The 97,738-nt window shown below is 58.5% G+C and carries 86 protein-coding genes, 2 tRNA genes, 1 other RNA gene and 7 pseudogenes; 57 read left to right on the forward strand and 39 right to left on the reverse strand.

Annotated elements, in window-relative coordinates:
• Positions 1-260 precede the first annotated feature (260 nt).
• Positions 261-605: a helix-turn-helix domain-containing protein gene (locus INT39_RS19625; RefSeq protein ID WP_193075684.1), complete on the forward strand. Its 345-nt coding sequence runs from the start codon at positions 261-263 to the stop codon at positions 603-605.
• 25 nt (positions 606-630) lie between these two features.
• Here the strand turns inward: INT39_RS19625 and INT39_RS19630 are convergent, their stop codons facing one another.
• The 8 genes from INT39_RS19630 to INT39_RS19665 form a co-directional block, all read right to left on the reverse strand.
• Positions 631-957: a hypothetical protein gene (locus INT39_RS19630; protein ID WP_193075685.1), complete on the reverse strand. Its 327-nt coding sequence runs from the start codon at positions 955-957 to the stop codon at positions 631-633.
• Positions 958-991: 34 nt separating this feature from the next.
• Positions 992-1,477 (reverse strand): RadC family protein, encoded by a 486-nt coding sequence (gene radC / locus INT39_RS19635; protein ID WP_193075686.1) that lies wholly within the window; start codon positions 1,475-1,477, stop codon positions 992-994.
• A gap of 38 nt (positions 1,478-1,515) precedes the next feature.
• Positions 1,516-2,454 carry a hydrolase or metal-binding protein gene (locus tag INT39_RS19640; RefSeq protein ID WP_226944923.1) on the reverse strand — a complete coding sequence of 313 codons (939 nt, stop codon included), beginning with the start codon at positions 2,452-2,454 and terminating at the stop codon, positions 1,516-1,518.
• Positions 2,455-2,544: 90 nt separating this feature from the next.
• Positions 2,545-3,555 (reverse strand): YqaJ viral recombinase family protein, encoded by a 1,011-nt coding sequence (locus INT39_RS19645; protein WP_193075687.1) that lies wholly within the window; start codon positions 3,553-3,555, stop codon positions 2,545-2,547.
• 99 nt (positions 3,556-3,654) lie between these two features.
• On the reverse strand, positions 3,655-4,623 hold the full coding sequence (locus tag INT39_RS19650) for a DUF932 domain-containing protein (protein ID WP_193075688.1): 969 nt from the start codon (positions 4,621-4,623) through the stop codon (positions 3,655-3,657).
• A gap of 91 nt (positions 4,624-4,714) precedes the next feature.
• On the reverse strand, positions 4,715-5,035 hold the full coding sequence (locus INT39_RS19655; RefSeq protein WP_193075689.1) for a hypothetical protein: 321 nt from the start codon (positions 5,033-5,035) through the stop codon (positions 4,715-4,717).
• A 292-nt stretch (positions 5,036-5,327) separates the two neighbouring features.
• On the reverse strand, positions 5,328-6,698 hold the full coding sequence (locus INT39_RS19660) for an IS1182-like element ISCfr1 family transposase (RefSeq protein WP_096348549.1): 1,371 nt from the start codon (positions 6,696-6,698) through the stop codon (positions 5,328-5,330).
• 111 nt (positions 6,699-6,809) lie between these two features.
• Positions 6,810-7,724, reverse strand: a complete 915-nt coding sequence (locus INT39_RS19665) for a LysR family transcriptional regulator (protein ID WP_036993211.1) — start codon at positions 7,722-7,724, stop codon at positions 6,810-6,812.
• 144 nt (positions 7,725-7,868) lie between these two features.
• Here INT39_RS19665 and INT39_RS19670 point away from each other — a divergent pair, with 144 nt between their 5' ends.
• The 5 genes and pseudogenes from INT39_RS19670 to INT39_RS19690 all read left to right on the forward strand — a co-directional run bounded on the left by INT39_RS19670 (position 7,869) and on the right by INT39_RS19690 (position 12,029).
• On the forward strand, positions 7,869-8,612 hold the full coding sequence (locus INT39_RS19670) for an SDR family oxidoreductase (RefSeq protein WP_031633346.1): 744 nt from the start codon (positions 7,869-7,871) through the stop codon (positions 8,610-8,612).
• Between the two features lie 60 nt (positions 8,613-8,672).
• Positions 8,673-8,897, forward strand: coding sequence for a metal-sensing transcriptional repressor (locus INT39_RS19675; protein WP_013970887.1), 225 nt, complete (start codon positions 8,673-8,675; stop codon positions 8,895-8,897).
• A 59-nt stretch (positions 8,898-8,956) separates the two neighbouring features.
• Positions 8,957-10,066 (forward strand): S-(hydroxymethyl)glutathione dehydrogenase/class III alcohol dehydrogenase, encoded by a 1,110-nt coding sequence (locus INT39_RS19680; protein ID WP_003291553.1) that lies wholly within the window; start codon positions 8,957-8,959, stop codon positions 10,064-10,066.
• Positions 10,067-10,109: 43 nt separating this feature from the next.
• On the forward strand, positions 10,110-10,508 hold the full coding sequence (locus INT39_RS19685; RefSeq protein ID WP_193075690.1) for a VOC family protein: 399 nt from the start codon (positions 10,110-10,112) through the stop codon (positions 10,506-10,508).
• Positions 10,509-10,693: 185 nt separating this feature from the next.
• Positions 10,694-12,029 (forward strand): annotated as a pseudogene (locus tag INT39_RS19690) (DUF3422 family protein).
• Positions 12,030-12,132: 103 nt separating this feature from the next.
• Here the strand turns inward: INT39_RS19690 and INT39_RS19695 are convergent.
• Positions 12,133-12,327: pseudogene (locus INT39_RS19695) on the reverse strand (transposase); the annotation flags it as partial.
• A gap of 204 nt (positions 12,328-12,531) precedes the next feature.
• A complete protein-coding gene (locus INT39_RS19700) occupies positions 12,532-13,545 on the reverse strand; it encodes a GlxA family transcriptional regulator (RefSeq protein WP_036993208.1) in 1,014 nt (337 codons plus the stop codon).
• 63 nt (positions 13,546-13,608) lie between these two features.
• Between INT39_RS19700 and INT39_RS19705 the strand changes: the two genes are divergently transcribed.
• Entirely contained in the window at positions 13,609-13,911 is a 303-nt protein-coding gene (locus INT39_RS19705; RefSeq protein WP_036993207.1) for a putative quinol monooxygenase, read from the forward strand.
• 78 nt (positions 13,912-13,989) lie between these two features.
• On the opposite strand, the pseudogene INT39_RS19710 reads toward INT39_RS19705, so the two are convergent.
• Both INT39_RS19710 and INT39_RS19715 read right to left on the reverse strand, forming a co-directional pair.
• A pseudogene (locus tag INT39_RS19710) lies at positions 13,990-15,146 on the reverse strand (IS3 family transposase).
• Positions 15,147-15,234: 88 nt separating this feature from the next.
• Entirely contained in the window at positions 15,235-16,161 is a 927-nt protein-coding gene (locus INT39_RS19715; RefSeq protein ID WP_193075691.1) for a LysR family transcriptional regulator, read from the reverse strand.
• Positions 16,162-16,272: 111 nt separating this feature from the next.
• Between INT39_RS19715 and INT39_RS19720 the strand changes: the two genes are divergently transcribed.
• The 6 genes and pseudogenes from INT39_RS19720 to INT39_RS19745 form a co-directional block, all read left to right on the forward strand.
• Entirely contained in the window at positions 16,273-17,283 is a 1,011-nt protein-coding gene (locus INT39_RS19720; protein WP_036993201.1) for a zinc-binding alcohol dehydrogenase family protein, read from the forward strand.
• A 44-nt stretch (positions 17,284-17,327) separates the two neighbouring features.
• Positions 17,328-18,509: pseudogene (locus tag INT39_RS19725) on the forward strand (L-dopachrome tautomerase-related protein).
• A 553-nt stretch (positions 18,510-19,062) separates the two neighbouring features.
• Entirely contained in the window at positions 19,063-20,187 is a 1,125-nt protein-coding gene (locus tag INT39_RS19730) for an alkene reductase (protein WP_193075692.1), read from the forward strand.
• 66 nt (positions 20,188-20,253) lie between these two features.
• Positions 20,254-21,237, forward strand: a complete 984-nt coding sequence (locus tag INT39_RS19735) for an LLM class oxidoreductase (RefSeq protein ID WP_193075693.1) — start codon at positions 20,254-20,256, stop codon at positions 21,235-21,237.
• A gap of 134 nt (positions 21,238-21,371) precedes the next feature.
• Positions 21,372-21,677, forward strand: coding sequence for an ArsR/SmtB family transcription factor (locus INT39_RS19740; RefSeq protein ID WP_036993197.1), 306 nt, complete (start codon positions 21,372-21,374; stop codon positions 21,675-21,677).
• Positions 21,678-21,734: 57 nt separating this feature from the next.
• A pseudogene (locus tag INT39_RS19745) lies at positions 21,735-22,030 on the forward strand (IS481 family transposase); the annotation flags it as partial.
• Positions 22,031-22,069: 39 nt separating this feature from the next.
• Here the strand turns inward: INT39_RS19745 and INT39_RS19750 are convergent.
• Entirely contained in the window at positions 22,070-22,966 is an 897-nt protein-coding gene (locus INT39_RS19750) for a LysR family transcriptional regulator (protein ID WP_193075694.1), read from the reverse strand.
• A 140-nt stretch (positions 22,967-23,106) separates the two neighbouring features.
• Between INT39_RS19750 and INT39_RS19755 the strand changes: the two genes are divergently transcribed.
• Entirely contained in the window at positions 23,107-24,096 is a 990-nt protein-coding gene (locus INT39_RS19755; protein WP_193075748.1) for a zinc-dependent alcohol dehydrogenase family protein, read from the forward strand.
• Positions 24,097-24,463: 367 nt separating this feature from the next.
• Here the strand turns inward: INT39_RS19755 and INT39_RS19760 are convergent.
• The 3 genes and pseudogenes from INT39_RS19760 to smpB all read right to left on the reverse strand — a co-directional run bounded on the left by INT39_RS19760 (position 24,464) and on the right by smpB (position 26,866).
• Positions 24,464-25,720, reverse strand: a pseudogene (locus tag INT39_RS19760) (integrase domain-containing protein).
• A gap of 186 nt (positions 25,721-25,906) precedes the next feature.
• Positions 25,907-26,294: a transfer-messenger RNA gene (gene ssrA, locus INT39_RS19765) on the reverse strand.
• Positions 26,295-26,383: 89 nt separating this feature from the next.
• The gene (smpB, locus tag INT39_RS19770; RefSeq protein ID WP_193075695.1) at positions 26,384-26,866 is read right to left on the reverse strand and encodes an SsrA-binding protein SmpB; all 483 of its coding nucleotides are present in this window, start codon (positions 26,864-26,866) and stop codon (positions 26,384-26,386) included.
• Positions 26,867-26,984: 118 nt separating this feature from the next.
• Between smpB and INT39_RS19775 the strand changes: the two genes are divergently transcribed.
• From INT39_RS19775 to INT39_RS19785, 3 genes are read left to right on the forward strand one after another with little or no spacing between them, the layout of a single operon-like run.
• Positions 26,985-28,388 carry a sodium-dependent transporter gene (locus INT39_RS19775; protein WP_193075696.1) on the forward strand — a complete coding sequence of 468 codons (1,404 nt, stop codon included), beginning with the start codon at positions 26,985-26,987 and terminating at the stop codon, positions 28,386-28,388.
• Between the two features lie 7 nt (positions 28,389-28,395).
• Positions 28,396-28,833 (forward strand): type II toxin-antitoxin system RatA family toxin, encoded by a 438-nt coding sequence (locus INT39_RS19780; RefSeq protein WP_193075697.1) that lies wholly within the window; start codon positions 28,396-28,398, stop codon positions 28,831-28,833.
• On the forward strand, positions 28,823-29,137 hold the full coding sequence (locus INT39_RS19785; RefSeq protein WP_413468951.1) for an RnfH family protein: 315 nt from the start codon (positions 28,823-28,825) through the stop codon (positions 29,135-29,137). Before INT39_RS19780 ends, INT39_RS19785 begins: the two co-directional genes overlap by 11 nt.
• A 73-nt stretch (positions 29,138-29,210) precedes the next feature.
• On the opposite strand, the pseudogene INT39_RS19790 reads toward INT39_RS19785, so the two are convergent.
• Positions 29,211-29,612: pseudogene (locus INT39_RS19790) on the reverse strand (outer membrane protein assembly factor BamE); the annotation flags it as partial.
• 94 nt (positions 29,613-29,706) lie between these two features.
• Here INT39_RS19790 and fur point away from each other — a divergent pair.
• On the forward strand, positions 29,707-30,111 hold the full coding sequence (gene fur, locus INT39_RS19795; protein WP_193075749.1) for a ferric iron uptake transcriptional regulator: 405 nt from the start codon (positions 29,707-29,709) through the stop codon (positions 30,109-30,111).
• A 61-nt stretch (positions 30,112-30,172) separates the two neighbouring features.
• Here fur and recN read toward each other — a convergent pair whose 3' ends face one another.
• The gene (gene recN / locus INT39_RS19800) at positions 30,173-31,849 is read right to left on the reverse strand and encodes a DNA repair protein RecN (RefSeq protein ID WP_193075700.1); all 1,677 of its coding nucleotides are present in this window, start codon (positions 31,847-31,849) and stop codon (positions 30,173-30,175) included.
• A 185-nt stretch (positions 31,850-32,034) separates the two neighbouring features.
• Here recN and grpE point away from each other — a divergent pair, with 185 nt between their 5' ends.
• The 9 genes from grpE to INT39_RS19845 all read left to right on the forward strand — a co-directional run bounded on the left by grpE (position 32,035) and on the right by INT39_RS19845 (position 44,197).
• Positions 32,035-32,616, forward strand: a complete 582-nt coding sequence (gene grpE / locus INT39_RS19805) for a nucleotide exchange factor GrpE (protein WP_193075701.1) — start codon at positions 32,035-32,037, stop codon at positions 32,614-32,616.
• Between the two features lie 92 nt (positions 32,617-32,708).
• Positions 32,709-34,628 carry a molecular chaperone DnaK gene (gene dnaK, locus INT39_RS19810; RefSeq protein ID WP_193075702.1) on the forward strand — a complete coding sequence of 640 codons (1,920 nt, stop codon included), beginning with the start codon at positions 32,709-32,711 and terminating at the stop codon, positions 34,626-34,628.
• Positions 34,629-34,749: 121 nt separating this feature from the next.
• Complete coding sequence (gene dnaJ, locus INT39_RS19815) at positions 34,750-35,910, forward strand: molecular chaperone DnaJ (RefSeq protein ID WP_193075703.1); 1,161 nt, start codon at positions 34,750-34,752, stop codon at positions 35,908-35,910.
• Between the two features lie 11 nt (positions 35,911-35,921).
• Positions 35,922-36,728 (forward strand): 4-hydroxy-tetrahydrodipicolinate reductase, encoded by an 807-nt coding sequence (gene dapB / locus INT39_RS19820; RefSeq protein ID WP_193075704.1) that lies wholly within the window; start codon positions 35,922-35,924, stop codon positions 36,726-36,728.
• 264 nt (positions 36,729-36,992) lie between these two features.
• Positions 36,993-37,988: an NADH:flavin oxidoreductase gene (locus INT39_RS19825; RefSeq protein ID WP_193075705.1), complete on the forward strand. Its 996-nt coding sequence runs from the start codon at positions 36,993-36,995 to the stop codon at positions 37,986-37,988.
• A 927-nt stretch (positions 37,989-38,915) separates the two neighbouring features.
• Positions 38,916-40,052 (forward strand): glutamine-hydrolyzing carbamoyl-phosphate synthase small subunit, encoded by a 1,137-nt coding sequence (gene carA, locus INT39_RS19830; protein WP_193075706.1) that lies wholly within the window; start codon positions 38,916-38,918, stop codon positions 40,050-40,052.
• 31 nt (positions 40,053-40,083) lie between these two features.
• The gene (gene carB / locus INT39_RS19835) at positions 40,084-43,299 is read left to right on the forward strand and encodes a carbamoyl-phosphate synthase large subunit (RefSeq protein WP_193075707.1); all 3,216 of its coding nucleotides are present in this window, start codon (positions 40,084-40,086) and stop codon (positions 43,297-43,299) included.
• Positions 43,300-43,301: 2 nt separating this feature from the next.
• Positions 43,302-43,775 carry a transcription elongation factor GreA gene (gene greA / locus INT39_RS19840; protein WP_193075750.1) on the forward strand — a complete coding sequence of 158 codons (474 nt, stop codon included), beginning with the start codon at positions 43,302-43,304 and terminating at the stop codon, positions 43,773-43,775.
• A gap of 23 nt (positions 43,776-43,798) precedes the next feature.
• A complete protein-coding gene (locus INT39_RS19845) occupies positions 43,799-44,197 on the forward strand; it encodes a DUF4149 domain-containing protein (RefSeq protein ID WP_193075751.1) in 399 nt (132 codons plus the stop codon).
• A gap of 83 nt (positions 44,198-44,280) precedes the next feature.
• Here the strand turns inward: INT39_RS19845 and yhbY are convergent, their stop codons facing one another.
• Positions 44,281-44,595, reverse strand: a complete 315-nt coding sequence (yhbY, locus tag INT39_RS19850) for a ribosome assembly RNA-binding protein YhbY (RefSeq protein WP_193075708.1) — start codon at positions 44,593-44,595, stop codon at positions 44,281-44,283.
• 93 nt (positions 44,596-44,688) lie between these two features.
• Here yhbY and rlmE point away from each other — a divergent pair, with 93 nt between their 5' ends.
• The 15 genes from rlmE to pnp all read left to right on the forward strand — a co-directional run bounded on the left by rlmE (position 44,689) and on the right by pnp (position 59,776).
• Positions 44,689-45,315, forward strand: a complete 627-nt coding sequence (gene rlmE, locus INT39_RS19855; RefSeq protein ID WP_193075709.1) for a 23S rRNA (uridine(2552)-2'-O)-methyltransferase RlmE — start codon at positions 44,689-44,691, stop codon at positions 45,313-45,315.
• A 148-nt stretch (positions 45,316-45,463) separates the two neighbouring features.
• Positions 45,464-47,392, forward strand: coding sequence for an ATP-dependent zinc metalloprotease FtsH (gene ftsH, locus INT39_RS19860; protein WP_193075752.1), 1,929 nt, complete (start codon positions 45,464-45,466; stop codon positions 47,390-47,392).
• Between the two features lie 7 nt (positions 47,393-47,399).
• Positions 47,400-48,263 carry a dihydropteroate synthase gene (gene folP / locus INT39_RS19865; RefSeq protein WP_193075710.1) on the forward strand — a complete coding sequence of 288 codons (864 nt, stop codon included), beginning with the start codon at positions 47,400-47,402 and terminating at the stop codon, positions 48,261-48,263.
• An 18-nt stretch (positions 48,264-48,281) separates the two neighbouring features.
• Entirely contained in the window at positions 48,282-49,628 is a 1,347-nt protein-coding gene (glmM, locus tag INT39_RS19870) for a phosphoglucosamine mutase (protein ID WP_193075711.1), read from the forward strand.
• 66 nt (positions 49,629-49,694) lie between these two features.
• Positions 49,695-50,456 carry a triose-phosphate isomerase gene (gene tpiA / locus INT39_RS19875; RefSeq protein ID WP_193075712.1) on the forward strand — a complete coding sequence of 254 codons (762 nt, stop codon included), beginning with the start codon at positions 49,695-49,697 and terminating at the stop codon, positions 50,454-50,456.
• The gene (gene secG / locus INT39_RS19880; RefSeq protein WP_193075713.1) at positions 50,453-50,827 is read left to right on the forward strand and encodes a preprotein translocase subunit SecG; all 375 of its coding nucleotides are present in this window, start codon (positions 50,453-50,455) and stop codon (positions 50,825-50,827) included. The genes tpiA and secG overlap by 4 nt, the downstream gene beginning before the upstream one ends.
• 12 nt (positions 50,828-50,839) lie before the next feature.
• Positions 50,840-50,924 (forward strand) — tRNA-Leu (locus INT39_RS19885).
• A gap of 104 nt (positions 50,925-51,028) precedes the next feature.
• Positions 51,029-51,105, forward strand: a tRNA-Met gene (locus INT39_RS19890).
• Between the two features lie 115 nt (positions 51,106-51,220).
• Positions 51,221-51,676, forward strand: coding sequence for a ribosome maturation factor RimP (gene rimP, locus INT39_RS19895; RefSeq protein ID WP_193075714.1), 456 nt, complete (start codon positions 51,221-51,223; stop codon positions 51,674-51,676).
• Positions 51,677-51,728: 52 nt separating this feature from the next.
• The gene (gene nusA, locus INT39_RS19900; RefSeq protein WP_193075715.1) at positions 51,729-53,210 is read left to right on the forward strand and encodes a transcription termination factor NusA; all 1,482 of its coding nucleotides are present in this window, start codon (positions 51,729-51,731) and stop codon (positions 53,208-53,210) included.
• A gap of 61 nt (positions 53,211-53,271) precedes the next feature.
• Positions 53,272-55,785, forward strand: a complete 2,514-nt coding sequence (gene infB, locus INT39_RS19905; protein WP_193075716.1) for a translation initiation factor IF-2 — start codon at positions 53,272-53,274, stop codon at positions 55,783-55,785.
• 96 nt (positions 55,786-55,881) lie between these two features.
• Positions 55,882-56,268, forward strand: coding sequence for a 30S ribosome-binding factor RbfA (gene rbfA, locus INT39_RS19910; protein ID WP_193075717.1), 387 nt, complete (start codon positions 55,882-55,884; stop codon positions 56,266-56,268).
• A 2-nt stretch (positions 56,269-56,270) separates the two neighbouring features.
• The gene (gene truB / locus INT39_RS19915) at positions 56,271-57,191 is read left to right on the forward strand and encodes a tRNA pseudouridine(55) synthase TruB (protein ID WP_193075718.1); all 921 of its coding nucleotides are present in this window, start codon (positions 56,271-56,273) and stop codon (positions 57,189-57,191) included.
• A 123-nt stretch (positions 57,192-57,314) separates the two neighbouring features.
• Entirely contained in the window at positions 57,315-57,584 is a 270-nt protein-coding gene (rpsO, locus tag INT39_RS19920; protein ID WP_090271506.1) for a 30S ribosomal protein S15, read from the forward strand.
• An 86-nt stretch (positions 57,585-57,670) separates the two neighbouring features.
• Positions 57,671-59,776 (forward strand): polyribonucleotide nucleotidyltransferase, encoded by a 2,106-nt coding sequence (pnp, locus tag INT39_RS19925; protein WP_193075719.1) that lies wholly within the window; start codon positions 57,671-57,673, stop codon positions 59,774-59,776.
• Positions 59,777-59,853: 77 nt separating this feature from the next.
• On the opposite strand, the gene INT39_RS19930 is transcribed toward pnp, so the two are convergent.
• On the reverse strand, positions 59,854-60,327 hold the full coding sequence (locus INT39_RS19930; protein WP_193075720.1) for a hypothetical protein: 474 nt from the start codon (positions 60,325-60,327) through the stop codon (positions 59,854-59,856).
• 130 nt (positions 60,328-60,457) lie between these two features.
• Here INT39_RS19930 and INT39_RS19935 point away from each other — a divergent pair, with 130 nt between their 5' ends.
• On the forward strand, positions 60,458-60,823 hold the full coding sequence (locus INT39_RS19935) for an STAS/SEC14 domain-containing protein (protein WP_193075721.1): 366 nt from the start codon (positions 60,458-60,460) through the stop codon (positions 60,821-60,823).
• On the opposite strand, the gene INT39_RS19940 is transcribed toward INT39_RS19935, so the two are convergent.
• Both INT39_RS19940 and INT39_RS19945 read right to left on the reverse strand, forming a co-directional pair.
• A complete protein-coding gene (locus INT39_RS19940; RefSeq protein WP_193075722.1) occupies positions 60,824-61,393 on the reverse strand; it encodes a hypothetical protein in 570 nt (189 codons plus the stop codon). It abuts the gene before it with no gap.
• 53 nt (positions 61,394-61,446) lie between these two features.
• A complete protein-coding gene (locus INT39_RS19945) occupies positions 61,447-62,160 on the reverse strand; it encodes a pseudouridine synthase (RefSeq protein WP_193075753.1) in 714 nt (237 codons plus the stop codon).
• Positions 62,161-62,259: 99 nt separating this feature from the next.
• On the opposite strand from INT39_RS19945, the gene thpR reads away from it, so the two are divergent.
• Positions 62,260-62,790 (forward strand): RNA 2',3'-cyclic phosphodiesterase, encoded by a 531-nt coding sequence (gene thpR, locus INT39_RS19950; RefSeq protein ID WP_193075723.1) that lies wholly within the window; start codon positions 62,260-62,262, stop codon positions 62,788-62,790.
• Between the two features lie 10 nt (positions 62,791-62,800).
• Here thpR and INT39_RS19955 read toward each other — a convergent pair whose 3' ends face one another.
• The 11 genes from INT39_RS19955 to dksA form a co-directional block, all read right to left on the reverse strand.
• Positions 62,801-63,982, reverse strand: a complete 1,182-nt coding sequence (locus INT39_RS19955) for an acetyl-CoA C-acetyltransferase (RefSeq protein WP_193075724.1) — start codon at positions 63,980-63,982, stop codon at positions 62,801-62,803.
• A gap of 75 nt (positions 63,983-64,057) precedes the next feature.
• Positions 64,058-66,001, reverse strand: coding sequence for an acetate--CoA ligase (acs, locus tag INT39_RS19960; protein ID WP_193075725.1), 1,944 nt, complete (start codon positions 65,999-66,001; stop codon positions 64,058-64,060).
• A gap of 170 nt (positions 66,002-66,171) precedes the next feature.
• Positions 66,172-67,023: a pantoate--beta-alanine ligase gene (panC, locus tag INT39_RS19965; protein WP_193075726.1), complete on the reverse strand. Its 852-nt coding sequence runs from the start codon at positions 67,021-67,023 to the stop codon at positions 66,172-66,174.
• A gap of 5 nt (positions 67,024-67,028) precedes the next feature.
• Positions 67,029-67,823, reverse strand: a complete 795-nt coding sequence (gene panB, locus INT39_RS19970; protein ID WP_193075727.1) for a 3-methyl-2-oxobutanoate hydroxymethyltransferase — start codon at positions 67,821-67,823, stop codon at positions 67,029-67,031.
• 151 nt (positions 67,824-67,974) lie between these two features.
• A complete protein-coding gene (gene folK, locus INT39_RS19975) occupies positions 67,975-68,472 on the reverse strand; it encodes a 2-amino-4-hydroxy-6-hydroxymethyldihydropteridine diphosphokinase (protein ID WP_193075728.1) in 498 nt (165 codons plus the stop codon).
• Positions 68,472-69,845, reverse strand: a complete 1,374-nt coding sequence (locus INT39_RS19980) for a polynucleotide adenylyltransferase PcnB (RefSeq protein WP_193075729.1) — start codon at positions 69,843-69,845, stop codon at positions 68,472-68,474. The genes folK and INT39_RS19980 overlap by 1 nt, the downstream gene beginning before the upstream one ends.
• Positions 69,846-70,679: 834 nt before the next feature.
• Complete coding sequence (locus INT39_RS19985; RefSeq protein ID WP_193075730.1) at positions 70,680-72,083, reverse strand: sigma-54-dependent transcriptional regulator; 1,404 nt, start codon at positions 72,081-72,083, stop codon at positions 70,680-70,682.
• Positions 72,084-72,115: 32 nt separating this feature from the next.
• Positions 72,116-75,061 carry a sensor histidine kinase gene (locus INT39_RS19990; RefSeq protein ID WP_193075754.1) on the reverse strand — a complete coding sequence of 982 codons (2,946 nt, stop codon included), beginning with the start codon at positions 75,059-75,061 and terminating at the stop codon, positions 72,116-72,118.
• Positions 75,045-75,221 (reverse strand): hypothetical protein, encoded by a 177-nt coding sequence (locus INT39_RS19995; protein ID WP_036993100.1) that lies wholly within the window; start codon positions 75,219-75,221, stop codon positions 75,045-75,047. Before INT39_RS19995 ends, INT39_RS19990 begins: the two co-directional genes overlap by 17 nt.
• Positions 75,222-75,287: 66 nt before the next feature.
• A complete protein-coding gene (gene gluQRS / locus INT39_RS20000; RefSeq protein WP_193075731.1) occupies positions 75,288-76,172 on the reverse strand; it encodes a tRNA glutamyl-Q(34) synthetase GluQRS in 885 nt (294 codons plus the stop codon).
• Between the two features lie 80 nt (positions 76,173-76,252).
• Positions 76,253-76,696, reverse strand: coding sequence for an RNA polymerase-binding protein DksA (gene dksA, locus INT39_RS20005; protein WP_193075732.1), 444 nt, complete (start codon positions 76,694-76,696; stop codon positions 76,253-76,255).
• On the opposite strand from dksA, the gene INT39_RS20010 reads away from it, so the two are divergent.
• From INT39_RS20010 to sfsA, 3 genes are all read left to right on the forward strand, one after another.
• A complete protein-coding gene (locus INT39_RS20010; protein WP_193075758.1) occupies positions 76,592-76,879 on the forward strand; it encodes a hypothetical protein in 288 nt (95 codons plus the stop codon). The genes dksA and INT39_RS20010 overlap by 105 nt on opposite strands.
• A 123-nt stretch (positions 76,880-77,002) precedes the next feature.
• Positions 77,003-78,181 (forward strand): pyridoxal phosphate-dependent aminotransferase, encoded by a 1,179-nt coding sequence (locus INT39_RS20015; protein WP_193075733.1) that lies wholly within the window; start codon positions 77,003-77,005, stop codon positions 78,179-78,181.
• On the forward strand, positions 78,181-78,885 hold the full coding sequence (sfsA, locus tag INT39_RS20020) for a DNA/RNA nuclease SfsA (RefSeq protein ID WP_413468952.1): 705 nt from the start codon (positions 78,181-78,183) through the stop codon (positions 78,883-78,885). Before INT39_RS20015 ends, sfsA begins: the two co-directional genes overlap by 1 nt.
• A 3-nt stretch (positions 78,886-78,888) precedes the next feature.
• On the opposite strand, the gene INT39_RS20025 is transcribed toward sfsA, so the two are convergent.
• Both INT39_RS20025 and INT39_RS20030 read right to left on the reverse strand, forming a co-directional pair.
• Complete coding sequence (locus INT39_RS20025; protein WP_226944926.1) at positions 78,889-79,233, reverse strand: Rieske (2Fe-2S) protein; 345 nt, start codon at positions 79,231-79,233, stop codon at positions 78,889-78,891.
• Positions 79,234-79,410: 177 nt separating this feature from the next.
• Positions 79,411-80,055, reverse strand: coding sequence for a TetR family transcriptional regulator (locus tag INT39_RS20030; protein ID WP_193075735.1), 645 nt, complete (start codon positions 80,053-80,055; stop codon positions 79,411-79,413).
• 201 nt (positions 80,056-80,256) lie between these two features.
• On the opposite strand from INT39_RS20030, the gene INT39_RS20035 reads away from it, so the two are divergent.
• Genes INT39_RS20035 through INT39_RS20045 form a run of 3 tightly spaced genes read left to right on the forward strand, consistent with a single transcriptional unit; the run spans position 80,257 to position 85,967 of the window.
• Positions 80,257-81,399, forward strand: a complete 1,143-nt coding sequence (locus INT39_RS20035; protein WP_193075736.1) for an efflux RND transporter periplasmic adaptor subunit — start codon at positions 80,257-80,259, stop codon at positions 81,397-81,399.
• Between the two features lie 6 nt (positions 81,400-81,405).
• Positions 81,406-84,537: an efflux RND transporter permease subunit gene (locus tag INT39_RS20040; RefSeq protein ID WP_193075737.1), complete on the forward strand. Its 3,132-nt coding sequence runs from the start codon at positions 81,406-81,408 to the stop codon at positions 84,535-84,537.
• The gene (locus INT39_RS20045) at positions 84,534-85,967 is read left to right on the forward strand and encodes an efflux transporter outer membrane subunit (RefSeq protein WP_193075738.1); all 1,434 of its coding nucleotides are present in this window, start codon (positions 84,534-84,536) and stop codon (positions 85,965-85,967) included. The genes INT39_RS20040 and INT39_RS20045 overlap by 4 nt, the downstream gene beginning before the upstream one ends.
• 225 nt (positions 85,968-86,192) lie before the next feature.
• Here INT39_RS20045 and INT39_RS20050 read toward each other — a convergent pair whose 3' ends face one another.
• From INT39_RS20050 to INT39_RS20060, 3 genes are all read right to left on the reverse strand, one after another.
• Entirely contained in the window at positions 86,193-86,990 is a 798-nt protein-coding gene (locus INT39_RS20050) for a Crp/Fnr family transcriptional regulator (RefSeq protein WP_193075739.1), read from the reverse strand.
• Between the two features lie 142 nt (positions 86,991-87,132).
• Positions 87,133-87,399: a TfoX/Sxy family protein gene (locus tag INT39_RS20055; protein ID WP_193075740.1), complete on the reverse strand. Its 267-nt coding sequence runs from the start codon at positions 87,397-87,399 to the stop codon at positions 87,133-87,135.
• A gap of 181 nt (positions 87,400-87,580) precedes the next feature.
• Positions 87,581-89,125, reverse strand: coding sequence for an AAA family ATPase (locus INT39_RS20060; protein WP_193075741.1), 1,545 nt, complete (start codon positions 89,123-89,125; stop codon positions 87,581-87,583).
• Between the two features lie 122 nt (positions 89,126-89,247).
• Between INT39_RS20060 and mrcB the strand changes: the two genes are divergently transcribed.
• The 3 genes from mrcB to INT39_RS20075 are packed head-to-tail and all read left to right on the forward strand — an operon-like array spanning position 89,248 to position 92,569.
• Positions 89,248-91,572 carry a penicillin-binding protein 1B gene (mrcB, locus tag INT39_RS20065; protein WP_193075756.1) on the forward strand — a complete coding sequence of 775 codons (2,325 nt, stop codon included), beginning with the start codon at positions 89,248-89,250 and terminating at the stop codon, positions 91,570-91,572.
• A 23-nt stretch (positions 91,573-91,595) separates the two neighbouring features.
• A complete protein-coding gene (locus INT39_RS20070) occupies positions 91,596-92,234 on the forward strand; it encodes a tetratricopeptide repeat protein (RefSeq protein ID WP_413468953.1) in 639 nt (212 codons plus the stop codon).
• Positions 92,234-92,569: a YqcC family protein gene (locus INT39_RS20075; protein WP_319021395.1), complete on the forward strand. Its 336-nt coding sequence runs from the start codon at positions 92,234-92,236 to the stop codon at positions 92,567-92,569. The genes INT39_RS20070 and INT39_RS20075 overlap by 1 nt, the downstream gene beginning before the upstream one ends.
• Here the strand turns inward: INT39_RS20075 and INT39_RS20080 are convergent.
• Entirely contained in the window at positions 92,560-93,006 is a 447-nt protein-coding gene (locus INT39_RS20080; protein ID WP_193075743.1) for a DUF4124 domain-containing protein, read from the reverse strand. The genes INT39_RS20075 and INT39_RS20080 overlap by 10 nt on opposite strands.
• 436 nt (positions 93,007-93,442) lie before the next feature.
• Here INT39_RS20080 and INT39_RS20085 point away from each other — a divergent pair, with 436 nt between their 5' ends.
• The 4 genes from INT39_RS20085 to pssA all read left to right on the forward strand — a co-directional run bounded on the left by INT39_RS20085 (position 93,443) and on the right by pssA (position 97,685).
• A complete protein-coding gene (locus tag INT39_RS20085) occupies positions 93,443-95,167 on the forward strand; it encodes an acetolactate synthase 3 large subunit (protein WP_193075744.1) in 1,725 nt (574 codons plus the stop codon).
• A 1-nt stretch (position 95,168) separates the two neighbouring features.
• A complete protein-coding gene (gene ilvN / locus INT39_RS20090; protein WP_193075745.1) occupies positions 95,169-95,660 on the forward strand; it encodes an acetolactate synthase small subunit in 492 nt (163 codons plus the stop codon).
• A gap of 48 nt (positions 95,661-95,708) precedes the next feature.
• Positions 95,709-96,719, forward strand: a complete 1,011-nt coding sequence (gene ilvC, locus INT39_RS20095; protein ID WP_193075746.1) for a ketol-acid reductoisomerase — start codon at positions 95,709-95,711, stop codon at positions 96,717-96,719.
• A 123-nt stretch (positions 96,720-96,842) separates the two neighbouring features.
• Positions 96,843-97,685 (forward strand): CDP-diacylglycerol--serine O-phosphatidyltransferase, encoded by an 843-nt coding sequence (pssA, locus tag INT39_RS20100; RefSeq protein ID WP_193075747.1) that lies wholly within the window; start codon positions 96,843-96,845, stop codon positions 97,683-97,685.
• Positions 97,686-97,738 lie beyond the last annotated feature (53 nt).

Raw genomic sequence — 97,738 nt, forward strand, 5'->3', positions numbered from 1 at the left:
GAACAGGCGGTCACGTTGAAACGGAATGGGTGGTCACGATGGCGCGGAATACGCACCGATCAGCGTATTGATTCTGCCCCGGCCCAGTTGATGGCGTATGTGCCATGGGAGGGAAGGCGAACCTATTCATGCTGACGCCAGTCACAGCTAGATGATGTTAAATCAGGGTGAATTCAACTCTATAAGTTGGATTTCATCTTATTAAGTCCTTCATGTCAATTGGTTGATGCCCAACTATTCAAGGTGACTAGGAGGGCGTTATGGCCACGGCAGTAGAAAACACTTTGGCGAAAAGCATCGGGCGGGCAATCGCTCAGCAACGAACACGTGCCCACCTGACCCAGGAAAAGGTGGCGGCCAAGCTGGGGATCGGCAATGAAGCGGTCTCGCGTATTGAGCGCGGGCTGGCCACGCCGTCAATTCAGCGCCTGTATGAACTTGCGGACCTGTTTGGCTGTGAAGCGGTGGACCTGTTGACTGAGGGGAGTTTGCATGTCGATGATCAGGTGCGGCATCTGAGGCGGTTGCTGGAGCCGCTTGGTACTGAGGACCGTGAACTGGTCCTGCGATTGGTCGAACAATTGAGTAACCGTTTGTCTCGGTGACCCGGGCTCGGCCCCTGTAGGCAGGTCAGTCCGGTGGAGCGTCTTTCATCAGCATAAATCCGCAGCTCAGGCACAGGCTGTCGAACTCACCCAGCCAGTACCGCTCAACATTGGCAGCCAGCGTCCTTCCCTGGGCCTGACCTTCAAGCCTGAAAGCGTGAGCGTCCGATAACACTGTCAGCAGATCACCCACGTGTGTCCAGGGAGCAGGGCTGGACGACTGTTTGCGCTGTTGGGCGCTGTATTCACGTAATAGCACATCCAGCACGCCGGCGAGGGCCGTCAGGGTGCGCAGGTTCTGCCGGTTGATCAAGGTAGCTGACTGGCAAATGCAACAGGTGGGGGTGGGCATGATCGTTCCTCCGATTCAATCAAAAAGGTGAGGGTTACAGCAGAGCCCGTTCTGCAAAGCTCACGGTGTCGGTCCCGCCGACCACCAAATGGTCCAGTACGCGCACATCGATAATTGTCAGGGCGTCTTGCAGGCGTTTGGTCAGATGAATGTCCGCCTGGCTGGGCTCGGGATGACCACTGGGGTGGTTGTGAACCAGGATGACCGCGGCGGCATTGGCGTTGAGAACAAGCTTGACGACTTCTCGTGGATAGACGCTGGCGCTGTCGATGGTGCCGTAAAACAGCCGCTCAAAGCCCAGTACGCCGTGTTGGCTATCCAGGAGAATGACACCGAATACCTCGCGTTCTTCGGTGCTCAGGTTGGCTTTCAGGTAGGCCCGCACCAGGGCGGGGCTGGTCAGGTAATTGCTGCGTTTGAAACGGGCTTCCAGAATGGCATGCGCCCAGACGAGGACTTCTTTTTCAGACAGGTTGGTCGCCAGCGAGCGTTGACTCGGCTGTAGAGGGGTACGTTCCATGATGTTCTCCAGATGGGTGGGCAAAGGGCTGGCCTGCGTCAGCGGGCCTCTGCTGCTGTCGTTGGTGGGTCTGGCAGGTGGCGGGTGCGCTCAAGGATCAGATCGTGCAATGTCGGTTTGGCCTGTCGTGATCTAGGCACAGCAGAGGTCATTGCGTCGTTTTGCTGGCTAATGGCTGAGTCGGGGTAGAACTCGTCCAGTACCTGGCCGCCGTCTTCCTCGCTGTCTTCGAAGGTGCCGTTGTGCAATCCGGCCAGCGCCGCTGCATCCAGTGCCGCTTGATTGAAACCTGCGTCCTGTCGCGCCTGATCCAGCTGTTGAGCTTGCTGCAAAGCGTCCTGCAGGCTGATACCGCTGCGCAGGGTCAGGTCCACGTAGAAGATCGGGGTGCCGTGGCTCTGGCGCGTAGACTTGCCACGTAACCTCAATTCCAGGGGCAGACAGGCCAGCCGGTTGTCGGACAGCGCCTGAAAGTAGCTCAAGCGAGCGAGCAGGGTGCGGATGCTGTTGTAACCGGTGGTTCTGAATACAAAGCTACCCAGCGGATCATCATCGCCAATGACGACATTGAGTCGCCCATAGGGCTTGCAGTTGCCGCCTTGCGCCAAGGGGCAGCCATCTGGTGACGGACAGGGCAGGGACTGGATGCCCTCGGCGGTAGAGCGTTTGCAGGTGTCACCATTGCCCACGCACAGCGGGCGTCCGGTGTTGCGGTCAAACAGGCTGTATTCAGCTCGGAAATTCAATGCCGGATCGTTGAACAGCAGGCGTACCGGAATGGTGCGGATCTTGCCGCCCTGTTCCTGGCGCAGGCTGTCGTCCAACGGATGAGCAAGCCAGCCGTCGCGGGTTTGAACTTGGGAAATAATGGTGAACTGGTCGTCCTTTTCTGGCAGTCGCTTGCGGTTCTTCTCGACGACTCGGCCGATGGATATGCGCCCCAGCGCAGGTGGGGTAATGACGAGACCTTTGATCATGGGACTACTCCTGATAAACGGATACAAAAAAGCCGACGGCGGATAGCGGTCGGCTTATGGCTGAGGTTTGATGTAACGGGTAGGAATGAGTCAGCTGACCAGAAAGCGTCGGCTGCCAGGTTTGCTGACCTGATAACGGGCTTTCAGCTCAGGGCGCTCATTGAGCAGGGCAGTGGTATCCACACCAACAGAATCCCTGGACTTCTTCCAGCTGATACTGCCGTCAGCAAACACCGCCTTGCTGGCGCTGCCGAGGGCCTGTTGAAGCATCTGCTTGAGTTCGCTTTCGCGCTGGTTGAGTTCTGCCTGGGTGTGGCGCACCTGCTTCAGAGTGAAGAAAGCCTCGTTCAACGCCTGATCCTGAGTGAGGTCCAGCTCCTCGCCATCATCTTCGGGGTACAGAAGGCGCAGTGCCCGCTCGGCTGAATCAGAGCCATCTGCCGGTGGTGGCGTATCGGTTTCAACGTAATGCCAGAATTGGCGTTCCAGCTCGATCAGGTGCTTGATCAGCAGCTCATCGCGCTCGATGCGATAGACCTCCAGTTGTTGACCACCCAGCAGGACCGCCACGTCTGCCGCTTGCTTGCCGGTCACCGCCAACTGGTGCATCACCTGCACCTCGACGTACTTGGGTACCCCATCACGCCAGAGCCTGGCCCCGTTGATGCCAGCGGTCTTGCACTCCAGAATCTGCACATCGGCGCTGCCGACCACCTCACGGTCGATATTGGCCAACATCCAGGGGATCTCCGGGTGCTGTAGTACCGCATTGATCTTGCGCACCTTATTGCCTGAACGCCGCTGGTACTGGGAGGCAACAACCGGCTCCAGTACCACACCCCAGAACACCGGGGCGCTGTCATCATCCGGGTTCGGCTTGGCCAGATGCTGGTCGCGGTTGGTCTTCTCCAACCACAGCTCCAGCGGTGATTTATAAGGGTTGAGGCCAATAGCCGCAGACGAATCAGAACTGCCGATACCGCGCTTGCGGACATCCAACCAGGCGTCTCGGCTGAGTTCCTTGGTGCTGACCAAGCGTAAGACTCCGCGCCCGGCCTTCCGAGAGACAGACGCGGCGGGGGTAGATGAATGAGTTTTCATGGTATGACTCCATAACGCATAAAAGCCCGGTCAGCGCTGCTGACCGGGCTTATGCCGTTGGTAAGGGAAAACAGGAATAAGAGAAGGGTAGGCGGGTACTCAAGCGACCAATGCCAAGGCGTGATCCAGTGCTTTCTGTTTCAGCACTGCACCCTGGCCAAACCAGGCGGAGTCCAGCCGATGATCCACGCTGCGAGCGCGTTTCTCATGGTCAACGTACTCGGTCACTGCGCTGAGCAGGCCCCAGGCGGTATCCTGAGCAGATTCCAGCTGCGAGCCACGGCCTTTACCTGCATAGAGCTCCTGCACCTTCTGCAGAGCGCGGTGTTGGTTCAGTTGCCGCCGATCCTCGACATCCTTCTCCGCATCACAGATGACTTTGAGGAAGTATTTCAGGGAATCTGCAGAACTGATTTTGCGGTGTGACAGCGTTTTCATGCGGTACATGAACTCATCCCACTGGGATACCGAGATACCCAGCTGGCGTTTCACTGACTGGGGGTTGAACGCGGTACTGTGAGGTACCCGGATCGACTGAGGTGCGCCGTTCACAGCAATGGCCAGGGTGTTGTTGCATACCACCCGTACCGTTGTCGGCGTGGCTACGGTGGCCAGCGTGCCGTCGCAGGAGGTGGCCAGCAATAGATAGCCGTTGACCTGATCATTTCCCCTGAGCACCGACGCCTGCCCGGTACGGGCCAGTGCCCAGAACTTGCGACCACCCTTGAGCACGCCAGCCGTTTCCAGCTCATAACCGGCGTACTCGGTCAGATCCCGATAGAACTCCAGTACATCAAAGGGCTGCACCACCTTGTAGCGCTTGGACACCACCGACAGCGGTGCCTTGGTGTCTGACCGATATAGCACCTTCTGTTCAGGGAAGGCATGGATGCTGCCCAGGTGCGATGCGGAGTTGGTCACGAAGCGCACTGGGGATTCCTCGATATGCCAGTTCATCCCGGCCTCATGCTGCCAGACCTCCAGCGGCTGATGCTGGGACAGTTGATTACCCAGGCCATGCCAGGGTGTGGTGCCTACATAGGCCATATTTTCGATTTCGTGCGCCATGGTAATTTCTCCAGACGGCATAAACCGCCCGAGCCATATATAGGCCCGGGCCGTGAAGGGAAAGGTAGAAGGGGAGTAGTGGGTTAAAACGTCAGAAATGCGAGCGACAGTCGAGGCAGCGATAACGGCAGAGCAGGTGCTGATCGACCACCTTGCCCAGCCGCAGACCGGCCAGACAGCCAGCAAAAGCACCGGCAATAGCACCGAGCACAGCACCCGCACCGACACCTGCTGGCCCGGCGATGACACCGACCTGCATGCCAATGCGGCTACCGATCAAAGCACCGGTAGGGCCGGACGTGACAGCACCACTGACAGCGCCCGCTACGGTTCCGACAGTGCCACCGACACGCTGGCCGTAATGGGTGTGTACCACCCGCAGCGAACCGCAGCGGGGACAAAGCTTGGTCATAGGGGATTCCTCATGAGACAGGCCAGTTGAGCGGACTGGCTGTGGTAGGCTCATGGGGGTTATGTAGGCTTGAAAAAAGTTTGAATCGAAACTTGGTGACTGACGCCGGTGGTGAAGTGTTTGCTTTCGGCCGATTCTGTTGAAAAAGTAGCCTCAGCGGCAGCCTGCCGATCAAGTGCGCCTGCTGTCGAAGTGGCTGCAAGCCACTTCAAGTTGCCTTCCGGCGTTTCACTGAGCGTCCTTGCTCAGGTTTAAGGGTTAATTTGAGGGTTTCTGCTCGTAGCAGGCGTACCTATCCCGTCAGCGGTGGCCCTTGAGGCAAAAGCTTGGCCATGCGGCGCAGGTTCTGCACCATCGCAGCCAAGCTGAATTCGTCAGTGGCACCCGTTAGGCCACGCAGTCGTAAACGGTCGAGTTTCATGATCCGTTTGAGGTGGGCGAAAAGCATCTCCACCTTCTTTCGTTCGCAGCGAGAGACGAGGTACTCCGGTGTCTTGGCGATGCGTCGAGCCACGTCGCGGGCAGCCTCATGGATGCTGCGGACGATCTTCCGATTCGGCGTGTTGGGGCAGCATTTTGCTTTCAACGGGCAGGTGGCGCAGTCGGTTTGGCTGGAGCGGTAAATGATTGTGTTGGCCTTGGTTACCCGCGATCTTTGCAGGGTAAAGGCGCGCCATTCACTGCGTAGCGGTTTGCCGGCTGGGCAGCGATATTCATTGGCGTCCTGATTCCAGTGGAAGTCGTTACTGGAGAGGCTGTCGTCCTTGCGCTCGGTCTTGTCCCACACCGGCACATGCGGTTCGATGTCCTTTTCTTCGACCATCCAGGCCAGCATAGGGGCGGTGCCATAAGCGGTATCGCCGATAAGGCGTTCCGGTGTGAGATCGAACTGCGCTTCGACACGCTCGACCATCGTCCTAGTCGAATCGACTTCGGCGGTACGGTGCGCCGGGGTAGCTTGCACGTCCATGATCACACCGTGCTCAGTGTCGATCAGGTAATTCGTGGAGTAGGCAAAAAAGGCCGGGCCACCTGGCGCTGCTGTCCAGCGGGATTGAGGATCTGTGAGCGAAATTTTCTTGGGAAGAGCCTCAGCCAGCGCCTCTTCATCAAGGGCTTCGAGGTACTCGCGCACTGCGCGGCTGCTGAGTTTTGGATCGTTCCAATCGACCTCATCTCCCGCCACCCCACGTTGCCGGCTGGCATCCGCCTTGATGATGCTGGCGTCGACGGCGAAACCTTCACTCTTGACTAGGCCGGCTGCCATGCAACGCCGCAGCACCTCATTGAATAACCAGCGGAATAAATCGCTGTCACGAAAACGCCCATGGCGATTCTTCGAGAAGGTCGAGTGATTGGGGACTTCGTCTTCCAGACCCAGCCGGCAGAACCAGCGATAGGCCAGGTTCAGGTGCACCTCTTCGCACAATCGCCGCTCGGAACGAATGCCATAGCAGTAGCCGACGACCAGCATGCGCACCATCAACTCCGGGTCAATCGAGGGACGCCCGATGGGGCTATAGAAATCCGCTAGGTAGGCACGCAGATCACTGAGATCCAGGCACTGGTCGATGCTGCGCAGGAGATGTTGGGCCGGGACGTGATCTTCCAGGTTGAACGAGTAGAACAAGCGCTGCTGTCCTCCCGGTAACTGTCCCATCATGCTGTTCGCCCCCACGCTCGCTGACAACGCAATTTTGCCAACGGCATGGGAAGGCCGCTACTTTTTCAACAGAATCGGCCAAAAGCGGACGATTGCTGGCAGGTATTCAAGCTATGTCCCCAGGCCCTGGGGAAATAGCTTGGGGTTTGAGAAAGCCTGCTTAAGGTGGTCGTACACCAATCGCACCCGCTTCGATACAGGACCCTGCTGCGGGCGGTATATGAACAGATCCCATGGTGCTGGAGCGTGATCAGCCAAAACGGCAACCAGCTTTCCTGACCGCAGATGAGGCTCAGCCAGATAGGCAGGAATTTGGCCAAAACACATGCCTGCCAGGGTGGCTTCCAATTCCGTATCTGGATCATCACAGATAAGCGCTGGCTGCCTGGGCGCGAACGTTTGCCCGTCGGCAAATAGCCAAGGCCAAGGGCGGCCATTTTTCCGGTCGATCAGGACTGAAAGTGGCAGCTTAGCTAAGGCATCCAAAGATTCAGGTGGTGTCTTTTGGCCTATGAGAGACGGGCACGCGACAACGTAAAACGGCACGGGAGCTAAGGCACGTGCAACGTAGCGCCGGTCGCGAATAACCCCCACCCGGATACCAATATCGATATGCGCTTCAACGGCATCAGTCATCTGATCTTCCAAGCGGAGATCGAATTGCAGGTCAGGATGTGCAGCGGCCAGGGGCTGAAGAAACGGTATTAGGAAGCGCCTGCCAATAGCATGTGGAGCCGTAATCCCCACCCTACCTGACAGCTCAGGCTCCGTCCTGTGCGACCGGAATAGCGTATCGAAATGATCCAGAGCTGACCTGGCATCTTTGGCGTAATCCTGACCGAAAGCAGTGATGCTCACCTGGCGGGTATTGCGGTGGAACAGTGATTCGCCAAGCTCAGTTTCCAGGGCTTGAATGGCTCGAGTCACCCCTTGTGGGGAGATGCCTAATCGAGTTGCCGCTTCGCGGAAGCTACCTGCCTCTGCTGCTGTGCAAAAAATCCTAACCATCTCCATGCGGTTAAGCATGTTGCCCCTCCCATTTATTCCATTTTCAGGAATAGCATAATCCAATCATTTCCATTTATTGAGATCAATCATGGGTCTAAAGTTTGCGCACTGCCAGGTTAACCAGCCATGGCGAAGTACAAACCCGCCGATGAGGTTCTCAGCATGAGCAATAACATTTCTGGAAAAGTTGTCGTTATCACCGGTGCCAGTAGCGGCCTGGGTGAGGTTACTGCACGCCACCTTGCTGCGCTTGGCGCTCGCGTAGTGCTGGCTGCACGTCGCAAAGATAAACTCGACGCATTGGTGGCTGAGCTGACCAATGCAGGTGGTCAGGCAATCGCGTATCAGACCGATGTTACCTCTCAGGAAGAGGTCAAAACGCTCATTCAAGGTGCCGTGGACACCTACGGTCGCATTGATGTACTGATCAACAATGCCGGACTGATGGCGATTGCACCGCTCAGCGATACTCGCACTGACGAGTGGGATCGCATGATCGATATCAACATCAAGGGTCTGCTGTACGGAGTCGCGGCTGCATTGCCAGTCTTCCAGAAACAAAACAGTGGTCACTTCATCAACATCGCATCGGTTGCAGGCCTGAAGGTGTTCAGCCCAGGTGGCACCGTGTACAGCGGCACCAAGTTTGCTGTGCGGGCTATCTCCGAAGGACTGCGTCACGAAGTCGGTGGCAGCATCCGCACCACGACTATCGAACCGGGCGCCGTGGACTCCGAACTGAAATTCGGCAGCACCCACCAACAGAGCCGCGATTTCGTGGTGGACTTCTACAAGCATGCAATTCCCGCCGAATCGGTCGCTCGAGCTATCGCCTTCGCAATTGAGCAGCCTGCTGACGTGGATATTAACGAGATCGTTCTGCGCCCAACCGTGCAGGAATTCTAATGAGTTGAGGGCCTGTCTCTTCGGCGTCAGGCCCCGCTTATCTGGAGTGAAAAGCGGTGAGTGCCACATGGCCCGGAAGAAAAGAAGCAAGCGCTCGATGCAGGTGCTGAATGCCCTGCAATTCTTCAGCAGCTTGCAGCTGTTCGTGGGGCTGACAACGGATTGATGGCAACGGTTATGGAGAGCTATCTACGGGAAGAGTTTCCCAGTAGCGAAATCAGGAGCGATTCGCAGAACAAGTCCATTGACGAGACCATCTCCATCGTCCGCTCCTACCTGCGGTAAAGGCACCAGGGTGCCCTCGGTGAGGGAAAATTTAGTTAGCTAGTAAAGGAAGCGACATCATGAAATCACGTGCAGCAGTTGCCTTCGGGCCTGGAAAGCCACTGGAAATCGTCGAGATCGACGTCGAGCCGCCGCGCAAGGGCGAGGTGCTTGTCAGGATCACGAATACCGGCGTTTGCCATACCGACGCCTTCACCCTGTCGGGCGAGGACCCGGAAGGCGTGTTCCCGGCGGTGCTGGGCCATGAGGGCGCCGGCATCGTGGTCGAGGTCGGCGAGGGCGTGACCTCGGTCAAGCCGGGTGACCACGTGATCCCGCTGTACACCGCCGAGTGCGGTGAGTGCCTGTTCTGCAAGAGCGGCAAGACCAACCTGTGCGTGGCGGTGCGCGCCACCCAGGGCAAGGGCGTGATGCCCGATGGCACCACCCGCTTCAGCTACAACGGCCAGCCGATCTACCACTACATGGGCTGCTCGACCTTCAGCGAATACACGGTGGTGGCCGAAGTCTCGCTGGCCAAGATCAACCCGGACGCCAATCCCGAGCATGTCTGCCTGCTGGGTTGCGGTGTGACCACCGGCATCGGCGCTGTTCACAACACGGCCAAGGTTCAGCCGGGTGACTCTGTGGCCATCTTCGGCCTCGGCGGCATCGGGCTCGCTGCGATTCAGGGGGCACGCCAGGCCAAGGCAGGTCGCATCATCGCCATCGACACCAATCCAGCGAAGTTCGAGCTGGCTCGTACCTTCGGCGCGACCGAATGCCTCAACCCGAAGGACTTCGACAAGCCGATTCACGAGGTTCTCATCGAGATGACCGGTTGGGGTGTCGATCACACCTTCGAGTGCATCGGCAACGTCAACGTGATGCGCTCGGCACTGGAAGCAGCACATCGTGGCTGGGGCCAGTCGATCGTCATCGGCGTGGCTGGTGCAGGCAAGGAAATTTCGACGCGCCCGTTCCAGTTGATCACCGGTCGCACCTGGAAGGGCTCGGCTTTCGGCGGGGTCAAGGGCCGCACTCAACTTCCCGGCATGGTGGAGGACGCAATGAAAGGCGAGATCGATCTCGCCCCGTTCGTCACCCACACCATGGGCCTCGACGACATCAACAAGGCCTTCGACCTGATGCATGAAGGCAAGTCGATTCGCACGGTGATCCACTACTGACCGCCCACTACCCATTCAACACCAACCACCAAGGAAATTAATCATGTCCACTCCTGTCATTTCTGGCGATGGCATCTTTTCGCACATTTTTATCGGCGCTGCCGACCTTCAGAAGTTGGTCGCGTTCTACGACGCCGCTCTGGGTGCTCTTGGCATCAAGAACCTCGGTCCTTTCAACAACGGATGGGTACTTTTCGGTCGCGAAAAGCCGGCTTTCATCATCGCCCGCCCGGGCAATGGTGAAGCGCCTTCCAGCAACGGCGTGACGATCGGCTTTGCGGTCGCCACTCCCGCTGAAGTGCATGCCTTCCACGCCGCCGGCCTTGCCGCAGGCGGCACTGACGAGGGCCAACCTGGCGCACGTGGTCACCTGCCGGGTGCCTATGCGGCCTACCTGCGTGATCCGGCGGGCAACAAGGTCTGCTCGTACACCTTCGTCTGAAAGCAAGGAAGCTGAGAGCGTTCTGACAGGGTCAGCACAAGCCTCTATTATACGGCGAGCCTGTTAGACGGACTGTGTAACGCGGTGCCTGCTCATGAAGATCGGCCCGCAGCCATGTGTGAAACGCATGGCTGCGGGCATTTGTTTTGAAGCGTGCTTTTCAACCAATGAGAAATGAGGTCGTTATGAAAGAGCCGGCCAATATCAATACGACGACCGTACAACCCACCCCGACCGCCACCGTGTACGGCATGCCGGCCTATGCCGATCGTGCTGCAGCCGTGGGTGAAGTGCATGCGCGCCCGCATCTGTTGCTTCAGGCCCCCCGCGGTATATTGCAGCTCTCTTTCATGACCGAAGGCGACCAGGCCAGGGATCAGATGGCGATGAGCGAGTTATCTCATCGCTTCGGCGTTGCCGAGCCCGACCACGCTACGCCGCTACACGGCGTGACATGGGATGAGGGAGACCTTCACTGTGAAAAGCACACCGAGTTCTCTACGTATCTCTGGTGCGCCCGTCTTGGATTCCAAGACGGGAGAGCCTTGCGGAGAAAATCCCTTCAAACATGGATTTGTTCCTCCGGGCCCGGTCGTATCCGGCATCCGCTTGAGACTTCTTCCGTGGATGCCAGAAACGGAGAAGGAGGCTGATCGCTTCGATCCTGCCAGCCTGTGCTACTCGCTGGTAGAGAACGGCTCTGCCGCCATCTTGACCGACTTCCGACAGGATGAGGATGGCCTGACGCAGATCCTCATCCTTGCTCGTGATTTGACCCCGGCGCGGGCAGGTGCGCTGGCTCAACGTCTATTGGAGATCGAGACGTACCGTACCTTGGCGTTGCTGTCTCTGCCGTTGACGCGATCGATGACGTCGGAGCTGCGACGCATGGAGTCGCGCCTTGCAGCGATCACTGACGAGATGTGTACGAGTTTGGTAGAACGCCGCGATAGCGACGTGCTGCTTTCCGAATTGACCGGTCTGGCCGCCGAACTGGAAGCTGGCGTCGCGGCAAATCTCTATCGCTTCGGCGCCAGCCGTGCCTACTACGAGATCGTCGAGGAAAGGCTGGCTGCGCTTTCAGAAGTGGCCGTATCCGGATACAGCACCTGGGCGGACTTCCTGCAGCGTCGCATCGCTCCAGCCATGCGGACGTGCCAATCCGTAAAGGAGCGCCAGGCCAAGCTCTCCGACAAACTGACCCGAGCCATCGCGTTGCTGCGTTCGTGGATCGACGTCGAACTTGAACGCCAGAACCGCGATCTGCTGGCTTCGATGAACAACCGGGCCAAGTTGCAATTGCGCCTTCAGCAAACCGTCGAAGGCCTGTCGGTCGCGGCAATTTCTTATTACGTCGTGAGTCTTCTCGGCTACCTGCTCAAGGGCATTCCGATCGTTCACGACAGCGTGGCGCCGGTGATGGCGGTTCTGGTACCTGCGGTGATGCTGACGATCTGGTGGATCGTCCGCAGGATAAGACACGCCCACAGCGACACGGCGGCGGAAGAGAAATCTTCCTGACGAGCTGCCGTCCTGGCGCGCGATAGCTGCGCCGTCCGTTTGAACAGAGGAGAACAACATGCCAAGCAATTCTTTCGGTGAATCCTCTTGTACCGCTGCGGCCTGCATTGAAGCGTTTGTAGACCTTATTCCAGTAGCCAAACGCCTTGGGCAGGTCTCTCCAGGGACATCCCGTGCGCATGCGGTACAGCATGCCCCCCACGGTCATTCGTAGATCACGCTTGTTGTAGATGGCCTTGTGCAGCAGAATTTCCCGCAGCTTCGACCAATGCTCATCGCTGAGCAGTAATCGGGGCATTGCAAGCTCGTATCGATGTTGGGTCAGAGCTTCAACGATACGGGCTTGCTCTTATAGATCAATGGGTTAGCGCGAAATGGCAACAGACCCTAGCAAACCAGTTCAAATAACGTGGCGCAGTAGTTTTATCAGGTCCAAATGCGCCGTTTGGCATGCGTCAGTTTCCCGGCGGTCTCCAGCTGTACATACACCAAACGCCTCTGGTCATCCACCGCGTCGCAACTCCCTGACACCCCGGCCCAGCTTGCGGCGCAACAGGGCCCGCAGGGTCGCCCCATCCGAGTACCCGACCTGTGCGGCGACTTGGTCGACGCTCGCGTTTCCGGTGCGCAAGAGATGGACGGCATGCTCCACGCGCAGGTCCTGGAAATACGACAACGGTGTCTTGCCCAAAACGCTTTGCAGCCGCCGCGCCAAGGTGCGCTCGCTTGTGCCCGCGGCGCTGGCCGCCTCGGCCAGCGAGAACCCCTTCGCGAGCTGACTTCTGGCCCAGCACTCGAAGCGCTCCACCATCGGGTCGGCATGCGCAAGGTGGTCGGGAATCACGAACTCGGCTTGCGAACTGCGTGCCTCGACCAGCAGATAGCGTGCTACTAGGGCCGCCAGCGCCGGACTGCGCCCCCGGATGATGCGCAAGGCCAGGTCGACGTGGGCCAAAGCGGCACCCGCGGTAGTGAAGCGTGTCGAGTTCACGATCATGCGTGACTCGTCCAGCGTGACGTTCGGATAGCGCTGCCGAAACATCGGCCCCAGCCACCATGACGTCGTCGCACGATGCCCATCAAGCAGGCCACTCTCTGCAAGCAAGAAACTACCGGAGCAGGCGGCACCAAGGTGCGCGCCAGCGGTGGACCACTGCTGTAGCGCGGCGACCGCATCGGGCACGTCGGGGCGTGTGAGCCGAGCCGAGAGCGTGTCGGGCATCTTGTCACCAAACGCGGGCACGAGCACGACGTCTGGTTCCGGCACACCACGCGCAGGGACCACGGGGACCGTCAAGCCTTGCGCAGTTCGGATGCGACGCCGCACGCCCACCAGCGTGAGCTCTATGTGCGCGGGAGCCTGTGGAAGCGAGCCCGCCATCGCATTGGCCAAGCCCACTGTGTCGGTGAGCGCCGCAAGCCCCAGATCAAACACGCCGTCACAAACAAGGATGTGGAGTTTCATGGCAACAATGATATCAATATTGTCATTATTGTCTATAGAGATGGCTGTCATGACGACTTAGACTGCAGGCTCGTCGATCCATTCACCTAACCCATTTACCCAAAGGATTACAGTATGACCAAGCTCGCCCTGTTTGTTCGCCTCGAAGCCAAACCCGGCCAGGAGGCTGCGCTTGCCGACTTCCTGGCCAGCGCACTGCCGCTCGCCAACGCCGAGTCCGGCACCACTGCCTGGTTCGCATTGAAGTTTGGCCCTTCGACGTTCGGTGTGTTCGATGCCTTTGCCGATGAGGTAGGTCGCCAGGCACATCTGAACGGCCAGATCGCCGCGGCCTTGATGGCCAACGCCGCGACCTTGCTCAGTTCTCCGCCCAATATCGAGAAGGTCGAACTCCTTGCAGCCAAGCTGCCTGCATGACAACCCGGCCTTGACCAAATCAGGTCACGCTGCAGGATGGGGTCACACGGCCTTACATTGTTTGGGTAAGGAGGGGTTCTACCCCGAAATCACGGACGGTTTGGAAAGAGCTGAAAACTTCTGGTCCTGCTTGACCCGGCGCCGTCGCATCCTGGGGTTGTGGCGGCGCTGGATGTATTCGAACACATCGGACCTGGCGGGATCGAGTGTTGGATACGTTGTGCGATAGATCCGTTCGCGTTTGAGCAGACCAAAGAACCCATCGCAGGCGGCATTGTCGCCACAATGCCCCACCGCACACATCGAGCAGAGCAGGCCGTTGGCGGCCAGGTAGTCCTGGTAATCACCGCTACGAAATTGGCTGCCACGGTCGGAATGCAGGATCAGCGGATGCTGCTCCTGACGCTGCCAAACCGCCATCTGCACGGCCCTGATCACCATCTGCCGGTCCTGCCGGTGATGCATGGACCAGCCCACAATGCGCTGATCAAACAGGTCCAGCACGACACACAGATACAGCTTGGCCTGCTGGGTCTTGATCTCGTTGATGTCGGTCACCCACTTGGTTTCCGGCTCCAGGGCGCTGAAATCACGCTACAACAGATTGCAAACGCCCTGCGGCGTCAGTGCCGGTTGAGCACGCTGACCTCGCCGTTTCGGGCGCGGCCAGCCCTGCAGGCCAGCCGCTGCCATCAGCTGGGCAACCCGGTTCCGACTCGCCGTCAGCCCTTCCTCGGTCAGATCTTCCTGCATGCGGCCGGCGCCCAGTGTGCCCCGGCTGTCCTGATGCAGCGCGTGGATACGGCACAGCAAGCGCTCATTGTCGCGCTGGCGGGCACTGGGCAGGCGCTTGCTCCAGTCGTAGTAGCCACTGGTCGAAACCCGCAGGCAGCGGCACATCAGGCGAATCGGAAACTCATCGCGGCAACGCTCGATCACCTGATACCTCAGGATGATCCCTTGGCAAAGAGCGCCGCCGCTTCGCGCAAAAAATCCCGTTCCTTGGTGATCCGGGCCAACTCGCGCTTGAGCCGGGCAAATTCCTCGTCACGCGGGCTCCCGGTGCCAACAAAGGCGGCTTTCCCAGCCATATCCGCCTCCCGCTTCCAGCGGGTCAGCAGGCTGTCACGGATACCCAATTCGCGGGCCACCTGGGCGCAGCTGACACCTGGCCGACTGGCTTGTTCCACTGCACCACGCTTGAACTCGGCACTGAACTTGCGACGCTTTGACATGAACACTCCTCATGGCCTGTATCGGCCTTCTTGTTAGTGTCCGTGAAAACGGGGGGTGAACCCGGCAGGCGCTCTTTGGCGTTGCCGTTCAATCGATCAAACCAGGATCAGGCGCGAGCGGCGGCAGCTCCTGTTTCAGCGGATCAAGACGACTGCGCAACAGTGCATGTAATTGCTGAACGGCCGGCGAATATTGCTTGCGATGCGGGCACACCAGGTTCAACGGTGTGGGCTCGCCTTGGTAGTTGGCCAGCACTATTTCCAGCCGTCCCGCCTCAATGTCATCGTGTACGTCCAGCCAGGATTTGTAGGCCAGTCCTTCCCCAGCTACCGCCAAGCGGCGCACGATTTCGGCATCGTTGCTGAAAAGTGGACCGGTGACTTGCACTGTCTGATCACCTACCTGCCAGCGGTCATGCGCCCGCCCATTGAGCGAATACAGCAGACAGTGATGCTGGGCTAGATCGGTAGGCTTTTGAGGTCTGCCGTTACGTTCTAGATAATCGGGAGCGCCCACCAGTACACGGCGGTTCCAGGGAGCTAGCGGCAATGCCACCCAGCTCGCATCGTCAAACACGCCGTAGCGCAGGGCAACGTCGACCGGATCTCGAAAAACATCCGCCACTTGATCGGAAATTAGTAGACGAAGACTGAGCGCTGGATGCTGACGGCGAAACTCGGAAAGCCATAACAACAGCAGGTTGCGCCCTAGATCTGATGGAGCCGAAACCTGCAGCAAACCCTGCAGCTGGGTACTTTCCCGACGTATCCGGTCTTGACCTTCGTGCAACGTATCCAGCGCCTCGCGGGCAAACGGCAAGTAGTGCTCTCCTTCGGCAGTCAGCCGCAGGCTGCGCGTAGAACGAGCGAATAGACGGGTATCCAGCTCTCGCTCGAGGCGTTTGATCGCCGCAGCCACCTGGCCTGGAAGCAGGCCGACCTCGCGAGAGACGTTGGAGAAGCTACCCAGCGCGGCTGTGCGCACAAACAACTGAAGGTCTTCGATCCGAACCATTTTCACGCCTGCGATGAAAGTGCTGGTGCATTTTTAGCCTTTTTCCAGAGGTATTGGAAGACGATAATTACCAAACTTTTACTTGTTCCTGACCTTCAAGGATTGGCCCACATGAAAGCTATCGTCTTCACCGAATACGGCCTGCCAATCGACGACCCTCGTGCATTGTTCGACAGCGAGCTTCCAGAACCTACCCCTGGCCCGCATGACCTGCTGGTGCAGGTCAGGGCCATCGCGGTGAATCCAGTCGATACCAAGGTGCGTTCCGGCAAGGGTGCCACCCCCCAGCCCCAAGTGCTCGGATGGGACACGGTCGGTGTAGTGGGCGCCGTGGGTTCCGACGTAACGTTGTTCCAGCCCGGCGATGAAGTGTTTTATGCCGGCGCCATCGACCGTCCTGGCAGCTACAGCGAGTTGCATCTGGTCGACGAACGCATCGTCGGGCGCAAGCCGCGTAGCCTGGACGATGCCAGTGCGGCGGCTTTGCCATTGACGTCGATTACCGCCTGGGAACTGCTGTTCGACCGCCTGGGCATCGGCGAGCACGGTGGAGCAGGGCAGAGTCTGCTGATCCTGGGTGCCGGGGGCGGCGTGGGTTCGATCCTGACGCAACTGGCCCGCCAGTTGACCGGCCTGAAGGTGATCGGCACTACGTCTCGCCCGGAAACCCGGGAATGGGTCAGCGCCCTGGGTGCGCATCATGTGATCGACCACAGCCGACCGCTGGCCGAGCAGCTAAAGCACATCGGTATCGAGGTGGTGGATTATGTGATCAGCCTCACCCACACCGACAGCTACCTTCCTCAACTGATTGAGGTGTTGCGGCCCCAGGGTCATCTGGCACTGATCGACGATCCGGCTGTGCTCGATGTAGTACCACTCAAACGCAAGTCGCTGGCGCTGCACTGGGAGCTGATGTTCACCCGCTCGCTGTACGGGACGGACGACATGATCAAGCAGCACCTGTTGCTCAACCGCGTGGCGGAGCTGATCGACGCTGGTGTGCTGAAGACGACTGTAGGGGAGCATTTCGGGCGCATCGAGGCGGCCAACCTGCGGCGTGCCCATGCACTGATCGAAAGCGGCAAGGCCGTGGGCAAGATCGTCCTGGAAGGCTTCTGATTTATCCATGCATTAGCGCCGGCCACGCGGGCAGGAGCCCCAACATGCGGATCGAAAAGCGGTTCCGCCACACCCTGTTGGCCTTGGCGCTAGCCAGTCCAGTCACCTTCGCCACGCGACTCCAGCCGCTGCCGGCCAGTGCTCCGTCGGCTCGGCCGATTGGTGTGATTGACCAGGTATTTGCCTTCCATGACGCGATGCCCACCGGCGTAACCGTCAGCGAAACCGGACACATCTTCGTCAACTTCCCGCGCTGGGGCGACGCCGTAGCTTTCACCGTCGCTGAAATTCGAGACGGGAAGATCCAACCATACCCCAATGCAGCCATCAATACCGAAGACCCCAACGACCCTGCAAAGGGCTTCATCAGCGTTCAAAGCGTTGTCGCCGACGGCAAGGGGCGTATCTGGGCGCTGGACACCGCCGCGCCGGAGTTCGCCACACCACGTGCTGGCGGGGCAAAGCTGGTAGCCATCGACCTGACCAGAAATCGAGTTGTCAAAACCCTAGTATTTCCACCTGAAGTGATCCTGCCGAGCACCTATGTCAATGACATGCGCTTCGACTTCCGGGTGGGTAAGCAAGGCACGGTTTATGTAACCGATTCATCCGTTTCCGGCCCTGGAGGAATCATCGTCATGGATATCGCCAGTGGCAAAGCCATCCGTCGCCTGAGCGGCGCGGCACAGACCTCTGTCGATCCGGATTTTGTGCCGGTCGTAGAAGGAAAGCCGGCGCTGCTGACCAGGGACGCCGATGGCAAGCCGAAGGCGCTGGGTGTTGCTTCCGACGGTATCGCCTTGTCCGCCGATGGAAAAGACCTTTATTTCTCCCCGCTGTACAGCCGCCATCTGTACGCCGTGTCTACTGCACTACTGCGCGATCCAGGCATAAGTGAGGCGCAGTTGTAGTCCGGTGTACGTGACCTGGACGAGAAGGGAGCCTCCGATGGACTTGAGGCGGATGCTGAGTCCGCCGTTTACACCACTGACTATGAGCACAACGGTATTCGCAAGCGCCTGCCCGACGGCAGATGGCAAACCGTCGTCCATGATCCGCGGGTTCTCTGGCCGGACACCCTTTCCATCAGCCCAGACGGTTACCTGTATTTCATCGCCAACCAGCTGCATCGCTCACCTGGCTTTAACGAAGGTCAGGATCTACGTAGAAAGCCTTACAGCCTGTTGCGAGTGAAGATCGACGCAGCGCCTGCGCCGACGTACTGAGACGGCTGCCGATCAACGTGGCGGCGATCTCGGCGCGCATGGCAGGTGTGGTGCGTACATTCTTGTGCAGAGAGATTTGCATTACAGGCTCCTGGTTGATGGCAGGGGCTGTATCAACTCCCGCAGCACGGTTCGCGCCATAAACAGCGGATGGCGATTTATATCTATGCAATCGTCCGGGATGCGACACATAGGCAACACTGGCGCGAAGCACGGCGCATTCCCAGCTGATCCAGAAGTGAGCTGCAAGGGCGCAAAAATATGCATAGGTGCCGGGAACAGTAGCGACATATTGACATATGTAGATATCGCGAATAGTATTGACTCGTAGCCCGCGCTAGAAACCTCAGGAGGTAGCCCTATGAAAGATTCCAGCGATACCCATCCGAATCACCTTCCCTGGCCGGTATTCGCAACGATATGCGCGTAGCCTACAGCCAGAAGAAGAATATCTACGTCAGCCTCAACGAAGCACCGCTAGGCTCTTCTGACCTCGTTGATCCATGTTCTTTGACTTATGACATCTAATAATTTAGATATGCAGGTAAATGAAGTGACACAATCAGAACTTTTCAAAACCACTCAGCTGGGCCCATACACCCTCAAGAACCGTATCGTTCTGCCGCCACTGACGCGTTCGCGCAGCTCCCAACCCGGCAATATTGCGAACGACCTGATGGCTACCTATTACCGTCAGCGCAGCGGTGCTGGCTTCATGGTGACCGAGGGCACACAGATCGAACCCCGAGGACAGGGTTATGCCTGGACACCCGGCATTCATAGCCCGGAACAGATACAAGGCTGGCGTAAGGTCACCGACGCTGTTCACGCCGAAGGAGGGGTGATCTTTGCTCAACTTTGGCATGTGGGCCGCGTGTCGCACACATCGCTGCAACCCGGTGGTGAAGCGCCCATCGCGCCATCAGCCATCCGCGCGGACAACGTCAAGGTGTTCATCGAAACTGGCCCCGGCACGGGTACACTGGCCGACCCTTCGACCCCACGAGCCCTGTCCACCAAGGAGGTAAAGGAACTGGTTGAGCTCTACGCCCAAGCAGCCCGAAATGCTCTGGAAGCAGGTTTTGACGGGGTGGAGCTTCACTGCGCGAATGGGTACCTGGTAAACCAGTTCATTTCGGCCCATACCAACCAGCGTGATGATGAATATGGCGGTTCGCCGCAGAACCGTCTTCGCTTCCTGCGCGAAATCACCCTCGCCGTTGCTGGTGTGGTCGGCAAGGAGCGCGTTGGCGTTCGCTTCGCCCCGCTGTTCGCGACCACAGACGAAGACCGCGTCTACCTCGGCCTGGTCGAAGAAGATCCTCACCAAACCTACATCGAGGCAGTGAAGATCCTCGAGGAAGTGGGCATTGCCTACCTGTCGCTCGCCGAAGCCGATTGGGAAAACGCACCCGAGCTGCCTGAGACGTTCCGGGAAGATGTTCGTAAGACCTTCAGCGGCAAGATTATCTATGCCGGCAAGTACACCGCTGAACGAGGAAATCGCGTGATAAAAGCTGGCTGGGGCGATCTGATCGCTTTTGGCCGCCCCTTCATTGCGAACCCCGACCTGCCCGCTCGTATCGCCAACAACTGGCCGCTTAACCCAGTTGATCCAAGCAGCATGTACGGCGGTACCGATAAGGGCTACACCGACTACCCGACTTACAAATCCTAAACGCTCAGAGCCACGCCCCATAACTCAGGGGCGTGGCTCAGCGATTGCTGACCGAGGAAGTTAAGCATGTACCAACCGAGCACGATTCCCTACCAAGAGCATAGGGGATTCAAACGGACCTTCAGGCAGGGTCATCTAAGCCTTGGGCTGTTCTTTCCCCTGGAGGCTTTCGAGGGTGACACACCGCGCATGCTGGATCAGGTCGCGCTGGCCAAACGTGCAGAGGCACTTGGTTTTTCGGCGCTCTGGTTTCGCGACGTGCCGCTCAGAGACCCAAGCTTCGGCGATGTCGGCCAGGTTTTCGACCCTTGGGTGTATCTGGGCTACATGGCAGCCCATACAACAAAAATCGCACTAGGCACCGCCTCCATCGCCCTTACTTTGCGTAATCCCTTGCACACGGCAAAGGCCGCAGCGAGCATTGATCAGTTGAGCGGAGGTCGCTTGCTCCTGGGAGTAGCCTCTGGCGATCGTCCCGTGGAGTTTCCCGCATTCAGCGTTGATCCAGAACAGCGCGGCGAGACCTTTCAAGAAAACCTCAATGTGATACGCCAAGCCCATCGAACACACTTCGAGCCCATTCGCTGGAGTCACGGTGAGTTACTGGGGGCCGACCTCGTTCCCAAACCTACGACTCGGGAAATACCGCTATTCGTAACCGGACATAGCCGCCAGTCGCTCGATTGGATCGCGCGTGAAAGCCATGGATGGATCAACTATCCACGTCCGCCAAAAATACAGCGACTCATCGTGGAAGATTGGCGACAGGAAACGGCTAAACAATGTGGCACTATCTACAAGCCGTTCTTGCAATCGCTGTATATCGACCTGGACGAACACCCATCCACGCCGCCCTCGCCTATCCATCTAGGATTCCGGCTGGGACGTAACCACCTTCTGGCCTTGCTGGATACACTTCAGGAAATCGGTGTAGATCACGTCATCCTGAACCTCAAGTATGGTAAACGCCCCGCAGCAGAGGTTATCGAGGAACTTGGCAAACATATCGTCCCGCAATTCGGCGCACAGGTGTCCGATAGTCCTACCTGACAGGACAATAGGATTCCAGTCCAAGCCTGTCCATCACTGCGAAGGGCAGGCGCGGAGATCATGGTGAAGCCTTCCAATTTGCTGCGTGAATCAGGAAGATATCCAGATATCGGAAGAGTAGGTATAAAAAATTCATGACTATTGACGTCAACGAAGCCCTGAAAGCATTGGCGAACCCGATGCGTCTTACCATCCTCAATTGGCTCAAGGATCCCAGGACAGCCTTTCCCGGGCAGGAGGTCGACCCAGAAACGGTAGGCGTGTGCGTCAGTATCATCCAAGAGCGCACGGGCCTCTCGCAGTCAACGACATCGCTTTATCTCGCAGCTCTACAGCGCGCGCAATTGGTGACATCGCAGCGGATCGGCCCTTGGACCTACTACAAACGCCACGATGAGAATATCGATGCCTTCCTCAAGGCGCTGCAAGAAAGAATCTAGGTGTGCAGTCCCACGAAGTCATGGTGCATTCTTGAGCCCTCATCAGGAGGATGCGCTATGGCAACAGGTCTTCATGGCTCAGCCCGCACAACACCGCCCCGCGAGTTCGAGCCGAGCTCCAAGCGTCGCAAGAGTCGACGCGCGCCCTTGCCGCCCGCTACGGACTGAACGTCAAGACCGTAGCCAAGTGGGGTTCGCGCTCGACGACAACAGACAAACCCATGGGGCCTGCCAAACCATGTAGCGTCCGGCTCTCGGATGCTGAAGAAGCGATGGTGGTCGATTTCAGGCGCCGCACCCTGCTTCCCTTGGACGACCTGCTGGGGCATCTGCGTGAAACCCTCCCTCCTTTACGAATACCGGATAGCGTAGGCGTGATTGATTTTCATGCGTTAGAGAGGGCCTCGCTGCCCAAAAGCCTCACGTGCAAACTCCAAGAAGCTGCGCAGCTTTGGAGTCATTCTTCGGTCAGGGGCATAGAGGATGTGCATTGCGGTATTCGGCACCGGGTACTGCGGCAACAGGCGCACCAGTGTCCCATCGCGCAGTGCATCGCTAACCAACTCTATCGGCTGTAGAACCACACCTAGGCCAGCTACAGCCGCTGCCAGCAGTGGATCACCTTGATTGATCGTTAATTTGCTTCTAATAGGAACATCTATACGCCCCTCCGGGCTGTCGAAGCTCCAGTGTGAGCGGCCATCAGAATAGGTAAACCCCAGACACTCCTGCTGCTGTAGATCCCACGGATTGATGATGGGAGGGCGACGTGCAAGATAGGACGGCGCAGCGCATAAAACCATCTGATAGGGCTCCAGTGGCACTGCCTTCAACCCACTGCTCACCAGCTCGCCGATGCGAAATACCACGTCGTAACCATCATCAACGATATCGACCAGCTCGTTCGATAACGTTAGGTCAACAGACACCTGAGGATACCGAACCATGTATTCCAGCAGGCGTGGCGAAAGCGTGCGAACTCCGAACGTGACCGGCGCGTTGATGCGAAGACGGCCGCTTGGTGTGCCCCGAGTGAGGGCAGCCAGGTTCTCGGCAGACTGCATGTCTGCAAGGATCAGTTTTGCTCGCGGGTAGAACGCCCTGCCGAAGTCGGTGAGGCTTTGCCTGCGCGTAGTCCGGTGCAGCAGGGAAACCCCCAGATGTTGCTCGAGCATTTTCACCTGTTTCCCTACCAATTGAGGGGACAGATTCAGGTCGTCCGCAGCGGCGCTGAATGAGCCCAGCTCAACTGCTTTGGCGAACGTGGCCATCTGGGTCAGGCGATCCATTATAAACACTCTGTTTCTAGTAATACGCCATCATAGGCCTTTATCTAGCGCCAACCAATGACTAAATTTTTGTCACCTTTCGAGTGCCCGGATACCTTCCGGATGTACGTCGAGGCCCATTGATAAACGAGGTATTTATGATGGCACGCATTGTCAGAATTCATGAATACGGTGACGCCAGCGTTCTGAAGCTGGAAGATCTGGAAGTATCGGCACCAGCAGCAAACGAGGTGCAGATTAGTGTTAAAGCTATTGGCTTGAACCGAGCCGAAGTGATGTTTCGCAATCACGCATACCTGCAAGAAGCGGAGTTCCCCAGCCGCTTAGGCTACGAGGCCGCAGGCATCGTAACGGCAGTCGGGAGCGACGTAACCGAGATCACGGTTGGTGACTCGGTCGCTCTGATCCCACCTCTGGATATTGCTCGCTGGGGCACCTACGGCGAGTTGGCCAATGTACCGGCCCACCTGGTGGTAAAGAGCCCTGAGAACTTGTCCTTTGAAGAGGCTGCGGCGTCTTGGATGCAGTACGTCACCGCCTGGGGGGCATTGATTGAACAGGCGAAGCTACGGCAGGGCGATTTTGTCATCGTTACCGCCGCGTCAAGCAGTGTTGGCTTGGCCGCCTTCCAAATGGCTCGTATGGTCGGCGCCACATCGATTGCGATCACTCGAACTCACGCGAAGAAGCAGGCCCTGCTTGATGCAGGCGCTGCGCATGTCATCGTCAGCGATGAAGAGGATATCGTCGAGCGTGTTATGACGATAACTGCCGGTCAAGGCGCTCGCGTTGTATTCGATCCTGTAGGCGGGCCGTCCTTTGAACCTCTCACGCAGAGCATGGCGCGGGGCGGAATTTTGCTGGTGTACGGCGCACTCAGCTCTGAACCGACACCATTCCCACTGTTTACCGTGCTGGGCAAAAGCCTGACTTTGAAGGGTTATCTCTACGCAGAGATTGTGGCCGACCCTGAAGCCCTGGAGAGAGCGAAGGCTTTTATTCTGCAAGGGTTGAAGTCCGGTGCGTTGCGCCCGATCATCGCAAAGACATTCGCACTTAGCGACATCCAGGATGCCCATCGTTTCCTTGAAGCCAATCAGCAGATCGGCAAGATCGTGGTAACTGTCTGACCAGCAATTATGGGGCTGAGAGCGTAATCCTTCGGCCCCGATTCAAGCCAGCCCTGATGACCGCTTTTGGCCGATTCTGTGTATCCGTCCGGCCAACACACCTTCCTGGCCCCGACGCCAAAGGCGATGGTGTCCACCTGATTTAAGTGGACACCATTTCTAGCTTTTTAAGCCGCTGGGCAAACCTATTTTCCCGAGGGCGTGGCGCGGCCGGGTTGGTATCAGCCAACGGACAGAGGTGTTGAGCGCAGGCTGGGGAAAGACTCGCTTGGCTGCGTTCGCTCGATGATGAGACGCCGCCAGAGGCGGACGCCTGATCGGTCCATCCGTCAACTTGTGACTGCTTCTGGCCGGCAGCTTCCTCCGATCACCTGATCGACACAACCTTTCTTGCGCTGTCTTCGGTGATAGCCGATACCGAGAGGCTCCCAGTGGCTGCCTGCTGAATATGCTTGCTCCACCACTCCATCATCGGACGGCGGCGTTCAACGTAATCAGCGCGGTTATAGGCACTGCGAACCTCATCCTTGTCCACATGAGCTAAAGCCACCTCAATCAACTCTGGCTCAAAGCCGTGTTCGTTCAAGGTGGTGCTGGCGATGGAACGCATGCCGTGACTGACCAAGCGGCCAGCGAACCCCATGCGTTTTAGCGCCATGTTGGCGGTCTGGCTGTTGCAGTGGTCGCGTGGGTTACGGTCGGCGGGGAACACATACTCACGGTGTCCGCTGTAGGGTTTGACTGTCTCAAGGATAGCCAGGGTTTGTGGGGTTAGTGGGATGGTGTGCGGTCGGCGCTTCTTCATTCGTTCAGCAGGAATCGTCCAGGTCTTTTTCTTCAGATCGATATCAGACCAGCGCGTGGTCGCAGCCTCTACCGGTCGAGTCATGGTGTGTAGCTGCCATTCGATCAGGGCGCGTGTGGTTCGTTTGATGCTGGCGTTTGCTAAGGCGACCATGAGCTCTGGGAGTTCATCGGGGTGTAAGGCTGCCATGTTTTGCTTCTTGGGCTTCTTGAAGACAGCACGGATACCACTCAGCGGGTTGGCATGTATCAGGCCAGAGTTGACTGCGTAAGTCATGATCTCGTTTAGCCGCTGGGATACGCGCTTGACCGTCTCCAGGCTGCCTTTGGTTTCCAGGGGGCGTAGAAGGTCAATTACCTTGGGAGCAGTGATCTTGGAGATTGGGGTTCGGCCAATATCTGGGAATACATGCAGAGTCAGGGAGCGCCAGATATCCTCGGCGTAGGCTGCGGTGACGTTCTCTTTCTTCAGGCCAAACCAGGCCTCGGCAACTTTTTCCAAGGTGTGCTCGACGGCTGCTCTTTGCTCCTGGCGTACCTGATCGCGTTGTTCCTTCGGGTCGATCCCTTTTGCGATTAGCTCTCTGGCCTCTACCGTCATCTTTCTAGCTTGAGAAAGCGATATCTCGGGGTAGGTGCCCAAGCCCATGTTGAGACGCTTCTTGGTTACTGGATGGTAATAATTAAAATTCCACAGCTTTTATCCATTGATTCGTATTCGCATTTGAAGGCCGTCGCCATCACCCATGACATAGTCCTTTTCTTGGGCTTTGGCATTTTTGATCTTGGCTTCAGTCAGGCGGACCGCTTGAGCACACATTCCGGTATTCCACAGCAGGCTTTGGTATTCCAAAAAATACCAGATCAACGCTTGGAATACCATTTGGTATGCCAAGTGTCGTGGCTGCTGGTAGATCTCCATGGACGTCGATAGACCTGAAGGCCCCGTATTTACTGGATTTCAGGCATAAAAAAAGACGTCCGGAGACGTCTTTAGATGCTTATTTGGTGGAGCCGGCGGGATTTGAACCCGCGTCCGTCAGTCCGCCACTATCGGTTCTACATGCGTAGTCATCTCTATTGAGTTAACTCCTCACCGCCCGAGTGACAGGGTGTTTGGAGCGAGCTGTATGAGTTTTAGCCGTTACGTCTACAGCGAACTTGGCGGCGATTCTGTTCTATATGACAATCATTTCGAGTTTACAGACATCCTCTGATGATTGCTGGAGCCGAAGCTACCAGAAGTGCTACTTGGCTGCTTACGCAGCTAGTTGTGCACCATAATTGTCGTCATTGGCAATTATATAGGTTTGCAACAGTGTATTTACGAGTTCTGTTACCAACTCGGCATGCCCCTCAAGCTTTGTAACCGTCGTCGAATCCTGATCGGCCCCAAAACCATGGTGCTGGTATTACAGTGGTGATTCTACGCCAAAGACTCACTGACGTACAGCCGGGAAATCTTTGGTAACAGAGCTGTGGTTCAGCGGTTGTTCTCGCGGACCAGGCGCTGTTTTTCACGATCCCAGTCGCGGTTCTTCTCGGTCTCGCGCTTGTCGTAATCCTTTTTGCCCTTGACCAGCGCTATCTCGCATTTGACCAGATGCTTTTTCCAGTACAGAGCCATTGGCACACAGCTGTAGCCCTTCTGCTCGACACCGGTGAGAATCTTGTCCAGCTCCCGGCTGTTGAGCAGCAGTTTGCGGGTACGGGTGGGGTCGGCAATAACGTGGGTGCTGGCGGTCAGCAGTGGTGTGAAATGTGCGCCGAACAGATAGGCTTCGCCATCTTTCAGTAGCACGTAACTGTCCACCAGTTGTGCCTTGCCGGCACGCAGGCTTTTCACTTCCCAACCGGCAAGGGCGATGCCGGCTTCGAAGCGTTGCTCGACGAAGTATTCGTGTTTGGCCCGTTTGTTCAGCGCGATGGTGCCGCCGTTGGCCTGGGGTTTGTTTTGCTTGCTCATAGGCGACGTATTATAGGGGCTGACGTCGGCTTCGGCTATCTTTGATCGTGAGCTGCCCTTGTCGGCATTGGTCAGAATCCGGACAATGCCTCTCTTTTTGCAAACCGGGTATGTCCTGATGGCGAATAATGATGTGTCGGTGCACGGTATCTGGGCGAGCCGCTGGGTTTTTATTCTGGCCGCCACCGGCTCGGCAGTGGGACTGGGCAATATCTGGAAGTTTCCTTATATGGTGGGCGTGTACGGCGGCGGTGCCTTCGTGCTGGTCTATCTGCTGTGTATTGTGTTGATCGGTTTGCCCATCATGCTGGCGGAAACGCTGCTCGGACGCCGCGGGCGCCAGAGCCCCGTGAATACCCTTAAGAGTCTGGCTGCGCAATCCGGTGGGTCTGCAAAATGGTCCTGGGCCGCCATGGTAGGCATGGTCGGCGCGCTGTGTATTCTGTCATTCTACAGCGTGGTTGCAGGCTGGGCGTTCGAGTACATAGTGGCGATGGGTAACGCTGAGTTCGGCGGCATTACCGCGGATGCGGCGGAACAGCGATTTGGTGCGTTGACCGGCGACCCCTTGCGTCTGACCCTGTGGCATACGGTGTTCATGATTTTTACTGCCTGGACCATTGCGCGGGGCGTGAATGCCGGGCTGGAGCGCAGTTTACGGGTGATGATGCCCCTGTTGTTTCTGCTTCTTCTTGTGCTCCTGGGCTTCAGTATGACCAGCGGTCACTTCAAGGAAGGCCTGGTATTCCTGTTCCATTTCGATATCTCCAAGGTGCCGGACGGTATTCTGGCCGCCATGGGCCACGCCTTCTTCACGCTCAGTGTGGGCGTGGGCTCGATCATGGCGTTTGGCTCTTACATGCCGAAGAAGACCTCCATCGGCAAGGCGGTGCTGACCGTAGGCTTGATTGACGCCGCGGTGGCGCTGACCGCCGGCATGGCGTTGTTTCCCATCGTGTTTGCCGCCGGGCTGGAGCCCAGCGCTGGCCCGGGTCTGATGTTCATTACGTTGCCTTATGCTTTCGGTCAGGTCGGCATGGGCCAACTGTTCGGTTTCATCTTCTTCGTGTTGGTGGGGGTGGCGGCCTGGAGCTCATCCATCTCCATGCTGGAGCCTGCGGTGGCCTATTTGGTGGAACGCACCAAGCGAAGTCGTGCTCTGGTGACTACTATTGTTGCTATAGGCTGCTGGGTGGTCGGGCTGGGCACGGTGATGTCATTCAATATACTGGCCGACGCGCGGTTTTTTGTTATTGATGAAGCGGGTTGGCATTTCTTCGCCTGGACTGAGACCGGCGGCAAGACCTTCTTCGACAGTATCGACTACCTCACCAGCCGTATCATGCTGCCGTTGGGCGGGCTGTGTTTTGTGCTGTTTGCCGGCTGGGTGCTGGACAGGGAAGTGGTCAGAGCCGAGCTGGCGATGGAGAAATCGCGTCTGTTCCCGGTGGTCTATACACTGATACGCTATGTTGCGCCCGTGGGAGTAATGATCATTTTTCTAACCGAACTGTTCAAGTGAATAGCCTATGACGACGCATATCAAGCGTTCTGCTTTATTGCCTTTCCCGGCGGAGCGTCTGTTCGACCTGGTCAACCGGGTTGAGCATTATCCCGAATTCCTACCCTGGTGCACCAAGGCGGAGATCATCAGCGAAAGCGATGAAGCCATGCAGGCGCGCCTGACGGTGGGCAAGGCGGGATTGCATCAGACCTTCACCACCCGCAATGAGTTGGTGCCTGGCGAGCGTATCGAGATGCATCTCGAAGATGGGCCCTTCACCGAGCTGAATGGGGTCTGGACCTTCCAGGCGCTGAATGAGCAGGCGTGTAAGATCACCCTGGATATGCAATTCAACTATTCCGGTGCGCTGGTCCGCGCGACCCTGGGGCCGCTGTTCAATCATGCGGCCAATACCATGGTGGAAGCGTTCTCCAAGCGGGCTCAGGAATTGTATGGTGAGTGAGCCGGCGATTACCGTGGAAGTTGCTTACGCCCTGCCGGACAAGCAACGCATTACCCGCATTGCCGTGCCCGCCGGAACTACCGCGCTGGAGGCGGCTTGCCTGTCAGGTATTGCCGAGCATTTCCCCGGGTTGGATGTGGAAACCAGCGATATGGGAATATTCGGCAAGACGCTGGCCAAACCCGGGGAGCGGGTACTGACCGAGGGTGAACGCGTCGAGATCTACCGGCCGTTGATTGCCGATCCCAAGGAAGCCCGCAAGCTGCGGGCTGCCCGAGCCAAGGATGCGGTCCGAGAGGATTGAGCCAGGCGAGATCGGGCGGAAGAGTCCGCCCAATGGCTTATTCGCCGGTGCCGAGAGGGGCGCCGAGGTCGACCGGATAGCTGCTCGCTGCCGGTTCGCTGTCGCTGCTGCCGCTCATGATGGCTTCATCACGGCTGGTGCCCGGAACGAAATCGCCGGCCAGGCCGACCAGCTGATCACCTTCAAAAATCAGGCTGACGCGTTCCTGTTCGCGGGGATTGTGTCCGGCCTGCATGCTGTACAGGTAATCCCAGCGATTGGGCTCGAAGGTGTCCTGTAGCAGCGGGGTGCCCATGATGAAGCGCACCTGCCGGGTGGTCATGCCGGGACGCAGCTGGTCAATCATTTCCTGGGTGACGACGTTGCCCTGCTGCACGTCGATCTTGTACACGCCCGGAAAGCCGCAGCCGCTGAGACTGGCGCCGGCGGCGCATAATACTAGGATACAAAGGATACGGTTCAGACTATTTGGCATCGCGTGGTAACATCCACTATCGAGAGTTGGCTGAATGGCCCTGAATCATACCCGACTGATCCCGCGCTGCGAAGCGTTGAGAGAGAAACTGACCATGGTTGAAAATCACGAACTCCGTAAAGCAGGGCTCAAGGTAACCCTGCCGCGCGTCAAGATCCTGCAGATGCTGGACAATACCGAAGACCGTCATATGAGTGCTGAGGATGTATACAAGGCGCTGATGGAGGCGGGTGAGGATGTCGGATTGGCTACCGTTTATCGGGTTCTCACCCAGTTCGAGACAGCTGGCCTGGTGGTGCGCCACAACTTCGATGGCGGCCATGCCGTGTTCGAGCTGGCAGATGGTGAGCATCACGACCACATGGTTTGTGTGGACACCGGTGAGGTGATCGAGTTTTTTGATGCCGAAATCGAGCGCCGGCAGAAAGAAATCGTCGAGGAGCACGGTTACGAGATGGTGGACCACAATCTCGTGTTGTACGTGAAAAAGAAAGTCTGAAATGACGGCAGGCCGGGCAACAGCCTGGCCTGCTTAAGCTGACGGGCAACCCGTCAGCCGATCATGGCTTATTGCCCGCCAGTTGTTTACGGGCGTGGGCCAGAGATTCCTCGGTAAGATCAACTCCTCCCAACATCCGCGCCACTTCATGCACTCGGCCTTCCTGATCCAGACGATCAATATAGGTGCGGGTAGAGTCGCGTTTCTGATCCTTGCGTACAAACAGGTGCTGATGCCCCTGTGCCGCCACCTGGGGCAGGTGGGTCACGGTCAGCACCTGGCCGCGCTCGCCCAGCTGTCGCAACAGTTTGCCAACGATCTCCGCGGTCGGCCCGCCAATCCCCACATCTACTTCGTCAAATACCAACGTCGGTACCCGTGAAGTCTGCGCGGTGATGACCTGAATGCCGAGACTGATACGTGATAGTTCGCCTCCGGAAGCGACCTTGGCCAGCGGCTTGGCCGGTTGTCCGGGGTTGGCACTGACCAGGAACTCGACATTTTCCAGGCCTTGCAGGGGATATTGGTCCAGCTTGAGCGGATGCAACTCCACCTTTATCTGTCCACCCGGCATACCCAGCTGCTTGATTTCTCCGGTGACTGCCTTGGCCAGGCGTGCTGCTGCCTTGCTGCGGGTGGCGGATAATTTATTTGCCAGCGTGTGAAAGTGTTCGCGATAGGCTTCGAGTTCATCTGCCAGGCGTTCCTTGTCGGCGCCGTGTTGCTGAATGTTTTCCAGCTCGTCGATCAGCTGTTGCTGCAGAGCGGGCAGCTGGTCAGCGTTGATACGATGCTTGCGTGCCAGATCATGAATCACGCCCAGCCGCTCTTCGACCTGTTGCTGGCGCTGGGGGTCGGCCTCAAAGTGGTCCAGATAGCGGGTCAACTCACCGACCGCTTCTTCCACCTGAATCTGTGCACCGGCCAGCAGACTGTGTGCTTCGTCCAGGCTACGGCCATGTTCTTTCAGGCCGCCCAGTCGGCTGAGGCTGGAGGTCAGTGCCTGCAGTACGCTGCCGCTGTCATTTTCGCTGCAGATATTGATGATCTGCTGGCATGACTGCATGATCAGCTCGGCGTTGGCCAGCTGGCGCTGTTCAGTTTCCAGCTGATTCAGTTCGCCATCCTGCAGGCTCAGGTTGTCGAGTTCTTCCAGCTGATAGCTGAGCAGCTGAACCCGGGCGTTCTGTTCGTCACTGGTTTCGCTGGCCTGTTTCAGTGCCTGTTCGGTCTGCCGGCAGCGCTGGGCAGCCAGTTGCACCTGGCGGGCGAGATCACCGGCGCCGGCATACTCGTCCAGCAGCCGGCGGTGGGTATCGGTTTTCAACAATGATTGGTGTTCGTGCTGGCTGTGGATATCGATCAGCATTTCGCCCAGTGCCTTGAGGTCCTGCTGGGGGCAGGGGCTGCCGTTGATATAGCCGCGTGAGCGACCTTCAGCGGTGACTACGCGGCGCAGGATGACCTGTGTTTCATCGTTGGCAAGATCGCGCTGGCTCAGCCATTGCACGGCCTCGGGAATATCGCTGATATCGAAGGTGGCGAGAATGTCCGCCTTGTCGGCGCCGGGGCGCACGGCGCCACTGTCAGCGCGATCGCCAAGGGCCAGCGACAGGGCATCGAGCATGATGGATTTGCCAGCCCCGGTTTCACCGGTGATGACCGACATGCCCCGCTCCAGTTCCAGCTCGAGATGATCGACAATCGCGTAATTGTTAACCGCCAGGTGCACCAGCATGGCGTCGTTCTCCGGAGTTTGTTGTTCTGGTTATTTATACAGTAGTGGTGTGCTGTTCTACAACCCCCTTTGCAACCTCTGAAAAAATGCACTTGAACCTGGAGAGTGAAGCCCCATATAGGGACCAGTAAAGATCAATCCGGCCTGCGGGCCGTGTCGCCTTTTTTGTCAGACAGGAGATATGCATGGTGGACGAACCGAGACAGGAGCTGCAGGACGACGACGCCGCAGCTGATCAGGCGCAGGGTACGGTCGCCGTAGAAGAAGATCTGGTAGCCCGGATTACCAGCCTGGAAGAGCAGCTGGCTGCGGCACAGGATCAGGCACTGCGTGCTGCTGCCGATGTGCAGAATGCCCGTCGCCGCGCTGAGCAGGAAGTGGAGAAGGCGCACAAGTTCGCTCTGGAACGTTTTGCCAATGACCTGTTGGCCGTGGTCGACAGCCTGGAGCGTGGCCTGGAGCTGTCCAGCGATGAAGATCCAGCCATCAAGCCGATGCGCGATGGCATGGAGCTGACCCTGAAGTTGTTCGGTGACACCCTGGCCCGCTATCAGGTGGTGGCGGTTGATCCGCATGGCGAGCCCTTCAATCCCGAGTTGCATCAGGCAATGACCATGGAAGAGCGCGACAACGTCGAGCCCAATACCGTGATCAAGGTATTCCAGAAGGGCTACACCATCAGCGGTCGCCTGTTGCGTCCGGCCATGGTGGTGGTCAGCAAAGCCGGTGTCGGCGGTGCTGCCGGATCGATTGACGAGAAGGCTTGAAATTGACTTTTTTTGACCCCATCTAGGGTTCATACACAGATTGAACAATGCCGCTGAACAATACGCGGCCAGCATATTTGGAGATACAGCACATGGGTAAAATTATCGGTATCGACCTGGGGACTACCAACTCCTGCGTCGCGGTCATGGAAAATGGCGTAGCCAAGGTTATCGAGAACGCCGAAGGCGGTCGCACCACACCGTCCATCGTTGCCTATACCAATGATGGCGAGACGCTGGTGGGTATGTCCGCCAAGCGTCAGTCGGTCACCAACCCGCAGAACACCCTGAACGCCGTCAAACGTCTGATTGGTCGTCGTTTCGACGAAGACGTCGTGCAGAAGGACATCAAGCTGGTGCCCTACAAGATCATCAAGGCCGACAACGGTGACGCCTGGGTGGAAGCCAAGGGCGAGAAAATGGCGCCGCCGCAGGTGTCAGCCGAAGTCCTGAAGAAGATGAAAAAGACCGCTGAAGATTACCTGGGCGAGCCGGTCACCGAGGCGGTGATTACGGTGCCTGCGTACTTCAACGACAGTCAGCGTCAGGCCACCAAGGACGCCGGCCGCATCGCCGGTTTGGACGTCAAACGCATCATCAACGAGCCGACCGCGGCAGCGCTGGCCTACGGTATGGACAAGGCCCGTGGCGACTCCACCATTGTGGTCTATGACCTGGGTGGTGGTACTTTCGACGTCTCGGTCATCGAGATTGCTGAAGTGGATGGCGAGCACCAGTTCGAAGTGTTGGCCACCAACGGCGACACCTTCCTGGGTGGTGAAGATTTCGACATGCGCCTGATCGACTATCTGGCGGATGAGTTCAAGAAGGAAAACGGCGTTGATCTGCACCACGATCCGCTGGCCCTGCAGCGTCTGAAAGAAGCTGCCGAAAAGGCCAAGATCGAGCTGTCCACCAGTCAGCAGACCGACGTCAACCTGCCGTACATCACGGCTGATGCCACCGGTCCCAAGCACCTGCAGGTCAAGGTGACCCGTGCGAAGCTGGAATCGCTGGTTGAAGAGCTGGTCAAGCGCAGCATCGAGCCGTGCCGTGTGGCCATGAAAGACGCTGGTCTGGATGTATCCGAGATCAATGAAGTGATCCTGGTCGGTGGTCAGACTCGCATGCCCCTGGTTCAGAAGACCGTTGCCGAGTTCTTCGGCAAGGAGCCGCGCAAGGACGTCAACCCGGATGAAGCCGTTGCCGTGGGTGCAGCGATTCAGGGTGCGGTACTGGCTGGTGACGTGAAGGACGTGCTGCTGCTGGACGTATCCCCGCTGTCGCTGGGTATCGAAACCATGGGTGGCGTGATGACGGCGCTGATCGAGAAGAACACCACCATCCCGACCAAGAAGTCGCAGGTGTTCTCGACCGCTGATGACAACCAGACTGCCGTGACCATTCACGTGCTGCAGGGTGAGCGTAAACAGGCGTCGCAGAACAAGTCACTGGGCCGTTTCGACCTGGCTGACATTCCGCCGGCACAGCGCGGTGTACCGCAGATCGAAGTCAGCTTCGACATCGATGCCAACGGTATCCTCAACGTGTCCGCCAAGGACAAGGCTACCGGCAAGCAGCAGTCGATCATCATCAAGGCCTCTTCCGGTCTGACTGATGAAGAGATCGAACAGATGGTGCGCGATGCTGAGGCCAATGCCGATGAAGACCGCAAGTTCGAGGAACTGGTGAATATCCGCAACCAGGGCGATCAACTGGTTCACGCGACACGCAAGACCCTGACTGAGGTCGGCGACAAGGCCACCGAGGAAGAGAAGACTGCCATCGAGACGGCGCTGGCCGATCTGGAGCAGGCTATCAAGGGTGATGACAAGGCCGACATCGAAGCCAAGATCAATGCGTTGTCCGAGGCCTCCGGTCCGATGGTGCAGAAGATGTATGCTGAACAGGCCCAGGCGGAGCAGGGTGGCGCGCAGGAAGACGCCGGCAATGCCGATGGCGACGATGTAGTGGATGCCGAGTTCGAAGAGGTCAAGGACAACAACAAGTAGTCCTTGCGTGACCGGGCGTCGGGCCTTGCCTGAGGCCCGGTACACAACGCGGCAAGGCAACGCGGGAGCTATTCCCGCGTTGCTGTTTGTGCCGTAAGGCTTTCTAAAGGAAACAGGATTTATGGCCAAGCGTGATTATTATGAAGTGCTGGGCGTGGAGCGCGGCGCCAGTGAAGCCGAGCTGAAAAAGGCCTATCGCCGGCTGGCAATGAAGCATCACCCGGACCGTAATCCGGATGACGCGGAAGCGGAAGAGAAATTCAAGGAGGCCAATGAGGCCTACGAGATGCTCACCGACGCCAACAAGCGCGCAGCCTACGATCAGTACGGCCACGCCGGTGTGGATCCGAACATGGGCGCCGGTGCCGGCGGCTTCGGTGGTGGCGGTAATTTCTCCGACATCTTCGGTGATGTGTTCGGTGACATCTTCGGTGGCGGTGGCGGTGGCGGTGGCGGCGGCGGTGGTGGGCGCGGTCGTTCCAGCGTGCAGCGCGGCAGTGACCTGCGTTATACCCTGGAGCTGGACCTGGAGGAGGCCGTTCGCGGCACCTCGGTCACCATTCGCGTCCCGACGCTGGTTGGCTGCACCACCTGTGATGGCAGCGGCGCCAAGAAGGGCACCAGCCCGGTGACCTGTACCACCTGTGGTGGGCATGGTCAGGTGCGCATGCAGCAGGGTTTCTTCTCGGTGCAGCAGACCTGTCCGCGCTGTCATGGTACCGGGCAGATGATCAGCGATCCGTGCAAGGATTGTCATGGTCAGGGCCGGGTTGAAGAACACAAGACCCTGTCGGTCAAGGTGCCGGCTGGGGTGGATACCGGTGATCGCATTCGTTTGTCCGGCGAAGGTGAGGCGGGCGTCAATGGCGGGCCGTCCGGGGATCTGTATGTAGTCGTCTCGGTACGTGAGCACAAGCTGTTCCAGCGCGATGGCAAGAATCTGTACTGCGAAGTGCCGATCAACTTTGCTGATGCTGCCCTGGGCGGTGAATTGGAAGTGCCGACGCTGGATGGTCGGGTCAAGCTGAAGATTCCCGAGGGCACTCAGACCGGTAAGCTGTTCCGCTTGCGCGGCAAGGGTGTGGTGCCGGTGCGTGGTGGTTCTGCCGGTGATTTGCTGTGCCGTGTGTCCGTGGAAACGCCAGTCAACCTGACCAAGCGTCAGCGCGAGCTGCTGGGCGAGCTGCGTGATACGCTGCAGGCCGAAGGCAGCAATCAGTCGCCGCGGGCCAAGAACTGGTTCGAAGGTGTGAAAAATTTCTTTGAAGACATGAAGTTCTGACCGGGGCAAGCATGAAAAGAGTAGCGGTTATCGGCGCAGCCGGGCGGATGGGCAAGACCTTGATCGAGGCCATCCAGCAAGCAGAAGGAGCCAGCCTGACGGCGGCAATCGAGCGTCCGGAAAGCAGCTTGATCGGTGCTGACGCCGGTGAGCTGGCGGGCCTGGGCAAACTGGGCGTGAATATCGTCGGTGATCTGCACGGGGTGCTGGGTGACTTTGATGTGCTGATCGACTTCACGCATCCCACCAGTACTCTGGTCAACCTCGAGACCTGCCGCGCGGCGGGCAAGGCGCTGGTAATCGGTACTACCGGCTTCTCCGAAGAGGAGAAGCTGGTGATTGCCAAGGCGGCCGAGCAGGTGCCGGTGGTGTTCGCGCCTAACTTCAGTGTGGGTGTCAACCTGACCCTCAAGCTGCTGGATATGGCTGCTCGGGTCATGGGTGATGAGGCGGATATCGAGATCATTGAAGCCCACCACCGGCACAAGGTCGATGCACCGTCCGGTACTGCGCTGCGCATGGGTGAAGTGGTTGCCGATGCGCTGGGTCGTGATCTGCAGAAGGTGGCGGTGTATGGCCGCGAAGGTCAGACCGGCGCACGTGATCGCGAGACCATAGGTTTTGCCACCGTGCGTGCCGGCGATGTGGTCGGTGATCACACGGTGCTGTTTGCCACCGAAGGCGAGCGCGTCGAAATCACCCATAAAGCCTCCAGCCGCATGACCTTTGCCAAGGGTGCTGTGCGTTCGGCGATCTGGCTGGGCGAGCGCAAAAGTGGTTTGTTCGACATGCAGGATGTGTTGTCGCTGCGCGATTGATTATGTGGCAGTAGCGGAACCAGCAAAAACCCCGGCCAGTTAGCTGCGCCGGGGTTTTTTGTGTCTGTCAGGACGCGGTTGGGTTACGCCTAAATAGCTTCCTCTCGTCTGATCAGACGATGTTGTCTTGTGGCCTGCCTCTGAGAATCAAGAGCGTCCCAGGTGGGCGTTGATGTTCTTGCCTACCTACTCGATTTGCATGAACGCTAACCCCCTCTGGTCATGTTTGGCCGGCGCGGGCTGGTGTTCTCCTCGGAGGTGCGCATGAAGGATGCGGCAGCACATGATGTGGCTCTGGCATACAGCCCGGTGGTCATTGGCCCTTTGACGCTGCGTAACCGCTTCGTCAAATCGGCAACCAATGAAGGTATGTCACCCGATGGCGTGCCTTCTCGGCAATTGGTGCAATTCCATGCGGATATGGCAGCTGGCGGGGTTGGGCTGACAACACTGGCCTATTGCGCTGTCAGCACCCAGGGTTGCACGCTGCCAAACCAGATTTGCCTGGACCGCGCCACGCTACCCCACCTGCGTGCCCTGACCGATGCAGTGCACGCAAAAGGCGGTGCAGTGTCGGCGCAGGTTACCCATGGTGGCTGCTTCACGTTCACCAAAGTACCCGGGCAAAGCAGGCCGCTTTCGGCCAGTGGCGGGTCCAACAAGATAGGCCTGATGAGTGGGCAGTATCTCAAACGCCAGATGAATGCGGCGGATATGGAGCGCATCGCCGCCGAGTTTGCCCGTGGTGCGCAGCTGGCGCGGGAGGCGGGCTTTGATGCTGTGGAAATCCATATGGGCCATGGCTACCTGCTCAGCCAGTTTTTGTCGCCGCTTTACAATAAACGCAACGACCTTTACGGCGGCACATTGGATAATCGTCTGCGTTTCCCGCGTGAGGTGTTGCGGCGGGTGCTGGATGCGGTAGGTGAGGATCTTGCGGTCATCTGCAAATACAGCATGGTGGAAGGCGCACGCGGCGGTAATGGGGGGTTGCTAAATAGCATGGCTGTCTTCATACCCCTCATGACGCAAAAAGGCCGACCCTCGCGGGTCAGCCTTTTTATTGTTCACGAGGTTGCGTCAGCTGGTCTTGTTCTGGCGCACCTGCTCGCGGGCCAGGTCATTGAGTTTCTCTGTATTGCGCGACAGATAGAAAGCAGCGATGGTTGGCACCCAGTCGGAGCGGTGGTTGAGCAGACGGGGCTGAATGAAACTGTATTGCTTGTCCAGATCGGTCAGGGTTTCGGACAGTTCCGGTAACAGCGATTTGAGGGTTGCCGAGCGTTTGACGATGCTGGCATCCATGTTCTGGAATACGGTTTCGCCGGGTTCGATGAAATAGATGCCGATCGAGCTGAACATGCTGTTCTGGTACAGCAACAGGATCTGGCTGGTTTCCAGGCTCTGCTGGTGCAGGGTATGGAGGTTTTCGCTGATGGTGCCGGCCAATGTGGAATATTGCGCGGCGGCGGCCTTGTCGAGATTGCCATGGGCCATCATGATGCGGTTGACGGTTGCCAGGTGGTAGTGAGCTTCTTCCTGGGTCTGGTTTTCCAGCTCTCGAATCAAGCTGATGAATTCATTGAAAGGGGTGCGCAGCTCTGCGGGGTTGTCTACCAGGCGCAGCAGCTTTTCCATATTGCTCAGTGCGTCATTGTAGTTCTCACGGTTGCCCGGCTCGCGCACACGTTCGAACAGATTGTTGTCGATCAATAGATAGGTGGCGGCGCGATAGCTCTCGCTGCGGAGCTCGTGGAGGTTCTGTGCCATTTGCGCCTCGGTATTCGCCTGGATTTGGGCGGCGAAGCCGAGCAGAAACAGAATCAAGAGGTGTTTCAGCTGTGTTTTCATTGCCTGGAGTCCCTTTTGTTGTTGTAGATCCTGATCCGACAACGCTGCGTGGTGCCGGCAGAATATCCCCTGACTCTGCGGTCGGGGATCTTATCCATCTGCAGTTTTAGCATGTTCATCGCGATTATGAAACAGAGCTTGAAGGTAATATCGGTTCACAGAGCAGTGCGGGCGGTATGGATATTTACTGATCAAACCGTTAAACTATCGCGCTAATCTGTCTATTCAGCGCGTATCTGACAATGCCTATGCAGTGGGGTGAAGTGGTGAACACGTCATTCCCGCTTTTGTGCAGCCCGCGTTTGGTAAAAACGTGTCAGTCTTTCGGAGGTTTTCTTGTCCAAGCCCGCCATTCTCGCCCTCGCCGACGGCAGCATTTTTCACGGTGAGGCCATCGGCGCCGACGGTCACAGCGTCGGTGAGGTTGTATTCAATACAGCCATGACCGGTTATCAGGAGATCCTCACCGATCCTTCCTATGCACGCCAGATCGTCACGCTGACTTATCCTCACATTGGCAACACCGGCACCACTCCCGAAGACGCAGAATCCTGGAAGGTCTGGGCTGCGGGCCTGGTAATTCGTGACCTGCCGTTGATGGCCAGTAACTGGCGTAACAAGCAACCGCTGCCGGACTATCTGAAGGAGCACGGTACCGTTGCCATTGCCGGTATCGATACCCGTCGTCTGACGCGCATCCTTCGCGAGAAGGGCGCTCAGAATGGTTGTGTCATGGCGGGTGAGGATGCGACTGAAGCCAAGGCTCTCGAACTGGCGCGCGGCTTCGCAGGGCTGAAGGGTATGGACCTGGCCAAGGAGGTCAGCGTCAAGGAGGCTTACGAATGGCGTTCAGGTGCCTGGGATCTGGCGACCGATAGCCATGCGGAAATCGACGCGGCTGATCTGCCCTACCATGTGGTGGTGTTTGATTTCGGTGTCAAATACAACATTCTGCGGATGCTGGTCGCGCGTGGCTGCCGGTTGACCGTTGTGCCTGCGCAGACCACTGCCGCTGAAGTATTGGCGCTGAATCCCGATGGCGTGTTGCTGTCCAACGGTCCGGGTGATCCGGAGCCCTGTGATTATGCAATCAAGGCTATTCAGGAGCTGCTGGAGGCCGAAATGCCGATTCTCGGTATCTGTCTGGGCCACCAGCTGCTGGCCCTGGCTTCCGGCGCTCGCACCATGAAAATGGCCAGTGGGCACCACGGTGCCAACCATCCCGTGCAGGACCTGCGTACCGGTGCCGTCATGATCACCAGCCAGAATCATGGCTTTGCCGTAGACGAAGCCAGTCTGCCGGCCAACGTCCGGGCGACCTACAAGTCCCTGTTTGACGGCACTCTGCAAGGTATCGAGCGCACCGACAAGGTTGCCTTCAGCTTCCAGGGGCACCCCGAAGCCAGCCCTGGACCGGGTGATGTGGCGCCGCTGTTCGAGCGGTTCATCGCCGCTATGGGTAAAAATTGCTGAGCCGGTAAACTCCAAGGATTAATGAAACACTATGCCAAAACGTACTGATATCAAAAGTATTCTGATCCTCGGCGCCGGTCCCATCGTGATCGGCCAGGCCTGTGAGTTTGACTATTCCGGTGCTCAGGCCTGCAAGGCACTGAGAGAGGAAGGGTTCCGGGTCATCCTGGTTAACTCCAACCCGGCCACCATCATGACCGACCCGGCGATGGCCGATGCTACCTATATCGAGCCGATCAAGTGGGAGACCGTAGCCCGGATCATCGAGAAGGAGCGCCCTGATGCGCTGCTGCCGACCATGGGCGGCCAGACCGCGCTGAACTGTGCGCTGGATCTGGAAAAGCACGGTGTGCTGGAAAAATTCGGTGTGGAAATGATCGGCGCCAACGCGGATGCCATCGATAAGGCCGAAGACCGCTCGCGCTTTGACCAGGCCATGCGGGCCATCGGTCTGGAATGCCCTCGCTCGGGTATCGCTCACAATATGGCCGAAGCCCACGGCGTGCTTGAGCAGGTGGGCTTTCCCTGCATCATTCGTCCGTCCTTCACCATGGGCGGCACCGGCGGCGGCATCGCCTACAACCGCGAAGAGTTCGAAGAAATCTGCAACCGGGGTCTGGATCTGTCACCGACCAAGGAATTGTTGATCGACGAGTCGCTGATCGGTTGGAAAGAATATGAAATGGAAGTTGTCCGCGACAAGAAGGACAACTGCATCATCGTCTGCTCGATCGAGAATTTCGATCCCATGGGCGTGCATACCGGCGATTCCATCACGGTTGCACCAGCCCAGACGCTGACTGACAAGGAATACCAGATCATGCGCAACGCCTCGCTGGCGGTGCTGCGTGAAATCGGTGTGGAAACCGGCGGTTCCAACGTCCAGTTCGGTATCGATCCGAAGGACGGGCGCATGGTAGTCATCGAGATGAACCCGCGGGTATCGCGCTCCTCTGCGCTGGCTTCCAAAGCGACCGGCTTCCCGATCGCCAAGATCGCGGCCAAGCTGGCAGTGGGCTATACCCTCGACGAATTGCAGAATGACATTACCGGTGGTCGCACCCCGGCGTCCTTCGAGCCGTCGATTGACTACGTTGTCACCAAGATTCCACGTTTCGCCTTCGAGAAATTCCCGAATGCCGACGCCCGCCTGACTACGCAGATGAAATCCGTGGGTGAGGTCATGGCCATCGGCCGTACCTTCCAGGAATCCCTGCAGAAGGCCTTGCGCGGTCTGGAAGTGGGCTCCTGTGGCTTTGATCCGCAGCTGGATCTGAATGCCGCCGATACCCCCACCAATCTGACTCGTGAGCTGACCGTCCCCGGTGCCGAGCGTATCTGGTATATCGGCGATGCCTTCCGTTCCGGTATGAGTGTGGAGCGTATTTTCGAGCTGACCAATATCGATCCCTGGTTCCTGGTGCAGATCGAAGATCTGATCAAGGACGAGGAGCGCATCAAGAAGCTTGGTCTGGCTGATCTCGACAAGACTCTGATGTACCGTCTCAAGCGCAAGGGCTTTTCCGATACCCGCCTGGCGCAGTTGCTGGGCGTGAGCGAGAAGAACCTGCGTTCGCAGCGTCATAAGCTGGGGGTGTTCCCGGTGTATAAGCGGGTGGATACCTGCGCCGCCGAATTCGCCACCGATACGGCCTACATGTACTCGACCTACGAGGAAGAGTGTGAGGCCAATCCGTCCAGCCGCGACAAGATCATGATCCTGGGTGGCGGGCCGAACCGTATCGGTCAGGGCATCGAGTTCGACTATTGCTGCGTACATGCGGCACTGGCCATGCGTGAAGACGGTTACGAGACCATCATGGTCAACTGTAACCCGGAAACCGTTTCCACCGACTACGACACCTCCGATCGCCTGTATTTCGAGCCGGTGACCCTGGAAGACGTACTGGAAATCGTTCGTGTCGAGCAGCCCAAGGGTGTGATCGTGCAGTACGGCGGGCAGACCCCGCTGAAGCTGGCGCGTGCTCTGGAAGAAGCCGGCGTGCCGATTATCGGTACCAGCCCGGAAGCCATCGACCGCGCCGAAGATCGCGAGCGCTTCCAGCAGATGGTCGAGCGTCTGAATCTGCGTCAGCCGCCGAATACCACGGTGCGCAGCGAAGATGAAGCCATTACTGCGGCGAACAAGATCGGTTATCCGCTGGTCGTGCGTCCGTCCTACGTACTGGGTGGTCGCGCCATGGAGATCGTCTATCAGGAAGACGAGCTCAAGCGCTACCTGCGTGACGCTGTGAAGGTGTCCAACGACAGCCCGGTGCTGCTGGATCACTATCTCAACTGCGCCATCGAGATGGATGTGGATGCCGTATCTGACGGCACCGATGTGGTGATCGGCGCGATCATGCAGCACATCGAGCAGGCTGGTGTGCACTCCGGTGACTCGGCCTGTTCGCTGCCGCCGTACTCCCTGTCGTCCGAGATTCAGGACGAGATGCGTGATCAGGTCAAGCGCATGGCGCTGGAGCTGGGAGTGGTGGGGCTGATGAACGTGCAGTTGGCGCTGCAGGATGGTGTCATTTACGTAATTGAAGTGAACCCGCGCGCCTCGCGCACCGTGCCTTTTGTGTCCAAGTGCATCGGCCAGTCGCTGGCGCAGATTGCGGCACGCGTCATGGCTGGCAAGACGCTGAAGGAGCTGGGCTTTACCGAGGAAGTGATCCCGCCGTTCTTCGCTGTGAAGGAAGCGGTCTTCCCGTTCGCCAAATTCCCGGGCGTTGACCCCATTCTTGGGCCGGAAATGAAGTCTACCGGTGAAGTCATGGGTGTCGGCGACAGCTTTGCCGAAGCCTTTGCCAAGTCCCAGCTGGGTGCCAGCGAAGTGCTGCCAACTTCCGGTACGGTGTTCATCAGCGTACGCGAAGATGATAAGCCCTTTGTCGCCGATATGGCTCGCGAGCTGGTTGAGCTGGGCTTTGATATTGTCGCGACCTCAGGGACCGCCAAGGTTATCGAGGCTGCCGGGTTGCCGGTGCGCAGGGTGAACAAGGTCACTGAAGGCCGTCCGCATATCGTCGATATGATCAAGAACGAACAGGTCAGCCTGGTGATCAATACTACCGAAGGTCGCCAGTCGATTGCTGACTCCTACTCCATTCGTCGTAACGCGCTGCAGCACAAGGTGTATTCCACCACCACGCTGGCCGGCGGTCAGGCAGTCTGCATGGCATTGAAATTCGGACCCGAGCGGGCGGTGCGTTGCCTGCAGGATCTGCACGAGAGATTATGAATATGAAGTACCCGATGACCAAAAAGGGCGCCGAAGCCCTGGAAGAAGAGCTCAAGCATCTGAAGTCAGTGATGCGTCCGCAGATTACCCAGGCCATCGCCGAAGCGCGTGAGTTGGGCGACCTGAAGGAAAACGCCGAATACCATGCCGCCCGCGAACAGCAGGGCATGGTCGAAGCGCGGGTGCGGGATATCGAAGGTCGGCTGTCCAATGCCCAGGTGATCGATGTCACTGCCATCGCGCGTACCGGCAAGGTGATCTTCGGCACGACCGTGACTATCGCCAACGTGGATACCGACGAGGAAGTGCAGTATCAGATCGTTGGTGAGGACGAGGCGGAGATCAAGCAGCGCAAGATCTCTGTCACCTCACCCATTGCCCGGGCATTGATCGCCAAGGAAGAGGGCGACATCGTGGCGGTGAAAACCCCTGGCGGCGTCGTTGAGTATGAGATCGTCGAGGTGCAGCACCTGTGAGACCGGGTGCTACTCTGCCGGCCATGCGCAGCGGCAGGGTAGCCTGGCAGCTGGCTCAGACGTTGTGGGTGGGCGGCGTATGGATGTTGCATTTCGTCATGCTGCCGGCGCTGGAGCGATTTGGTCTGGCGCCCTTGCTGATTGATGAAATAGGCGGGTTCATGCGCCCGTTGCTGGTGGGCTTTGCAGCGGTATGTGCGCTATTGCAGTGCGTGGTAGCGTGCTCGGTGTTGGGTTTGGTGATCTGGCGGGATTTGCGTGGGCAGTTGCTGCTGTTGGTCATGCTGGCAGCTGCTGCTTTTTTCGTTGTCGGCGGTTTGCCGAACGGAGCATATTGGCAGTTCTTCAGTTATCTGGTGCTGGCGTTTGCCGGTCTGGTATTGACACTGCAGCCGCGCCCGGATGAGATTGCGGAACACTGATGTAGGGGCGGCTTTTGGTGGCCGCTCATACAAATGCCTGCTTCGGGAAGAAGCTGCCAGACAGGCTGTCTGACAGGCCGGGATCAGAGATCCTTGAGGCGAGCCAGGTTTGACAGCTTGGGGTTGGCTTTCTTGTTGCGACGCAGCAGGATGGCCATTTTGCCGATAACCTGAACCAGCTCTGCACCACTGGCTTTGCAGAGTTCTTCGATCAGGGTCTGCTTGGTATCGCGATCGCCAACGGTGATGCGGATCTTGATCAGTTCATGATCGTTCAGGGCACGGTCAAGCTCGGCCAGCACGCCTTCGCTGGCGCCTTGCTCGCTGACTATCACCACCGGCTTGAGATGGTGCCCAATGCGTTTGTAGGCTTTCTTCTGTTCAGAGCTGAGCGCCATAATAATCCGTTTGAATCCCTGTGCGATGTTCGATGAAGGTCGTTTAAGGGATCTAGTATAACCGGCGGAGCAATCCGCTGCATGAGGTATTCCGTGGCAAGATCAAAGACCAGCAAGGGTTGGTTGAAAGAACATTTCGATGACCCTTATGTAAAGAAGGCGCAAAAGGACGGCTACCGCTCCCGTGCCAGCTACAAGCTGCTGGAGATTCAGGAAAAGGACCGCTTGCTGCGCCCTGGCATCACCGTGCTGGATCTTGGTTCGGCGCCGGGCGGGTGGTCGCAGGTGGCCAGTCGGGTGATTGGCGAGAAGGGGCGTATCATTGCCTCGGATATTCTGCCGATGGACAGTATCCCGGATGTCACCTTCATTGAAGGCGATTTTACCGAAGACGCCGTGTTCGAGGCGATACTCGCTGCCATCGGTGATAGTCGTGTGGATCTTGTAATTTCGGATATGGCCCCCAATATGAGTGGAACGCCCGAAGTCGACCAGCCACGTGCAATCTATCTGTGTGAGCTGGCGTTGGATATGGCCTGCCGGGTACTGCATCCAGGCGGCGATTTCCTGATCAAGGTGTTTCACGGCGAAGGGTTCGACGATTATTTCAAGGAGATGCGTGGCCGTTTCGACAAGATGGTTACGCGCAAGCCGGGTGCCTCCCGGGATCGATCCAGAGAGACCTATCTCCTGGGTAAGGGCTTCAAGGGTGAAGCCTGAGTGGTGGGCTGAGGACACAGCGCGTTACACAGGTGCGACTGCCGCAGTGGCAGAATCTGGTGTAAGGTAGATGGCCGGATAAACAGACGAATACAGCCAGGCTTCGACCATTCAGATGGCGGGGCAAGAGGATAGCAATTTGAACGATATGGCGAAAAACCTCATTCTGTGGTTGATCATCGCTGCAGTGCTGGTGACTGTGATGAACAATTTCAGCAGTCCGACCGAACCGCGAGCACTGAATTACACCGAATTTCTTGAGCTGGTGAGTGATCGCCAGGTCGAACGCGTTACCGTGGATGGATTCATCATTACCGGCAAGCGCCGTGATGGCGAAGTCTTCAAGACAGTGCGTCCAGCCATTCAGGACAACGGCCTGATTGGCGATCTGCTGGAAAACGACGTGGTCGTCGAAGGCAAGCAGCCGGAGCGTCAGAGCATCTGGACTCAGTTGCTGATCGCCAGCTTCCCGATTCTGATCATCATCGCCATTTTCATGTTCTTCATGCGGCAGATGCAGGGCGGCGGCGGTGGTCGTGGTGGTCCGATGAGCTTCGGCAAGAGCAAGGCGCGGATGCTGACGGAGGATCAGGTCAAGACGACCTTTGCCGATGTCGCTGGTTGTGATGAGGCCAAGGAAGAGGTTGGTGAGCTGGTTGAGTTTCTGCGTGATCCGGGCAAGTTTCAGCGTCTGGGTGGCCATATTCCGCGCGGCGTACTGATGGTCGGTCAGCCAGGTACCGGTAAAACGTTGCTGGCCAAGGCGGTAGCAGGTGAGGCCAAGGTACCCTTCTTCACCATTTCCGGCTCTGACTTCGTGGAAATGTTCGTCGGCGTCGGTGCCAGCCGTGTGCGCGACATGTTTGAACAGGCCAAGAAGCATGCGCCTTGCATTATTTTCATCGATGAGATCGACGCGGTCGGTCGTCATCGTGGCGCCGGTATGGGTGGTGGTCATGATGAGCGCGAGCAGACCCTGAACCAGTTGCTGGTGGAAATGGATGGTTTCGAGGCCAATGACGGTGTCATCGTGGTCGCTGCAACCAACCGCCCCGACGTGCTTGATCCCGCACTGCTGCGCCCCGGCCGTTTTGACCGCCAGGTGGTGGTGGGGCTGCCTGATATCCGTGGTCGCGAACAGATTCTCAAGGTGCACATGCGCAAGGTGCCGCTGGGTGACGACGTTGTGGCATCGGGGATCGCCCGTGGCACGCCCGGCTTCTCGGGTGCTGATCTGGCCAACCTGGTCAACGAGGCATCGCTGTTCGCCGCTCGTGCCGGCAAGCGCCTGGTCGAAATGAACGAATTTGAAATGGCCAAGGACAAGATCATGATGGGCGCCGAGCGCAAGTCCATGGTCATGTCCGACAAGGAAAAGCTCAATACCGCGTACCACGAGTCCGGCCATGCCATCGTTGGGCGTCTGGTGCCCGAGCATGATCCGGTCTACAAAGTGTCGATCATTCCACGCGGACGTGCGTTGGGTGTGACCATGTTCCTGCCTGAGGAAGATCGTTACAGCCTGTCCAAGCGCGCACTGATCAGTCAGATCTGCTCGCTGTTTGGCGGTCGGATTGCCGAGGAAATGACGCTGGGTTTTGATGGTGTGACCACGGGTGCATCCAACGACATCATGCGTGCCACCCAGTTGGCGCGGAACATGGTGACCAAATGGGGATTGTCGGAAAAGCTGGGTCCGTTGATGTATGCCGAGGAAGAAGGCGAAGTGTTTCTCGGGCGCAGTGCCGGCAGCCAGCAGACCAGCGTGTCCGCCGAAACGGCGCGGATGATCGACGAGGAAGTACGCAGCATTATCGATGGCTGCTACGCCACCGCCAAGCGTCTTCTGGAAGAGAACCGCGACAAGCTGGATGTGATGGCTGAAGCGCTGATGAAGTACGAAACCATCGATCTCGAGCAGATCAATGACATCATGAGCGGCACGCCGGTGCGGGATCCCAAAGGGTGGTCGGACGATGACCGTCGTGGCCCCGGCGCAATGATTCCTGATGCGGATGCGCCCCAGGATTCTCAGGAGAATGACGGTATCATTGGCGGTCCTGCCAGCGAGCACTGAGGACAGCATGACAGAACCACGTAATAACTCCCGGTTGCCTTGCGGCGACCGGGAGCTGAGCCTTTCCCGTACCCATGTCATGGGTATTCTGAACATCACCCCTGATTCGTTTTCCGACGGCGGTCGCTACAATAATCGTGATGCTGCGCTGGCGCATGTTGAGCAGATGCTTGCTGCGGGTGCGACGCTGATCGATATTGGTGGCGAGTCGACGCGTCCCGGCGCTGCGCTGGTCGGTGTCCAGGAAGAGGTTGATCGAGTGGTGCCTATGGTCGAGGCGATCAAGGCGCGCTTTGATGTGGTGGTGTCGATCGATACCAGTACGCCCGAGGTCATCAGTGGTTCGGCGGCCGTGGGTGCCGGGTTGATCAACGATATTCGTGCACTGTGCCGTCCCGGTGCCATGCAGGCGGCGGTAGACTCGAGGCTGGCCGTGTGTCTGATGCACATGCAGGGTGAGCCGCAGAGCATGCAGCAGGCACCGGTCTACGATTCAGTATTGGTCCAGGTGAACTCTTTTCTCGAGGCGCGGGTCCAAGCCTGCCTGGACGCGGGAATCGAGCGCAGCAGGCTGGTGCTCGACCCCGGTTTCGGTTTTGGTAAAACTCTGCAGCATAACCTCGAACTGTTCGCTCATATGGAAGCGCTGCGTCCGCTCGATCTGCCTATTCTGGTGGGAGTGTCACGCAAGAGCATGATAGGTCAGGCGCTGGGTCGGCCGGTCGATCAACGTCTGAGTGGAGGCTTGGCGTTGGCGGCATTGGCGGTAGCCAAGGGTGCGCGCATCATTCGTGTGCATGATGTGGCGGAAACCGCTGATGTGGTGCGTATGGTCGATGCAGTGAATGTTGCGGGATCTTCAGATATTTGATTTTCAGGATACTCCTAAATGGAAAAGCGCTATTTCGGCACTGATGGCATCCGTGGTCCGGTTGGGACCCACCCGATTACACCTGAATTCATGCTCAGACTCGGCTGGGCGACTGGCATGGCATTCAAGCACCATGGTCAGTGTCGTGTGGTTATCGGCAAGGACACACGTATTTCCGGTTACATGTTCGAATCAGCGTTGGAGGCGGGGTTGTCCGCCGCCGGTGCGCAGGTGCAGCTCCTGGGTCCGATGCCGACCCCCGCTATTGCTTATTTGACGCGCACCTTCAAGGCAGATGCGGGCATCGTCATCAGCGCATCGCACAACCCGCATTACGATAATGGCATCAAGTTCTTCTCGGCTCAGGGCACCAAGTTGCCCGATACCCTGGAGCATGAAATTGAGCGATTGGTCGACACGCCCATGCAGGTGGTTGAGTCTGGCGAGCTGGGTAAGGTGGCGCGGGTTGAGGATGCGTCGGGTCGTTATATCGAATTCTGCAAAAGCAGCGTACCGACCAGTACCAGCTTCAAGGGTATGAAGATCGTGCTGGATTGCGCCAATGGCGCTACCTACAAGGTCGCCCCCAGCGTGTTCAGCGAGCTGGGCGCCGAAGTCAGCGTGATCGGTGCCAGTCCGGATGGTCTGAACATCAATGCGGGTGTTGGCTCCACCGATTTGGCTGCGCTGAGCAGGGCAGTGGTTGCGTGTCAGGCGGACCTGGGCATCGCCTTCGATGGTGATGGTGACCGGGTAATGATGGTGGATCATCTGGGTAATGAAGTAGACGGCGATGAGCTGCTCTATATCATGGCGCTGGATCTGTACGAGCGTGGCTTGCTTGAAGGTGGCGTGGCCGGCACGCTGATGACCAACCTCGGCCTAGAGTTAGCGCTGCGTGAGCGGGATATTCCCTTTGTGCGTGCCAAGGTCGGTGACCGTTATGTCATGGCCGAGCTGCATCAGCGTGGCTGGCAGCTGGGTGGTGAGGCTTCCGGGCATCTGGTGTGTCTGCGGCACACCACCACGGGTGACGGGATCATCGCCGCGTTGCAGGTGGTGCGTGCGCTGCGGATGTCGGGTAAGAGCCTGGCGGAAGCCTGCAAAGGAATGAGCAAGTGTCCGCAAAAGCTGATCAATGTGCGTTATCAGAATACCGGAGAGTCTCCCTTGGAGGTGCCTGAGTTGCAGGCTGCGGTGGCAGCAGCAGAGGCGCGGCTGGGCGATTCCGGTCGGGTTCTATTGCGTCTGTCGGGCACCGAGCCGCTGATTCGGGTGATGGTTGAAGGGCAAAATTCGGAGCAGGTTGCACGCGAGGCTGAAGCGCTGGCCGGGCAAGTGCAAAAAATGTTTGGTGACCGCTGAAAAGGCAGTTGTGTCGGGTTGGCAACTTGGTTAACATTGGCGCCCGCTTGAGCTGAGAGGTTAGGCATGCGTCGTCCGCTGGTCGCCGGAAACTGGAAAATGTACGGTACTCGGCAGTCCGTTGATGAGTTGCTCTCCGGATTGAATGAGCAGCAGTGGCCCGAAGAGGTCGATCTGCTGGTTGCGCCTCCGGCACTGTATATTCAGCAGTGTCATCACGCGCTGACGGGTTCGCCGCTGCGGCTGGCTGGACAGAGTTGCGCATTTCAGGCGGAATCCGGCGCGTTGACCGGCGAGATATCTCCGGCACAGTTGCGTGATGCGGGTTGTGAATTTGTACTGGTTGGTCATTCCGAGCGGCGCAGTCTGTTCGGTGAGACTGACGAAGTGATTTGTCGTAAGTTCGCCGCGGCACTGGCTTGCGGTCTTCGCCCCATTCTTTGTGTTGGCGAGACGCGCGAGCAGTATGATGCCGGCGAAACTGCGAATGTGGTCGAGCGTCAATTGCAGGCTGTGCTGGACACCTTCGGTGTTGGCGGTTTGGCTCAGGGTGTGGTGGCGTACGAGCCGGTCTGGGCAATTGGTACGGGTCTGACGGCTACGCCGGAACAGGCTCAGGACGTCCATGCCATGATTCGTGCGCGCCTTGCAGTGCTTGATGATGAGCAGGCCCGGTGCGTACAGATTGTCTATGGTGGCAGCGTTAAAGCGGATAATGCTCAGGCACTGTTTGACATGCCGGATATCGATGGGGGGTTGGTAGGTGGAGCCTCTCTCAATGCAGATGAATTTGGTGCGATAGCGCGCGCCGCGGGACAAGCTAAATGATTCAAACCGTAGTTGTGGTTGTACATCTCCTGGTCGCCATTGGTCTGGTTGGGTTGATTCTTATCCAGCAAGGCAAGGGTGCGGAGACGGGTGCGTCCTTTGGTTCCGGTGCGTCCGGTACGGTTTTTGGCAGCCAGGGTTCGGCTACTTTTCTAAGTCGCTTGACAGCTGTGCTGGCGACTGTATTCTTTGTCACCTCTTTGGGTCTGGCTTTTTATGCCAGCCACAAGGCGAGCGACGTTCGTGATGCGGGCCTTCCGGTTCCGATGATGCAGAGCGAGCCGCGCGCCCCGGTTAGTGAAGATGTTCCTGTTCTTGAAGATCAGGCTCCTCAGGCACCTGTGACCAGCGATATTCCGGTCGTAGAGTAAGCCAACAGTTTTGCGGAAGTGGTGGAATTGGTAGACACGCTATCTTGAGGGGGTAGTGCCTTAGGGTGTATGGGTTCGAGTCCCATTTTCCGCACCAATAAAAAGGGCCTGCAGCAACGCAGGCCCTTTGTTTTTTCCGGGCACAATATGCCAGGTTGTCTTGTTAGGCTGCCGAGCGTATAATTCATGCCCTAGATTCGACGCGGGGTGGAGCAGTCTGGTAGCTCGTCGGGCTCATAACCCGAAGGTCGTAGGTTCAAATCCTGCCCCCGCAACCAGTCAAAGGCCCCTTTTCAGGGGCTTTTTGTTAACTCCGGACTTCACAAGATGAAGTGGCCGGAACCAGGATGGGCTTTAGGCCCATTTTTTATTCATTCAAGAAAGGCGGTGAAATTGTCCGGCAAAGTTACCGAATTGGAGGGCCTGCTGGTCCCGATTGTCGAAGCTCTGGGCTATCGTTGTTGGGGGATCGAGTTTCTTTCGCAGGGGCGTCACAGTCTGCTGCGAGTGTATATCGAACACCCTGACGGCGTGAGCGTGGAAGCGTGCGCGACCATCAGCAGGCAAGCCAGTGCGGTGCTGGATGTGGAAGACCCCATCAGTGGCGATTACACTCTGGAAGTATCTTCTCCGGGAATGGACAGACCTTTGTTCACTCTCGAGCAGTTTGCCGCTTATGTTGGCGAACAGGCCAAAATCAGATTGCGCGTGCCCTATGAAGGCCGGCGGAATTTTCAAGGTGTCATCCGCGGGGTGGAAGGCGATGAGGTTGTATTGCAGGTGGAAGAACACGAGTACCTGCTGCCCATCGATACCATCGATAAAAGTAACATCATTCCGCGGTTTTGAGCATTTTTCGGGCTCCAGTGGCCCCAATGGACGGCGTTAGGCGAGGCATACGATGAGCAAAGAAGTGCTGCTGGTTGTGGAATCCGTATCCAATGAGAAGGGCGTGCCGCCCGGAGTCATTTTCGAGGCGCTGGAGCTGGCCTTGGCAACGGCCACCAAAAAGCGCTATGAAGACGAAGTCGACGTGCGGGTGGAAATCAATCGCCAGACCGGCGACTACGACAGCTTCCGCCGCTGGACTGTGGTAGTGGACGATGACTTCGAAGAGCCAGATATGCAGTTAGCGCTGGATCAGGCGCACGCTCGCGACCCGGCATTGAATGTCGGTGATGTGGTTGAAGAGAAGATCGATTCAGTCGAGTTCGGTCGTATCGCCGCGCAGATCGCCAAGCAGGTCATCGTCCAGAAGGTCCGTGAAGCAGAGCGTGCCCAGGTGGTTGACGCGTACCGCGACCGGCTGGGTGAGATCATCAGTGGCACGGTAAAGAAAGTTACCCGTGACAGTGTCATCGTGGACCTGGGCAATAATGCCGAAGCGGTATTGCCACGCGAGGAAATGATCCCGCGCGAGACCTTCCGCACCGGCACCCGCATCCGCGCGCTGCTCAAGGATATCCGTGTCGAAAATCGCGGCCCGCAGTTGGTACTGTCGCGCAGCTGCCCGGAAATGATTATCGAACTGTTCCGTATCGAAGTGCCGGAGATTTCCGAAGAGCTGATCGAGGTCATGGGCGCTGCTCGCGATCCGGGTTCACGGGCCAAGATTGCGGTGCGCTCGAAAGACAAGCGTATTGATCCGCAGGGTGCCTGTATCGGTATGCGCGGCTCGCGTGTTCAGGCGGTGTCCGGCGAGCTGGGTGGTGAGCGGGTGGATATCGTGCTCTGGGATGACAACCTGGCCCAGTTCGTGATCAACGCCATGTCGCCAGCCGAAGTGGCTTCGATCATTCTGGATGAAGACACGCATACCATAGATATCGCCGTGGCGGAGGACAACCTCGCCCAGGCAATCGGCCGTAGTGGCCAGAACGTCCGGCTGGCCAGTCAATTGACCGGCTGGACTCTCAATGTCATGACCGAAGACGATATTCGCGCAAAACAGGAAGCCGAAACCGGTGATGTGCTGCGCAATTTCCTCGATGAGCTGGATGTAGATGAAGAGCTGGCTCAGATTCTGGTCGACGAAGGCTTTACCTCACTGGAGGAGATTGCCTACGTACCCATGGAGGAAATGCTGGAGATCGACGGTTTTGATGAAGATATCGTCAACGAGCTGCGGTCGCGAGCCAAGGATCGCCTGCTGACGAAGGCGATTGCCAACGAGGAAAAACTGGAAGAGGTCCAGCCTGCGGACGATCTGCTGAATATGGAGGGCATGGATCGCGCCCTGGCATTCCAGCTGGCAGCCCAAGGCATCCTTTGCATGGAAGATCTCGCGGAACAATCCGTGGACGATCTGTTGAATATTGATGGAATCGACGAAGCCCGCGCCGGCGCCCTGATCATGGCAGCCCGGGCCCCCTGGTTTGAATAAACCGGTCGGCTGGCAGCATCGCTGGGCGGCAACGCCCGGCCCCCGACTGAGGAGAAAGTGAATGGCGGAAGTGACGGTCAAAGAATTGGCTGAAGTAACAGGTACGCCGGTAGAGCGCCTGTTGCAACAGATGCAGGAAGCTGGGTTGCCGCAGACTGGTGCGGGACAATCCGTTTCGGACGATGAAAAACAGCGGTTGCTGACGTTTCTGAAAAGCAATCATGGCGATTCGGCAACGGAGCCGCGCAAGATTACTCTGACGCGTAAAACCGTAAGCACTCTGAAAGTGGCGGGCAGCAAAACTGTCAGCGTGGAAGTGCGCAAGAAGAGAACCTACGTCAAGCGCGATGAAGTAGACGTCGAAGCTGAACGCCAGCGTGAGCTGGAAGAGCTGCGTGCGGCCGAAGAAGCGCGTCAGGCAGCAGCCGAAGCTGAAGCTAAGCGCAAGGCCGAGGAAGAGCAAGCGCGCCTGGCGGCAGAAGCTGCGCGTCAGGCAGCCGTAGCGCAGCCAGCCGAGGCTGCGCCGCAGCCCGAATCCGCAGCGCCGGCTGCGCCGCAACCGACTGCAGTAGCCGATGAGGCTTCTGTGGAAGCGGCGCCGTCACCGGCTGCTGCCGCGAAGAAGAAGGATGAGCAACGTCGCCAGGCCCGGGCCGAGGAAGACGAGCGTAGCCGCAAGCGCGCCGGAGGCCCTGGCAAGGGTCGCAGCGCCGCACGTACCAGTGATGATGACAATGCACGTCGTCGGGGTGGTGCCGGCAAGCTCAAGGCGCAGAAGAAACGTAGTAATCAGCACGGCTTCGAGAAGCCGACAGGACCTGTAGTGCGAGAAGTGGTAATCGGTGAAACCATCACCGTGGCCGAACTGGCCCAGAAGATGTCGGTGAAGGCAGCCGAAGTCATCAAGTACATGTTCAAGAACGGCAACATGGTGACAATCAACCAGGTGCTGGATCAGGACACTGCGACCATCGTCGCCGAAGACCTGGGTCACCAGGTCAAGCATGTCAGTGAAAGCGAGTTGGAAGATCGCCTGGCAGAAGCGATGCACTTTGAAGGCGAGGAAATCAGCCGCGCTCCGGTAGTGACCGTTATGGGTCACGTAGACCACGGTAAGACCTCGCTGCTCGACTATATCCGTCGCGCCAAGGTGGCTTCAGGCGAAGCCGGCGGTATTACTCAGCACATCGGTGCCTATCATGTGCAGACTGATCGCGGCATGGTCACCTTCCTTGATACCCCCGGCCACGCCGCCTTTACCGCGATGCGTGCCCGTGGCGCTCAGTCCACCGATATCGTGATTCTGGTAGTGGCCGCTGATGACGGTGTGATGCCACAGACTGAAGAGGCTGTTCAGCACGCCAAGGCGGCCGGTGTACCACTGGTCGTGGCAGTGAACAAGATCGACAAGGAGCAAGCTGACCCTGATCGTATCAAGCACGATCTGGCAGCCCGTGGCGTAGTCCCCGAGGAGTGGGGTGGCGATACCATGTTCATGCACGTTTCGGCCAAGGTGGGTACCGGTATCGACGAACTGCTCGAAGCGGTTCTGCTGCAGGCCGAGGTTCTTGAGCTCAAGGCTCAGCCGACAGCACCGGCGCGCGGTGTCGTGATCGAATCGCGTCTGGACAAGGGCCGTGGTCCGATCGCCACTGTGATGGTTCAGAATGGTACGCTGCGTCAGGGTGACGTAGTGTTGGCCGGCGTCAATTATGGTCGCGTACGTGCCATGCTGGATGAGAACGGCAAGAGCGTGAAGGAAGCCGGTCCGTCCATTCCTGTAGCCATTCTGGGTCTTGATGGTACGCCGGGTGCCGGTGACGAAATGACCGTGGTCACTGACGAAAGGAAGGCGCGCGAAGTGGCCTTGTTCCGTCAGGGCAAGTTCCGCGAGATCAAACTGGCTCGACAGCAGACTGCCAAACTGGAAAACATGTTCGAGAACATGGGCCAGGGCGAGAAGAAAACACTCAACATCGTCATCAAGGCGGATGTGCGTGGCTCGCTCGAGGCGCTGCAAGGTTCACTCAACGAACTGGGTAACGACGAAGTTCAGGTCAAGATCGTGTCGGGCGGCGTAGGCGGTATCAACGAAACCGACGCCAACCTGGCCCTGGCTTCCAACGCGGTGATCTTCGGTTTCAACGTGCGAGCTGATGCATCGGCGCGCAAGGTCATCGAAGGCGAAGGTCTGGATCTGCGCTACTACAGCGTTATCTACGAGATCATCGAAGACGTCAAGAAGGCCCTGACGGGTATGCTGGGCAGCGATGTTCGCGAGCAGATTCTGGGCGTTGCCGAAGTCCGTGACGTGTTCCGTTCGCCGAAGTTCGGCGCGGTGGCCGGTTGTATGGTCATCGAGGGTACTGTGCACCGCAACCGTCCGATCCGCGTACTGCGTGAAGACGTGGTCATCTACGAAGGCGAGCTGGAATCCCTGCGTCGCTTCAAGGATGACGTTGCTGAGGTACGCAACGGCATGGAGTGTGGTATCGGTGTGAAGAACTACAACGACGTGCGTGCCGGTGACCGTATCGAGGTATTCGAGCGGGTTCAGGTAGCGCGGACGCTGTAACACCAGCCAGAAGTTGGTAGCTGGAAGCTGGAAGTCGCCTTGGCGCGGCTTCCGGCTTTGGTGTTTTCAGTCTCATCGTTTTTCGAGTGTAACGTTATGGCCAAAGAATACAGTCGTACCCAGCGGATAGCTGATCAGATGCAGCGTGAGCTGGCCTTGCTGATCCAGCGCGAAGTGCGCGATCCGCGTGTAGGCATGATTACTGTCACCGCCACTGAAGTCAGTCGTGATCTGGCGCATGCCAAGGTCTTCATTACCCTGATGGGCGAAGCGACCGATGAAGATATCGCGCTCAACCTGGCGGCGTTGAAAGACGCAGCGGGTTTCTTGCGTGTGCAACTCGGGCGGACAATGAAGTTGCGCAGTATCCCGCAACTGCATTTCCACTACGATGAGAGCGTACGCCGCGGCGTGCACTTGTCTTCCCTTATCGAACGTGCTGTTGCGCAGGATCGTCAGCACTCCGGGGATGTTGAGGAGTAGACGTGTCCGCACCGCGTAGCAAGCGTCGTGATATCGACGGCGTACTGATTTTCGACAAGCCGCTGGGCATGACATCCAATGCTGCACTGCAAAAGGTGCGCTGGTTGTTCAATGCGAGCAAGGGTGGGCATACCGGGAGTCTTGACCCATTGGCCAGTGGCGTGTTGCCTCTGTGCCTTGGCGAGGCGACCAAGTTTTCCCAGTATCTGCTTGATGCAGACAAGGCTTATGTCACCGAAGCGCGACTGGGCATGACCACGACTACCGGTGATGCCGAAGGTGATGTGCTGGAAATGAAGCCGTGCCAGGTCACTGTCGCCGAGGTCGAGGCCTTGCTGCCGCGCTTTCGCGGCGACATCCAGCAGATACCGCCCATGTACTCGGCGCTCAAGCATGAAGGCCAGCCGCTGTACAAGCTGGCTCGCGCCGGGGAAACAGTGGAGCGCAAGCCGCGATCTGTTACTATAAACCGGCTTGAGTTACTGGCGCTGGAGGGCGATCGACTACGGCTGGAAGTGCACTGTACCAAGGGTACTTATATTCGCACCCTGGTTGAAGACCTGGGTGCTGCGCTGGGCTGTGGAGCGCACGTTTCCGAGCTGCGCCGGATTCAGGCCGGCCCGTTCGATCTGACCCAGGCGGTAACGCTGGAAACGCTCGAAGCCTTGCATGCCGAAGGCGGCGCTACCGCGCTGGATCACCTGTTGTTGCCAAATGACAGCGGGCTGGAAGATTGGCCGGTGGTGGAGCTTACCGAGCAGACCGCCTTTTACCTCAATCATGGACAGGCAGTGCGGGTGCCAGGCAGCCCGGCGTTCGGTATGGTTCGCTTGCGTGACCACGAAGGACGCTTCATCGGTATCGGTGAAATGACCGACGATGCGCGAGTGGCACCCAAACGTCTGATGCGCTTCAATGGCTGAATGAATTTATAGAAGTTGACCCACAAGGGTCGCAACGAGGGTGGCTGTCAACAGGCATGGTCATTCCTCGATTTAAAACACGGGACAGACGTCCCGGCCTGTTACCTCAGAGGAATAGCTGTCATGGCACTGAGCGTTGAAGAAAAAGCTGCAATCGTATCCGAGTATGCACGTGGCGAAGGTGATACCGGTTCTCCTGAAGTCCAGGTAGCTCTGTTGACTGTCAACATCAACAAGCTGCAGGGTCACTTCAAGGACAACAAGAAGGATCACCATTCCCGTCGCGGTCTGATCCGTATGGTCAACCAGCGTCGTAAGCTGTTGGATTACCTGAAGTCCAAGGATCTGAGCCGCTACAGCAGCTTGATCAGCAGTCTGGGTCTGCGTCGCTAAGACCGGTCCCGTTTGGACATGGCCGGGTCCGAAACCCGACCATGCCCAGAGTTTCCCCAAAGGCAAATACAGAGAGAGAAGACACCGTGAAACCGGTTATCAAACAATTCAAGTTGGGCAACAACACCATTACCCTGGAAACCGGCCGCATTGCGCGTCAGGCTTCCGGCGCGGTTCTGGTCAGCATTGATGATGCAGTCAGCGTTCTGGTTACCGTGGTGGGCGCAAAGAACGCCGATGCCGGTCGCGACTTCTTCCCTCTGTCTGTGCACTACATCGAGAAAACCTATGCGGCAGGCCGCATCCCCGGTGGCTTCTTCAAGCGTGAAGGCCGTCCCACCGAGAAGGAAACCCTTACTTCGCGTCTGATCGACCGTCCGATCCGCCCGCTGTTCGCGGAAGGCTTCATGAATGAAGTCCAAGTGGTCTGCACCGTGGTCTCCACAGACAAGACGACTGATCCGGATATTGCTGCGCTGATCGGTACTTCGGCCGCACTGGCCATTTCCGGTATTCCTTTCGACGGCCCGATCGGCGGTGCCCGTGTTGGTTTTGACGACGTTGATGGCTACGTTCTGAACCCGACCTACGAACAACTGAAGACCTCGCGTCTGGACATGATCGTTGCCGGTACCGAAGACGCCGTGCTGATGGTTGAGTCCGAAGCGCAGGAACTGTCCGAAGACCAGATGCTGGGTGCAGTACTCTTCGCCCACATGGAATTCCAGCCGGCCATCGAAGCGATCAAAGAATTGGTTGCCGAAGCGGGCAAACCGGCTTGGGACTGGCAGCCCGCCCCGGAAAACACCGCGTTGCTGGATGCCATCAAGTCGGAGTTCGGCACAGGCATCAGCGAAGCCTACACCATCACTCACAAACAATCGCGCTACACCCGTCTGGGTGAGCTGCGGGATGCTTCCATCGCGGCGTTGGCTGGTGAAGAAGGCAAGTTCAGCGCGGGTGAAGTCAAGGACGCATTCGGTGAGATCGAGTACCGCACCGTGCGTGAAAGCATCGTCAACGGCAATCCGCGTATCGATGGCCGTGACACCAAAACAGTACGCCCGCTGAACATCGAGGTCGGTGTGCTGGATCGCACCCACGGTTCCTCGCTGTTCACCCGTGGTGAAACTCAGGCGCTGGTGGTGACGACTCTGGGTACTGCCCGTGACTCGCAGCTGCTGGATACCCTGGAAGGCGAGAAGAAAGACCCCTTCATGTTCCACTACAACTTCCCTCCCTACTCGGTAGGTGAGTGTGGTCGTATGGGCGGTACTGGCCGTCGCGAGATCGGCCATGGTCGTCTGGCTCGTCGTGGTATCGAGGCAGTGATGCCCGATATGGAGCAGTTCCCCTACACCATCCGTGTGGTCTCGGAAATCACCGAATCCAACGGTTCCAGCTCCATGGCCTCGGTCTGTGGTGCCTCTCTGGCCCTGATGGACGCCGGTGTGCCGCTGAAGGCGCCGGTAGCGGGTATCGCCATGGGTCTGGTCAAGGAAGGCGAGAAGTTCGCCATCCTGACTGACATCCTGGGTGACGAGGATCACCTGGGCGACATGGACTTCAAGGTAGCCGGTACCGAGAAAGGTGTTACTGCGCTGCAGATGGACATCAAGATCAAGGGCATCACCGAAGAGATCATGGAACTGGCTCTGCACCAGGCCCATGACGCGCGTCTGAATATCCTGGGTCAGATGAACCAGGTGCTGCCGGCTTCCCGCAAGGAGCTGTCTGCCAACGCACCGACCATGATCAGCATGAAGATCGATTCCGACAAGATCCGTGATGTGATCGGCAAGGGTGGCGCAACCATCCGTGGTATCTGTGAAGAAACCGGCGCGTCCATCGACATCACCGATGACGGCACCGTGAAGATCTTTGCTGCCAGCAAGGATGCCGCCAACGCTGCCAAGGCACGGGTTGATGGTATTACTGCTGAAGCTGAAATCGGCAAGGTCTACACCGGTAAGGTCGAGCGCATCGTTGATTTCGGTGCCTTCGTCAGCATCCTGCCCGGCAAGGACGGTCTGGTACACATCTCGCAGATCGCCAACCAGCGTATCGAGAAGGTTACCGACGTGCTGCAGGAAGGTCAGGAAGTGAAGGTGCTGGTACTGGACGTGGACAACCGCGGTCGTATCAAGCTGTCCATGAAGGATGTGGAAGCGGCTGAAAACAGCGGCGTCTGAGCCCTGTCGTACCGCCCTTGCGGCGGTGCAATGAAAACCCCGGCCTGGAGCCGGGGTTTTTTATGCGCCGGAATTGGTCAGGACCGATCAGGCTCGCTGTCGGGATCGGCCGTGAGGCTCCGGTCAGTGGCGGTTTCCGATTCCAGGGGTTCGTTGGGGTCGCCATCCCAGGGTTTGCCGTCCAGCGGCTTGGCTCGACCCAGTTCCGCTTCGTCCAGACCGTAGCGGCCACCGGCTCCGGCCTTGCCGACATCGGTGAGTTCGGTATCGGCAGGCGTGGTGGGTTTGCCCGCTTCCTCGGCCGAGCGCGAGCCGTCATCAGGATTCAGGGTTTCCGGGGTGGCCTCGTCCGCAGTCGGGCCTTGGCCGGGCATGGACGCTTCGGTCAACCCGGCTTCACCGGCACGCTCCAGCGACTCGGCGCGGGAGGGGATATTGCCAATCGGGCCCATGGGCCGGTCATCGGGGGCCTCGCGGTTGTCCTCTTCCACCTTTCGTCTGGCGGCGTCGGTCAGCGCCTGTTCGTCGGGTTCGTGTTGATCATCGCTCATCATTCACCTCCGCATCTGTCTTAGTAATGGACGTCGGGCGCGGGCAAAAGATTCCATGTTTGATCATCAGCAGTCGGAATCGATGGGTTGTCTATACTGATGGGTACACGGGCAGGCAGAGGAGATACACATGTTTCAGGTAATGCGTGTCGGCAACGAACGGCTGGAGATGGATATCGCCGGGCACCTCGACAGCGATGGTATGCGCAGTGGCTTGCGCGCACTCTTCACCCAGGCGCAGGGCATTCAGCATGGCCAGTTGCTGATGCGTATCGGTGAGCTGCAAATGCCTACTGTGGGCGCGATTGGTGTGGAGCTGTCGAACCTGCCGGAGTTGTTCCGGCTGACACGGCAGTTCGATCGATGCGCGATCATCAGTAGCAAGGACTGGATCAGAAAGATGGGCGAGATTGAAGGTGCCATCATCCCCGGACTGGAAGTCAAGTCCTTCCGGCCCGAGCGGGAAGCGGACGCGTTGGCCTGGTTGGTTGGTTGATCACACGCGCTGCACTACGGCGCGCGGGTCGAAGTCCTGCCAGTGGCCATCGCTCAGTTCGCCCTGGGCGTGCTCGATATCCTCCGCGCCAGTGGCCAGGAAAGTGTCTATGGCCCGTTGCCGCGAGTGGTCATCGACCCGTACCGCCACCAGCACGCCCGGTGCCCGCTCGGTGACCTTGGGCTGTGTCGCGGCGGGCTGGCCGGTCTGTTCATCCACTGCCGATTCCCTGTCGGTGCTGCTGACAGCGCCGATCAGTGAGCCCGTATAGGCACCGATGCCAGCGCCGATAACGATACCCACTGGGCCGATGAGGGGGATAGTTGCCGCACCGGCAGCCGCACCGACCACCGCGCCGATAGCGCCAGCCTTTACCGCGCCGATACCGGAATGACGGGCGCCGGGTGAGCTTTCATCATCTCCGCCAATGGGGTAAATGGCATGCTGGCCGTTGGGGTTGATATAGAAGGCTGCCAGTGCCTCCCGCTGAAAGCCCGCCCGTTGCAACGCCGTCACAGCGGCATCTGCACCGCTCTGGAGTTCGTATCGTCCCGCAATGATGGTATGCATGAGCTTAACCTGCGGATTGTCTGTGTCTCCACAGAGTAGCAATCCAGGCGCGGCTAAACCAAGCGGCTGCCGGCGACGGGCACGCAGGCGATTTCCCTGGGGGTCAGCGCCCGGTACTGGCCGGGATGCAGCGTCGGGTCAAGTTCGATAATACCCATGCTTTCGCGATGCAATGAAGTCACCCGATTGCCCACGGCGTGGAACATGCGCTTCACCTGGTGGTGCCGGCCTTCATGGATGGTCAGCCGGGCCTGACAGGGGCCCAGCAGTTGCAACTGCGCAGGGGAAGTATCGACACCCTCGCGGGCCAGATGAATGCCCTGTGCGAAGCACTCAGCGGCGTGGGCGGCGATCGGCTCGGCAGTGCCCACCAGATAGACCTTGGGAATGCGCTGGCCGGGCTCGGTCAGGCGGCGGGACCAGAGGCCGTCATTGGTGAGAATCAGCAGGCCGGTGGTGCTGCGGTCCAGTCGCCCGGCCAGGTGCAGCTGCTGGCGCAGCGGCTCGGCAAGCAGCTCCATCACAGTGGGGTGAAGCGGGTCGCAGGTGGCGCTCAGGTAACCGTGTGGCTTGTGCAGCATGAAATGCAAGGGTGTGTGTTGTTGCAGGAGTCTATCGTCCAGTCGCACTGTGGCGAAGCGGTCGACGGCTTGCTGAGCGTCGCGAACGACCTGGTCGTCGACCTGCACGCGGCCTGTTGTGATCAGAAGACGTGCGGTCTGCTGGCTTTGCTCGGTCTGTCTGGCGATGAATCGGTCGAGGCGCATGGGTGTTATTGTACCGCTGCGAATGCTTTCGCATAAGGTCAACCAAGGTGCCTGACGGTGCGCCGATTTTTTCATCAGCGGTTTTGTGGAGCCCAGTCCATGCTGCGACTATTTGTCGGAATCGAATTGCCGGAGTCGGTCAGAGGGGGGCTGGCAGCGGTGCGCGAGGACTATCCTTCGGCCCACTGGCATGAACCGGAACATTTGCATCTGACGTTGAACTTCATAGGTAGTGTGGACGAGGAGTGTGCTGGGCGCATGGCGACGGCGCTGGTCGACGTGCCCGGTCCGGCTTTCTCGCTGACTGTGCAGGGCGTGGGATATTTCGGAACGCCTGAGCGGCCCTCCGTGCTGTGGGCCGGGCTTGCGCCCAGCCTGCAGCTCCATCAATTACAGCAGGCGCTGGAGGCGCGACTGCTACCGCTGGGGCTGATGGTTGAAGATCGGCCGTACGCGCCGCATATCACCCTGGCGCGGGTAAAGCCGGGTGTGCCACTGCAGGCGTTTCTGCAGCGGCATGCCCAGCTGTCCATGCCGGCTTTCCCGGTAGAACACATCAGCCTGTTTCTCAGCAGCCGCGGTGAGCACGGTGTGCGTTACCGGGTAATCGAGCGTTTCAGGCTGGCATGAAGCGGCAGGCTCAGTCGCGCGCCAGTGCCAATGCAACGCCCTGGCCGCCACCAATGCATAAGGTGGCGAGGCCCTTGCCAGCATTGCGACGTTGCATTTCATGCAACAGTGTCACCAGGATCCGGCAGCCCGATCCACCTATGGGGTGGCCCAGGGCGATAGCGCCGCCATTCACGTTGACCTTGTCCAGGTCCCAGCGCAGTTCGCTGGCTACGGCCAGCGCCTGAGCGGCAAAAGCTTCGTTGGCTTCCACCAGATCCAACTCTTCGACTTTCCAGCCAGCCTTGCTCAGGCAGCGCTGGGTCGCGCTCACCGGACCAATCCCCATGACGGCTGGATCTACCCCAGAACTGGAATAAGCGGCGATACGGGCCAGCACCGGCAGGCCGAGTTCGCGGGCTTTTTCGGCGCTGGTCAGCATCACCGCCGCTGCGCCATCATTGAGGCTGGAAGCATTACCGGCAGTCACAGTGCCATCACTCTTGAATGCCGGGCGCAGACGGCCGAGGGACTCGAGGGTGGTGGCGGCGCGCGGTTGCTCGTCCTGGGCAATACTCAGGCTTTCACCTTTACGTTGGGGCACCAGTACCGGGGTGATTTCAGCAGCGAAGCGACCTGCGGTCTGCGCGGCAACTGCTTTCTGTTGTGAAGCGAGGGCAAAGGCGTCCTGTTGCTGACGACTGAGGTCGTAGCGTTCGGCCAGATTCTCCGCAGTAATGCCCATGTGATAGTTGTTGAAGGCATCCCACAAGCCATCATGCACCATGCTATCGATCAGTTTGCCATCGCCCATGCGCTGGCCAGTTCGGGAGCTGGGCAACAGGTGAGGGGACAGGCTCATGGACTCCTGGCCACCGGCAATCATGATCTCCGCATCGCCACAACGTATGGCCTGGGCGGCGAGATGCACGGCTTTGAGCCCGGAGCCGCAGACTTTGTTGATATTCAGCGCAGGCACGCTGTGCGGCAGGCCGGCATGGATTGCGGCCTGACGGGCAGGGTTCTGCCCGCAACCGGCGGTCAATACCTGGCCGAGAATGACTTCATCCACGCTGGCCGGATCAATTCCGGTCTGTTCGAGCAGCGCGCGGATAACCGTGGCGCCCAGCTGATGGGCGGGGATGTTTGCAAACTGGCCACCGAAACTGCCGATGGCAGTTCGGGTGGCAGCAACAATGACGACCTCTTGCATGGAAGACTTCCTCTGCTTTTATCCGGGATAGCGGCAAGAATAGAGGTCGACGTCACATAGGACAACAGTTTGCCGTCAGGTTGCCCGGTTCAGACGATGTTCAATCAGCTCCTCGACCACGCTGGGATCGGCCAGGGTTGAGGTATCACCGAGGGTATCCAGCTCGTCACAGGCGATCTTGCGCAGAATGCGGCGCATGATCTTGCCCGAGCGGGTCTTCGGCAGGCCATGAGCCCATTGAATGAAGTCTGGCTTGGCAAAGGCGCCGACCTGCTCGCTGACGTAGGCCTTGAGCTCGGCCAGCAGTTCATCGGACGGTGTGGCGTTATGCATGGGCATGACATACGCGTAGATTGCCTGGCCCTTGATGTCATGCGGGCAGCCCACAACGGCGGCTTCAGCAACCGCATCATGCAATACCAGCGCGCTTTCCACTTCAGCGGTGCCGATGCGGTGACCGGAAATGTTCAGCACGTCATCCACTCGTCCGGTGATCCAGTAATAGCCGTCTTCATCGCGGCGCGCACCGTCACCGGTGAAGTAGACGCCCTTGTAGGTGCTGAAATAGGTTTCGATAAAGCGCTGATTGTCGCCATACACGGTGCGGATCTGACTGGGCCAGGAGCGCTTGATCACCAGGTTGCCGTCGGCTACCCCATGCAGTTCATTGCCTTCGTTGTCATAGAGTGCCGGCTCTACGCCGAAGAAGGGGCGGGTGGCAGAGCCGGGTTTCAGATCGGTTGCGCCAGGCAGGGGCGCGATCAGGATGGAGCCGGTTTCGGTCTGCCACCAGGTATCAACCACCGGGCAACGACCGTCGCCGACCACGTGGTAATACCACTCCCAGGCTTCCGGATTGATCGGCTCGCCGACGCTGCCGAGCAGGCGCAGGCTGGCACGGGAGGACGACTTGACCGGTTCATCACCCAGTGCCATCAAGGCGCGGATCGCGGTTGGTGCAGTATAGAAGATATTGACCTTGTGCTTGTCGACGATATCCCAGCAGCGTGAGGCATTCGGATAGGTCGGCACGCCTTCGAACATCAGCGTAGTGGCGCCGTTGCACAGGGGGCCATAGACGATATACGAGTGCCCGGTGACCCAGCCGACGTCGGCGGTGCACCAGTAGACTTCGCCCTCGTGATAATCGAATACATAGTGATGGGTGAGGGCGGTGCTGAGAAGGTAGCCGCCGGTAGTATGCAGTACGCCTTTGGGCTTGCCGGTGGAGCCGGAGGTATAGAGGATGAACAGCGGGTCTTCGCTGTCCATGGGCTCGGGCTCGCAGTTATCGCTGACCGCAGCGCAAGCTTCATGGCACCAGACATCGCGATGTTCATGCCAGGGAATATCGGCGCCGGTGCGTTTGACGGTGACCACGGTGTGCACATCCGGACAGTCAGTCAGCGCCTTGTCTACGTTCTGTTTCAAGGGAATGCTCTTGCCGCCGCGCACGCCTTCATCGGCAGTAATCACCACACGGCACTCGGCATTCTGGATGCGATCACGCAAGGCGTCGGGGGAAAAGCCACCGAACACGACCGAGTGCACCGCGCCGATACGGGTACAGGCAAGCATGGCGAAGGCCGCTTCGGGGATCATCGGCATGTACAGGCAGACGCGATCACCTTTCTTCACGCCACGGGCCTTCAATACGTTGGCCAGGCGGCAGACCTGCTGGTGCAGTTCACGATAGGTGATGTGGCGGTCTTCGCTCGGATCGTCGCCTTCCCAGATAATCGCCGTCTGGTCGGCACGCTTGGCCAGGTGGCGGTCAATACAGTTGGCGCTGACGTTCAACTTGCCGTCAATGAACCAGGCCGCTTCGCCCTTTTCCATATTGCTCTCATGGACTTTGCTCCACGGCTGCATCCAGTCCACGAAGCGGGTGGCCTGCTCGGCCCAGAAGGTATCCGGCTGTTCTATCGATTGGCGATACAGGCGTTCGTAACCCTCGGCGTCAAGGTGGGTCTCGCGCCGCGCGGCTTCGGAAACCTTGTGCTGCTCAGTTTTGTACATGGCATGGTCCTCTGTTGTTATTGTTGACCGCAGGAGGTCTGCAGTGATGCCGGCAGCCTCTGCTTCAGGTTGTTTGTACCAAGGGTTGACCAGAATCGAAGGCAATTCAACCCTTCTTTGGTCTATATGTTGGAGTTGGAACAGCCGGGCAGGTGCCCGGCTGTGGATCGTCAGGCGAGGTTGAGGCGGAGGTTGTCGATCAGGCGGGTGGTGCCAAGAAAGACTGCGGCAAGGATGATGATATCCTGCGTGTCAGCGGTGGCTGGCTGCAGGGTTTCAGCGTCGCGCAGGTCGAGGTAGTCGGGCTTCATGCCGGCATCGACCAAGGCTACGCGAGCTTCATCGATGATTGCCGCAAAGTCACGGCGCCCCGAGATGAGTTGCTGCTCAATATGTCGCAGTGTCTGATACAGATAGGGCGCGCTGCGGCGTTGCTCTTCATTCAGGTAGCCGTTGCGTGAAGACAGCGCCAGGCCATCGTCCGCGCGCACTATGGGCTCACCCATGATCTGCACTGGCAGACACAGGTCCTGGCTCATCTTGCGGATCACCGCCAGCTGCTGAAAATCCTTCTCGCCGAATATCGCCAGATCCGGCTGCACTATGTTCAGCAGTTTGCTGACGACCGTGGATACGCCATCAAAATGACCGGGGCGGCTGGCACCACAGAGCCCCTCTGACACCACCGGCACGCTGATCAGCGTGTGACCGTGCATGCCTTCGGGGTACATTTCGCTGACATTGGGTGCAAAGATGAGGTCGGTGCCGGCATCCAGCAACTTGCGCTGGTCTTCCGCCAGTGTGCGCGGATAGCTGTCCAGGTCCTCGTTGGCGCCGAACTGCAGCGGATTGACGAAGATGCTGACCACGACATAGTCGGTACGCTGCCGAGCCTTCTCCACCAAGGCAATGTGCCCTGCGTGCAGATTGCCCATGGTGGGTACCAGGCTGATGCGTTTGTTCTCCTGGCGGGCGCGTGTCAATGCAGCGCGCAGCTGGGCAATCGAATGCAATGTATTCATGGGTATCAGAACTCGTGCTCGGCCGTCGGGAATTCAATCGCTTTCACGGCTGCCACATAAGCGCGCAGGGCCGACTGGATATCCGGCTGGCCGGTCATGAAGTTCTTCACGAACTTGGCCATGCGACCGTTGAACGACAGGCCGAGCATGTCATGCACTACCAGCATCTGACCGTCGGTATCCGGACCGGCGCCGATACCTATGACCGGGATATTCACTGAGCGGGTGATTTCTGCCGCCAGCGTACTGGGTACGCACTCCAGCAGCAGCAGGGCGGCACCGGCTTCAGCCAGGGCAATGGCGTCGGCAAGCAGTTCTCTGGCCTGGGCTTCTTCACGACCCTGGACCTTGTAGCCGCCGGTGACATTGACACTCTGCGGGGTCAGACCCAGGTGTGCGCACACCGGAATGCCGTTGCGCGTCAGTACGCTGATGGTGTCGGCCAGCCAGCCGGCACCTTCCAGCTTGACCACGTGGGCGCCGGCTTGCATCAGTCGGGTGCTGGCATCCAGTGCGCGGTCCAGCGTGGCGCAGCTCATGAACGGCAGGTCGGACATGATCAGCGCGCCCTGATTACCCCGTTTGACTGCGCGGGTGTGGTATTCCATATCCTCGACGGTAACCGGCAAGGTGCTGTCGTGACCTTGCAGTACCATTCCCAGCGAGTCGCCAATCAATAACAGCTCAACGCCCGCCGTGCTTTCCAGGTGGGCGAAAAGCGCATCATAAGCGGTCAGGCAGGCAAATTTCTCGCCGGACTGCTTGAGCTTGTTGAGCGTGGTGAGGGTTATGTCAGGCATGGCAGGTTCCAGTAATTCGGCCTCTCAGAGGCAACATGGCTGTGATCGGCAGGCAGGCGAGCTGTCTGTCGCTCCGCCTGCTCAGGGTGATGACAGCCTCAGCAGTATAGTCTTCCTGACTTGAACGATGATGCTCCAGAAAATACACCTTTCAACCTAAAACGGCGCCGGACAGGCGCTCCAGATCCTCTGATGGGCAGGCATCCAGCAATTGTTGCAGGGCTGTGCCATCAGGCATCCTCAGATCCGCCGCCAATTCTGCCAGCGGATAGAGCACAAAGGAACGGGCGTGCATATGATAATGCGGAACCTGCAGGCGCGGGGTATCAATGATGCGGTCACCATACAGCAGAATATCCAGATCCAGGATGCGCGGTCCCCAGCGTTCCGCTTTGCGTACCCGGCCGCTGCGCTGTTCGATATCCTGCAAACAATCCAGCAGTGCTTCAGGCGGCAAGGCTGTTTCGAGCATGGCCACGGCATTGATGAAGGCTGGCTGATCCTGAGGGCCAAGCGGTGCGCTGCGGTACAGTGAAGAGCGCGCCAGCAGGCAGGACTGCGGCAGCTTCTGCAGTTCGGCGAACGCATTGGTTACCTGCGCAGCGGGATCGGCCTGATTACTGCCAAGGGCAATGAAGCAGCGTTGCATCAACTATCTGACCCACCTGATGGCTTGCGTTTGCGGCGATTACGTGAGCGTTTGGCTGCGGGCTCACCACTCAGCTGCTGGATCATGCGGCGGCGCTCATCGGCGCCGACGTCCTGATAACGGGTCCACCACTGACCCAGTCCGCCGGTCTCTTCGCCGGCCGTTTCGCGTAACAGCAGAAAATCGTAAGCAGCACGAAAACGTGGGTGTTCAAGCAGCTGATCAGCGCGGCGGCCATTGCGTCGCTCCAGCCGTGGTTGCATGTCCCAGATCTCCCGCAGGGGAATGCTGAAGCGTTTGGGAATGGCGGTATGCCGGCACTGTTCGGCAAGCAGTTCGTGGGTGGCCTGCTGCTGTGCGGGAATCAGCGGGATGCCCTGAGCCTGGAGTTCACGGGTGCGCTGCGGCAGCGCCGGCCAGAGCAGTGCAGCAAACAGAAAGGCCGGCGTGACCGGGCGCCCTTGGTGGATACGATCGTCGGTATTGCGCAGGGCCTGACGTATCAGCTTCAGGGTGTAGCCCGGATCTTCGTCGATGGCCTCATCGGTATCGGGGAACAACGGAGCGAACAGATCATAATCCAATAACAGATCGAAAGTCCGTTCACCCTGACCGCTGAGCAGCAACTTGAGAATCTCATCGAACAGCCGTGCAGCGGGGATGTCGTACAGCAGTTCGGCCAGCTCGGGAATCGGCGCCGCGCTATGCGGTTCGATCTCGAAGTTCAGCTTGGCGGCAAAGCGTACTGCGCGCAACATGCGCACCGGGTCTTCCTGGTAGCGCTGTACCGGATCGCCGATCAGGCGCACCCGGGCATTGCGAATATCCTGCAGGCCGTTGGCATAATCATGGATGTTGCCGGTGCAGGGGTCGTAATAGAGCGCGTTGATGGTGAAGTCGCGGCGCTGGGCATCCTGTTCGAGAGTGCCATAGACGTTATCTCGCAGCAGCCGTCCGGATTCGCTCTGCAAGGACTGCTCGCGACCTAGGTCGCTGTCGTCCTCTTCGGCGTGACCCGCGCGGAAAGTGGCCACCTCGATGATCTCACGACCAAAATGCACATGGGCGAGTTTGAAGCGACGGCCGATCAGACGGCAGTTGCGGAAGGTGGCGCGAACCTGTTCCGGCGTGGCGCTGGTGGCGACGTCATAATCCTTGGGGTCCATATCCAGCAGCAGGTCACGCACGCAGCCGCCGACGGCGAAGGCTTGATAACCGGCTTGTTGCAGGCGCTCAACCACATTCACCGCATTACGGCTGATCTGGCGGCGTTGCAGAGCGTGCTGGGTGGGCGGGATTATGGCAGGCGTAGTGCGCCTATGGGCGGGTCGCCCGAAAGGAGAGGGAATCTTTTTCAGTAGCTTGCGAATCATATGAGCGGGGAGTCCACCGGCGTATCCAACCCAGACCTCGAATCCTGTGAAAAACGGTGGCGCCGGATGTCCCTGGCCGCTTGCATTTTACAGAGGCTTCAAAAAGCCGAAGTTAACATGAATGTCATGGGCAAGCACTGGATAGACGGAAGTTCGGGTTCGAATACAGCGTTGCCTGTATCAACAGGCAGCCATTCTAGCGTGAATGACGGGGGATTTGTAGCGAAGTGAAGCTGAAGATAATTCGAGAGGAAAAGCTCAAGGGGAGTGTTCACTCCCCCTAATGGTTTTTTATTGTTGTTGTTTGAGCTGTTTCTTGTTCTTTTGGGCTGGGTGACAGTGTCACCCCGTTAAACCCATCCCGGGTTGCCTAAAGCAAGCGGATTGCTTTGGACGCTTAGGAAGCAGCGGGGGCCAGTATCGGCATCGGAACCTGTAGGTTGCTTGGGCAACTTTTATTCTTCTTGGTTTCCAATCGAACATCCTGTTCGCCTGCTGTAATTCCCACTCTCCAAAAAAATCAGTTTGCTGCACTCGCACGTTTTGTTGTTGTTAGGTGTGGAGCTTAATCTTGTTTTTGTTATGGGGTACTTCCGGTTTTTATTTTTGTTCTGTCAGTAATAAAGCACTTGTCGTGCCATCTTTTTAATTTCGTTTTAAAACAATGGGTTAGGATTTTTTGCAGATTGAGAGAAAGGGGAGAGGGAGGGGTTCGTTACCGTATGCCCCGTTAAAGTGTTACCCCTCGCGGGTCAGGGGTAACAGTTTGTATAGGTGACAGGTAACACTTCATGTGTGGCGGGCATCCTCCGTTTGGAGGAGAAGGAGCAACATTCAGGAGTTGGCCGTCTTCTTGCGCGGAATTCCCAGGCGCTGGCGGCGCTCCCACAGGCATTTCCGACTGATGCCCAACTTGTAAGCCAGCTCGGTTTCGGTCATGTGCTCTTGATGCTCGAGTACGAAATGCTGGAAATAATCCTCCAGTGACAGATCTTCTGCCGGCTCGGTGTTGCTCGTGCTGGGGGAGCGCATGGACTCCAGTGCTGAGGTGGCCTGAGAGGTCCGTTCCTGTTCGATATCCGGTTCGATGCCCAGCAAGTCGGTGGATATTTCGTCTTCATCGCACAAGATTGCTGCACGCTCGATGGCATTTTCCAGTTCGCGAACGTTACCGGGCCACTGGTAGTGGCGGATGGAATCGGTTGCTTCCTTGTTGAAATGCAATGTAGGCGTAGCCATGTTGCGGCCGATACGGGCCAGCAGCGCCTCGGCAATGAGCATGACGTCATCACCGCGTTCGCGCAGGGGCGGCAGGCGCAGTTCGATTACGTTGAGACGATAGTACAGATCCTCACGGAACAGACCCTGGCGTGCCAAAGTCTTCAGGTCGCGGTGGGTTGCCGCCACCAGCCGCACATCCACCTTTTGTGACTGAACGGAACCGACGCGGCGGATCTCGCTTTCCTGCAGGACGCGCAACAGGCGTGCCTGGGCTTCCAGTGGCAGTTCGCCGATTTCATCGAGGAACAGGGTGCCGCCGTTGGCGGCCTCGACCAGACCGGTGCGACCGGCTACGGCACCGGTAAAGGCGCCCTTTTCATGGCCGAACAGTTCCGATTCGATCAGGCTTTCGGGAATGGCCGCACAGTTGACGGAAATCATCGGCGCGCGAGCGCGCGGGGAGTTCTCGTGCAGTGCACGAGCCACCAGCTCCTTGCCGGTACCGGATTCGCCCTGGATCAGCACGGTGGACATGGTCGGTGCCACTTTGCGAATGCGCTTGAACAGCGTCAGCATCGCTGGGCTGGCGCCTATGATGCCCATTTCCTGGGTTTCGGTTTCGGTGGTCGCTGTTGACGGGATTGCCGGGGGCGCGGCTCGGGTTTGTTGATTGGCCTCAATGATGCGGGCGACGGTCTGCAGCATTTCTTCATGATCAAAGGGCTTGGCGATGTAATCCACCGCGCCGAGCTTCATCGAGTCTACCGCCGAGCGCAGGCTGGCGTAGCTGGTCATGATCAGTACCGGTGTATCAGGTGCGCGTCGAATCAGTTCGGTCCCGGGCTCGCCGGGCAGGCGCAGGTCACTGATGATCAGCGCAAACTCGTCCAGGCGGTAATTCTCAACAGCTTCGTGGACGGCGCCGGCTTCACTGACCTGGTAGTGGTGGCGCTCCAGCAATCGCCGTAATGCGGTGCGAATGATGGGTTCGTCTTCAACAACCAGAATATGCGACATATTTACCTCTTGTGGTCACCGTCGACGGCAAATCAGACGGTACCGGAACTAAAGACGCCATAGCGGGGCAGGGTGACGATGAATCGGGTTCCCCGCTGTGTTGCTTCATCGATGGGGCTGTCTACCGTGATCTGACCATAATGCTCCTCGATGATCGAGTAGACCAGTGCGAGTCCAAGACCGGTTCCTGCTCCCGGCTCCTTGGTCGTGAAGAAAGGCTCGAACAGACGATCCTTGAGTTCCCGTTCGACACCGCTGCCCTGGTCTTCCACCATCAACAGAATCTGGTGTTCATCCTGAACCGTGCGGATGGTGACGTTGTCACCGCTGCGGCTGGCATCGCGGGCATTGCCCAGCAGGTTGATCAGAACCTGCACCAGACGCTGGCTGTCACCGGCTACCCGGTGGGCGGTATCGCACAGGTTAACATAGTTGACCTCGGGTCCCTTGCGGTTCAGTGACAGAAGATGGATGGCTTCGTTGGTGCAGGACGCCAGATCCACCTCATCATTGGTGTTGTTGTGCCGGCTGCCGACATGGGCAAAATTGACCATGGACTGGACAATACGCGATACCCGACGAGTTTGGTCAAGTATGTGTTCGGCAGCTTCCAGGGTCTCGGCCTGGTTGGACTCTTCGCGCAGATTCTGCGCCAGACAGGCGATGCCGGTGATGGGGTTGCCGATTTCATGGGCTACCCCGGCGGCCAGTCGACCGATGGAGGCCAGGCGTTCGGAGTGGATCAGCTCATCCTCGAGCATCTGCGTCTCCGTCTGATCCTCGATCAGCAGTACCAGACCGCCGCGGGCATTGCCCGGCTCGTCGATCGCTGCCTTGTGCAGACTCAACCACTGGGTCTGACCGTTGTTGAGCAGCTTCTGTTTGTGCAGATGCGCCGACTCATCGTTGACAAAGCGCTCCAGCAGATCATTCCACGGGGCGGGCAGATTTTCCAGCCGGGAACCGATTACGCTGTCGGCGGCGATACCGGTCAGCTCCTGCAAGGCACGGTTCCACATCAGCACTTCCTTGTCCTCGGCCAGCGAGCATACGCCCATCGGCAGATCCTGCAGGGTCTGACGATGATAGCGACGCAGTGCATCCAGTTCCGCAGCCAGGCCGGTCAGCCGTGAATGATAGTCCTCCAGGCGATTCTCGATGAAGTGGATGTCTTCAGTAACGTATCCGTTACGGGCCAGCTTGAAGGGCAGGAAGGTCTCGATCATCTCCTGGGCCACCGCCGGCCCCATCAGTCCGGAAAGGTTGGCCTCCAGCCGATCGCGCAGGCGCCGCAGGGCATAGGGACGGCGCTCGTCAAAGCGCAATTTGAGATCGCGCAGTGCCTGCTCGACTTCCTGTTGTGCCGCTTTATTGCCCAATGGCTTGGCCAGCTGCTGGGCAAACTCTTGAGGTGAACTGGCGACCAGCTCCATGCGCTGTGGCCTTCTGACGTTGTCCACCAGGCAGGCTTCCGCTGCACTGACTTCATCGGTCGGGCGTTGAGTAAACAACGAAATCAATGTGAAGACGACGATGTTGGTCGTCAGCGACACTATGGCGGAAACGTGCCAGGACTCGGCATCCAGTGTCAGCTGCAGTCCCGCAATGTGCAGGGTTTCGATGCCGGTGATCATCGGCAATAACAGGGTCAGCGTCCAGATGGTCATGCCGGCGATCAGTCCGCCGATGAAGCCGCGATGGTTGGCCTGTTGCCAATACAGGACGGACAAGGCACCGGGCAGAAACTGCACGGTAGCCACGAAGGAAGTGATACCCAGGTTGGACAGGTGTTGATCGGTACCCAGCAATCGATAGAAGCCGTAACTGGCCATGATGATGGCGGCAATCAGACCGCGTCGCGTCCATAGCAGCCAACGGTAGATATTGTTGTCGGCACTCGGTTGATAGACCGGCAGCACCATATGGTTGAGCACCATGCCCGACAGCGCCAGCGTCACCACGATGATCAGCCCACTGGCGGCGGAAATACCGCCGATGAAGGCTACCAGTGTCAGCCAGTCGGCGCCGGCGGCGACGCCGAGCCCCAGGGTGTAGTACTCGGCATTGGTCGGCACATTGAGATACAGACCGGCCCAGAGAATCGGCGGTACCGCCAGGCTCATGAGCAACAGGAACAAGGGTAGTCCCCAGCTGGCCGAGCTCAATGCTCTGGGGTTCAGGTTTTCGGTGAATGCCATGTGGTACATGTGTGGCATGACAATCGCTGCGGCAAAGAACACCAGCAACAGGGTCCGCCATGGACCCTCCTGCAATGGGCTGTGCAGGGTCTTCAAGGCTTCCTGATTATGGCTCAGCCACAGCTCCAGGCCGGCTGGCCCCTCAAACACCACGAACAGGGCATACAGACCGACTGCGGACAGACATACCAGCTTGACCAGCGACTCGAAGGCAATGGCAAATACCAGCCCTTCGTGTTTTTCCCGGGCCGAAATATGTCGGGCGCCGAACAGGATGGCGAACAGAATGATCAGCAGACAGAACCCCAGTGCTACCGGTCGCTGGCGTGGATCATGGGTCAGTATCTGTACCGAGTCGGCCACTGCCTGAATCTGCAGCGCCAACAGCGGCAACATGCTCAGTAGCATGAACACTGTGGTCAGGGTGCCGGCCCAGGTACTGCGAAAGCGGAAGGCGAACAGGTCTGCCAGGGATGACAGCTGATAGGTGCGGGTTATCCGCAGAATGGGGTTGAGCAGCACCGGTGCCAACAGAAAAGCACCGCATACGCCCAGATAATAGGTCAGGAAGCCGTAACCGTACTGATAGGCCAGGCCGACCGTGCCATAAAAAGCCCAGGCACTGGCATATACGCCGATCGACAAGGTGTAGACCACCGGGTGGCGCACCAGCGCTGCTGGCACCAGGCCTCGCTCGGTGGCCCAGGCCACACTGAACAGGATGATCAGGTAGGCGACGCTGAGCAGTATCAGCAGACTCAGTTCAAAGCTCATCGGTATCCCTTGGGCTCTGCAGCAGCATGCCGGCAATGATCAGGATCAGCCACAACACGTAGGGGCGATACCAGGCACCCATGGGCTCGATCCACCAATCCATGATGGCCGGAGAGAACAGGTAGATGCCGATGACCAGCAGCAATACCAGGCGGTAAATATACATGGAGAACACCCTTGGACAGTGCAGCGATGGTAATCATGCGCGGTTGGGTTGTCACCCTGAGGGCGTTCAGATTGTTGGGTCCAGTATGTGCCGCTTTGCTGGCAGCCGGTCCGGTTGCCAGTGTGCCACGGCCCAGTCGAGCTGCTCGCTGATGGGGGCGGTGCTCAGTTGTGAGGGCGGATTTTGCGCCAGCACGCTGAGTGCGCGGTACAGGGTGGCGGTGGCCTGGCGGGGTTCCAGTGGGGTCGAGCCGAGGCGTTTGCTGAGCTTTTCGCCGTCATGGCGCATCACCAATGGCACATGCAGATAGCGCGGCGCCGGTTGCTGCAGCAGCTGGTATAAACATAGTTGCCGGGGCGTGGAGTCCAGCAGGTCGGCACCACGTACGATATCGGTTACCTGCTGGGCAATATCGTCGATCACCACCGCCAGCTGATAGGCGATGATGCCGTCGCGTCGACGGATGATGAAGTCCCCCGACGTGGTAGCCGGTTGCTGGCGGAACGCGCCTTGCAGGCGATCCTGGAAAACCATTGTCTGGTCGCTGACCCGCAGGCGCACGGCATGATCTGCTGCAGCGGGCAGGCCTCGCTCCCGGCAGATGCCCGGATAGACTCCACCATGATTGAGAATGGTCTGGCGTGAGCAGTCGCAATGATAGGCCTGGCCGTTTTCCAGCCAGTCATCGATCACCTGCTGATAGAGCGCAAGCCGATCACTCTGGCGCACGACCTCGCCATCCCAATGCAGGCCATAGGCGTCAAGAGTATGCAGAATATGGTCAGTGGCGCCAGGCACGTTACGCGGGGTATCGAGATCCTCGACCCGGACCAACCATTGCCCTTGATGATGGCGTGCGTCCAGATAGCTGGCGACGGCGGCCAGCAGCGAACCGAAATGCAGATAACCACTGGGAGTAGGGGCGAAGCGCCCTATATAGGGGGAGGGCATGGCGGCGCGGCCTTGCAGGATGAGTCGATCTGCGGCAGACGGCTGCAGGTGCGGCTGTCTGCCCTCAGGTCTGATGCGGATCAGCCGCCGATCTGCTTTTCCTTGATTTCGGCCAGCGTTTTGCAATCGATGCAAAGGGTGGCCGTAGGGCGGGCTTCGAGACGGCGAATGCCGATTTCAACGCCGCAGGAGTCGCAGAAGCCGTAATCGTCATCCTCGATGTTCTGCAGAGTCTGATCGATCTTCTTGATCAGTTTGCGCTCACGATCGCGGGTACGCAGCTCCAGGCTGAATTCTTCTTCCTGGCTGGCGCGGTCGGCCGGGTCGGGGAAGTTGGCTGCCTCGTCCTGCATGTAGGACACGGTGCGGTCAACTTCTTCCATCAGTTCGCGCTTCCAGCCATTGAGGATGTTGGCGAAATGCTCGAGCTGGCGCTCGTTCATGTACTCCTCGCCTTTTTCTTCCTTGTATGGAACGAAGCCGCGAATCAACACTGCATTCTTTTCTTTGGTATTGCTGGGCATGAGAACAGCCTCACTTTTAGCTCAATCATCCTGTGCCAGGTCGACACCACTATTATTGACCGGCGGGGGTGCGGCCTGTGGCCTGCGAGCGGGCAAAACTACCAGAACCCGATCCGCGAAGCTACTTTTTGCCGCGGTAAAATTATTTCCGAAATCCATGGCAGTCAGCATAGCCCTAAATGACAGAAGGTTGCGGGTCGTTGGTTTGGTTTTATTTCGATGTTCTACGGGGGCATCTGTTTTGGCGCAGGACCGGTGCCACGGGTATCATGGCGTATTTTGCCGGCGGGTGAGGCGGAGGTAGTCATGTTGAAACAGCGCTGGGCGCGCCGTATCGGGGAGATCGAGCCCTTTCATGTCATGGCGGTGCTGGAGCGGGCCAAGGCGCTTGAGGCGCAAGGACGCGATGTCATCCACATGGAAATCGGCGAGCCGGATTTCGGCACGCCGGAGCCCATCATACGTGCGGGTCAAGCCGCTCTCGCCGCCGGCCATACCGACTATACCCCGGCGTTGGGGCTTCCTGCGTTGCGTGAGGCGGTGGCGGGTTTCTATCAGCAGCGTTACGGGATCAATCTTGACCCGCGGCGAGTAGTGATCACGCCGGGCGGTTCTGGCGCGCTGCTGCTGGTCAGCGCATTGTTGGTTGATCCCGGCAACAAGGTGTTGATGGCCGATCCGGCCTACCCATGCAATCGGCATTTTCTGCGACTGGTTGAAGGGCAGGCGACGCTGATTCCTGCTGATGCGCACAGCGGCTATCAGCTGACGGCTGAGATGGTGGAGCAACACTGGGACGCGGATAGCGCGGCGGTGCTCTGCGCCTCGCCGGCCAACCCCTCCGGCAGTGTGCTCAGTCGGGAGCAGCTCAAGTCGCTGGCGGACACGACGCGGCGGTTGGGCGGACAGTTGATTGTGGATGAGATCTACCACGGTCTGACTTACGGCTGCGAGGCTGCCTCTGTGCTGGAGGTGGCGCCCGATGCCTGGGTACTGAACAGCTTTTCCAAATATTTCGGGATGACCGGCTGGCGGCTGGGTTGGCTGATCGCCCCTGAAGCGGCGGTGCCGGAATTGGAGAAGCTGGCGCAGAACCTGTACATATGTGCGCCGCATCTGTCACAGCGGGCGGCGCTGGCTGCCTTCAGTGAGGAAAGTCTGACCATCTGTGAAGCGCGCCGTGAGGCTTTCCATCGCCGTCGCGACTTTCTGCTGCCAGCGTTGCGGGAGCTGGGATTCGGCATTCCGCAGACGCCCGATGGTGCCTTTTACCTGTATGCCGACGCCAGCGCCTTCGGCACCGACAGTCAGCGCCTCTGCCAGCATCTGATCGAAACTGAGCATGTCGCCATCACCCCGGGTCTGGATTTCGGTCACTATCGCTCGACTGAACATGTGCGGTTCGCCTATGCCAATTCCCTGGAACGTCTCGAGCAGGCAGTGGAGCGTATCGCACGCGGTCTGCAGAGTTGGCCGGGATGTTGATTCCTTATCAGCCGGACTTGATTGCCGGCACGCTGGTGCAGCGTTACAAGCGCTTTCTGGCGGATGTTCGATTGGATGATGGGCGCGAACTGACAGTACACTGCCCCAACACCGGGTCGATGAAAAACTGCGGTGAGCCGGGGAGTCGGGTTTGGGTTACGCTGCAACAGCGGCCGGGGCGCAAGCTGCCGGGCACCTGGGAGCTGGTGGAAGCCGCACCAGGGGAGCTGGCCTGCATTCATAGCGCGCGGGCCAACAGCGTTATTGGAGCGGCGCTTGCGGCGGGGCTGATTGCGCCGTTGGCTGGCTATCCCGGTATTCGTCGCGAGGTAACCCTGACGCCGGGCGGTAGTCGCTTCGATTTTCTGCTTGCCAGCGAATCGGAGAGCTGCGTGGTGGAGGTCAAGAGCGTGACGCTGGCACTGGGAGAAGGTGTGGGTGCATTTCCGGATGCGGTCAGTTTACGAGGACAGAAACACCTGCGTGAGCTGACGCTGTTGGCGCAGTCGGGGCAGCATGCCTGTCTGCTGTTCTGCGTTATGCACAGCGGTATCCGCAGCGTACGGCCGGCGGATCACATCGATTCGGTGTACGGTCAGCTGCTGCGCGAGGCCGCCGCAGCGGGGGTGCTGGTACTGGCATGGTCGATCAAGCCGACTCCGCTGGGGCTGGAAGTGCTCGGGCAGTTACCGGTGATGCTCTGAAAATCAGATCAGCCAGACCTGACCGTCTTCAATACGGCAGGCAATGGGCGTGAGGCTTGCGCCGCTGCACGGGCCGGCCACGCACTCGCCTGACTCGGGTAGAAACAGCGCACCATGGCTGGCGCACTGGATCAGTCGACCGGAGCTGTCGAGGAACTGGTCCGGCACCCACTCCAGCGGAATGCTGCGGTGCGGGCAGCGGTTGGCGTAGACGAATATCTGCGAGCCCTGGCGTACAGCGAACAGTTGCCGGCCCTGCACGAGAAAGCCCTTGCTGCCAGGGTCGGCGATGTCATCGAGTTGGCACAGGGCAACAGCTTGGTTGTCGGTTGGTTGTTTCATGCTCATATTGTCTCTGCCCGGCCCAACCAAGGCCAGCGTGCGTGGCAAAAGGAATATTCATGCAGATTGCTGCTCGGCTGCGACTGGTCATTTTCATTGTGTTGACTGTGTTGGTCCGTGCGCGCAGCCGGGGCGAATTCTGAAACTGTCTTCAGTGGACTACAATGATTGCTGCACTGGCAGTCAGTGCGGCTCTGAGGGTCGCATTGCCGGACTGTTCTGCAACATCTCGATAACCGTTCGGGCGAGTTGATCGGCACGCTCAGCCAGAGAGAAGTCCTCGGGGCGGAGCAGCCAGATGTCGAGCATGCCGATAACGAAGGCATGCAGACTGCGGGCAGCCATGGGTACATCCAGCTCAGCGGCCAGCTGACCCTTGGAAATGGCATTGCGCAATGCGCTTTCCAGCTTGCTGTCTGATTGCAGGCGCAGCTGGCGCATATATTCACGCAGATCACACATTTGGTCGGTATATTCGCACTTGTGAAAGACGATTTCGTTGATGCGTCGGGTGGTAGGGTCTCGTTCGGCTTGACGGAATACTTCGACTATCATGGCCTGCAGGCGGCCGAGCGGGTCAGGCTCGTCACTGTTGCGGCTGGCTTCTTCCAGATGCTGGATCGGGGTCTTGGCGCGCACCAGCAGTGCATCAAGCACTTCGCCCTTGTTTTCGAAATGCCAGTAGATTGCTCCGCGGGTGACTCCGGCTGTTTTGGCTATTTCGGCCAGGGAGGTGTGCGAAACGCCTTTTTTGAAAAAACACAGCTCTGCCGCATCGATGATCTGATTACGGGTTTCCAGGGCTTCCTGCTTGGTGCGTCTGGCCATTGGTTTCTCTGAATTGACTACGGGCTCTCTGGACAATAGAGGTCCGCTGATAGGCGAGGTCGATAACGTAAAAGATGTTAGCCAATGTGAAAACAACTTACAAACATTCGTGGATGTAAGTATTATTGTGCTCCATCGAAATGAGTCGGTTTCCGTTATCGTCTTTGCTGACCACACTATTTTCCAAAAGGTGCCCCGCCCATGCCAGTCAAGTCAGTTCGCGCTGCCCTGATCCCCTTGCTCGCCGTAACCGCTTTACTCAGCGCCTGCGGTGATTCAGAAGCGCCGCCAGATCAGACGGCTCAGATACCGCAGGTGGGTGTTGTCACCATCGCCAGCGAGAGTTTCCTGATGACGTCCGAGCTGCCGGGGCGCACCAAGGCGTATCGGGTAGCTGAAGTGCGACCGCAGGTGAATGGCATTATCCAGAAGCGCCTGTTCGAGGAGGGCAGCGAGGTCAACGCGGGGCAGCAGCTATATCAGATCGATGCCTCTGTCTATGAAGCTGCACTGAAAAGCGCCGAGGCAAACCGGCTGTCGACCAATACGCTGGCTGAACGCTATGAGCTGTTGGTAGAGGATCGGGCGGTCAGTCAGCAGGCCTACGATGAGGCTCGGGCAGCCAAATTGCAGGCCGATGCTGCACTGGAGCGGGCGCGGATCGATGTACGCTATACCCGTGTATCGGCGCCGATTTCCGGGCGTATCGGTCGCTCCGCAGTGACCGAAGGGGCATTGGTCAGCAATGGTCAGGCCCAAGCGCTGGCTACCATTCAACAGTTGGATCCTATTTATGTCGATGTGACTCAGCCGGCACGTGACCTGCTGGCGCTGCGTCGGGATCTGGATGCCGGCCGGCTGGAGCGGGCGGGTGACAACGCGGCCAAGGCGATCTTGCGGTTGGAGGACGGGTTCGAGTATGAACACGAAGGCGAGTTGGAGTTTTCCGAGGTATCGGTTGATGCCAGCACCGGCTCGGTGACCCTGCGCGCGGTGTTCCCGAACCCTGACCGTATCCTGCTGCCGGGTATGTTCGTGCATGCACAGCTGGTTGCCGGCGAGCGGAGCGAGGCCATTCTGGCTCCCCAGCAGGGCGTCACGCGTAATCCGCGCGGTCAGGCGATAGCGATGCTGGTGAATGCTGACAATCAGGTTGAACAGCGCATCATCCAGACCGAGCGTACTGTTGGCAATCGCTGGTTGATCAGCGAAGGACTGGATGTCGGTGATCGTCTGATCACCGAGGGACTGCACATGGTCCTGCCGGGGATGACGGTCGAGCCGGTTCCCGCTACCAATGTCGATAATGCCGGTACGGTCAATACAGCCGAACAGGAAGGATAATTCCGCATGCCACGTTATTTCATCGACCGTCCGATCTTTGCCTGGGTGCTGGCCATCCTGGTCATGCTGATGGGCGGGTTGGCCGTTCTCGGCCTGCCAGTCAACCAGTATCCGAGCATTGCGCCGCCGGCGGTCAATATTGCGGTCAACTACCCCGGGGCATCTGCGCAGACGGTGCAAGACACGGTAGCTCAGGTAATCGAACAGCAGCTTAACGGTATCGATGGCTTGCGCTATATCAAGTCCGAAAGCGGCTCTGATGGCAGCATGCGCATCACCGTCACCTTCGATCAGGAAGTCGACCCGGATATCGCGCAGGTGCAGGTGCAGAACAAGCTGCAGTTGGCCACACCGATGTTGCCCCAGGAAGTGCAGCAACAGGGCATCCGCGTTACCAAGGCGTCATCCAACTTTCTCATGGTGGTTGGCCTGATCTCGGCTGATGGCAGCATGAACAACGAGGATCTCTCGGATTTTGTTATTTCCACGATCCAGGACCCGATTTCCCGCACTAACGGGGTGGGCGACTTCCAGGTGTTCGGCTCGGCGTATTCCATGCGTATCTGGCTGGATCCGGAAAAGCTGAATCGCTTTCAACTGACGCCGGTCGACGTACGCAACGCCATCGCCGCGCAGAACGTGCAGGTCTCCGGCGGGCAACTGGGTGGTGCGCCTGCAGTGCCCGGTCAGCAGCTCAACGCTACCATCATTGGCAAGACCCGCTTCGAGACGCCGGAGCAGTTTCGCAATATTCTGATGAAGGTCAACAGCGACGGCTCGCAGGTACGTCTGGGTGATATTGCGCGGGTCGAACTGGGTGCACAGAACTCCAGTTTCCGTGCGCTGTATAACGGCCAGGATGCCACAGGTATGGCGATCCAGCTGGCCACCGGGGCCAACGCGCTGGATACTACCGAAGCAGTGAAGCAGACCATTGCCGACCTGCAGCCTTTCTTCCCACCGGGTGTCGAGGTGGTTTACCCGTTCGAGACCGCGCCGGTGGTATCCGAATCCATCACCGGCGTGGTGTACACGCTGATGGAAGCGATCGTGCTGGTGTTTTTGGTGATGTACCTGTTCCTGCAGAATTTCCGGGCTACCCTGATTCCGACGCTGGCCGTGCCGGTGGTGATCTTGGGTACCTTCGGTGTGTTATCGCTGTTCGGCTTCAGTATCAATATCCTGACCATGTTCGCCATGGTACTAGCCATCGGTATTCTGGTGGATGACGCGATCGTGGTGGTGGAGAACGTCGAGCGGGTCATGGCCGAGGACGGTTTGTCACCGTTGGAGGCGACCCGCAAGTCCATGGACCAGATCCAGGGCGCGCTGATCGGTATCGGGCTGGTATTATCCGCGGTATTCATACCGATGGCCTTCTTCGGTGGTTCCACCGGGGTGATCTATCGCCAGTTCGCCATCACCATCGCGTCGGCGATGACTCTGTCGGTGCTGGTCGCGCTGATCTTTACGCCGGCGCTGTGCGCAACCATTCTCAAGCCGATTCCCAAAGGCCATAGCCAGGAGAAGCGTGGCTTCTTCGGCTGGTTCAACCGTACCTTCGAGCGTGGCGTCAATCACTACGAGAAAGGCGTGGTTGCCGTGCTCAAGCGCAAGGCGCCCTATCTGCTGCTCTATGTGGTGATCGTCGGCGCGATGGTGATGCTGTTCGGCAAGTTGCCCAGCTCGTTCCTGCCGGATGAGGACCAGGGCGTGATGTTCGTCCAGGTGCTGGGTCCGGCTGGTTCAACCATGGAACGGACGCAGAAGACCGTGGATGGTATGCGTGAAAAGCTGCTCACCGAGGAGAGCGATATCGTTGAGTCGGTATTTACCGTAACCGGCTTCAGTTTCGCCGGTCGCGGTCAGAACGCCGCCATCGCCTTCGTCGGCCTCAAACCCTGGAGCGAACGGACCGAAGAGGGTATGAGCGTGTTCAACCTGGTCGAGCGGGCTGAGCAGCACTTTGCCGGCTTCCGGGATGCCGCGGTCATGGCATTCGCGCCACCCGCGGTCATGGCATTGGGTAATGCCACCGGTTTCAACTTCTTCCTGCAGGACAATGCCGGGCTGGGCCACGAGACCTTGATGCAGGCGCGTAACCAGTTGCTGGGGTTGGCTGCAAAAAGCGACATCCTGACCGCTGTCCGGCCGAATGGCTTGAATGACGAACCGCAGTACAAGCTGATCATTGATGATGAAAAGGCCCAGGTACTCGGAGTGGCACTCAGTGACGTCAACAGCACTCAATCGATTGCCTGGGGTTCCAGCTACGTCAACGACTTCATTGATCGTGGCCGGGTAAAGAAGGTGTATCTGCAGGGTGAGGCGGATGCGCGGATGAACCCTGAGGATCTGGATAAATGGTTCGTGCGCAACAACCAGGGGGAAATGGTGCCGTTCAGTGCATTTGCCACCGGGGAGTGGATCTATGGTCCGCCGAAACTGGCACGCTACAACGGTGTGCTGGCCATGGAAATCCAGGGTGAAGCGGCGCCGGGCTACAGTACCGGGGATGCCATGGCAGAAATTGAACGTCTGGCCGCTGAGCTTCCGACTGGGGTCGGGGTGGACTGGACGGGTCTGTCCTATGAGGAACGCATCTCGGGAGACCAGGCACCGGCGTTGTATGCCCTGTCGCTGCTGGTGGTGTTCCTGTGTCTGGCGGCTCTGTATGAAAGCTGGTCGATCCCGTTCGCAGTCATGTTGGTGGTACCACTGGGTGTGATCGGTGCGCTGTTGGCGACCATGGGGCGCGGGCTGGATAATGACGTGTTCTTCCAGGTGGGCCTGCTGACCACTATCGGTCTGACGGCCAAGAACGCTATTCTGATCGTCGAGTTTGCCAAGGACCTGCGTGAACAAGGCATGTCGCTGGTTGATGCCGCTGTGCAGGCGTGCCGTATGCGCTTGCGCCCCATCATCATGACTTCGCTGGCCTTTACTCTGGGCGTTGTGCCGCTGGCCATTGCCAGTGGTGCGGGCGCAGGCAGTTCCCATGCGATCGGTACCGGGGTGGTAGGCGGCATGCTCACGGCAACGGTGCTGGTGATCTTCTGGGTACCGCTGTTCTATGTGCTGGTGTCTTCGCTGTTCTCGCGCAAGGTCAGCTACGATGACAAGGAGGAAACACAGTGAAACGGTCTTTGATGTGTCTGGCTGTGTTGGGAGTCTTGAGCGGCTGCTCGATGATTCCCGAATATGAGCGTCCCACCTCGCCGGTAGCTGATGTCTGGCCGACGGGGGAAACCTACGCGCCGCAGAATTCCGAAACTCAGGCAATGAACCTCGGTTGGCAGGATTTTTTCCAGGATCGGCAGCTGCAGCGCCTGATCGGTATTGCCCTGGCAAATAACCGCGACCTGCGAATCGCTGTGCTGAATGTGGAAGCCTATCGTTCGTTATACGGGATTCAGCGTGCCGCGGTATTCCCGGATGTAACGGCTGACGGCAGCGGCACACGCACACGCACACCGGAGGGGCTCAGCCCAACCGGCGAGGCAACCACTGGCGGGCAGTATTCTGCAACCTTGGGTGTGGCCTGGGAACTGGACCTGTTCGGCCGACTGAACAGCCTCAGTGCACAGGCGCTGGAAGAGTATCTGGCCAGCGAAGCCACGCAGCGCAGTGTGCAGATCAGTCTGATTGCCAGCGTCGCCAACAGCTACCTGACCTGGCAGGCTGATCGCGAGTTGCTCGCGGTTACCGGGCAGACTCTGGCAGCCTACGAGAACAGTCTGTCGCTGGTGCAGCGCAGCTACGATGTAGGTGTTGCTTCGACCCTGGAGCTGACCCAGGCGCGCACTGCGGTGGAAACCGCACGCTCTGCGCAGGCGCAGTATCGTCGGCTGGTGGCGCAGGATCGCAACGCCTTGACCCAGTTGCTTGGCCAGAACATCCCGCTGGACGATGTGGAAGCTGGCGGGCTGGACATGGAGCTGCTGGCTGATCTGCCGGTCGGGTTACCATCCGAGCTGCTGTTCAAGCGCCCGGATATTGTCGCCGCCGAGCATCAACTGTTGGCGGCGAATGCCAGTATCGGTGCGGCACGGGCGGCATTCTTTCCGAGTATTAGGTTGACGGGTGCAGCGGGCAGCGCCAGCAACGACCTGTCCGATCTGTTCGACAGCGGGTCGGGCTACTGGAACTTCATGCCCAGTATCAGTATTCCGATCTTCAACGCCGGACGGCTGCGGGCGAACCTCGATTACACGGAAATCTCCCGTGATATTCGGGTGGCCCAGTATGAGCAGACGATCCAGGATGCATTCCGGGATGTGGCGGACGGTCTGGCGGCCCATGAAACCTATGCCGAGCAGGTGCAGGCCCAGCGCAATTTGCTGGATGTCAGTGAGCGTTACTACAGGGTCGCCGAGCAGCGTTACCGGACCGGTGTGGACAGTCACCTGACCTTGCTCGATGCGCAGCGGCAATTGCTGTCGGCGCAGCAGCAGCTGGTCAACGACCGTCGCAATCAGCTGATCAGTGAAGTGAATCTGTTCAAGGCGTTGGGCGGTGGCTGGCAAATCGAAGATACGGCTGCCGCTTCGACAGTCCCCGAGGTCTGATAATGGAACCGGGCTGCGTCAGCGTCGCTGGCGCGGTTCAATGTCGTGGTTTTCGGGTGGGTGTCAGGTAAAAAAATGGCCCGCTCAAAAGAGCGGGCCGAAGCCGTGATTAGCCTGATGAGGAGATAACCGTTTGTCTCGCGACAGTCTGTTATCCAAGCCGCCTTGCGGCGACTTGTTGCTAATAATAACCGTTATCATTTGCATGTCAAGCAATCGAATGAATTAATTCACCGCCAGCTGTTTGTAGTGGGTCAATTCCTTGTTCATCAAATCTATCCGCCGCGCCATGCTTTCAATCAGGCTATGGGCGATACGCGGGTTGCTCTGCATCAGCGCCAGGAACTGTTCCTTGGGAATCATCATCACCGTGGTGGGTGCGCTGGCAATGACGGTGGCTGAACGTTTTTCCCGCGTGAATAGCGCCATGGCGCCAAAGATCTCGTCCTTCTGTACATCGCCGACCTTGATGCCGCCGACGAAGGCTTCTGCATGTCCTTCGGTGATGATGAAAACATGGCCTGCGTCATCGCCTTCGCAAATCAATACTGCGCCCGTTGCAAAGTGCTGGAAGCCGGTAGTCGGGCGCATATCCGAAGGCTTGCTGCGAGCCAGTGCATCAGACATCAGCGCAGCCTGGCCGAGGATATAGTGGGTGAACTGCTCCTGGCGGATATTGCTGGCGTGGATATGGCGGAACAGGGCCTCGCGATCATAAGGCATCAATACCAGAGGTTCGTCGCTCATATAGACGCAGGGGGCGGTATTGAGACCTTGGCGCAGGCCGATAAGATCGCCTTCCTGCAGATAGAACAGAGGTTTTCCGTCGATCCATGCGTGCAAGAGCCCACTTTTCAGCAAGTACAGATTCTTGTTGCCCACCATGCTGTAAAGATCATCTACCGATTCCAGTCTGATCGGCTCGGCGCAGGGTTCAAGCCCCTCGAGAAGCTGCGCAGGTATGCGCTGCAGGGTGCTGATCAGCTTTTCTGCATAGGGAGGTTGGTCGCCGATGAGATACATGCCTAATTCCTTTTATCCGGGTCATGAACTGCCGTAACCATACTGCAATTCCTTCTGTTTCCGCCAATGGAAAAGCGCGGTCGAGTTGGCAAAACCGGTTACTGACAAGCTACGGCGTGGTCGTAGTGAATATCAGCCTGCCTTAAGGGTTCTGCTGTTCTTCCAGTTGCTGCAACAGCTGTTGTTTATAGATTGGATCGAGCTGGTTCCAGTGCACATCCTGCAGGGCGCCGGCGATGGCGAACAGCAAGGTCCGGGATGCTCCGAAGCCGCGTGAACGGACCGCGCAATAGGCCGCGACCGGACCGCGCCGGCGAAGCTCTTCGGCGCTGTGTATGCCGCTGGCACGCAGCCATTGCACCGAGGTCTTGCCGAGATTGCGCAGGGTGAGGAGTTCATTCTCTGCCATGGCCACCTCGCTGCCGGAATGGGCGAACGGCTGGCATGCAGCGAGATGAGGACGTAGAGCGGGCGCCGGTTGAGACAGCCGGCTTGATTCTGATTTCTGGCATGGTTTCGGGCTTCTTTTTATTGGTTCCCGATAACCAGTGTAGTGGCCGCCAGCTGATCCGTACAGCTGGCGGAGTTGCTCACACCCGAGTGCTGAGTTGTTCGGTGAGCTGATCGATGCTGCCGCGCTGTTCGGTATCGACAAGCAAGGTGATTTGCTGTTCGTCCTCATTCAGGGACTCCAGCTGCTCCAGCTGGTGGCGAACGACATGAATGTCGGCATCGGATGGATCGCCACCCTTGCGCTGGCGTTCATTCAGCCAGATTTCGATGGTATCCAGCGATGCCTGGCAATGCAGGATCAGGCAGGGCGCTCCCTGATCTTCGATGGCCTGACGGACTTGCTGGCGCTGAGCCTGCTGCAGGTGAGTGGCATCGACTACCACCGGATAGCCGGCTGCGAGAATCTGGGCGGCGAGTTGGGCCAGGCGGGTGTAGGTCTGCTGGCTCAGATCGGCGGAATACAGGCCAGCGTCCAGTCGACCATGACCGTCGCTGCCGAACAGGCGCTTACGTTCGATGTCGGAACGTATGCGGATGACCCCGAGGCGGCTGACCAGCTGTTGGCTCAAGGTGCTCTTGCCGGAGCCGGAGACGCCGTGGGTAAGCAGGCCGAAGCGGCGCGGAATCTCTGTGTAGCTTTCGGCCAGGGTAATATAACCATGGTAGCGCGTCATGATTTCCGCGCGTCGCTGCTCGGTGATATCCGGCGCAAGGCTCAACAGAGCTACTTTGGCACGCACCATGGCCCGGTGGGCCTTGTAGTAGTTCAGTACGCCCAGACCGGCATAATCCCCGGTGTGTTCCAGCCAGACATTGACGAACTGCTGTGAAAGATCCGACAGGCCACGGTCTTCCAGATCCATGGCCATGAAGGCCACATCACTCATGACATCAATCCAGCGGAAGGCGTCATTGAACTCTATGCAGTCGAAGAGGGTCACTTGTCCGTCAATAAGGGTGACGTTATCCAGATAGATATCACCGTGGCATTCACGAATAAGACCCTCGGCTTTACGTTGTGCCAGTTGGGGAATCAGTCGTTGGAAGGTAGTATGCGCCCATTGCTCGAGCTGTTCGAGCTGAGCCAGGTCGGCCGGGTCGCTCAACAGCGGACGGATCTGCTCGAAGTTCTGGGCTACGGGAGCGTGAACCTGTTCCGGCTGGCCCCAGATCGAATCCAGGGGCGCGCGTTCGATCTGTCGATGAAAATCGGCGAGCGTTGCCGCCAGCGAATCGATATGGGCTGGCGCAAGTTCGCCGGCACGCTGCATGTTGCCGAGCAGATCCTGCTGACGGAACTGACGGGTCTTGACCATGTACTCGATGGCCGGACCATCGCCGCGCAGGTTGGGCTCTGTTTCGCTGCCGTGGATGGCGATAACGTCCAGGTAGAGCTCGGGCGCGAGGCGGCGGTTCAGGCGCACCTCTTCAGCACAGAAGTGCGCCCGTTGTTCGAGCGTGGAATAATCGAGAAAGCCGAAATTGACCGGCTTCTTGATCTTGTAGACAAAGTCGCCGGTGAGAATTACCCAGGAAATATGGGTTTCCATCAGCGTGAAACCGGTAACCGGATGGTCGTATAAGGCCGGGTCTTGCAGGGCAGTCAGCAGTGTCTGGCTCACGTTGGATCCTGTAGTGGCTTGGCAATGTGGGCATTATGAGGGTTGGTGGCAGCGAGGCCAACCATCGCCGACGTTCGCAGGTGCGGGCGCGGCCTCCCGAGACGTGGAGTGATCAGGGAATTATGGGTAGAAAACGCAGTAAACGGACCGCCCGCAAGGTCGGGTTCTGGAGGCGCTGGTCAGGCCTGCTATGGAAACTGGCTCTGGTGGGGCTGGTATTGTTTGCCGGCCTGGCAATCTACCTGGATGCCGTGGTTCAGGAGAAATTCTCCGGCAAGCGTTGGGCCGTGCCGGCTAAGGTATTTGCTCGGCCGCTGGAGCTGTATGCCGGCCAGAAACTCAATCGTGATGACTTTGTGACCGAGTTGTCGGCACTGGGTTACCGATCGGTTTCGGCAATCAATCAGCCGGGGCAGATGTCCGTCGCTGGCGGCCGGGTAGACGTATACACTCGCGGCTTTCAATCCTTTGAAGGCTCCGAGCCGGCACAGCGACTCACTGTGCGCTTCAATGGCCAGCAGGTCGCGGGGCTGTCAGGTAACGGCGAGGTGGTCATGGCCCGCGTCGAGCCGCTGATGATTGGCGGTATTTATCCTGCGCATAATGAAGATCGGATTCTCATCCGCCTGGACCAGGCTCCTCCCTATCTGGTGGAAGCATTGGTGGCGGTCGAGGATCGGGAATACTTCCAGCACTTTGGGGTGTCGCCCAAAGGCATAGCTCGTGCCGCCTATGTCAACTTCACTGCGGGTGGCGTAGTGCAAGGCGGCAGTACGCTGACCCAGCAGCTGGTAAAAAACTTCTATCTGAGCAGCGAGCGCAGCCTGATCCGCAAGGGCACCGAGGCGATGATGGCAGTATTGCTGGAGTTGCATTATTCCAAGGAAGCCATTCTCGAGGCCTACCTGAATGAAGTCTTCCTCGGGCAGGATGGACAGCGTGCGGTACACGGTTTCGGGCTGGCCAGTCAGTACTATTTCGCCCAGCCGCTGCATGAACTGGAGCTGCATCAGGTGGCGCTGCTGGTCGGCATGGTCAAAGGGCCATCGCTGTATAATCCGCGCCGTCAGACGGAGCGGGCCAAAAAGCGCCGTGATCTGGTCATTCAGATGCTCGAGGAGCAGGGTGTCATCAGCGATGAGCAGGCGCGTCTGGCGATCAATAAACCTCTGGATGTCACTGTCCGCGGTAGTATGGCCGATACCAGTTACCCGGCGTTCATGGACCTGATCAAGCGCCAGCTGCGTGAGGATTACCAGGACGACGACCTGACCAGTGAAGGCCTGCGAATTTTCACCAGCTTTGATCCGCTGCTGCAGCTGAAGGCCGAAAAGGCCGTGGCAGCCTCATTCAAGCGTCTGGGTGAGCGGGCCGACAAGGAAATGGAAGCGGCGATGGTGGTGACCGGCGCCCAGACTGGCGAGGTATTGGCGTTGGTGGGCGGTCGCAACCCGCGTTTCTCGGGCTTCAACCGAGCCCTTGATGCCGCGCGGCCAATCGGCTCGCTGATCAAGCCGGCGGTTTATCTGACTGCGCTGGAGCAGCCGCAGACCTACTCGTTGATCACACCCGTGGATGACTCACCGATCACGCTGCCTGCGGAACAGGGCAAAACCTGGTCGCCGCAGAACTACAGTCGTGTGAGCCATGGCCTCGTGCCGCTGCACGAGGCGCTGTCCCGTTCGTATAACCAGGCGACTGTGCGCTTGGGGATGGACGTCGGTGTCGACAAGGTTCTGGAAACCGTCGAGCGCATGGGTGTACGCCACGGCTGGCCGGCCTACCCCGCCATGTTGCTGGGTTCCGGAGCGATGACGCCCATGCAGGTGACGGACATGTACCAGACCCTCGCCAGCGGCGGTTTCAACACCCCATTGCGGGCGATTCGCAACGTTCTGACGGCAGAGGGCGAGCAGCTGAGCCGCTATCCATTCAAGGTTCAGCAGCGCTTCGACTCGGCAACCATCTTCCTCATGCAGGAGGGGCTGTCCCGCGTCATGGCGGAAGGAACCGGACGCTCGGCCTATAATCAGGTACCGTCGAGTATCAGACTGGCGGGCAAGACAGGTACCACCAATGATCTGCGCGACAGCTGGTTTGCCGGCTTCTCTGATGACTTGTTGGCGGTGACCTGGTTGGGTCGTGATGATAATGGGCAGACACGTCTGACCGGCGCTACCGGTGCGTTGCAGGTGTGGAGTGCCTTCATGGCTGAGGCGCATCCAACCAGCCTGTCTGACGTGCCGCCCGGTGACATTGTGTATGCATGGGTTAATCGATTGACGGGTGAGGGTAGTGACCAGAGTTGTCCGGATACGGTGCAGATGCCATTCCGCGCCGGCTATGAGCCGCTGCCGGGACCGGGTTGCAGGCCGCTGATTGACACCGGACCAGTGAAGGAGGGTGCTGGTCGGGTGATGGATGTCATCCGCGGATGGCTGCAATGAACATGAGGAGCAAGGCGATGGGTATTAAGCGAATTGGCCTGCTGGCTGGCTGCATCATGGTACTGGCAGGTTGTGCTGGATCGGGGGGCTCCATCCCTGTGACGGATTCAGGGCGTCCGGTATCCAATGAGGATATGCAGTCGGGCGCGGGAATGTCGGCGCCTACGCCGCAGACACCACAAACGTCACAGCGGGATGAAGGTGGTGTGGTGGTGCTGGTTCCTGACGAAGATGGCGGCTCCAGTGCCATCGAGTCCTATCCGCTGGACAGTGCGCCGGTCAGCAGTCAGCCATCGAGCGGCGCTCCTTCAAGCGGCAGTTTGCAGCAGGATGAGCAGCTGGGTGGTCCGGTACTGGCGCTGCTGACCTCGGCCCGTCAGCATGAGGGCAGCGGCGACCTGAACAGTGCTTCTGCCAGCCTGGAGCGGGCGCTGCGTATCGCGCCGCGCGAGCCCCAGGTGCTCTACCGTTTGGCGCAGGTTCGTCTTGACCAGGGCGATGCGGCGCAAGCCGAGCAGCTGGCGCGCCGCGGGTTGTCCTATGCTGCCGGCCGACCTACGCTCCAGGCCGGTTTGTGGGGGTTGGTGGCGGATGCACGTGAGCGGCAAGGTGATGCTGCCGGCGCTGCGCAGGCGCGTCAGCGCGCCAAGGTGGCACTGTAGTGCAGCAATGGCACGCAATGGCCGATGCCCTGCTGGAGCTTGAGCGCGAGCTGCGTGCCTTGGAGCTGTGGTCTTCTCAGGCGCCATCGGCCGCAGACTTGTCCAGTCAGGAGCCCTTCTGTCTGGATACTCTGGATTTCGAGCGATGGCTGCAGTGGGTTTTCATTCCGCGCATGGCGGTTATCATTGAAGCAGGCGGAAGCATGCCGCCTGGCTGCAATATCCAGCCGATGGCGGAAGAATCCTTTGCTCATCTGGGGCGCCGCCGGCATGACCTTCTGTCAATACTGAAACGTATTGACAGGTTAGCCGCGGTGCTGGCGGGTCAGGGCTGATTTCGGCAGCTTTCCCGCAGATTGCCCTGCGCCTTACTGATCATCAGCTGGCGCTCGTCTTCGCCGATTCGCTCGATTTCACCGGCTGCCGTGGTACGGCGCAAACGCGGATTGTTGAGCAGCGTGTCGAGATTGCTGCGGATCTTTTCGCAGGCGGCGCTACGCTGCTCGGCTTCGGCGCGCTGTTGCCGACGTTGTTCGGCTGCCGTGTCTGCGACACGGGTGTCAGCTTTCAGTGGTAAGGAGGCGGGCGGGCGCAGTTGGCCGCTGGGCGGCGGTGGCGGTTGAACAGTGATCTGCCGATAATGGCTGCCTGTTGGTGGCAGCTGCCCGTATTGCGTCACTCCGCGTTCATCAGTCCATTGATACATCTGTTGCGCCAGTGCGCCGGTGCTCAGCAAACCCAGTGTCAGCACGGCGATCAGTGATTTCTGCATGCTATCTTCTTCCTTGTTTTATGCATCCAACCAGTTGGCCGGCTCGGCTACTATAGCCAATCATCGGGCGAGCGGTACATGGCAACCGTAAAGATGCGTATGCGGTTGGCTTTTGTTCAACTTGACTTGACTTGTTGCCGCTGAGTGTAAACAATTCGGGGTTCTCATAAGTGTGCTGTCGTTCGGGCCTACTCGGCATCCGGAGCAGTAGGCTTTGTTGCTCAATCCAGGAGGCGATAACCCGCTTACTCCTGGCCTGGCCCCGCACGCGCTACCTCGCGCTGGGTGAGACCCTTCCGGCTACCTGCTGGATTGCGTCTCCATTGCACGCAGTCAAGCTTTGCATGGCAACCACCGTTGCCACTGCACTGCCGAGCAGTAAACAGGTATCCTGCCGCTCGCTTGGAGTGAACGGCATGCTAGAGGTGATTCAAACGTGGAACTTTTATCCGGCGCTGAGATGGTCGTCCGCTCTTTGCGTGACGAGGGTGTTAAATTTATATACGGGTACCCAGGTGGTGCCTTGCTGCACGTTTATGATGCGATCTTCCGTCAGGATGACGTAACGCACGTGCTGGTACGCCATGAGCAGGCTGCCGCGCACATGGCTGATGGCTATGCGCGCGCCACCGGCCAGCCCGGCGTGGTGCTGGTGACGTCGGGGCCAGGCGCAACCAATACCATTACCGGTATTGCCACCGCTTATATGGACTCCATCCCGATGGTGGTCATTTCCGGTCAGGTTGCCAGTCACATGGTTGGTACCGACGCGTTCCAGGAAACCGACATGGTCGGTATTTCCCGACCGATCGTGAAGCACAGCTTCATCGTCAAGGATCCGCGTGATATTCCGGAGATCATCAAGAAGGCTTTCTATCTGGCTCAGACCGGTCGCCCCGGTCCTGTGGTCATCGATATCCCGAAGGATATGACCAACCCTGCCGACAAGTACGAGTACAGCTACCCGAAAAAGGTCAAGCTGCGCTCCTACAATCCAGCGGTTCGCGGTCATTCCGGGCAGATCCGCAAGGCGCTTGATATGCTGGTCGAGGCGCGTCGCCCGATCATCTATTCCGGCGGTGGCGTGATCATGGGTGGTGCGGCCAAGCAACTGACCGATCTGGGTAAGGAGCTGGGTGTTCCGGTGACCAATACCCTGATGGGCTTGGGTGGTTTTCCAGGTACTGATCGACAGTTCCTCGGTATGCTCGGCATGCACGGCAGCTACACCGCCAACGTGGCGATGCACCATGCTGACGTGGTCATGTGTGTCGGCGCGCGTTTTGATGACCGGGTCATTAACGGCGCTACCAAGTTCTGCCCGAACGCCAAGTTCATCCATATCGACATCGATCCGGCCTCCATCTCGAAAACTATCAAGGCGGACATTCCGATTGTCGGCCCGGTGGACAGCGTTCTAACCGAGATGCTGTCAATGACCCGTGAGCACAAGCTGCGTCCCAAGGCTGATGTGCTGGCTGCCTGGTGGAAGCAGATTGATGAGTGGCGTGGCGATGGCAAGATGTTCCCCTACGATATGGGTGACGGATCCATCATCAAGCCGCAGACGGTTATCGAAACCCTGTGGGATGTCACCAAGGGTGATGCCTATGTCACTTCAGACGTAGGTCAGCATCAGATGTTCGCTGCTCAGTACTATCCATTTGATAAGCCCAATCGCTGGGCCAACTCCGGTGGTCTGGGTACCATGGGCTTTGGCTTGCCAGCAGCCATGGGGATTCAATTGCACCATCCGGATGCAACCGTCGCCTGCGTTACCGGCGAGGGCAGTATCCAGATGAATATTCAGGAGCTGTCGACCTGTCTGCAATATGATCTTCCGGTGAAAATCATCACCCTGAACAACCAGGCGCTGGGCATGGTCCGCCAGTGGCAGGACATGCAGTACAGCAGCCGTTACTCGCATTCCTACATGGAATCGCTGCCGGACTTCATCAAGCTGGCTGAATCTTACGGTCACATCGGCATGCGTGTCGAAAAACCGGAAGATCTCAAGTCGGCAATGGAAGAGGCGTTTTCCCATACCAAGCGACTGGTGTTCATGGATATTCGCGTGGACAACACCGAGCACGTCTACCCGATGCAGATCGCGGGTGGCTCGATGCGCGATATGTGGCTGAGCAAGACGGAGCGTACCTGACATGAGATATATCATTTCCGTACTGCTGGAAAACGAGCCTGGTGCACTGTCTCGCGTGGTCGGGTTGTTCTCCCAGCGTAACTACAACATCGAAACCCTGACCGTAGCGGCTACGGAAGACCCGACGCTGTCGCGTCTGACGCTGACCACCATCGGCCAGGAAGATGTCATCGAGCAGATCACCAAGAACCTCAACAAGCTGATTGAGGTGGTGAAGCTGGTCAATCTGTCCGAAGGCGCGCATATCGAGCGTGAGCTGATGCTGGTCAAGATCAAGGCTACCGGCGCGCAGCGCGCCGAAGTCAAGCGGACCACCGATATCTTCCGCGGCCAGATTGTCGATGTGACCAGTAGCGTGTATACCGTTCAGCTTGCAGGTACGTCTGACAAGCTGGATAGTTTTATCGAAGCGGTTGGCCCGGCGACAGTGCTGGAAGTCGTGCGCACCGGAGTGTCCGGTATCGCGCGCGGTGAAAAGGTGCTGAGCATTTAAACAATATTAGTCTGTGGTCCGGCGGGACCCGCATAGAAGGGGATTTACATGCAAGTTTATTACGACAAAGACTGTGATCTGAGCATCATCCAGGGCAAGAAAGTTGCCATCATCGGTTACGGCTCACAGGGTCATGCCCATGCCTGCAACCTGAAAGACTCCGGCGTCGATGTTACCGTTGGTCTGCGCCCGGGTTCCTCCTCGATTGCCAAGGCCGAAGCTCATGGCCTGAAGGTCTCTGACGTACCGGCTGCCGTTGCGGCTGCCGACGTAGTCATGATCTTGACGCCTGACGAGTTCCAGTCCCAACTGTATCGTGACGAGATCGAGCCGAACCTGAAGCAGGGCGCTACTCTGGCCTTCGCTCACGGTTTCGCTGTTCACTACAACCAGGTCGTGCCGCGCAAGGATCTGGACGTGATCATGATTGCACCCAAGGCGCCGGGTCACACGGTACGCTCCGAGTTCGTGAAGGGCGGTGGTATTCCCGACCTGATCGCGATCTTCCAGGACGCTTCCGGCAACGCCAAGAATGTTGCTCTGTCCTACGCCAGCGGTGTGGGTGGTGGTCGTACCGGTATCATCGAAACCACATTCAAGGACGAGACTGAAACTGACCTGTTCGGTGAGCAGGCAGTTCTGTGTGGTGGCGCGGTTGAGCTGGTCAAAGCCGGCTTCGAGGTCCTGACTGAAGCAGGTTACGCGCCGGAAATGGCCTACTTCGAGTGCTTGCACGAGCTGAAGCTGATCGTTGACCTCATGTACGAAGGCGGTATCGCCAACATGAACTACTCGATCTCCAATAACGCTGAATACGGTGAGTACGTTACTGGTCCGGAAGTGATCAACGACGAATCCCGTGCTGCCATGCGCAATGCTCTGAAGCGCATCCAGTCCGGCGAATACGCCAAGATGTTCATCGCTGAAGGTGCACATAACTACCCATCGATGACGGCTGCACGTCGTAACAACGCCGCGCATCCGATCGAGCAGGTTGGTGAGCAGCTGCGCGGTATGATGCCGTGGATCGACAAGATCGTGGACAAGTCCAAGAACTGATTCCAGTTCGGGGGAAAAAACGCGGCTTCGGCCGCGTTTTTTGTTTGTGGTCGGTGTCGGCACTGGTCATTTGAAGGCCAAGTTGCCACACTGTATTATCCGGCAAAGTGTCAAGGAACGTATATGAAAGATGATCTGCAGCATGATTCAAACTTCGATGGGGATGGCCCGCACACGCTGTTGCCAATCGATGAGCATATAGAGGAAATGCCGGGGCCAGATGGCAAGAAGGTTCGTCATCGCGGCATCTACCTGTTGCCTAATCTGTTCACCACTGCCGCGCTGTTTTCCGGCTTTTACGCCATTGTCAGTGCCATGAATGGCAATTTCTCCCATGCTGCGATTGCCATTTTCGTGGCCATGGTGCTGGATGGACTGGACGGTCGGGTCGCACGTCTCACCAACACCCAGAGTGCATTCGGTGCAGAATACGATTCACTCTCCGATATGGTGGCTTTTGGTGTGGCGCCAGCGCTGATTGCCTTTACCTGGGCGCTGGACGATATGGGTAAGGTCGGATGGGTATTCGCATTCATCTATGTGGCTGGGGCGGCATTGCGTCTCGCACGCTTCAATACTCATATAGGATCGGAAGACAAGCGCTACTTTACCGGTCTGGCCAGTCCCTCGGCTGCCGGCCTGGTGGCGGGTATGGTCTGGGCTTTGAGTGATTTCGGTATTGATGGTGGTGATATTTCCGTTCTGGTGGGGATTCTGACTGCGCTGGGCGGATTGCTGATGGTCAGCAACGTCCGCTATTACAGTTTCAAGGATCTGGATATGCGCGGCCGGGTGCCGTTCTTTGTCATCCTGCTGGTGGTGCTGGTATTCGCCATAGTTTCGACTGACCCTTCGCGGATTCTCTGGTTCATCTTCATCGCCTACAGTCTCTCAGGCCCTGTTCAGGCCCTCTGGCGCTGGCGCCGTCGGGACAGTCAGGTAAATGAAACCGAGAAAGTTGAATAAACCCCTTGACGTAAAATCTGGCGGGTCTATAATTCGCCCCTCGCAAGCCGCGG

Source organism: Pseudomonas sp. FME51, from assembly GCF_014897305.1.

What these genes read in the sequence shown, in the direction of transcription:
- INT39_RS19670 (WP_031633346.1), top strand. Translation starts at nt 7,869, where the DNA reads ATGAGCAATAACATTTCTGGAAAAGTTGTCGTTATCACCGGTGCCAGT.
- carB (WP_193075707.1), top strand. Translation starts at nt 40,084, where the DNA reads ATGCCAAAACGTACTGATATCAAAAGTATTCTGATCCTCGGCGCCGGT.
- INT39_RS19935 (WP_193075721.1), top strand. Translation starts at nt 60,458, where the DNA reads ATGTTTCAGGTAATGCGTGTCGGCAACGAACGGCTGGAGATGGATATC.
- panB (WP_193075727.1), bottom strand. Translation starts at nt 67,823, where the DNA reads ATGCCTGACATAACCCTCACCACGCTCAACAAGCTCAAGCAGTCCGGC.
- tpiA (WP_193075712.1), top strand. Translation starts at nt 49,695, where the DNA reads ATGCGTCGTCCGCTGGTCGCCGGAAACTGGAAAATGTACGGTACTCGG.
- INT39_RS20050 (WP_193075739.1), bottom strand. Translation starts at nt 86,990, where the DNA reads ATGTATCTCATCGGCGACCAACCTCCCTATGCAGAAAAGCTGATCAGC.
- INT39_RS19980 (WP_193075729.1), bottom strand. Translation starts at nt 69,845, where the DNA reads ATGATTCGCAAGCTACTGAAAAAGATTCCCTCTCCTTTCGGGCGACCC.
- INT39_RS19825 (WP_193075705.1), top strand. Translation starts at nt 36,993, where the DNA reads ATGAAGGATGCGGCAGCACATGATGTGGCTCTGGCATACAGCCCGGTG.
- panC (WP_193075726.1), bottom strand. Translation starts at nt 67,023, where the DNA reads ATGAATACATTGCATTCGATTGCCCAGCTGCGCGCTGCATTGACACGC.
- rbfA (WP_193075717.1), top strand. Translation starts at nt 55,882, where the DNA reads ATGGCCAAAGAATACAGTCGTACCCAGCGGATAGCTGATCAGATGCAG.
- folP (WP_193075710.1), top strand. Translation starts at nt 47,400, where the DNA reads ATGACAGAACCACGTAATAACTCCCGGTTGCCTTGCGGCGACCGGGAG.
- INT39_RS19645 (WP_193075687.1), bottom strand. Translation starts at nt 3,555, where the DNA reads ATGAAAACTCATTCATCTACCCCCGCCGCGTCTGTCTCTCGGAAGGCC.
- infB (WP_193075716.1), top strand. Translation starts at nt 53,272, where the DNA reads ATGGCGGAAGTGACGGTCAAAGAATTGGCTGAAGTAACAGGTACGCCG.
- ilvC (WP_193075746.1), top strand. Translation starts at nt 95,709, where the DNA reads ATGCAAGTTTATTACGACAAAGACTGTGATCTGAGCATCATCCAGGGC.
- nusA (WP_193075715.1), top strand. Translation starts at nt 51,729, where the DNA reads ATGAGCAAAGAAGTGCTGCTGGTTGTGGAATCCGTATCCAATGAGAAG.
- INT39_RS19680 (WP_003291553.1), top strand. Translation starts at nt 8,957, where the DNA reads ATGAAATCACGTGCAGCAGTTGCCTTCGGGCCTGGAAAGCCACTGGAA.
- mrcB (WP_193075756.1), top strand. Translation starts at nt 89,248, where the DNA reads ATGGGTAGAAAACGCAGTAAACGGACCGCCCGCAAGGTCGGGTTCTGG.
- rpsO (WP_090271506.1), top strand. Translation starts at nt 57,315, where the DNA reads ATGGCACTGAGCGTTGAAGAAAAAGCTGCAATCGTATCCGAGTATGCA.
- INT39_RS19650 (WP_193075688.1), bottom strand. Translation starts at nt 4,623, where the DNA reads ATGGCGCACGAAATCGAAAATATGGCCTATGTAGGCACCACACCCTGG.
- INT39_RS19735 (WP_193075693.1), top strand. Translation starts at nt 20,254, where the DNA reads ATGTACCAACCGAGCACGATTCCCTACCAAGAGCATAGGGGATTCAAA.
- pssA (WP_193075747.1), top strand. Translation starts at nt 96,843, where the DNA reads ATGAAAGATGATCTGCAGCATGATTCAAACTTCGATGGGGATGGCCCG.
- INT39_RS20015 (WP_193075733.1), top strand. Translation starts at nt 77,003, where the DNA reads ATGTTGAAACAGCGCTGGGCGCGCCGTATCGGGGAGATCGAGCCCTTT.
- secG (WP_193075713.1), top strand. Translation starts at nt 50,453, where the DNA reads ATGATTCAAACCGTAGTTGTGGTTGTACATCTCCTGGTCGCCATTGGT.
- glmM (WP_193075711.1), top strand. Translation starts at nt 48,282, where the DNA reads ATGGAAAAGCGCTATTTCGGCACTGATGGCATCCGTGGTCCGGTTGGG.
- INT39_RS19750 (WP_193075694.1), bottom strand. Translation starts at nt 22,966, where the DNA reads ATGGATCGCCTGACCCAGATGGCCACGTTCGCCAAAGCAGTTGAGCTG.
- INT39_RS19660 (WP_096348549.1), bottom strand. Translation starts at nt 6,698, where the DNA reads ATGATGGGACAGTTACCGGGAGGACAGCAGCGCTTGTTCTACTCGTTC.
- INT39_RS19845 (WP_193075751.1), top strand. Translation starts at nt 43,799, where the DNA reads ATGCGCAGCGGCAGGGTAGCCTGGCAGCTGGCTCAGACGTTGTGGGTG.
- INT39_RS19720 (WP_036993201.1), top strand. Translation starts at nt 16,273, where the DNA reads ATGAAAGCTATCGTCTTCACCGAATACGGCCTGCCAATCGACGACCCT.
- INT39_RS20055 (WP_193075740.1), bottom strand. Translation starts at nt 87,399, where the DNA reads ATGGCAGAGAATGAACTCCTCACCCTGCGCAATCTCGGCAAGACCTCG.
- INT39_RS19705 (WP_036993207.1), top strand. Translation starts at nt 13,609, where the DNA reads ATGACCAAGCTCGCCCTGTTTGTTCGCCTCGAAGCCAAACCCGGCCAG.
- INT39_RS19945 (WP_193075753.1), bottom strand. Translation starts at nt 62,160, where the DNA reads ATGCGCCTCGACCGATTCATCGCCAGACAGACCGAGCAAAGCCAGCAG.
- fur (WP_193075749.1), top strand. Translation starts at nt 29,707, where the DNA reads ATGGTTGAAAATCACGAACTCCGTAAAGCAGGGCTCAAGGTAACCCTG.
- INT39_RS19775 (WP_193075696.1), top strand. Translation starts at nt 26,985, where the DNA reads ATGGCGAATAATGATGTGTCGGTGCACGGTATCTGGGCGAGCCGCTGG.
- INT39_RS20010 (WP_193075758.1), top strand. Translation starts at nt 76,592, where the DNA reads ATGCTCGAGCTGGCGCTCGTTCATGTACTCCTCGCCTTTTTCTTCCTT.
- INT39_RS19955 (WP_193075724.1), bottom strand. Translation starts at nt 63,982, where the DNA reads ATGCAAGAGGTCGTCATTGTTGCTGCCACCCGAACTGCCATCGGCAGT.
- INT39_RS19985 (WP_193075730.1), bottom strand. Translation starts at nt 72,083, where the DNA reads ATGTCGCATATTCTGGTTGTTGAAGACGAACCCATCATTCGCACCGCA.
- INT39_RS19715 (WP_193075691.1), bottom strand. Translation starts at nt 16,161, where the DNA reads ATGGTTCGGATCGAAGACCTTCAGTTGTTTGTGCGCACAGCCGCGCTG.
- yhbY (WP_193075708.1), bottom strand. Translation starts at nt 44,595, where the DNA reads ATGGCGCTCAGCTCTGAACAGAAGAAAGCCTACAAACGCATTGGGCAC.
- INT39_RS19625 (WP_193075684.1), top strand. Translation starts at nt 261, where the DNA reads ATGGCCACGGCAGTAGAAAACACTTTGGCGAAAAGCATCGGGCGGGCA.
- INT39_RS19665 (WP_036993211.1), bottom strand. Translation starts at nt 7,724, where the DNA reads ATGCTTAACCGCATGGAGATGGTTAGGATTTTTTGCACAGCAGCAGAG.
- recN (WP_193075700.1), bottom strand. Translation starts at nt 31,849, where the DNA reads ATGCTGGTGCACCTGGCGGTTAACAATTACGCGATTGTCGATCATCTC.
- INT39_RS19685 (WP_193075690.1), top strand. Translation starts at nt 10,110, where the DNA reads ATGTCCACTCCTGTCATTTCTGGCGATGGCATCTTTTCGCACATTTTT.
- radC (WP_193075686.1), bottom strand. Translation starts at nt 1,477, where the DNA reads ATGGAACGTACCCCTCTACAGCCGAGTCAACGCTCGCTGGCGACCAAC.
- thpR (WP_193075723.1), top strand. Translation starts at nt 62,260, where the DNA reads ATGCTGCGACTATTTGTCGGAATCGAATTGCCGGAGTCGGTCAGAGGG.
- INT39_RS20080 (WP_193075743.1), bottom strand. Translation starts at nt 93,006, where the DNA reads ATGCAGAAATCACTGATCGCCGTGCTGACACTGGGTTTGCTGAGCACC.
- ftsH (WP_193075752.1), top strand. Translation starts at nt 45,464, where the DNA reads ATGGCGAAAAACCTCATTCTGTGGTTGATCATCGCTGCAGTGCTGGTG.
- INT39_RS19940 (WP_193075722.1), bottom strand. Translation starts at nt 61,393, where the DNA reads ATGCATACCATCATTGCGGGACGATACGAACTCCAGAGCGGTGCAGAT.
- gluQRS (WP_193075731.1), bottom strand. Translation starts at nt 76,172, where the DNA reads ATGCCCTCCCCCTATATAGGGCGCTTCGCCCCTACTCCCAGTGGTTAT.
- acs (WP_193075725.1), bottom strand. Translation starts at nt 66,001, where the DNA reads ATGTACAAAACTGAGCAGCACAAGGTTTCCGAAGCCGCGCGGCGCGAG.
- dapB (WP_193075704.1), top strand. Translation starts at nt 35,922, where the DNA reads ATGAAAAGAGTAGCGGTTATCGGCGCAGCCGGGCGGATGGGCAAGACC.
- INT39_RS19755 (WP_193075748.1), top strand. Translation starts at nt 23,107, where the DNA reads ATGGCACGCATTGTCAGAATTCATGAATACGGTGACGCCAGCGTTCTG.
- INT39_RS19740 (WP_036993197.1), top strand. Translation starts at nt 21,372, where the DNA reads ATGACTATTGACGTCAACGAAGCCCTGAAAGCATTGGCGAACCCGATG.
- folK (WP_193075728.1), bottom strand. Translation starts at nt 68,472, where the DNA reads ATGCAACGCTGCTTCATTGCCCTTGGCAGTAATCAGGCCGATCCCGCT.
- dksA (WP_193075732.1), bottom strand. Translation starts at nt 76,696, where the DNA reads ATGCCCAGCAATACCAAAGAAAAGAATGCAGTGTTGATTCGCGGCTTC.
- INT39_RS19655 (WP_193075689.1), bottom strand. Translation starts at nt 5,035, where the DNA reads ATGACCAAGCTTTGTCCCCGCTGCGGTTCGCTGCGGGTGGTACACACC.
- smpB (WP_193075695.1), bottom strand. Translation starts at nt 26,866, where the DNA reads ATGAGCAAGCAAAACAAACCCCAGGCCAACGGCGGCACCATCGCGCTG.
- INT39_RS19640 (WP_226944923.1), bottom strand. Translation starts at nt 2,454, where the DNA reads ATGATCAAAGGTCTCGTCATTACCCCACCTGCGCTGGGGCGCATATCC.
- INT39_RS19700 (WP_036993208.1), bottom strand. Translation starts at nt 13,545, where the DNA reads ATGACAGCCATCTCTATAGACAATAATGACAATATTGATATCATTGTT.
- dnaJ (WP_193075703.1), top strand. Translation starts at nt 34,750, where the DNA reads ATGGCCAAGCGTGATTATTATGAAGTGCTGGGCGTGGAGCGCGGCGCC.
- INT39_RS20025 (WP_226944926.1), bottom strand. Translation starts at nt 79,233, where the DNA reads ATGAGCATGAAACAACCAACCGACAACCAAGCTGTTGCCCTGTGCCAA.
- ilvN (WP_193075745.1), top strand. Translation starts at nt 95,169, where the DNA reads ATGAGATATATCATTTCCGTACTGCTGGAAAACGAGCCTGGTGCACTG.
- dnaK (WP_193075702.1), top strand. Translation starts at nt 32,709, where the DNA reads ATGGGTAAAATTATCGGTATCGACCTGGGGACTACCAACTCCTGCGTC.
- INT39_RS20040 (WP_193075737.1), top strand. Translation starts at nt 81,406, where the DNA reads ATGCCACGTTATTTCATCGACCGTCCGATCTTTGCCTGGGTGCTGGCC.
- INT39_RS19995 (WP_036993100.1), bottom strand. Translation starts at nt 75,221, where the DNA reads ATGTATATTTACCGCCTGGTATTGCTGCTGGTCATCGGCATCTACCTG.
- greA (WP_193075750.1), top strand. Translation starts at nt 43,302, where the DNA reads ATGAAGTACCCGATGACCAAAAAGGGCGCCGAAGCCCTGGAAGAAGAG.
- INT39_RS19930 (WP_193075720.1), bottom strand. Translation starts at nt 60,327, where the DNA reads ATGAGCGATGATCAACACGAACCCGACGAACAGGCGCTGACCGACGCC.
- INT39_RS19630 (WP_193075685.1), bottom strand. Translation starts at nt 957, where the DNA reads ATGCCCACCCCCACCTGTTGCATTTGCCAGTCAGCTACCTTGATCAAC.
- INT39_RS19785 (WP_413468951.1), top strand. Translation starts at nt 28,823, where the DNA reads ATGGTGAGTGAGCCGGCGATTACCGTGGAAGTTGCTTACGCCCTGCCG.
- grpE (WP_193075701.1), top strand. Translation starts at nt 32,035, where the DNA reads ATGGTGGACGAACCGAGACAGGAGCTGCAGGACGACGACGCCGCAGCT.
- INT39_RS20035 (WP_193075736.1), top strand. Translation starts at nt 80,257, where the DNA reads ATGCCAGTCAAGTCAGTTCGCGCTGCCCTGATCCCCTTGCTCGCCGTA.
- INT39_RS19780 (WP_193075697.1), top strand. Translation starts at nt 28,396, where the DNA reads ATGACGACGCATATCAAGCGTTCTGCTTTATTGCCTTTCCCGGCGGAG.
- INT39_RS20030 (WP_193075735.1), bottom strand. Translation starts at nt 80,055, where the DNA reads ATGGCCAGACGCACCAAGCAGGAAGCCCTGGAAACCCGTAATCAGATC.